The sequence below is a fragment of the Streptomyces sp. NPDC045701 genome, from assembly GCF_056432045.1.
Window position 1 is genome coordinate 171,824 of record NZ_JBWKJV010000007.1, and the last position, 94,601, is coordinate 266,424.

General features: G+C 73.6%; 93 protein-coding genes and 1 pseudogene (1 of these 94 cut by a window edge). 39 read left to right on the forward strand and 55 right to left on the reverse strand.

The window, feature by feature from the left end:
- A protein-coding gene (locus AC07DW_RS11345) for a PB1 domain-containing protein (protein WP_478857393.1) crosses the window boundary here: on the reverse strand, window positions 1-247 show its 5' end (the start). It extends 260 nt beyond the left edge of the window; 247 of the gene's 507 nt are visible here — the first part of the coding sequence; the start codon lies at window positions 245-247; the stop codon falls past the left edge of the window.
- 29 nt (window positions 248-276) lie between these two features.
- Complete coding sequence (locus AC07DW_RS11350; RefSeq protein ID WP_478857394.1) at window positions 277-834, reverse strand: hypothetical protein; 558 nt, start codon at window positions 832-834, stop codon at window positions 277-279.
- Between the two features lie 267 nt (window positions 835-1,101).
- Between AC07DW_RS11350 and AC07DW_RS11355 the strand changes: the two genes are divergently transcribed.
- Window positions 1,102-1,980, forward strand: a complete 879-nt coding sequence (locus AC07DW_RS11355; protein WP_478857491.1) for a permease — start codon at window positions 1,102-1,104, stop codon at window positions 1,978-1,980.
- A complete protein-coding gene (locus AC07DW_RS11360) occupies window positions 1,977-2,798 on the forward strand; it encodes a TIGR03943 family putative permease subunit (protein ID WP_478857395.1) in 822 nt (273 codons plus the stop codon). Before AC07DW_RS11355 ends, AC07DW_RS11360 begins: the two co-directional genes overlap by 4 nt.
- A gap of 12 nt (window positions 2,799-2,810) precedes the next feature.
- Here the strand turns inward: AC07DW_RS11360 and AC07DW_RS11365 are convergent, their stop codons facing one another.
- Window positions 2,811-3,692, reverse strand: a complete 882-nt coding sequence (locus AC07DW_RS11365) for a class I SAM-dependent methyltransferase (RefSeq protein ID WP_478857396.1) — start codon at window positions 3,690-3,692, stop codon at window positions 2,811-2,813.
- Window positions 3,693-3,764: 72 nt separating this feature from the next.
- Window positions 3,765-4,739, reverse strand: a complete 975-nt coding sequence (locus AC07DW_RS11370) for a helix-turn-helix transcriptional regulator (RefSeq protein WP_478857397.1) — start codon at window positions 4,737-4,739, stop codon at window positions 3,765-3,767.
- Between the two features lie 39 nt (window positions 4,740-4,778).
- Between AC07DW_RS11370 and AC07DW_RS11375 the strand changes: the two genes are divergently transcribed.
- Window positions 4,779-5,264: a hypothetical protein gene (locus AC07DW_RS11375; RefSeq protein ID WP_478857398.1), complete on the forward strand. Its 486-nt coding sequence runs from the start codon at window positions 4,779-4,781 to the stop codon at window positions 5,262-5,264.
- A 4-nt stretch (window positions 5,265-5,268) separates the two neighbouring features.
- Here the strand turns inward: AC07DW_RS11375 and AC07DW_RS11380 are convergent, their stop codons facing one another.
- Window positions 5,269-5,574, reverse strand: coding sequence for a 4a-hydroxytetrahydrobiopterin dehydratase (locus AC07DW_RS11380; protein ID WP_478857399.1), 306 nt, complete (start codon window positions 5,572-5,574; stop codon window positions 5,269-5,271).
- 103 nt (window positions 5,575-5,677) lie between these two features.
- On the opposite strand from AC07DW_RS11380, the gene AC07DW_RS11385 reads away from it, so the two are divergent.
- Entirely contained in the window at window positions 5,678-6,493 is an 816-nt protein-coding gene (locus AC07DW_RS11385) for a helix-turn-helix domain-containing protein (RefSeq protein ID WP_478857400.1), read from the forward strand.
- A 142-nt stretch (window positions 6,494-6,635) separates the two neighbouring features.
- On the opposite strand, the gene AC07DW_RS11390 is transcribed toward AC07DW_RS11385, so the two are convergent.
- The 4 genes from AC07DW_RS11390 to AC07DW_RS11405 all read right to left on the reverse strand — a co-directional run bounded on the left by AC07DW_RS11390 (window position 6,636) and on the right by AC07DW_RS11405 (window position 10,830).
- Window positions 6,636-7,193 (reverse strand): DUF3291 domain-containing protein, encoded by a 558-nt coding sequence (locus AC07DW_RS11390; protein ID WP_478857401.1) that lies wholly within the window; start codon window positions 7,191-7,193, stop codon window positions 6,636-6,638.
- 869 nt (window positions 7,194-8,062) lie between these two features.
- A complete protein-coding gene (locus AC07DW_RS11395) occupies window positions 8,063-9,124 on the reverse strand; it encodes a TerC family protein (RefSeq protein ID WP_478857402.1) in 1,062 nt (353 codons plus the stop codon).
- 210 nt (window positions 9,125-9,334) lie between these two features.
- On the reverse strand, window positions 9,335-9,775 hold the full coding sequence (locus AC07DW_RS11400; protein WP_478857403.1) for a hypothetical protein: 441 nt from the start codon (window positions 9,773-9,775) through the stop codon (window positions 9,335-9,337).
- Between the two features lie 431 nt (window positions 9,776-10,206).
- Window positions 10,207-10,830: a histone deacetylase gene (locus AC07DW_RS11405; protein WP_478857404.1), complete on the reverse strand. Its 624-nt coding sequence runs from the start codon at window positions 10,828-10,830 to the stop codon at window positions 10,207-10,209.
- 134 nt (window positions 10,831-10,964) lie between these two features.
- Between AC07DW_RS11405 and tdh the strand changes: the two genes are divergently transcribed.
- From tdh to AC07DW_RS11420, 3 genes are all read left to right on the forward strand, one after another.
- Entirely contained in the window at window positions 10,965-11,993 is a 1,029-nt protein-coding gene (gene tdh / locus AC07DW_RS11410) for an L-threonine 3-dehydrogenase (RefSeq protein ID WP_478857405.1), read from the forward strand.
- 50 nt (window positions 11,994-12,043) lie between these two features.
- Window positions 12,044-13,225 (forward strand): glycine C-acetyltransferase, encoded by a 1,182-nt coding sequence (locus AC07DW_RS11415; protein ID WP_478857406.1) that lies wholly within the window; start codon window positions 12,044-12,046, stop codon window positions 13,223-13,225.
- 63 nt (window positions 13,226-13,288) lie between these two features.
- Complete coding sequence (locus AC07DW_RS11420) at window positions 13,289-14,209, forward strand: LysR substrate-binding domain-containing protein (RefSeq protein ID WP_478857407.1); 921 nt, start codon at window positions 13,289-13,291, stop codon at window positions 14,207-14,209.
- Window positions 14,210-14,307: 98 nt separating this feature from the next.
- Here the strand turns inward: AC07DW_RS11420 and AC07DW_RS11425 are convergent, their stop codons facing one another.
- The 5 genes from AC07DW_RS11425 to AC07DW_RS11445 form a co-directional block, all read right to left on the reverse strand.
- A complete protein-coding gene (locus AC07DW_RS11425; protein WP_478857408.1) occupies window positions 14,308-14,439 on the reverse strand; it encodes a hypothetical protein in 132 nt (43 codons plus the stop codon).
- A 53-nt stretch (window positions 14,440-14,492) separates the two neighbouring features.
- Window positions 14,493-14,828 carry a hypothetical protein gene (locus AC07DW_RS11430; RefSeq protein ID WP_478857409.1) on the reverse strand — a complete coding sequence of 112 codons (336 nt, stop codon included), beginning with the start codon at window positions 14,826-14,828 and terminating at the stop codon, window positions 14,493-14,495.
- Window positions 14,829-14,972: 144 nt separating this feature from the next.
- Window positions 14,973-16,325 (reverse strand): amino acid permease, encoded by a 1,353-nt coding sequence (locus AC07DW_RS11435; protein WP_478857410.1) that lies wholly within the window; start codon window positions 16,323-16,325, stop codon window positions 14,973-14,975.
- Between the two features lie 66 nt (window positions 16,326-16,391).
- Window positions 16,392-18,491, reverse strand: coding sequence for a phage holin family protein (locus tag AC07DW_RS11440; RefSeq protein ID WP_478857411.1), 2,100 nt, complete (start codon window positions 18,489-18,491; stop codon window positions 16,392-16,394).
- A 22-nt stretch (window positions 18,492-18,513) separates the two neighbouring features.
- Complete coding sequence (locus AC07DW_RS11445; protein WP_478857412.1) at window positions 18,514-18,918, reverse strand: hypothetical protein; 405 nt, start codon at window positions 18,916-18,918, stop codon at window positions 18,514-18,516.
- Between the two features lie 94 nt (window positions 18,919-19,012).
- Between AC07DW_RS11445 and AC07DW_RS11450 the strand changes: the two genes are divergently transcribed.
- Window positions 19,013-19,795: an MBL fold metallo-hydrolase gene (locus AC07DW_RS11450; RefSeq protein WP_478857413.1), complete on the forward strand. Its 783-nt coding sequence runs from the start codon at window positions 19,013-19,015 to the stop codon at window positions 19,793-19,795.
- A complete protein-coding gene (locus tag AC07DW_RS11455) occupies window positions 19,792-20,427 on the forward strand; it encodes a DedA family protein (protein WP_478857414.1) in 636 nt (211 codons plus the stop codon). The genes AC07DW_RS11450 and AC07DW_RS11455 overlap by 4 nt, the downstream gene beginning before the upstream one ends.
- A gap of 17 nt (window positions 20,428-20,444) precedes the next feature.
- Here AC07DW_RS11455 and AC07DW_RS11460 read toward each other — a convergent pair whose 3' ends face one another.
- The 3 genes from AC07DW_RS11460 to AC07DW_RS11470 form a co-directional block, all read right to left on the reverse strand.
- Window positions 20,445-21,521, reverse strand: a complete 1,077-nt coding sequence (locus AC07DW_RS11460; protein ID WP_478857415.1) for an MBL fold metallo-hydrolase — start codon at window positions 21,519-21,521, stop codon at window positions 20,445-20,447.
- A gap of 13 nt (window positions 21,522-21,534) precedes the next feature.
- Window positions 21,535-22,761, reverse strand: coding sequence for an aminotransferase class I/II-fold pyridoxal phosphate-dependent enzyme (locus AC07DW_RS11465; protein ID WP_478857416.1), 1,227 nt, complete (start codon window positions 22,759-22,761; stop codon window positions 21,535-21,537).
- Window positions 22,762-23,288: 527 nt separating this feature from the next.
- Window positions 23,289-24,083 carry an RNA polymerase sigma factor SigF gene (locus AC07DW_RS11470; protein ID WP_189549000.1) on the reverse strand — a complete coding sequence of 265 codons (795 nt, stop codon included), beginning with the start codon at window positions 24,081-24,083 and terminating at the stop codon, window positions 23,289-23,291.
- A 292-nt stretch (window positions 24,084-24,375) separates the two neighbouring features.
- On the opposite strand from AC07DW_RS11470, the gene AC07DW_RS11475 reads away from it, so the two are divergent.
- The 3 genes from AC07DW_RS11475 to AC07DW_RS11485 all read left to right on the forward strand — a co-directional run bounded on the left by AC07DW_RS11475 (window position 24,376) and on the right by AC07DW_RS11485 (window position 27,399).
- The gene (locus AC07DW_RS11475; protein WP_478857417.1) at window positions 24,376-26,166 is read left to right on the forward strand and encodes a thiamine pyrophosphate-requiring protein; all 1,791 of its coding nucleotides are present in this window, start codon (window positions 24,376-24,378) and stop codon (window positions 26,164-26,166) included.
- A 188-nt stretch (window positions 26,167-26,354) separates the two neighbouring features.
- Window positions 26,355-26,729, forward strand: coding sequence for a DUF2795 domain-containing protein (locus AC07DW_RS11480; protein ID WP_478857418.1), 375 nt, complete (start codon window positions 26,355-26,357; stop codon window positions 26,727-26,729).
- Window positions 26,730-26,853: 124 nt separating this feature from the next.
- On the forward strand, window positions 26,854-27,399 hold the full coding sequence (locus tag AC07DW_RS11485) for a type 1 glutamine amidotransferase domain-containing protein (protein ID WP_478857419.1): 546 nt from the start codon (window positions 26,854-26,856) through the stop codon (window positions 27,397-27,399).
- 107 nt (window positions 27,400-27,506) lie between these two features.
- Here the strand turns inward: AC07DW_RS11485 and AC07DW_RS11490 are convergent, their stop codons facing one another.
- Window positions 27,507-28,094, reverse strand: a complete 588-nt coding sequence (locus tag AC07DW_RS11490) for a TIGR03086 family metal-binding protein (RefSeq protein ID WP_478857420.1) — start codon at window positions 28,092-28,094, stop codon at window positions 27,507-27,509.
- A 276-nt stretch (window positions 28,095-28,370) separates the two neighbouring features.
- On the opposite strand from AC07DW_RS11490, the gene AC07DW_RS11495 reads away from it, so the two are divergent.
- Window positions 28,371-29,879 carry a phosphatase PAP2 family protein gene (locus tag AC07DW_RS11495; RefSeq protein ID WP_478857421.1) on the forward strand — a complete coding sequence of 503 codons (1,509 nt, stop codon included), beginning with the start codon at window positions 28,371-28,373 and terminating at the stop codon, window positions 29,877-29,879.
- A gap of 10 nt (window positions 29,880-29,889) precedes the next feature.
- Here the strand turns inward: AC07DW_RS11495 and AC07DW_RS11500 are convergent, their stop codons facing one another.
- From AC07DW_RS11500 to ligD, 10 genes are all read right to left on the reverse strand, one after another.
- Entirely contained in the window at window positions 29,890-30,657 is a 768-nt protein-coding gene (locus AC07DW_RS11500; protein WP_478857422.1) for a hypothetical protein, read from the reverse strand.
- Between the two features lie 149 nt (window positions 30,658-30,806).
- Window positions 30,807-31,085 (reverse strand): gas vesicle protein K, encoded by a 279-nt coding sequence (locus AC07DW_RS11505; protein WP_478857423.1) that lies wholly within the window; start codon window positions 31,083-31,085, stop codon window positions 30,807-30,809.
- The gene (locus AC07DW_RS11510; RefSeq protein ID WP_478857424.1) at window positions 31,082-31,309 is read right to left on the reverse strand and encodes a gas vesicle protein; all 228 of its coding nucleotides are present in this window, start codon (window positions 31,307-31,309) and stop codon (window positions 31,082-31,084) included. The genes AC07DW_RS11505 and AC07DW_RS11510 overlap by 4 nt, the downstream gene beginning before the upstream one ends.
- Window positions 31,306-32,145, reverse strand: a complete 840-nt coding sequence (locus AC07DW_RS11515) for a GvpL/GvpF family gas vesicle protein (protein WP_478857425.1) — start codon at window positions 32,143-32,145, stop codon at window positions 31,306-31,308. The genes AC07DW_RS11510 and AC07DW_RS11515 overlap by 4 nt, the downstream gene beginning before the upstream one ends.
- On the reverse strand, window positions 32,142-32,462 hold the full coding sequence (locus AC07DW_RS11520; RefSeq protein WP_478857426.1) for a gas vesicle protein: 321 nt from the start codon (window positions 32,460-32,462) through the stop codon (window positions 32,142-32,144). The genes AC07DW_RS11515 and AC07DW_RS11520 overlap by 4 nt, the downstream gene beginning before the upstream one ends.
- Complete coding sequence (locus AC07DW_RS11525) at window positions 32,459-32,695, reverse strand: gas vesicle protein GvpG (RefSeq protein WP_478857427.1); 237 nt, start codon at window positions 32,693-32,695, stop codon at window positions 32,459-32,461. The genes AC07DW_RS11520 and AC07DW_RS11525 overlap by 4 nt, the downstream gene beginning before the upstream one ends.
- Window positions 32,696-32,713: 18 nt before the next feature.
- Complete coding sequence (locus tag AC07DW_RS11530) at window positions 32,714-33,430, reverse strand: GvpL/GvpF family gas vesicle protein (protein WP_478857428.1); 717 nt, start codon at window positions 33,428-33,430, stop codon at window positions 32,714-32,716.
- Window positions 33,427-33,822 (reverse strand): gas vesicle structural protein GvpA, encoded by a 396-nt coding sequence (locus AC07DW_RS11535; RefSeq protein WP_478857429.1) that lies wholly within the window; start codon window positions 33,820-33,822, stop codon window positions 33,427-33,429. The genes AC07DW_RS11530 and AC07DW_RS11535 overlap by 4 nt, the downstream gene beginning before the upstream one ends.
- Before the next feature lie 19 nt (window positions 33,823-33,841).
- On the reverse strand, window positions 33,842-34,192 hold the full coding sequence (locus AC07DW_RS11540; RefSeq protein WP_478857430.1) for a gas vesicle protein GvpO: 351 nt from the start codon (window positions 34,190-34,192) through the stop codon (window positions 33,842-33,844).
- A gap of 65 nt (window positions 34,193-34,257) precedes the next feature.
- Window positions 34,258-35,193: a non-homologous end-joining DNA ligase gene (gene ligD, locus AC07DW_RS11545; protein ID WP_478857431.1), complete on the reverse strand. Its 936-nt coding sequence runs from the start codon at window positions 35,191-35,193 to the stop codon at window positions 34,258-34,260.
- An 84-nt stretch (window positions 35,194-35,277) separates the two neighbouring features.
- On the opposite strand from ligD, the gene AC07DW_RS11550 reads away from it, so the two are divergent.
- The gene (locus AC07DW_RS11550; RefSeq protein WP_478857432.1) at window positions 35,278-35,832 is read left to right on the forward strand and encodes a GNAT family N-acetyltransferase; all 555 of its coding nucleotides are present in this window, start codon (window positions 35,278-35,280) and stop codon (window positions 35,830-35,832) included.
- 136 nt (window positions 35,833-35,968) lie between these two features.
- On the opposite strand, the gene AC07DW_RS11555 is transcribed toward AC07DW_RS11550, so the two are convergent.
- On the reverse strand, window positions 35,969-37,831 hold the full coding sequence (locus tag AC07DW_RS11555) for a transketolase (RefSeq protein WP_478857433.1): 1,863 nt from the start codon (window positions 37,829-37,831) through the stop codon (window positions 35,969-35,971).
- Between the two features lies 1 nt (window position 37,832).
- Window positions 37,833-39,170 carry an NAD(P)/FAD-dependent oxidoreductase gene (locus tag AC07DW_RS11560; protein WP_478857492.1) on the reverse strand — a complete coding sequence of 446 codons (1,338 nt, stop codon included), beginning with the start codon at window positions 39,168-39,170 and terminating at the stop codon, window positions 37,833-37,835.
- Between the two features lie 397 nt (window positions 39,171-39,567).
- Between AC07DW_RS11560 and AC07DW_RS11565 the strand changes: the two genes are divergently transcribed.
- The 3 genes from AC07DW_RS11565 to AC07DW_RS11575 all read left to right on the forward strand — a co-directional run bounded on the left by AC07DW_RS11565 (window position 39,568) and on the right by AC07DW_RS11575 (window position 41,220).
- Entirely contained in the window at window positions 39,568-40,374 is an 807-nt protein-coding gene (locus AC07DW_RS11565) for a methyltransferase domain-containing protein (RefSeq protein ID WP_478857434.1), read from the forward strand.
- 98 nt (window positions 40,375-40,472) lie between these two features.
- On the forward strand, window positions 40,473-40,820 hold the full coding sequence (locus AC07DW_RS11570) for a VOC family protein (protein ID WP_351812551.1): 348 nt from the start codon (window positions 40,473-40,475) through the stop codon (window positions 40,818-40,820).
- A 226-nt stretch (window positions 40,821-41,046) separates the two neighbouring features.
- A complete protein-coding gene (locus AC07DW_RS11575) occupies window positions 41,047-41,220 on the forward strand; it encodes a CsbD family protein (RefSeq protein WP_478857435.1) in 174 nt (57 codons plus the stop codon).
- Between the two features lie 33 nt (window positions 41,221-41,253).
- On the opposite strand, the gene AC07DW_RS11580 is transcribed toward AC07DW_RS11575, so the two are convergent.
- Together AC07DW_RS11580 and AC07DW_RS11585 are read right to left on the reverse strand one after the other, a co-directional pair.
- Window positions 41,254-41,799 carry a GNAT family N-acetyltransferase gene (locus tag AC07DW_RS11580; RefSeq protein ID WP_478857436.1) on the reverse strand — a complete coding sequence of 182 codons (546 nt, stop codon included), beginning with the start codon at window positions 41,797-41,799 and terminating at the stop codon, window positions 41,254-41,256.
- 179 nt (window positions 41,800-41,978) lie between these two features.
- The gene (locus AC07DW_RS11585) at window positions 41,979-43,439 is read right to left on the reverse strand and encodes an MFS transporter (protein WP_478857437.1); all 1,461 of its coding nucleotides are present in this window, start codon (window positions 43,437-43,439) and stop codon (window positions 41,979-41,981) included.
- A 251-nt stretch (window positions 43,440-43,690) separates the two neighbouring features.
- Between AC07DW_RS11585 and AC07DW_RS11590 the strand changes: the two genes are divergently transcribed.
- From AC07DW_RS11590 to AC07DW_RS11600, 3 genes are all read left to right on the forward strand, one after another.
- Window positions 43,691-44,449 carry a GntR family transcriptional regulator gene (locus AC07DW_RS11590; protein ID WP_478857438.1) on the forward strand — a complete coding sequence of 253 codons (759 nt, stop codon included), beginning with the start codon at window positions 43,691-43,693 and terminating at the stop codon, window positions 44,447-44,449.
- 94 nt (window positions 44,450-44,543) lie between these two features.
- Entirely contained in the window at window positions 44,544-45,623 is a 1,080-nt protein-coding gene (locus AC07DW_RS11595; protein ID WP_478857439.1) for an adenosine deaminase, read from the forward strand.
- Window positions 45,624-46,087: 464 nt separating this feature from the next.
- The gene (locus AC07DW_RS11600; RefSeq protein ID WP_478857440.1) at window positions 46,088-47,602 is read left to right on the forward strand and encodes a serine/threonine-protein kinase; all 1,515 of its coding nucleotides are present in this window, start codon (window positions 46,088-46,090) and stop codon (window positions 47,600-47,602) included.
- Between the two features lie 26 nt (window positions 47,603-47,628).
- Here the strand turns inward: AC07DW_RS11600 and AC07DW_RS11605 are convergent, their stop codons facing one another.
- The 7 genes from AC07DW_RS11605 to AC07DW_RS11635 all read right to left on the reverse strand — a co-directional run bounded on the left by AC07DW_RS11605 (window position 47,629) and on the right by AC07DW_RS11635 (window position 57,037).
- The gene (locus AC07DW_RS11605) at window positions 47,629-48,561 is read right to left on the reverse strand and encodes a S66 peptidase family protein (protein WP_478857441.1); all 933 of its coding nucleotides are present in this window, start codon (window positions 48,559-48,561) and stop codon (window positions 47,629-47,631) included.
- Window positions 48,558-50,543, reverse strand: coding sequence for a prolyl oligopeptidase family serine peptidase (locus AC07DW_RS11610; RefSeq protein ID WP_478857442.1), 1,986 nt, complete (start codon window positions 50,541-50,543; stop codon window positions 48,558-48,560). The genes AC07DW_RS11605 and AC07DW_RS11610 overlap by 4 nt, the downstream gene beginning before the upstream one ends.
- Window positions 50,544-50,558: 15 nt before the next feature.
- Window positions 50,559-51,899, reverse strand: a complete 1,341-nt coding sequence (locus tag AC07DW_RS11615) for a M20/M25/M40 family metallo-hydrolase (protein WP_478857443.1) — start codon at window positions 51,897-51,899, stop codon at window positions 50,559-50,561.
- A complete protein-coding gene (locus AC07DW_RS11620; RefSeq protein WP_478857444.1) occupies window positions 51,892-52,725 on the reverse strand; it encodes a M55 family metallopeptidase in 834 nt (277 codons plus the stop codon). The genes AC07DW_RS11615 and AC07DW_RS11620 overlap by 8 nt, the downstream gene beginning before the upstream one ends.
- 194 nt (window positions 52,726-52,919) lie before the next feature.
- Window positions 52,920-53,462: a hypothetical protein gene (locus AC07DW_RS11625; RefSeq protein ID WP_478857445.1), complete on the reverse strand. Its 543-nt coding sequence runs from the start codon at window positions 53,460-53,462 to the stop codon at window positions 52,920-52,922.
- A 183-nt stretch (window positions 53,463-53,645) separates the two neighbouring features.
- Complete coding sequence (locus AC07DW_RS11630; RefSeq protein WP_478857446.1) at window positions 53,646-56,348, reverse strand: MFS transporter; 2,703 nt, start codon at window positions 56,346-56,348, stop codon at window positions 53,646-53,648.
- Window positions 56,349-56,593: 245 nt separating this feature from the next.
- Window positions 56,594-57,037: an SRPBCC family protein gene (locus AC07DW_RS11635; protein ID WP_478857447.1), complete on the reverse strand. Its 444-nt coding sequence runs from the start codon at window positions 57,035-57,037 to the stop codon at window positions 56,594-56,596.
- A 145-nt stretch (window positions 57,038-57,182) separates the two neighbouring features.
- On the opposite strand from AC07DW_RS11635, the gene AC07DW_RS11640 reads away from it, so the two are divergent.
- The 4 genes from AC07DW_RS11640 (at window position 57,183) to AC07DW_RS11655 (ending at window position 60,918) form a co-directional block, all read left to right on the forward strand.
- Window positions 57,183-58,250 (forward strand): Rv2578c family radical SAM protein, encoded by a 1,068-nt coding sequence (locus tag AC07DW_RS11640; protein WP_478857448.1) that lies wholly within the window; start codon window positions 57,183-57,185, stop codon window positions 58,248-58,250.
- A gap of 110 nt (window positions 58,251-58,360) precedes the next feature.
- Window positions 58,361-59,944 carry an alpha/beta hydrolase gene (locus tag AC07DW_RS11645; RefSeq protein WP_478857449.1) on the forward strand — a complete coding sequence of 528 codons (1,584 nt, stop codon included), beginning with the start codon at window positions 58,361-58,363 and terminating at the stop codon, window positions 59,942-59,944.
- An 18-nt stretch (window positions 59,945-59,962) separates the two neighbouring features.
- Window positions 59,963-60,394: a RidA family protein gene (locus tag AC07DW_RS11650; RefSeq protein WP_478857450.1), complete on the forward strand. Its 432-nt coding sequence runs from the start codon at window positions 59,963-59,965 to the stop codon at window positions 60,392-60,394.
- Window positions 60,391-60,918, forward strand: coding sequence for an N-acetyltransferase family protein (locus tag AC07DW_RS11655; RefSeq protein WP_478857451.1), 528 nt, complete (start codon window positions 60,391-60,393; stop codon window positions 60,916-60,918). Before AC07DW_RS11650 ends, AC07DW_RS11655 begins: the two co-directional genes overlap by 4 nt.
- 19 nt (window positions 60,919-60,937) lie before the next feature.
- Here the strand turns inward: AC07DW_RS11655 and AC07DW_RS11660 are convergent, their stop codons facing one another.
- Window positions 60,938-61,513 (reverse strand): HEAT repeat domain-containing protein, encoded by a 576-nt coding sequence (locus tag AC07DW_RS11660; RefSeq protein ID WP_478857493.1) that lies wholly within the window; start codon window positions 61,511-61,513, stop codon window positions 60,938-60,940.
- A gap of 704 nt (window positions 61,514-62,217) precedes the next feature.
- Between AC07DW_RS11660 and AC07DW_RS11665 the strand changes: the two genes are divergently transcribed.
- The 9 genes from AC07DW_RS11665 to pssA all read left to right on the forward strand — a co-directional run bounded on the left by AC07DW_RS11665 (window position 62,218) and on the right by pssA (window position 73,118).
- Entirely contained in the window at window positions 62,218-63,999 is a 1,782-nt protein-coding gene (locus AC07DW_RS11665; protein WP_478857452.1) for a 3-hydroxyacyl-CoA dehydrogenase family protein, read from the forward strand.
- Window positions 64,000-64,102: 103 nt separating this feature from the next.
- Window positions 64,103-64,933, forward strand: a complete 831-nt coding sequence (locus AC07DW_RS11670) for a TetR family transcriptional regulator (RefSeq protein WP_478857453.1) — start codon at window positions 64,103-64,105, stop codon at window positions 64,931-64,933.
- A gap of 470 nt (window positions 64,934-65,403) precedes the next feature.
- Window positions 65,404-66,741, forward strand: a complete 1,338-nt coding sequence (ccrA, locus tag AC07DW_RS11675; RefSeq protein ID WP_478857454.1) for a crotonyl-CoA carboxylase/reductase — start codon at window positions 65,404-65,406, stop codon at window positions 66,739-66,741.
- Entirely contained in the window at window positions 66,741-68,762 is a 2,022-nt protein-coding gene (locus AC07DW_RS11680; protein WP_478857455.1) for a protein meaA, read from the forward strand. The genes ccrA and AC07DW_RS11680 overlap by 1 nt, the downstream gene beginning before the upstream one ends.
- The gene (locus AC07DW_RS11685; RefSeq protein ID WP_064072294.1) at window positions 68,759-69,721 is read left to right on the forward strand and encodes an HpcH/HpaI aldolase/citrate lyase family protein; all 963 of its coding nucleotides are present in this window, start codon (window positions 68,759-68,761) and stop codon (window positions 69,719-69,721) included. Before AC07DW_RS11680 ends, AC07DW_RS11685 begins: the two co-directional genes overlap by 4 nt.
- A gap of 5 nt (window positions 69,722-69,726) precedes the next feature.
- Window positions 69,727-70,239 (forward strand): MaoC family dehydratase, encoded by a 513-nt coding sequence (locus AC07DW_RS11690; RefSeq protein WP_478857456.1) that lies wholly within the window; start codon window positions 69,727-69,729, stop codon window positions 70,237-70,239.
- A 2-nt stretch (window positions 70,240-70,241) separates the two neighbouring features.
- Window positions 70,242-71,447 (forward strand): acyl-CoA dehydrogenase family protein, encoded by a 1,206-nt coding sequence (locus AC07DW_RS11695; protein WP_478857457.1) that lies wholly within the window; start codon window positions 70,242-70,244, stop codon window positions 71,445-71,447.
- A 167-nt stretch (window positions 71,448-71,614) separates the two neighbouring features.
- A complete protein-coding gene (locus AC07DW_RS11700) occupies window positions 71,615-72,262 on the forward strand; it encodes a phosphatidylserine decarboxylase (protein WP_478857458.1) in 648 nt (215 codons plus the stop codon).
- A complete protein-coding gene (gene pssA / locus AC07DW_RS11705; RefSeq protein ID WP_478857494.1) occupies window positions 72,255-73,118 on the forward strand; it encodes a CDP-diacylglycerol--serine O-phosphatidyltransferase in 864 nt (287 codons plus the stop codon). The genes AC07DW_RS11700 and pssA overlap by 8 nt, the downstream gene beginning before the upstream one ends.
- Window positions 73,119-73,251: 133 nt before the next feature.
- Here pssA and AC07DW_RS11710 read toward each other — a convergent pair whose 3' ends face one another.
- Genes AC07DW_RS11710 through AC07DW_RS11735 form a run of 6 tightly spaced genes read right to left on the reverse strand, consistent with a single transcriptional unit; the run spans window position 73,252 to window position 78,665 of the window.
- Entirely contained in the window at window positions 73,252-73,803 is a 552-nt protein-coding gene (locus AC07DW_RS11710; RefSeq protein WP_478857459.1) for a GNAT family N-acetyltransferase, read from the reverse strand.
- 55 nt (window positions 73,804-73,858) lie between these two features.
- Entirely contained in the window at window positions 73,859-75,130 is a 1,272-nt protein-coding gene (locus AC07DW_RS11715; RefSeq protein WP_478857460.1) for an ABC transporter substrate-binding protein, read from the reverse strand.
- Window positions 75,127-76,221: a branched-chain amino acid ABC transporter permease gene (locus AC07DW_RS11720; protein WP_478857461.1), complete on the reverse strand. Its 1,095-nt coding sequence runs from the start codon at window positions 76,219-76,221 to the stop codon at window positions 75,127-75,129. Before AC07DW_RS11720 ends, AC07DW_RS11715 begins: the two co-directional genes overlap by 4 nt.
- Window positions 76,214-77,104: a branched-chain amino acid ABC transporter permease gene (locus AC07DW_RS11725; protein ID WP_478857462.1), complete on the reverse strand. Its 891-nt coding sequence runs from the start codon at window positions 77,102-77,104 to the stop codon at window positions 76,214-76,216. Before AC07DW_RS11725 ends, AC07DW_RS11720 begins: the two co-directional genes overlap by 8 nt.
- Window positions 77,101-77,871 carry an ABC transporter ATP-binding protein gene (locus AC07DW_RS11730; RefSeq protein ID WP_478857463.1) on the reverse strand — a complete coding sequence of 257 codons (771 nt, stop codon included), beginning with the start codon at window positions 77,869-77,871 and terminating at the stop codon, window positions 77,101-77,103. Before AC07DW_RS11730 ends, AC07DW_RS11725 begins: the two co-directional genes overlap by 4 nt.
- Window positions 77,868-78,665, reverse strand: a complete 798-nt coding sequence (locus AC07DW_RS11735) for an ABC transporter ATP-binding protein (RefSeq protein ID WP_478857464.1) — start codon at window positions 78,663-78,665, stop codon at window positions 77,868-77,870. The genes AC07DW_RS11730 and AC07DW_RS11735 overlap by 4 nt, the downstream gene beginning before the upstream one ends.
- 182 nt (window positions 78,666-78,847) lie before the next feature.
- On the opposite strand from AC07DW_RS11735, the gene AC07DW_RS11740 reads away from it, so the two are divergent.
- Together AC07DW_RS11740 and AC07DW_RS11745 are read left to right on the forward strand one after the other, a co-directional pair.
- Complete coding sequence (locus tag AC07DW_RS11740) at window positions 78,848-80,035, forward strand: PucR family transcriptional regulator (protein ID WP_478857465.1); 1,188 nt, start codon at window positions 78,848-78,850, stop codon at window positions 80,033-80,035.
- A gap of 211 nt (window positions 80,036-80,246) precedes the next feature.
- Window positions 80,247-80,567: a hypothetical protein gene (locus AC07DW_RS11745; RefSeq protein WP_478857466.1), complete on the forward strand. Its 321-nt coding sequence runs from the start codon at window positions 80,247-80,249 to the stop codon at window positions 80,565-80,567.
- 22 nt (window positions 80,568-80,589) lie between these two features.
- Here the strand turns inward: AC07DW_RS11745 and AC07DW_RS11750 are convergent, their stop codons facing one another.
- Both AC07DW_RS11750 and AC07DW_RS11755 read right to left on the reverse strand, forming a co-directional pair.
- The gene (locus AC07DW_RS11750; RefSeq protein WP_478857467.1) at window positions 80,590-81,744 is read right to left on the reverse strand and encodes a glycerate kinase; all 1,155 of its coding nucleotides are present in this window, start codon (window positions 81,742-81,744) and stop codon (window positions 80,590-80,592) included.
- Window positions 81,745-81,888: 144 nt separating this feature from the next.
- Window positions 81,889-83,478: a TROVE domain-containing protein gene (locus tag AC07DW_RS11755; RefSeq protein WP_478857468.1), complete on the reverse strand. Its 1,590-nt coding sequence runs from the start codon at window positions 83,476-83,478 to the stop codon at window positions 81,889-81,891.
- A gap of 527 nt (window positions 83,479-84,005) precedes the next feature.
- Here AC07DW_RS11755 and AC07DW_RS11760 point away from each other — a divergent pair.
- From AC07DW_RS11760 to AC07DW_RS11770, 3 genes are all read left to right on the forward strand, one after another.
- Window positions 84,006-84,296, forward strand: a complete 291-nt coding sequence (locus tag AC07DW_RS11760; RefSeq protein ID WP_478857469.1) for a hypothetical protein — start codon at window positions 84,006-84,008, stop codon at window positions 84,294-84,296.
- A gap of 84 nt (window positions 84,297-84,380) precedes the next feature.
- Window positions 84,381-84,872, forward strand: a complete 492-nt coding sequence (locus tag AC07DW_RS11765) for an NUDIX domain-containing protein (protein WP_478857470.1) — start codon at window positions 84,381-84,383, stop codon at window positions 84,870-84,872.
- Between the two features lie 72 nt (window positions 84,873-84,944).
- Window positions 84,945-85,661, forward strand: coding sequence for an SIR2 family NAD-dependent protein deacylase (locus AC07DW_RS11770; protein WP_478857471.1), 717 nt, complete (start codon window positions 84,945-84,947; stop codon window positions 85,659-85,661).
- Between the two features lie 21 nt (window positions 85,662-85,682).
- Here AC07DW_RS11770 and AC07DW_RS11775 read toward each other — a convergent pair whose 3' ends face one another.
- The 3 genes from AC07DW_RS11775 to AC07DW_RS11785 all read right to left on the reverse strand — a co-directional run bounded on the left by AC07DW_RS11775 (window position 85,683) and on the right by AC07DW_RS11785 (window position 89,013).
- A complete protein-coding gene (locus tag AC07DW_RS11775; RefSeq protein ID WP_478857472.1) occupies window positions 85,683-86,192 on the reverse strand; it encodes a methylated-DNA--[protein]-cysteine S-methyltransferase in 510 nt (169 codons plus the stop codon).
- A gap of 12 nt (window positions 86,193-86,204) precedes the next feature.
- Entirely contained in the window at window positions 86,205-87,695 is a 1,491-nt protein-coding gene (locus tag AC07DW_RS11780) for an AlkA N-terminal domain-containing protein (protein ID WP_478857473.1), read from the reverse strand.
- Window positions 87,696-88,413: 718 nt separating this feature from the next.
- Window positions 88,414-89,013, reverse strand: coding sequence for an isochorismatase family protein (locus tag AC07DW_RS11785; protein ID WP_478857474.1), 600 nt, complete (start codon window positions 89,011-89,013; stop codon window positions 88,414-88,416).
- 163 nt (window positions 89,014-89,176) lie between these two features.
- Here AC07DW_RS11785 and AC07DW_RS11790 point away from each other — a divergent pair, with 163 nt between their 5' ends.
- On the forward strand, window positions 89,177-90,229 hold the full coding sequence (locus AC07DW_RS11790; protein WP_478857475.1) for a GlxA family transcriptional regulator: 1,053 nt from the start codon (window positions 89,177-89,179) through the stop codon (window positions 90,227-90,229).
- Window positions 90,230-90,453: 224 nt separating this feature from the next.
- On the opposite strand, the gene AC07DW_RS11795 is transcribed toward AC07DW_RS11790, so the two are convergent.
- From AC07DW_RS11795 to AC07DW_RS11810, 4 genes and pseudogenes are all read right to left on the reverse strand, one after another.
- On the reverse strand, window positions 90,454-90,960 hold the full coding sequence (locus AC07DW_RS11795; RefSeq protein WP_478857476.1) for an O-acetyl-ADP-ribose deacetylase: 507 nt from the start codon (window positions 90,958-90,960) through the stop codon (window positions 90,454-90,456).
- Window positions 90,957-92,378 (reverse strand): phytoene desaturase family protein, encoded by a 1,422-nt coding sequence (locus tag AC07DW_RS11800; RefSeq protein ID WP_478857477.1) that lies wholly within the window; start codon window positions 92,376-92,378, stop codon window positions 90,957-90,959. Before AC07DW_RS11800 ends, AC07DW_RS11795 begins: the two co-directional genes overlap by 4 nt.
- Window positions 92,379-92,573: 195 nt before the next feature.
- Window positions 92,574-93,407 (reverse strand): inositol monophosphatase family protein, encoded by an 834-nt coding sequence (locus tag AC07DW_RS11805; protein WP_478857478.1) that lies wholly within the window; start codon window positions 93,405-93,407, stop codon window positions 92,574-92,576.
- Between the two features lie 63 nt (window positions 93,408-93,470).
- A pseudogene (locus tag AC07DW_RS11810) lies at window positions 93,471-94,511 on the reverse strand (gamma-glutamyltransferase); the annotation flags it as partial.
- Window positions 94,512-94,601 lie beyond the last annotated feature (90 nt).

Sequence of the window (94,601 nt, forward strand, 5' to 3'; positions counted from 1 at the left end):
GCCGCGGGGACTCGTCCTCCGCCGCAACGGCCACTCCCGGGCCCGGCTCGGTGGCCGGCCCGGCGGCCGGGGTCTCGTCGGGCGTCGTCTCGTCCGGCGCCGTCCCGGCGGGTGTCATGGTGCTCTCGCCGGGGAAGACGGGCGGATCGGGCCGCTCGCCGGCGACCGCGCCGGTGCCGCCCGGCTGGGTGATGTCCTCGGTGGACAGGCCGCTTTCGCCCGGTCCTGGTATGTCCTCGTGTCGCATGTCTCCTCCTCCACCGTGTCCGCGCGCGCTCAGGCCGGGGCGTGACGGGACTGGCCCCCGTCGGAGAGCAGTTCGTCGAAGAGGGCCCGGTAGTGCACCATCGCTCCGCGCAGCTGCTCCGTCGTGGCCTGGTGCCGCATGCTCAGGGCGTTGACCTCGTGCGCGGCACGGTAGTGCTCGACCGTGCGGCCGTGCTCGACCGAGAGGTCCCTGAGCTGCTGGTCGAGGTCCTCGGTCGGATAGCCGCGCTTCCGCATCAGGGAGGTCACCAGAAGGTCCGCGTCCCGCACGGCCTCCTCCGGACGGTCCACGAACTCCCCTTGGACGTCGCTCCATTCGCGGGTGTACCGCTCCCGCACCTCATGCGGCAGCGGTCGGATGTCCAGCTCGTCGTGACGTTTCTCCCGAGCGCTCAGGTCCCGTTCGGCCGCGAGCCGGCTTCCGGTGTCCTCGACCGTCCTCTCGTACTCGGGTCCGAACCGCTCACGCAGGCGGCGGCTCCGGAGGACGAGGAGGGCGACCACGGCCAGGACGACCAGGATCACCGCGACGGGGATGACGATCGCCAGGAGGGTTCCTGTCGACATGGGTCCCGACCCCCTCAGTTATGTCTGATATGCCCCAATAAGGGTACTGCTCGCCGGCGACCGTCCACCCCTCCCCGACGACGTCGCGAGGACACCCACGGCGACCGTCCCGCAACCCGAAATGATTGTCATTCGCCGCGGCGGCTAAGGTGTCGCCCCATGAACCGAGCCGTACCGGCGGGAACGCGTCCACCCGGCGCGATACCGCCGTCCGTCGCCGTCACCGGGGCCGGGTCGCTGCTCCTGGTCGCCGCGCTCGCGGTGCCCATGCTGGACCACCCCGCTTTCCGGGCCTGGCAGACCGTCTGTGTGGCGCTCACCGTGCAGGCGCTGCCCTTCCTGCTGTTCGGCACCGTCGTCTCCGGGGCCGTCAACGCCTTCGTCCCGGCACGGGTGTTCAGCCGGGTGCTGCCCCGCAACCCCGCCCTGGCCGTGCCCGTCGCCGGTGCGGCGGGCGTGGTGCTCCCCGGCTGCGAATGCGCCTCCGTGCCGGTCGCCGGAAGCCTCATCAGACGCGGGGTCACCCCGGCCGCGGCGTTCGCCTTCCTGCTCTCCGCGCCCGCGGTCAACCCCGTCGTGCTGGTGTCCACCGCGGTCGCCTTCCCCGGTCGGCCGGACATGGTGGCCGCCCGGTTCGTGGCGTCCCTCGCGACGGCGGCCACCATGGGCTGGCTCTGGCTGAGGTGGGGGCGGGCCGAGTGGCTGAGGATGCCCGCGCGGCACGCGGGCCACCGGGCCGGGCACAGCCGCTGGGAGGAGTTCCGGATCGGCTTCCAGCACGACTTCCTGCACGCCGGGGGCTTCCTCGTCGTCGGCGCCATGGCGGCGGCCTGCTTCAACGTGCTCGTCCCCCGCTCCGTGCTCGACGCCTTCGCCGACTCCCCGTGGCTGTCGGTGCTCTTCCTCGCCGCGCTCGCCGTCGTCCTCGCCGTCTGCTCGGAGGCCGACGCCTTCGTCGCCGCCTCGCTCACCGGCTTCTCCGCCACCGCGCGGCTGACGTTCATGGTGGTGGGGCCGATGGTCGACGTGAAGCTGATCGCCCTCCAGGCCGGCACCTTCGGGCGGCCCTTCGCGGTGCGCTTCTCGGCCGCCACCGCCGTCGTCGCGGTGACGTGCGCGTGCCTGACGGGATGGTGGCTGCTGTGAGGCGGCACGTCCAGGCGGTCCTGCTGCTGCTCACCGGCGCCGCCGTCCTGCACATCTCGGTGCTGAGCCAGGTCTACCTGCGGTACGTGAAGGAGGGCCTGCGCCCCTTCCTGGTCGCGTCCGCCGTACTGCTGCTCGTCCTCGGTGTGGTCGGAGCGGTACGGGACGGGCTGCCGTTCGTGCCCCGCCGCGACGCCGGCGAGAAGGGGGACGACCGGCCCGGGGACGGCCACGGGCCCGCGCACCGGGACGGGGACGAGCCCGGGGACGGCCACGGGCACGGGCACGGGCACGACCACGGCAGCGGGCCGCGGGTCGCCTGGGTGCTGTTCCTGCCCGTCCTCGCCCTGCTGCTGTACGCCCCGCCCGCGCTCGGCTCGTACACGGCGGCGCGCGAGACCGGCAACGCGGTCGCCCGGGTCGCGGAGTTCGACCCGCTGCCGGACGCCGACCCGGCCCCGCTCGCCCTGTCGGGGTTCATCGCCCGGGTCCAGCAGGACCGGGACCGGAGCCTCGCCGGCCGGACGGTCCTGATGACCGGGTTCGTCACCCCCGCGAAGGACCGCGCCGGCACCTGGTACCTCACCCGGCTCGTCGTCAGCTGCTGCGCGGCCGACTCCCGGTCGCTGCGTGTCCGCGTGCACGGCGCCCCCGCGCCCCCCGCCGACACGTGGGTGACCGTGACGGGCACGTGGCACCCCGGGGGCGGCGGCGGGCTGGGGACGGCGACGGCCTCGGTGGCGGTCGACGCCCGGACGGTGGAGCGGGTCCCCGAGCCGGTCAACCCGTACCGGGACACCACACCCCTCCTGCCGTGACGGCCCGGCCGCTCAGCCGCGGCGGGCCGTGTGCACGGTGCGGGCGGTCAGCATGTACAGGTCCGGCCGGTGGTGCAGGCCCAGCGGTTCCGCCGGGTCCAGCAGCCGGTCGAGCGTGGCCCGGTCCTCGGCGGCGAGCCGGTCCCCGAGCGCCTCGCGGTGCCGGGCGAACCCGGCCACGATCTGCCCGCGCACCGCGTCCGTGACGGGCGCCGGCACGTCGTGCAGGAACGAGCGGGTGCCGCTCGGCACCAGGCCCGCGTCGGACAGCAGGGCCCGCCAGTCGTCGGTGTCCTCCTTGGCGCCGGGCAGCCCCGCCCGCATGTCGGCGAACCACTCGGCGTGCGCCGCGTCCATCCGCGCCTCAAGCCCCGGGCGCCCGATGCCGTCGTGCCGCGGCAGGCGCCGCGTCGGCAGCCCGCCCTCCACGACCGCCAGCAGGCCGCCGGGGCGCAGCAGCCCCGCCAGGTCGGCCACGGCGGCGCGCTGGTCGCCCAGGTGGTGCAGGAAGTCGGCCGTCCAGACGAGGTCGGCGCCACCGAGCCCGGCGATGTCGTCCGGGAGGCCGGCCCGGCGCACGGTGACCCGCTCGCCGAGGCCGGCGGCACGGGCGCGCTCCCGGGTGCGCTCCAGCAGCTCGGGCGTGGCGTCGACGGCGACGACCTCGGCGTACGGGAACGCCTCGGCGAGCAGACAGGTCAGTACGCCCGGTCCGCTGCCCACGTCGAGGACCCGGCGCACTCCGGCGGCCGGCAGCAGCTCGCCGAGCCAGACCGCGGCCCGGCGGTACAGCGCGCTCTGCAGCTCCGCGCCGTTCTCCAGCAGCGGCAGCATCTCGGACCAGTCCATGTGGGTGTCGTCATGGTGGTGGTGACCGTGGTGGTGTTGGCTCATGCCGCCAGGGTGGCGGCCGGGCGCGGTCACCGCGAGCTTTCTTGCCACTTCCGCAAAAGCCGCTCCGCTCGGTCACCCGTCGGCGCCGGCGTACCGGTCCGCGAGCGCGCGGGCCGTGGCGGCCAGCCGGGCGCGCAGCTCAGGCGGGCCGAGGACCTCCACGTCGGAGCCGAGGGCGAGGAACTGGTCGTGTGCCCGGTCCGCCGACTCCACCGGCACCCGGGCGCGCGTCCAGCCGTCCGGCTCGCGCGTGCCGGTGGCGGCCGCGGCCCGGGCGGCGGCGCCCGTGAGCCGGGTGAGCCCGCGCGGCGAGAGCCGGACCAGGGCCTCGCCCCGGTACAGGCGGGCGTGGAAGTCCCGCTGGTACTCCCGCCAGTGGGCGACCAGGTCGAAGTCGCCGGGTACGTCGAACGCGTCGTCCGTGACGGTGAGCCGGAGGATCCGGTCGACCCGGTAGGTGCGCGGCCCCGAGCCGCCGGGGCGCGCCGCCACGACGTACCAGCGGCCGGCCTTGAGGACCAGTCCGTACGGCTCCAGGCGGCGGTCGACGTCGGTCGGCTCGGTCCAGCGGCGGTAGCGGACCGCGAGGACCCGGCCGCGCCACACCGCGTCGGCGACGGCCGGCAGGAACGGTACGTCGTCGTCCTCCGCGTACCAGCCGGGCGCGTCCAGGTGGAACCGGCGGCTCATCCGGTCCGCCTGTGCCCGCAGTTCGGGCGGCAGGGCGGCCAGCAGCTTCAGGCGCGCGCCCGCCACGGCGGGCCCGAGCCCGAGGTCGGCGGCCGGGCCGGGGAGTGCGGTGAGGAACAGCGCCTCGGCCTCGCCGGCGGACAGGCCGGTCAGGCGGGTGCGGTAGCCGGCGAGCAGCTCGTAGCCGCCGCGGTGACCGGCGTCACCGTACAGCGGGACACCCGCCGCGTGCAGGGCCTCGACGTCCCGGTAGACGGTGCGGACCGAGACCTCCAGTTCGGCGGCGAGCCGGGCGGCGGTCATCCGGCCCCTGGTCTGGAGCAGGAGCAGGATCGACAGGAGCCGGCTGGACTTCACCGACACAGGGTGTCAGTGAAGCGCTCGTAGGGTCCAGCCATGGCTTTCGCAGAGAAACTGCTGTCCGTGGCGCCCCCGGTCGAGGTGGCGGGCCGCCGCGTCAAGCGCTACCACGTCACCGCCGACCCGTCCGGCATCGCCCCCGAGGTGGCGGAGGCGGCCTACGCGCTCCTCCCGGAGCTGCTGCCGGAGGCGGACGGGACGACTCCGCCCATGTCGTTCACCGTCCTGCACCGGGGCGGCGACGACGGCGCGTACCTCAACGCGTACAGCTGGGTGTGGGACAACGTCCTGCACTGTTCCATCGCCGTGGCCGGGCAGCCGTCGCTCGGCTGCCCGGACCGGGACCCGACGCGCTTCGTGCCCCTGGAGCGGCCCTGGATCGGCTGCGTCTGGGAGCTGCCGCCGCTCGCGCACGAACGGGACGCCTGGGCGCGGCACGTGCTCGCACCGGACCGCCCCGACCTCGACGGCTACCTGGCCGACTCGCTGCGGTCGCCGCGGACCGGCGCCACGCGCGCGTAGGCCGTCAGCGCGCGCCGTGGGAGGAGGCGATCTCCTCGACGCGGGAGGCGAGCGTGAAGTCCTTCTCCGTGATCGCGCCGCCCGCGTCGTGGGTGTTCACGGTGAGGCCGACGGTGTTGTAGCCGAGGGTGAGGTCGGAGTGGTGGTCCAGCTCCTCCTGGATCTGGGCGACGTGGACGACCAGGGCGGTCGCGGCGAAGTGGGTGCCGAGGCGGTAGGTGCGGGCGATCCGGTCGCCCTCCTGGGACCAGCCGGGCAGTTCGCGCAGCCGGTCCTCGATCTCCTTCTGCGACAGCGGTTCGGTGGGCATGTCCCGGGCTCCCTCCGGTCGGTGCGGACGATGACGACGTGACCGTGACGATACGGTCCGGCGGCCCGGGTCCGTGGTCGACACGTGGGTTACCGTCTGCGGTATGACAACTGTCGTGACGGGTACGGGAGTAGGGCCGCTGCTGCGGGCCTGGCGCGAGCGGCGGCGGCTGAGCCAGCTGGAACTGGCGCTGCGCGCGGACTCGTCGGCCCGGCACATCTCGTTCGTCGAGACGGGGCGGTCCCGTCCGAGCGAGGAGATGGTCCTGCGCCTGGCCGAGCACCTGGAGGTGCCGGTGCGGGAGCGCAACGCCCTGCTGCTGGCGGCCGGTTACGCCCCCCGGTACGCCGAGACGTCCCTGGACGATCCGTCGCTGGGGGCGCTGCGGACGGGCATCGAGCAGCTGCTGGCCGGGTACGACCCGTATCCGGCGATCGTCGTGGACGGCTCGTACACGGTGGTGTCCGCGAACCGGGGCATCATGGCGCTGCTGGACGGGCTGCCCGAGCACCTGATGACCCCGCCGCTGAACGTCATGCGCATCACCCTGCACCCGGAGGGCCTGGCGCCGAGGATCCGCAATCTGCGGGAGTGGCGGGGGCACCTGCTGGCCCAGATGGAGCGTCAGCTCGCGCTCGCGCGTTCGGAGCCGCTGCGGCGGGTGTACGAGGAGGTCGCGGCGTACCCGCTGCCCCGGCAGGCGGACACCGGGGAGGCGGACCGGGAGGATCCGCATCCGTACCCGTACTTCGCCCTGCCGCTGCGGATCGAGCACGACGGGCAGGTGCTGTCGTTCGTGTCGTCCATCTCGACGTTCAACACGCCGATGGACGTGACGGTCGCCGAGCTGGCCATCGAGACCCTCCTCCCGGCCGACCCGGCGACGGTGAAGTACCTGCGGTCGCTCCAGGTGTGTTGATGACGGGCGTCGTTGACGGACTCTGGTCCTGATCATGGCGAAGACCTCCGGCGTGGTGGAGGTGTCCAAGCCGGCACCGCGACCGGAGCTTCGAGACCTTGCGGCAGCGCCGCGCCGCTTCCTCCGGGCGCGGACTTCCTTGTCAGCGAACCCGGTCGCTCTTCGGCCCGATGCCTTCGACCCTGCCTGGAGTTCCGTCTGGGGCGAACGAGTGGTGGAAGGTGAAGGCGTTCGGCGCGGAGCCGCGGTCGTGGAGGTGCTCCAGCCTGGAAACCCCGTCCTTCCAGGTGGGTATCTCGCCGTCGGGGACCCACCAGAACACGTGATTCGGGTGCCCTGTCCTCTCGAACCAGTCGTAACGTCTGTTCAGCGCCTCACGGTGCAGACCGGTGTAGATGGCGTCGAAGGCGGGGCGCAGGTCGGTCCAGAGTGAGAGGGTCGCGGCCAGGGCGGTGGTTTCCACGGTATGGCCCTTGCCGTACCAAGTCGGTACGGCGAACTTTCCCCATGCACCCCAGTCCGCCTCGAAGAGCGCGCCCCGGTCAGGGTCTGCCGCTTCAGCATGTGCGAGGTATCCGGGGTGCTGACCGATCTCCCGGTAGACGGCCTCACCAATGTCGTAGAACTCGCGCGTGAGAGGTGCGGGATCGGCGAGAGGTGACTTCAGGACGCCGAATGTGTACAGAGCAAGATGGGGCATGCGTCTCTCCCTGGCTGGGCGTGCCCGGTACGGACCCGGTTCGGTGGCTTACCCATGGGGGAGGGTCGTTGGGGCGTGTTCGACCTTGGGTGACCGCCGGAGTCCAGGTGAAAGTAGCCGCCTGTGCGGGCCATGTCGAAGTTGCGTTTTCCCCGTCCAAGTGGCCTCGCTGCCGGTTGTGCGTGACCTACCGCCGGACAGGCGGCCTCGGCCCGCAGCATCCATCGGGGCCGACCCGCATGGGCGCGAGCACCACGGCAGCCCGGAGTGGGTGACCAGCATCCCTAGGGCCGGCCCCACGGGTTCGGGGGCTTCGAGTCGTACGAGGCACCGTGATGACGTCGGTCCGGGGCCAGTGGCGTGGGAATCTCAGGTGCCGGCGGCGGGCGGTCGTGACGATGGGGCGGCGGAGAACAGCCCCGGCCGGAGACCGCGGGGCTCCCCCACCTGGCGGTATCGCAGTGGCGGGGCAGCCCGCTCCGGGGACGCCCGGTGCGTGGCTACACCCGGCGCGGCGGCCACCCGCCGGGAATCCTCCGGCGGGCCGTCCGGCGTGACTTGCCGGGGCGACCGCCACCGTCCAGGCCGGCGGCCCGTCACCGCCCTGGCGATCAGTTACTGGGCCGGGGAGTGCTTGCGACCGGGTTCCAGCCGGAAGTCGGGGCAGTCGCGGTTCTGGCACGCACCCGGGCCCCACGCGGGAACGAATACGCCGAGGGTCTTGTGGCGGTGGACCGTGACCGGCACGGATTGCTTGCAGGCCGGGCACTCGTACGCTTCGACCCTTTGCTTTTTTGTCATATATTTACGATATGCCTGTTTTGGTGCGCGGGGAAGTCCCTGCCGCCCAGCCGGGAAGCTTGGAGAAATCAAGGGCCCGGGTCCCTGTCCGGTGGACCTGCGGGGAACTCGGGTTCATCCCCCGCGGGCGGAGGGTCGGGCTGCCCGGTGGTCGCGGAGGCGGCCCCCTGCGCGTCGGCCTGTTCCACAGCACCTGCCGGGGCGGGCCTTCTGAGGCTGAGCACCACGGAACCTGTCAGGACGACGACGATGACCACGAGGCTGACCGGTGAAGGGATTTCCGGGATGCCGGGGCTGATCATCTTGTGGGACGCCTGGAGGATGAGCTTGACGCCGATGAAGGCGAGAATGATCGCAAGACCCTTGCTCAGGTAGTGGAAGCGGTCCAGGAGGCCGGCGAGCATGAAGTAGAGGGCCCTCAGGCCGAGGATGGCGAACGCATTGCTGGTGTAGACGATGAAGGCGTCGTCGCTGACCGCAAGGACGGCGGGAACACTGTCGACAGCGAAGATCAGGTCGGCGGCCTCGATGGCCGCCACCACCGCGAGCAGCGGAGTCGCCATCCTCTTGCCGGCTTCCTTGACGAAGAACTTCGCTCCGGCGTACTCGTCCCGCACCGGGACGATCTTGCGGAGCATCCGCACGGCGAAACTCCTGCCCGGGTCGAAGCTCTCCTCCTCGTCCCTGAGGAGCTTGTAGGTGCTGTAGAAGAGAACCGCCGCGAAGGCGAACAGCACTGCGGTGAAGCGGCTGACCACGGCCACGCCGAGGGACAGGAAGATTCCGCGGAAGACGAGTGCGCCGATGACGCCGAAGAACAGCACACGGTGCTGGTAGGCGCGGGGCACCTTGAAGTAGGCGAAGATCACGGCGAAGACGAACAGATTGTCGACCGACAGGCTCTTCTCCAGCAACCAGGCTGTCGTGTACTCGGTACCCGCAGTGGTGCCGAGGACGAGGAAGACAACCGCGCCGAAGATCAGGGCGAGGCTCACCCACAGACCGCTCCAAGCGGCTGCCTCCTTGAAGTGGATGACATGCGCGGTGCGGTGGGACAGCAGGTCCACCGCCAGCGACACGACCACCGTCACGGCGAACGCCCCCCACAACCAGAGCGGGACCTCAAGCACAACGAACACCTCACTACGAACCGAGGGAAATCCACCAGCTTATACAGGAGTGTCCGGCATTGCGCCCCGGAGAGCATGCCGAGCGGGTAGGGCCGACCGGAGGCATGATGCGAGTGGAGGCGGTCGTTCCTCAGGAGACGCGTGATGGAGCGGGTGGCGCCCGAACACCGCCGCCCAACACGGCTGGGAGGGCGGCACGGAGCCGAGCGGCTACCCGTGCGGCCAGCGGTCGCTCCGGCTGCCCGCCGCCCGCAGGGCGGACCACTGGAGGGCGGCGAACCCGGCCACGGTCGCGGCCTGCACCGGGATCCACACGGCCCCGGCCGCCGTGGGCGAGAGCCATGCGGCGAGCGCGGCCACGCTGAGCGCCGCCCAGGCCAGGTTGGCGTCGACGACGACCTTGACGCCCGTCGCCGGTGGCCGCCGCCTGGAGGCGAGGTGCCCGACGCCGGCGGCGTACGCGGTGAGGAGGACGCCGAGCCCGAGCAGCAGCGTGGCGTCCACCCCGAGGAGCCGCCCGAGGGCCCCGGAGGCGAGGCAGTAGGCCAGCCCGTTCGCTCCGGTGACGACGGCGTCCAGGGCGAGGAAGCGACGCAGCATGGTGTGCGGCTCGGTGGTGCGGGAGATGCCGGCGAGCAGGGCGTGGGACATGGCGATGCCTCCATCGTCAGGGCGTCGGGGACCCGGTGACCCGGCCGGAGTGCGCCGGCCGGGTCACCGGTACCGCAAGCCTGCCGGTCGGGCGGGAGGTGGTCGATTACCGCCGGGGTAATGGGGGCGGGACCGGGTCGGGCGGCCTCTGCCTGCGCGCCGCCCGACGCCTTCCGAGTGCACGTGAAATTCCTCGACGGTACGGCGGACCCCGACGTCGCGGCCGGGGTCCGCGAGGACTCGACCTTCGTCGTGGAAAGCGCGGAAATCCAGTCCGCGTGCCTCAGGATCGCCCCGCCGCTCCCGCACGGCGGGTGACGGGCCGCTGAGCCGCTGAGAGGACCGGAGGTGGCATGACCGAGCCACGGTTCGGGGCTTCATCGGCGTACGCCGTCCACCGGGCCTGCGGCGGAGGCTGCCGCGTGCCGCCGTCAGCCGGCGATCAGGTCCCTGATCCGCGGCCGGGTCCAGTGGCCCGCCGCCCCCGGGCAGGAGGCGAGGTGGGCGGCGACGGTGTCCGCGTCCCAGGCGCCCGTCGCGAGGAGGCCGGCGGCGAGGTGGCGGAGGTAGTCGGCGGAGGGACTGTTCCACGCGACCTCGTACAACCGCCAGGGGGCCGTGAAGGTGAGCAGGGGCAGCCCGTCGAGGGTGCCGGGGCTGACGAGGGTCTCGTAGCGTCCGCCGCCCAGCACCGCGCGGCCGTCACGCAGGACCTCGGTCAGGTCGAGGCCGGTGTCCGGGCCGGGGTCGCGGTACATCTCCTGGGCCACGATGTCGCCGAACTGCTCGGCGGTGATCCGGTGCGCGCGGGCGAGGACGCGACCGCCGGCGTACGGGTCGTAGAACGCGCGGCCACCGGTCCACACCGGGGACTCCGTGGCGAAGTACCGGGCGCCCTCGAGTTCCACCGGGACGGAGGCGGTCGGCAGGCGGCGGTCGCGGCAGCCGGGACAGACGCGGGCCCCGCCCGGCGGCGTGCCGCCGGTGATGTAGTGAGCCAGGCGGTCGACGTGCGTGTTGGAGCCGTAGGACGCGTACCAGACCTCCGTCGTCATACGTCGAACGTAACCGGCGCGGCGCGTGAAGCTGCGCTGTTGACCCGCTTAAGAAAACCTCGATGGACGCGGCGGGCGCGGGTCGGCAGATTGGTGCGCGTTCACGATCTCCCTCCCCGCCTGGAGCCGCACTGATGAAGGCACTCGTCAAGCACAAGGCCGAGCCCGGTCTCTGGCTCATGGATGTGCCGGAGCCCGAGACCGGGCCCGGCGACGTGCTGATCCGGGTGCTGCGCACCGGCATCTGCGGTACGGACCTGCACATCCGCTCCTGGGACGGCTGGGCGCGGCAGGCGGTGTCGACGCCGCTGGTGCTGGGGCACGAGTTCGTCGGCGAGGTGGCGCACGTCGGCGCCGACGTCACCGACATCGCGGTGGGCGACCTGGTCAGCGGTGAGGGCCACCTGGTGTGCGGCAGGTGCCGCAACTGTCTGGCGGGGCGGCGCCACCTGTGCCGGGCCACGGTGGGCCTGGGCGTCGGGCGGGACGGCGCGTTCGCCGAGTACGTCGCGCTGCCCGCGTCCAACGTGTGGGTGCACCGCACGAAGGTGGACCTGGACGTGGCGGCGATCTTCGACCCGTTCGGCAACGCCGTGCACACCGCGCTGTCCTTCCCGCTCGTCGGCGAGGACGTACTGATCACCGGCGCGGGTCCGATCGGCATCATGGCGGCGGCGGTCGCCCGGCACGCGGGCGCCCGCAACGTGGTGATCACGGATGTGAGCGAGTCGCGGCTGGAGCTGGCCCGCAAGGTGGGCGCGACGCTCGCCGTGAACGTCGCGGAGAGCACGATCGGTGAGGCGCAGCGGCAGCTCGGGCTGCGTGAGGGCTTCGACATCGGCCTGGAGATGTCCGGCCGGCCGGAGGCCATGCGGGACATGGTCGCGAACATGACGCACGGCGGCCGGATCGCGATGCTGGGCCTGCCCGCCGAGGAGTTCGCCGTCGACTGGTCGAAGATCGTCACCTCGATGATCACGGTCAAGGGCATCTACGGCCGCGAGATGTTCGAGACGTGGTACGCGATGACGGTGCTGCTGGAAGGCGGTCTCGACCTCGGCCCGGTGATCACCGGCAGCTACGGCTACCAGGACTTCGACGCCGCGTTCGACGAGGCGGCCACCGCCCGCAGCGGCAAGATCATCCTCGACTGGACCGTTTAGACATCCGGCTCGGTTCGCCCCTCGCAGTGACCCCTTAAGGAGTACCCCTCATGTACGCGTCCGTCCGCGACGAACTGCGCGCCACCCTCGACGAGATCCGCGACGCCGGTCTCTACAAGCCGGAGCGGGTCATCGGCACCCCGCAGAGCGCGACGGTGTCCGTCCCCTCCGGTGACGTGCTGAACTTCTGCGCCAACAACTACCTGGGGCTCGCCGACCACCCCGAGGTCGTCGCCGCCGCCAAGGAGGCGCTGGACCGCTGGGGCTACGGCATGGCGTCCGTGCGGTTCATCTGCGGTACGCAGGACGTGCACAAGGAGCTGGAGCAGCGACTGTCGGCGTTCCTGGGGCAGGAGGACACGATCCTCTACTCCTCCTGCTTCGACGCGAACGGCGGTGTCTTCGAGACGCTCCTCGGCCCCGAGGACGCGGTGATCTCCGACGCCCTCAACCACGCCTCCATCATCGACGGCATCCGGCTGTCCAAGGCGCGCCGCCACCGGTACGCCAACCGTGACATGGCCGACCTGGAGAAGCAGCTCAAGGAGACGCAGGACGCCCGGCGGCGCCTGATCGTCACCGACGGCGTCTTCTCCATGGACGGCTACGTCGCGCCGCTGCCGGAGATCTGCGACCTCGCCGACCGGTACGACGCCATGGTCATGGTCGACGACTCCCACGCGGTCGGCTTCGTCGGCCCCGGCGGCCGGGGTACGCCCGAACTGCACGGCGTGATGGACCGGGTCGACATCATCACCGGAACGCTCGGCAAGGCGCTGGGCGGCGCGTCCGGCGGCTACGTGGCGGCGCGGGCGGAGATCGTGGAGCTGCTGCGCCAGCGTTCGCGCCCGTACCTGTTCTCCAACTCCCTCGCCCCGGTGATCGCCGCCGCGTCGCTGAAGGTCCTGGACCTGCTGGAGTCGGCCGGTGACCTGCGGGAGAAGCTCGTGGCCAACACCAAGCTGTTCCGTACGAGGATGACGGAGGCGGGCTTCGAGATCCTGCCCGGCGACCACGCGATCGCCCCGGTGATGATCGGTGACGCGGCCGAGGCCGGGCGGATGGCGGAGCTGCTGCTGGAGCGGGGCGTGTACGTGATCGGCTTCTCGTACCCGGTGGTGCCCATGGGGCAGGCCCGCATCCGGGTGCAGCTGTCGGCGGCGCACTCGACGCGCGACGTGGAGCGCGCGGTGGCGGCGTTCGTCGACGCCCGGGCGGCGATGGCGGGCTGACGGCGGGGTGCCCGGCCGGGCGGGCGGCGATGGCCGGGTGGCCGGCTGGGTGACAATGGCAGGGTGATCGACCCCCGCCGGCTGCGCGTCCTGCGGGCCGCGGCGGACCACCGTACGGTGACCGCCGCGGCCGCCGCGCTGTACCTGACCCCGTCCGCCGTCTCGCAGCAGCTCGCCGCGCTGGAGCAGGAGACGGGGCACGTGCTGCTGACCCGCAGCGGCAAGGGCGTGCGGCTCACGGCGGCCGGGGAGATCCTGCTGGAGCACGCCAACGAGGTGCTCGCCCAGTTGGAGCGGGCGGAGGCGGAGCTCGCGGCGTACGCGGGCGGGCACACCGGCGAGGTGACGGTCGCCGCCTTCGCGACCGGGATCGCCGAGGTGCTGGCGCCCGCGATCGGACGGCTGGCCGGGACGCACCCCGGCATCCGGGTGCGGGTGAAGGACGCGGAGGGCGACGAGTCGCTGCCGCTGGTCCTGGACGGCGAGGCGGACGTGGCGCTGGCGGTGGAGTACCGGGGCGCGCCGCGCGAGGGCGACCGGCGGCTGGCCCGGGTGCCGCTGTACGCCGAGCCGTTCGACGCGGTGCTGCACGCGGGGCACCCGCTCGGGCAGGAGCCGGAGGTGGGGCTGGCGGCGCTCGCGGACGCCGACTGGATCGCGCCCTACCCCGGCAACCCGTGCCACGACATGGTGCTCCTCGCCTGCGAGCTGGCCGGCTTCGACCCCCGGCTCGTGCACTCGTCCGACGACTTCCGCGCGGTGGTCGCCCTGGCCGGCGCGGGCGCGGGCGTCGCCCTGGTGCCGCGCTCGGCGCTGCGGGGCATAGAGCTCAAGGACGTGGTGGTCCGCCCGGTCGCGGGCCCGGCGGCGTTCCGGCGGGTGTTCGCGGCGGTACGGCGCGGCGCGGAGGAGCACCCGCTGATCCGCCCGGTGCTGGACGCGCTGGCGGCGGCGGCGGACGGGCTGTCGGCGCCGGGCAGGTGACCGGGGGGCGGGCGACCCGGAGGGCGGATGACCCGGGGGGCGGGCCGCCGCGCCCGCCCGCCGTGGACGCGGCCGGCTTCTCCTCTCCCGCTGTGCCGCTACTTCTCGTCCTCCTCGGGAGGCCGGGGCACGGCGTCCCGGTCGGCGGCCGGGGAGGCGTCCGGGTCGGCGGTGCGGGTCGCTTCGGCGCGGATCAGGGCGTTCAGGGCCGCGAAGGGGTCGATGGGCATGGCTGTCCTCCTGGTCGGTGGCGTGGTCGGGCCGCGCGGGCTGGGCGTACCGCTCAGCAGCGCAGGACCACGCACCGGACGGCGCGTACCGCCGGCCGGCCCGTGAGGAGGGGCGGCGGCGTGGCGGGCGGGGCCGCCACCGGGCGCCGGCCGGGACGGGGTGCCCCGGGGCGGAGGGCCCGCCGATGGCGGCGGGCCGCGCGGGGCGGGGCGGCCGCCTCGCCCTCCGTCAGGTCCGGGTCGGGCGCCGTCGAGGCGGCCGGGCGCGGTTCGGCGCCGGCGGGCGCCGCGGTCCCGGCCGTTGCGCCCAGCAGGGCGGCCAGCACGAGGAGGGTGACCAGCACGGCCCGGCGAGCGGTGGCGACGAACCGGGATGACGTGCTGGTCATGGGCGTTCCTTTGCCCGTGACCGGCCGCCTTGTGCCGTTCCGGGGCGAGAACCGCTCGTTCGGCGGAGCGGGGACACCGGGCCCCGGCCCGGACGGGTACGCACCCGCCCGGGGTGGCCGTCGGCGCCGGGGACCCCGGCGGGGTCAGGCGCGGTGCTTGCGGGCGGACATCCAGGCGTGGACCAGCACGCCCGCGAAGAGGAACAGCACGCCCTGGTAGACGGCCGCGTAGCCGGAGCCGGCGACCAGCCACATGGAGAACGCGAAGGCGACCACCGCGAGAACGGCGTCGCGGACGAGACGGGGGCGGTGGACCCGGTCGCCGCGGCCGGAGGCCAGGAAGTAGATCTGCGCGGCCGTCGACAGCAGGTAGGGCACCGTGGCGGTGAACGTGGTGACCAGGACCAGGATCTCGAAGACGCCATCGGGGCCGGCCGTGTAGTTGTAGACGGTCAGCAGGGAGGCGAGGACCACGGTGACGAGGACGCCGTAGGTGGGGACGCCGCGCCGCTTGTGCAGGAACATCTGCGGGAACAGGCCGTCCTTGGCCGCCGCGTACGGGGTCTGGGCGCTGAGCAGGGTCCAGCCGTTGAGGGCGCCGACCATGGAGACCAGGGCCATGCAGGCGACGGCGGTGCCGCCCCAGGTCCCGCCGAACATGGCGTTGACGGCGGCGGAGAAGGGCGCGCCGGACTCGACGAGCCGGTCGTGGGCGACGAGGCCGAAGACGGAGAGGGTGCCCAGCAGGTAGATGACGGCGGCGCCGAGCGTGCCGAGGATGGTGGCGCGGCCGACGTTGCGCCGCGGGTCGCGGACCTCGCCGGCGCTGACCGCCGCGGACTCCACGCCCAGGTAGCTGAAGAGCAGGATGGCGGCGGACGCGGAGACCGCGCCGACCGCGCCCGAGTCGCTCGCCTGGAAGGGCCCGAGGTTGGCCGAGTCGAAGAAGAACAGGCCGCCGACGGCCACCAGCAGGAGCGGGACGAACTTCAGGACGGTGGCGACGAGCTGGACGGCGCCGACGTACCGCGTACCGGCGAGGTTGGCGAGGGCGGGCAGCCACTGGAGCGCCAGCGCCGCCGCGATGGTCGCGGCCGTGGACTCGTGCACGGGGACGAGGACGTCGAGGTAGCCGACGGCGGCGACGGCGAGGGCCGCGTTGGAGACCCAGGTGGTGATCCAGTACGACCAGGCCGAGAGGAAGCCGGCGAAGTCGCCGAAGGCCTCGCGGGCGTAGATGTAGGGGCCGCCGGTGAGGGGGTGCCGCCGGGCGAGGCGTCCGAAGACGAGCGCGAGCGCGATGGCGCCGACCGTCAGGACGGCGAACGCGACGAGGCTGATGGTGCCATAGGGGGCGACCGAGGCGGGCAGCAGGAAGATCCCGCCGCCGATGATGTTGCCCATGACCAGGGCGGTCGCGATGGGCAGTCCGAAGCTGCGGGCGTGCCTGGACCGCTCGTCGGGGGTGGGGTCGGTGATCGTGGGGGTGCTGGTCATGGGGGGTGGTGCGCCTTTCTCCGTACAAACCTGAACATGGTCAGGTACGGCGAACGCTGCACCAAATCACCCGTGTTTGTCCGGAGCGACGCGGTCGCCGACCGGAAATGCTTCTTCCGCTCGGGGGCGTGACGGGACTTCCTGCACGGGCACCTGGGGGCCCTGGCTCTCCCGCAGCCAGCGCCGTAGCACCCGGTGGACCTCCTCTGCGCCCACCAGCCGGCCGCCGTCCGCGACCGGCGGGGAGAGGGTGCGCGGATACAGCAGGAACGCCTCGGACTGCTCGCCGCCGAGCCCGCCGTGCGAGCCGATCTGCTCCTCGAAGGCGTGCACGGTGCCGGTCCGCGGGTCGTACGCGGAGTTGACCATGACGTCCGCGGCGTGCGGGAAGGAGTCGGTGCGCCGGACGGCGTCGGCGGTCCCGGGGCCGAAGGCCGCGAGCGGGCCGTCGTCGGTGAGGTCGTCGACCGGGGCCTCGAACCCGTCGGGGCCGAGCACCACCGACCCGTGCCGCTCGCTGCGTACGAGCAGGAAGCCGATGCCCGGATGGTCGGCGAGGGCGCGCAGCAGGGCGGGGTGGCGGCGGTCGATCTCCTCCCGCGACATGCGGTGACGCACGTCGGGGAACGAGATCAGGCCCAGGTTCCCGGAGGCCAGCACGATCGGGTCGGAGGTGCGGGCCGGGCGCTCCTCGCGCTCCTCCACCGGCAGGCGTACCGCGCTGCGCAGCGCGCCGCGCGCCTCGGCGCCGCTCGGGCCGTGCTGGTCGCGGCGCGGTACGGGCAGTCCGCAGCCGGCCCGGACCAGGTCCCGCAGCGTCAGGCCGTACGCGGACTCGAAGGTCTCGCCGGGGCTCTGGCCGTGGTCGGAGAGCAGGACGAGGCGGTAGGGGCGCGGGGCGTGCTCGGCCGCCTCGGCGATCAGGGCGAGGGAGCGGTCGAGGCGCTCCAGCACGTCGAGGGCGTCGCGGCTGTGCGGCCCGGAGTGGTGTGCGACCTCGTCGTACCCCACGAGGTCGGCGTACACGGCGGTGCGGCCGGCCAGTATGTCGCCCATGACGGCGGCGACGACCACGTCCCGCTCGACGACGGTGGCGAAGGCCCGGATGAAGGGGTACAGCCCGCCGCGGCCGACCCGGGGCCTGTCGCCCCTGATCCGGGACCGGGTGGACTGGCCGATCTCGCGGCCCGCTTCGGCGAGGAAGGACAGGGCGGTGCGGACGGCGTTGGCGGGATCGCGGAAGTAGGCGACGTACCCGGCCCGGGAGCGGTTGCGGCGGCCCCGGCGGGCCGACACGGACAGCACCAGGGCGAGCTGGTCGGCGCCGCCGCTGAACAGGTTGCCGCGGCTCGCCCCGTCCAGGGTGAGCAGCCCGCCGTCGCCGGTGCGCGCTATGGCGCGGCGCTGGAGTTCGGCGGCGCTGGCGGGCCGGTTGCTGACCATGAGCCGGCCGGTGTCCTTCTCGTACCAGCGGAAGGCGGGGACGTCGTGGTTGGTCCCGTGCAGGATGGCCAGCTGGCTGGCGCCGGTCTGGCTGGACCAGTCGGTGCGCCAGGAGGTGAGGCGGTGGGTGTCGGCGAGCCACCCGGCGACGGTGGGCATGGTCCCGTCGGCCACGGCGTCCCGCAGCACCCGGTGCCCCACGCCGTCGAGCTGGAGGAACACCGTGCCGGGCGGGGCGGCGGGGCCGAGCGCCGGGGGCTTGGACCGGCTGCGGCCGGCCAGCCTGTACAGGCGGCGCCGGTAGGCGTCGTCGTCGCGTACGGCGAGGGCGGTGGACGTGGCGGACGCGACGGCCGACATCACGGCCGCGACCACGACGGCGTTCTCCGGGTCGGCCTCGCCGCGCCCGTCGGGGATGAGCCACAGCGCGACGAGCAGCAGCGAGCCGTTGAGGAAGAAGGCGAGGAACCCGAGGACCAGGGCCGGGACGAGCAGCAGGGCGCGGACGGCCAGCGGCCACACCAGGGCGCTCAGCAGGCCGAACGCCCCGGCGCCCCAGGCGGCGGTGACCGCGGTCCGGGTGATGCTGTCGCCGTCGTCGGACTGGAGCTGGAAGTCGGGCAGGAGACCGGCGAGCGCGAGCAGCGTGAGGGTGGACACCGCCCACACCACGACGACCCGCAGCAGGGCACCACCCGCCGTACGCCACCGTGCCCGGAACACGCCCGTCCGCTCCCGCCCCTGCTCAGCAGCCGTCGTAGCCCGCCGTCGGCATGGAGAGCCGGCGGTGCACCTGGGCCTTCATCCCGGCGTCGTACGCGGGTTCGTCCAGGCCCGCCGTCTCCAGCCGTACGCCACGGCGCTCGCACTCGGCCGTGAAGTCCCGCGCGGACGTCAGCGCCCGGGCGAGGACCCGCTCGTTGGGGACGACGAACAGGTCGACCGCCCCCGCCTCGACGTCGGCCCACAGCATCCGGTGGTCGGGCCGCATCCCGTAGAACAGCAGGTGCCGGCTGACGACGTAGCCCTTTCCCGCCGCCCACAGCTCGCACATGGCGTGCTGGCTGCGGGTGTCGACCAGGAAGGGGTCGCTGTCGAGCTCCTCGAGCGGCGTCAGGCTGGCGATCGCCGCCACGTGTACGTCGTCCATGCCGCCGACCCTACTCCGATCACCTCCGGGCGAGGAGGCGCGCATTTACGCTCGTAGGAGCTCGTACGGCATTGCGGGAGCGAGGAGGGCGGGCGTGCCGGTGGAGGTCACGTGGTGGGGTCATGCCACCTGTACGGTGCGGGACTCGGGGGTGCGGGTGCTGACCGATCCGTTGTTCGCGCGCCGTCTGGCCCATCTGCGGCGACGGCGGGGCGCGCTGCCGCCGCCGGCCGCCGCGCGGGCGGAGGTGGTGCTCATCTCGCACCTGCACTCCGACCACCTGCACCTGCCGTCACTGGCCCGGCTCGCCCCGGGCACGCGGCTGGTCGTGCCGCGCGGGGCGGCCCGCGCGGTGCCGGGGCTGCGGAGGCTGGCGGCGGCGGGCGGGTTCGCGGTCACCGAGGTGGCCGCCGGGGACGAGGTGAAGGTGGAGGAGCTGGTGGTGCGGGCGGTGCCGGCGCGCCACGACGGGCGGCGGCTGCCGGTGGGGCCGCATCACTCCCCCGCGCTCGGGTATGTGATCAGCGGTGCGGCGCGGACCTATTTCGCCGGGGACACCGGACTGTTCGACGGGATGGCGGAGGCCGTGGGCGAGGTGGACGTGGCGCTGCTGCCGGTCGGCGGGTGGGGGCCGTTCCTGGGGGACGGCCATCTGGACGCGGCGCGGGCGGCCCGGGCGCTGGCCGAGCTGGCGCCGCGCGCGGCCGTACCGGTGCACTACGGCACGTACTGGCCGATCGGGCTGGACGGGGTGCGGCCGCACGAGTTCCACGCGCCCGGTGACGAGTTCGTGCGCCATGCGGCGCGGCTGGCGCCCGGGGTGGCGGTGCACCGGCTGGGGCACGGCGAGAGCGTCCGGCCGGAGGTGTCCGGGTGATCGACGCCGTGGTGGGTGCGCTGCCGGAGTCGACCCAGCACGCCGTCGGCTATCCGGCGCTGTTCCTGCTGGTGGCGTTGGGGGCGCTGGTGCCGGTGATCCCGACGGGGGCGATCGTCAGCTCGGCCGCGGTGGTGGCGTTCCATCAGACGTCACCGGTCGCCCTGCTGGTGGTGTTCGTGCTGGCGGCGGGCGCGGCCTTCGTCGGGGACGTGGCGCTGTACTGGCTGGGGCGGCGCGGGGTGCGGTCGGAGCACGGTTCGCGGTGGCTGGAGGCGCTGCGGAGGCGGGCGGCGCCGGACCGGCTGGAGCAGGCGCGGGTCAAGCTGCGGGAGCACCGGGTGTCGGTGCTGGTGCTGTCCCGGCTGGTGCCGGCGGGGCGGATCCCGGTGATGCTGGCGTGCCTGCTGGCGGAGATGCCGCTGCGGCGTTTCGTGCGCGGCAACCTCCCGGCGTGCCTGGCGTGGGCGGTGACGTACCAGCTGATCGGCGTCCTGGGCGGCTCCCTGTTCTCCCGTCCGTGGCAGGGCGTACTGGCGGCGGTGGTGCTGACGGTGCTGGTGGGGGCGGTGCCGTCGGTGTGGCGGCGGGTGCGGACCCGCTCGTCCGGGGCACCCGGTGCGGCGCGCTGATGCGCCCCGGCGGGCCTCTAGAGAACCCGGGAGGCGCCGACCGGGAGGTCCCACAGGCGGTCGCGGGACAGGCCGGCCTTCCGCCAGGCGGCGCGGACGCGGGTGAGGGGCTCCATGACCGGTTCGGAGGACAGCACGAACGTGGCCCAGTGCATGGGCGCCATGATCCGGGCGCCGAGGTCCTGGAACGCCTGGACGGCCTCCTCCGGGTCGGTGTGGACGTCGCGCAGCCACCAGCGGGGGTCGTAGGCGCCGATGGGCAGCAGGGCGAGGTCGATGCCGGGATGGCGGCGGCCGATCTCCCCGAACCAGTGCCCGTAGCCGGTGTCGCCCGCGAAGTACACGCGGTGCCCGTGCGGTCCGGCGAGCACCCAGCCCCCCCACAGCGAGCGGCAGGTGTCGGTGAGGGTCCGCTTGGACCAGTGGTGGGACGGTACGAAGTGGAAGCGGACGCCGCGCAGTTCGGCGGTCTCCCACCAGTCGAGTTCGGTGACGTGGGTGAAGCGGCGGCGCCGGAACCAGCGGCCGAGCCCGGCGGGGACGAGGACCGGGGTGTCGCGGGGCAGCCGGCGCACGGTGGGGGCGTCGAGGTGGTCGTAGTGGTTGTGGCTGATGACGACGGCGTCGACGGGCGGCAGGTCCTCCCACCGGACGCCGACGGGCGTGATGCGGGCGGGCGTGCCGAGGATGCGGCGGGACCACACCGGGTCGGTGAGGACCGTGAGCCCGCCGACCCGGACGATCCAGCTGGCGTGGCCGGCCCAGGTGACGGCGACGGACTCCGGCCCCACGGCGGGCATCGGCTCCGGCGCGAACGGCAGGCGCGGGATGTCCCGGAGCCCCTCGGCGGTCGGGCGCACCGCTCCCTCCCGGGCGAGCCTCGCCATGGCCCGTACGCCGGGGAGCGGGGCGGTCAGCCGGTCGGCGAAGGAGCGCGGCCAGGTGCGGCTCCGGCCGAGGGGGCGCGGGGCGCCGCCGGCCGGGGGACCCTCGGTGGACGCGGCGCGGGCGCCGCCCTGGGCGGGCTGCTCGGTAAACGCGGCGTGGGCGCCGCCCTGGGCGGGCTGCTCGGCGGGTACCGTCCGTTCCGTCATCTGCCAGCTCCGTTCACCGTGGTTCCCGCAGTTCGTGGAACGCGGAACCGAACCTTTCCAACGCTTCCACCACGTGGGGCGACTCCAGCGGGTCCGCCGCCGTGAGGGACTCCGTGCGCTCCTCGTGGGTCGCTCCGAGCAGGGGCCACGTCGCGAGGCGCACCCGGAGGGCGCCGAGTTCGTCGCCGAACCGGTGTCCGCCGGGGACGGGCACGCCGAGGCGGTTCGTCAGGTACTCCTCCAGCTCCATGGAGTCGGTCACGCCGCGTTCGGCGAGGCGGGCGCGCAGGGGGCCGAGGTCGGCGTACAGGTGCCGTCCCGCCCGGGGTGGAAGGGCTAGCGCCCCGGCGGTCAGCACCGCGTGGTGCGCGGCGGCCGCCACGCGCGCGTGCAGGGCGGCGCAGGCCGCCGCGCGGGCGGTGACCGGCGCCGGCTCGCCCAGCGCGTGGGCGGCGGCGGCGGCCACGGGCGCGGCGACCAGCGCGCCGAGCGCGGTCAGCCGGTCCAGGGTCCGGGCGCGGCGGTCGGGGCGGGGTCCGGCGGGTGGGAAGCGGGCGATCGCGGCGGGCCAGGCGGCGGGGGTCAGGGCGCCGGCCAGGTCGCACAGCACGGTGACGTCGTCGGGGCACATCTCGGCGGGGCTGACGAGGACCGTGTCGTGCGGCTCGTGCACGGTGTCGCGCCAGGTCTCGTCGCTGATGATGTGCAGGCCCTCGGCGACGGCCGCCTCGCACGCCTCGCGCACCACCTCGGGCGGGGCGACGGTGGCGGTGGGGTCGTCGGCCACGGAGAGCAGCAGGACCGCCGGGTGGCCGCCCTCGGCCCGGACGCGCCGTACGGTCTCCAGGAGCGCGAACGGGTCCGGTACGCCACCGCACTCCGCGGGCGTCGGCACGTGGTACGCGGGCCGGCCCAGGAGTCTGGCCTGCGGGGTCCACCAGGCGGGGCACGGCCGGGGCATGAGGACGTCGCCGCCGTGGGCGGCCATGAGGGCGGACAGCAGCGGCTGGGCGCCGGGCGCGGCGGCGACGTCCTCGGGGTGGCAGCGCAGGCCGCGCCGCCCCCAGTAGCCGCAGGCCGCGTCGCGCAGTGCACCACCGCCGCCGGGCGGTTCGGGCTCGGTGCGGCCGGCGGCGGCCGCGAGGACGGCGGCCAGCTCGGGCAGCACCGGCAGCCCGGGCTCGGGCGCGGGTGGCCCGTAGCGCACGGGTCCGCGTCCTTTGGTGTCCGGCTGCCGCATGCCCTCACCTCCGCCGCTGGAGCTCCGCCGCTGGTGGTCCGGGGACATGTGCCCAGCCCTACAGCCCTTTATACGGAGGTTCCTCGCAGCTCGCCGCTCCGGAGCGGTCCGGCCGGTGGTCCGGGGCGGCGGGGTGGTGCGGGGGGGGTGGCGCGGTCCGGCCGGTGGTACGGGGTCGGGCCGGTGGTACGGGTCGGGCCGGTGGCGCGGTCGGCCGGGTCCGTCACGAGGGCGGGTGTGCGGCGCGGTACCGCCGCTCCTCGCGGCGTGCGGCGAGGAGCCCGGCCGGAAGCCGCCGGCCCGCGGCGGGTCGGCCTCCCGACGGGTGCGGGCCGGGGAAGGCCCGCGTGCGGCGAGGACGCCTCGGGCGCCTCCGTCGTGGTGCGGGCCAGGGGTGGCCGCCACCGACGCAGGTCGACGGGGCGGTGGCGGACGGGGCGGCGCTGTTCCGCAGGGGTGCGCGGCGGGGGTTCCCGGCGGCCGGGGGGCGGGCCGCCGACGTGCTGTCCCGCCCCGTGCGGCGCTCGCTAGGCGGCGGCGTCCCGCATGATGTCCTCGCGCATCTGGCTGCAGCACCGGCTGATCAGCCGGGACACGTGCATCTGCGAGATGCCGAGGTCCTCGGCGATCCGGCTCTGGGTCATGTCGCGGAAGAACCGCATGTAGAGGATCTTCTGTTCGCGTTCCGGCAGGCTGCGCAGGCGCGGCTTGACCGCTTCGCGGTCGATGACCACGTCGAGGGCCGGGTCCGGGCCGCCGAGGGCGTCGACGAGCGTGTAACCGTCCTCGGTGCCGGGCAGCTCGGCGTCGAGGGAGAGGGCGGTGAAGCTGTCCAGGGCCTCCAGCCCGGCCATGGCCTCCTCCTCGGTCATGCCGGCCTTCTCGGCGATCTCGGACACGGTGGGAGCGCGGCCTCCGACCGTGTGCGAGAGCTCCTGGTAGGCGGCGCGGACGCGGCCCCGCAGGTCCTGGACGCGACGCGGCACGTGGAGCGTCCACATGTGGTCGCGGAAGTGGCGCTTGATCTCGCCGGTGATGGTGGGGACGGCGAAGCTCTCGAAGGCCGCGCCGCGCTCCGGGTCGTACCGGTCCACGGCCTTGACCAGACCGAGAGCGGCGACCTGCTTGAGGTCTTCCAGGGACTCGCCCCGGTTCCGGAACCGGCCGGCGAGCCGGTCCGCCATGGGAAGCCAGGCCCGGACGATGTCCTGCCGGACCGCTTCCCGTTCCTCGCCCTCCGGCAGGGTGGCCAGGCGCTGGAACGCCTCGGCGGTGTCGGGGGCGTCATCGTGCGGATGCTTCGTGTGAGCGAGGGTACGCATTTGCTTTTCAGCTCCCTGAACGGTGCTGACGGTTGGCTCTGTCACCCCGAGGAGAGCTCCTTTCTCCGGGCAGGAGACACGCCCGGAACGGATCGCCGCTCCTACGGACGTGCCTCCGGTCCGAAGCACGAGATGCGCCTGCCCGGGGTCCGACCCGGCAAACTCCTGATTCCATGCTGGCCGCGATCCGGCGTTTCCGCTCTTCGAGGCCGCGGTACCCGGGCCAGTGCTGCCGCGACGCGGCACCGCTACCAACGGGTAACTACCGTGTGCCAGGCCGGGAGGACCGCGAATGAGCAAGGATGTCGCCGATCAGATTCTCGCGCGGCTGCGCGACTGGGGCGTGGAGTACGTGTTCGGCTATCCGGGTGACGGCATCAACGGACTGATCGCCGCCTGGGGCCGCGCCGAGAACCAGCCCCGCTTCATCCAGGCCCGGCACGAGGAGATGGCCGCCTTCGAGGCGGTCGGGTACGCGAAGTTCGGGCACCGGCTCGGGGTGTGCGTGGCGACCTCGGGGCCGGGCGCCATCCACCTGCTGAACGGGCTGTACGACGCGAAGCTCGACCATGTGCCGGTGGTGGCGATCGTGGGCCAGACGCACCGCAGCGCCATGGGTGGCTCGTACCAGCAGGAGGTCGACCTCCACTCGCTGTTCAAGGACGTCGCCTCCGACTTCATCGCCACCGTGAACGTCCCCGAGCAGCTGCCGAACGTATTGGACCGGGCGATCCGCACGGCGTACGCGCGCCGCTGCCCGACCGTGGTCATCGTGCCGGGCGACGTGCAGGAGCTGGAGTACACGCCGCCCACCCACGAGTTCAAGATGGTGCCCTCCAGCCTGGACCGGAGCGCCTGGACGGCGGTGCCCGCCGACGAGGCGCTGGAGCGGGCCGCCGAGGTGCTGAACTCCGGCGGGAAACCGGCCATCCTGATCGGCCAGGGCGCGGCGGCGGCCCGCGCGGAGGTGGAGGAGGTCGCCGAGCTGCTGGGCGCCGGTGTCGCCAAGGCACTGCTCGGCAAGGACGTCCTGTCCGACGAACTCCCCTATGTCACCGGCTCGATCGGACTGCTGGGCACCCGGCCGTCCTGGGAGCTGATGCAGGACTGCGACACGCTGCTGACGATCGGTTCCAGCTTCCCCTACAGCCAGTTCCTGCCGGAGTTCGGGCAGGCGCGGGCGGTGCAGATCGACCTCGACCCGCACATGGCCGGGATGCGCTACCCGTACGAGGTGAACCTCATCGGCGACGCCCGCGCCACGCTGCGCCGACTGATCCCCCTGCTGCGGCGGAACCCCGAGCGCGGCTGGCGGGAGAAGATCGAGAAGTCGGTGCGGCGCTGGGAGGAGGTCATGGAACGGCGGGCGAGCGTGTCGGCCGACCCGCTGAACCCGGAGCACGTGGCACGGGCCCTCTCGCCGCTGCTGCCGGACCGGACCCTGCTGACGTCCGACTCCGGGTCGGTCGCCAACTGGTACGCCCGGCACATCTCGATGCGCGGTGACATGCGCGGCTCGCTGTCCGGGACGCTGGCCACGATGGGGTGCGCGGTGCCGTACGCGATCGGCGCCAAGTTCGCGCACCCGGACCGGCCGGTGGTGGCCCTGGTCGGGGACGGGGCGATGCAGATGAACGGGCTGGCAGAGCTGATCACCGCCGCCAAGTACCGCCACCAGTGGGACGATCCGCGCCTGGTCATCGGTGTCTGGAACAACCGGGACCTCAACCAGGTGACCTGGGAGCTGCGCGCCATGGGCCACGCCCCGTCGTTCCTGCCGTCCCAGGAGCTGCCGGACGTGCCGTACGCGCTGTTCGCCCGGTCCATCGGGCTGACCGGGCTGCGGGTGGAGAAGCCGGACGAGGTGGAGAACGCCTGGCGGACGGCGCTGGCCGCGGACGGACCGGCGGTCGTCGAGTTCGTCACCGACCCGTCCGTACCGCCGATCCCGCCGCATGCGACCTGGCAGCAGCTGGAGTCCACCGTCGCGGCCCTCGCCAAGGGCGACGCCGGGCGTGGCGCGGTCGTGAAGCAGGGGCTGAAGGCGAAGGTGCAGGAGTTCCTGCCGGGCGGGAAGTCCTGACGGTACGGGCGGCCGGGGGTCTTCGGGCGCGTACCGCCGTCCGCGCCCGAAGACCTTCTTCCCCGTCACCCCTTGGCCGCTCGGACCGCAGCCGCGAGTCCCCCGCTTCGCCGTCCCCAAACCCGGGTTTGTCCCGGCCCCGTCGGGTACCCGCCCGGCGACCGCACAGGCAAGACATGGAGGGCTCCATGCAGCGAGGCAGCGACCGGCTCAGCCGCCGCCAGGACGATGAGATGAAGCACCAGCTCCAGGGGCTGCTCAGGTCCGGCCACCCGACGCGGACCGAGGAGTGGCACGACCCGGAGCCGGTGGCCGAGGACGACCCGGAACTGGCACCGCCCCGGGGCCACACCGACCCGTTCGAGGCACTGCGCCTGGAACTGGGCCGGCACCTGGCGCGCACGCCGTTCCCGGCACACCGCGGCGACCTGCTGCGCATGCTGCGAGAGCGGCACGCGCCCGATCCGCTCGTCGAGCGGGTGGCGGCGCTGCCGGACGACGGCACCTACCGGAGCGTGCAGGACGTGGCCGTGGCGCTGGAGCGGCCCCCGCATCCGGCGTAGCCCGGCGGGAAGGGCGCGGCACGGGTGCAACCGCCCGCCGCCGGCCCCGCCGGCCGGACCCCGGCGCCCGGCACGGAAGGCAGCCGGCCCGGTAAGCAGGACAGACAGCCAGAAAGGAACCACTGTGCAGATCGCGTTTCTCGTGGCGCCCGAAGGCGTCGAGCAGGTGGAACTCACCGACCCCTGGCAGGCGGTGAAGGACGCCGGTGACACGCCCGTGCTCGTCTCGACCGAGCCGGGCGAGATCCAGGCGTTCAACCACTTGGACAAGGCGGACACCTTCCCCGTCGACCGGACCGTCGCCGACACGTCGGCCGGTGACTACGGCGCGCTGGTGCTTCCCGGCGGTGTCGCCAACCCCGACTTCCTGCGCATGGACGAGAAGGCCGTGGCGTTCGTACGGGACTTCTTCGAGGCGGGCAAGCCGGTCGCGGCGATCTGCCACGGTCCGTGGACGCTCGTGGAGGCCGACGTGCTCCGCGGCCGTACGCTCACCTCGTGGCCGAGCCTGCGGACCGACATCCGCAACGCCGGCGGCGAGTGGGTGGACGAGCAGGTCAAGGTGTGCGAAGCGCGGCCCAGCACCCTGATCACCAGCCGCAAGCCGGACGACCTCAAGGCGTTCTGCGAAGCCCTCACGGCGGAGTTCGCCAAGACCTCGGGCGGCTGACCCGTCGGACGCCCGGCCCCCTCGGACGCCCGGGCGGCCGGGCCGGCTCCTCGTCCCGCGCGGCGGACGAGGAGCCTCGTCGTGCGCCAGGGCCGTCGTCAGGGCCGTCAGGCTTCGCGCCCGACCATCGCCAGCAGTCTGGTCTGCTCGTCGGCGTCCGGCGGGGGCGTGAGCGGCGCCGCGAACAGACCGCTGTCGGCCAGGCTGTCGGCGTACGGGGACACCTCACGCACGGTGAAGTCGACCAGGTCCCGCGGCAGCCGCTCGTCGGCGCCGATCGCCCGGGACAGGTCCCAGGCGTGGACCACCAGGTCGGCGACCATCTGCGAGCAGTACGCCGGAACCGGCGCGGGGCCGGACGACAGGTGCACCGTCCGGTCCAGGGCGCCCTTCTCCAGGAACGCGTCGCGGGAACCCGCCGCGGCCAGGTCCCACGCCCCGACCGGGTCGTCGCCGAGGACGTCGCCCTCGTAGGCGTCGCCGATCTGCTGGATCGTCCGCCGCTCCCGGACCAGTGGCGGCACCCACAACTGCTCGGCGGTCAGGTGGTTGACCAGGTCGCGCACCGTCCAGTCGGTGCACGGAGTGGGGGCGTCCCACTGGTCGGCGCGCACGGCGTGCACCCGCGCGCCGAACAGGTCGAGCGCCTCGCCGTGCCGGGCGAGGAGTGTGCTGGGCACATGGGGGTTCGGCACCGGGGTCACCTCCGTCGGTCCGCTGTCGTCACCGGTCCACTCTCCCCGGCCGTGACGGCGGGCGCCACGCGAGTGGCCTTTCCGGCCGACGCGTGTCGGGGCCCGCGCCCGGCCTCCCGGTGCGGTGGCGCGGCCGGTCGCGCGGGGGCGGCGTGCCTGGAACGCCCCGGCGGCCCGTCATCAGCGCGGCCAGCGGCCGGAACGGCGGGGACCGGCCCGGGGCCGAGGGGGGCGGGCCGACGCGTGGGCGGAGCGCTGAGGGGGTAGGCGCCGGGCATGTCCGATTCCTACGGCCTGTCGCCGGCCGAGAGCGTCCGCGACCGGGTGACCGCCCGGCTCAGCGCCTGGGACCGCCAGGTCTTCCACCGGGTCGCCACCCGGCACTGGCCCGGCGGCGACCAGGTGCTGCCCCGGCTGAGCCACACGGCGAACCACGGGCTGCTGTGGTTCGGCGCGGCGGCCGGCATGGCCGTCCTCGGGCGCGGCGCGCGATCGCGACGGGCCGCCGTCCGCGGCGTCGCGTCCCTGGCACTGGCGTCCGCGGCCATCAACACCGTCGGCAAGCGGTCCGTGCGCCGCGCCCGGCCGGTGCTCGACGCCGTGCCGGTGGTGCGGCAGCTGAAGAAGCAGCCGTTCACCACGTCGTTCCCGTCCGGCCACTCCGCCTCGGCGGCCGCCTTCGCGACGGGCGTCCTGATGGAGTCCCGGGGCTGGGGCGCGGCCGTGGCGCCGGTCGCCGCCGCCGTGGCGCTGTCCCGCGTCTACACGGGCGTCCACTATCCGAGCGACGTGCTCGTCGGCGCGGCGCTCGGCGTGGGCGCCGCCTTCGCGGTACGCGGCGTGGTGCCGACCCGGTCGCAGCTTCCCGCGCCGGGGCGCCCGCACACCGACGCGCCCGCCCTCCCGGGCGGTGCCGGGCTGGTGGTGATCGCCAACCGGGCCTCCGGTGCCGGCGACACGACCGCCCAGGTGCGGGACGGGCTGCCCGACGCGGAGGTGCTGGAGTGCGAACCGGACGGGATAGCGCGGGTGCTGGAGAAGGCCGCCGCCTCCGGGCGGTGCCGGGCGCTCGGCGTCCTGGGCGGCGACGGCACGGTGAACCGGGCGGCGGCGGTGGCCGCGCGGTACGGCCTGCCGCTCGCGGTCTTCCCGGGCGGCACGCTCAACCACTTCGCGTACGACCTGGGCATCGAGTCCGTCCAGGACACCTGCCGCGCGCTGGCCGCGGGCGACGCGGTCCGCGTCGACCTGGGACGGTTCTCCCCCGGCCCCGACGGCGCGCCGCACGGGTACTTCGTGAACACCTTCAGCCTGGGCGTGTACCCCGAGCTGGTGCGGCTGCGGGAGCGCTGGTCGCCCCGGATCGGCGGCTGGCCCGCCGGTGTGCTGGCCGCGCTGCGGGTGCTGCGCGGTGAGCACCCGCTGACGGCCTACGTGCACGGGCGTCGGCGGCCCCTGTGGCTGCTGTTCGCCGGGAACTGCGTCTACCGGCGCATGGGGCCCACGCCGGGCCGCCGTCACGACCTGGCGGACGGCATGCTGGACGTCCGCGTGGTGCACGCGGGCCGGCTGCCGGGGCTGCGTCTGCTGGCCGCCGCGCTCGCCGGGCCGCTGAGCAGGTCGCCGGTGCACGCCGCCGAGCGGCTGCGCCGGGTGCGGGTCTCGGGACTGGCGCCGGGGACGCCGCTGGCGTACGACGGCGAGGTGACGGACGCCCCGCCGGAGCTGCTCGTCGACAAGGACGACGAGGCACTGACGGTCTACCGTCCCACGCCCGCGTCCTGACCCGGCCGGATCACCGGCCGAGCGTCCCCGCGTCCCCCATCACGACGACCGGGTGCTTCGCCGGGTCCAGGGCGAGCAGCAGCTGCCGCATGTCGTCCCGCCGCAGGGAGACGCAGGCGCGGGTGGGCCCGCCGTGGTCGACGTGGATCCACACCCCGCCGCCCTTGGCGGCACCGAGGGGGCGGACCTTGTTCAGCGGCGAGGTGCCGGGGACGCGGTTGTAGTCGATGGCCACGACGTGGTCGAAGGAGCCCTCCAGCGGTTCGCCCAGGAAGCCCGTGCCCGGCATGTTGAACTCCTCGCTCCGGTCGTAGGGCATCCGGGTGCCCGGGTCCGGGAGTCGTCCCCCGGCGTCGCCCAGGGCGAACACGCCGATGGGCGAGCGCAGGTCCCCGGCGCGGTGGTGGGCCGTCCAGCCGCGCAGCGCGTTGTGCGCGGGCCAGGGCTGGCTGACCGCCTTCCACCCGGCCGCCGGGTCGCGCTCGTACAGCACGGCGGTCGACTGGTGGGAGTGCGGCCCGTCGCCCTTGACCACGAGGGCCTGGGTGCTGGTGGCCGGGACGCGCGAGCGGGTGGCGGGCCCGAGGCCCGGGATCTCGGCGGGCGCGATCAGGCGGGGCCCACCGGGGGCGGGGGTGGCCGACGCCGTCTTCTTCGCCCCGTCGGCGGGGCCCGGACCCGGGGCGGCCGCGCGGGGCACGGCGCAACCCGTGAGCAGCAGCCCGGCGCACACCGCGCCGGTGAGCACATGGCGTCCTGCTCTGTTGACGACGGGCATTGTCGGAGCCTTTCCCTCATCGCCGGGGCCGTGCGGCGTGGACTGCGACCACAGAGGTGATGATCTGCTGATCCGGCCGCGCGGGCGTGGCGGTGAGGGGACGACGCGCACGAAGTTCCCCCGGTCGTACGGGTGGCGTGCGGCAGCGCTCAGAGGAGGGGGCCGAGCGGACCGAGGTCGAGGTTGAGGTCCTCCGGTTCGAGTCCGAACCGTGTCCGCAGGAGTTCCATGCGGTCCTCCAGCAGCATCAGCGTGAGGCCGATCCGCTCCTCCTGCTCCTCGGTGAGGTCGCCCCCCTCGACGCGCCGCAGCGCCTGCCGCTCCATGAGCTGCCGCAGCAGTTCCACGACGGTGAGGACGAGGCGCGCGAGGTCGCGTTCGACGGTGTCGGGGTCGAGTTCCACCTTGCGGCGCGACGACGCGGTCACAGGTGCACCCCCCCGGACGGGCCGAAGGGTGAGGGGACGTCCTCGCTGACCGAGCTGATGAGGGCCTTGAGGTCGACGCGTACGAGGTCGACGTCGGCGATCCGGAGGGTCAGGTCGCCGCTGAGGACCACGCCGCCCGCGAGGAGCCGGTCCAGCAGGTCGACCAGGGCGATCCGCCGCTCGGCCAGGGGCTCCGGGGCCGTGGGTGTCACGGGGACGGTCATCGGCCGGCCTCCTGGGATGCGGGCGCGCCCGGCACCGCCGCGGGGGCGTCCTGCACCGCCGCGGGGGCGTCCTCGTCCGCGATGGCGGCGAAGGAGTACGGGGCCCAGGGCCCGGTGAGTTCGACGCGCACGCCGGGCTCGGACGCCGCCCCGACCAGCTCGACGAACTCCTCGCTGCGGGTGCGGTCCACCAGGTAGGCGGCGTTGAGCACATTGACGCCGGACGCTCCGGAGAGCCGGGAGTCCTGGGGGCGGTGGACGGTGCCGGCCTCGGCGTAACGCGACAGTTCCCCGTGCAGCCGGCGGCACAGGGCGTCGGCGCGCTGCCAGTCGCCCTCGCGGCTGCGGCGGGCGTTGAGCCGCCGGCGCAGGTAGTCCCGGCCGCTCGTACCGCTCGCGGGCTCCTCCGGCCCGGCCTCCTCGGCGGCCTGCGGCTCCGCGTACACCTTCACGCCCCACTCGACCCGGCCGTCCAGCCGTTCCAGGGCCCGTACGAAGCGGTCGTGGCCGTCCTCCAGGAGGCGCCGCACACCGCTGTCGTCGCGGCACACGGTCGCGAGCCGCAGCGGGAGGGGGCAGGTCACCGTGGACAGGGCGGCGATCACGGCGTCGTGGGCGCGCGCGGTGTCGGCCAGCCAGTCGAGGTCCTCCAGCCGGGCGCGCAGGGGCGCCTCGTCGAAGTCCTCGGGCGGCACGGCGCCGACGACGGCGACCAGGTCGCCGTGGCGCAGCAGCCGGGGCGGTTCGCCGCCGATCCCGTGGGCCCCCTCGGGCAGGACGCCCTCGAACGGTCGCGTGACGGCGTAGACGTAACGCAGCCGGTCGGTGGTGCTCATGCGGTGCGTCCCTCCAGTTCGGCGATCCGGCGCTGCAAGTCGGCGTTCTCACGGGCGAGTTCGCTGCCCTTGGCCCGGGAGGAGAGCGCCGGGTCGCTCTCCCACCAGTCGATGCCCATCTCCTTGGCGCGGTCGACTGACGCGACGACGAGCCGCAGCTTGATGGTCAGCAGCTCGATGTCCAGCAGGTTGATCTTGATGTCGCCGGCGATGACGATGCCCTTGTCGAGGACGCGTTCCAGGATGTCGGCGAGGTTCGCGCTGCTGCCTTCCGAGGCGTACGGGCTGGGCAGACCGCTGGGGCGTGGGGTGCTCATGGCTGTCTCGGGCCTTTCTCCAGGCGGTCGAGGAGCTCGTCCTCCCGGCGGTCGAATTCCTCTTCGTCGATCTCTCCCGCCTCCAGCATCGCGTTGAGGCGGGAGAGTTCGCGCTGTACGGCGGCGGGGTCGTAGTACTGCCGCTCGGCCTCCGCCACCACCTGGCGCAACACCCAGGCGGTGCCGCGCAGGGGCGCAGCCGGCAGCAGCAGCAGTTCTCCCAGCAGGCCCATGCTCGGTCCCTCCTCGTTCTACTCGACGAAGCTGTACGGCGGCAGCGGGCCGTTCACCTGGAGCTCCAGGTGGTGGTGGGCCTGCTGGAGCTTGTCGATCGCGGCGACGAAGCCGTCGGCGCGGTCCCGCTCGACCAGGAAGGAGATGTTGGCGAGCCAGCCGCCGCTCTCCGGGCCGGGGCGGATGTCGGCGGCCTCGGTCTCCAGCGCCTGCTGGACGAGCACCGCGTCGCTCGCCTCGCGCTGCTGGACGGCGGCGGCGACGCGTTCGCCGAGGGCGAGCTTCTGTTCGTAGGTGCCGCCTCCCGCCGCGCGGTTGGCCTCGCTGAGCTTGCGCAGCTCGGGGTTGTCGGCGAGCACCCGGTGCAGGACGGCTTCCTCGTCGTGGCTGGCCTTGACGTTGTACTCGACCTTGTCGTCGAGGGCCCGCAGCCGCTCCAGGTAGTGCTCCTCGCGGTCGCCGAGGACGGCGAGGACGGCGTCGTCGTCGGTCGACACGCCGCCGAAGCGCATGGGCAGGACCGCGCCGGCCGCGCCCGCCTCGGCGAGCACGTTCTGGTGGGCCATCAGGTCGCGCCGCTTGGGCCTGAGGTCCTCGGGCGCGTCGCTGACGAGCACGGCGAGGGCGCCCTGCTTGAGAACGCGGACGGGCTGCGGCGGGTCACCGATGCCGCCCATCTTCTCGGGCAGGCCGGGATGTGAGCTCCGCGCGATCCCGTAGACGTACGTGCTCACTCCGTCTCCTCCTTCTTACGGGACGACGTGCGGCTGGACGAGCCGCTGGACGAGCCCTTGAGGGCGTCCGAGATGGTTTCGGCGGCGCCGGAGAGCGCCCCCTTGGACTTGCCGCGGGCACCGGACTCGGTCATCTCGCCGACCAGGTCGGGCAGTCCGGGGTCCTTGCGGGGCCCGGCCTCCAGGTCGAGGCGGTTGCAGGCCTCGGCGAAACGGAGGTAGGTGTCAACGCTCGCGACGACGACACGGACGTCGATCTTCAGGATCTCGATGCCGACCAGGGACACACGGACGAACGCGTCGATGACGAGTCCGCGGTCCAGGACGAGTTCGAGGACGTCGTAGAGGCCGCTGCTGCCGCCGCCACTCTGCTGTGCCGGAACTACGGTCATGGTGGGGTGCCTCCCTCCCCTAGGAACGGTCGGACCTGCCGCGCTCGTAGCGGCGGACGCGCCGGTAGCCGCTGAGCTCACCGTTCGCGTCGACTTCGACCTCGTACGAGGCGAGCAGGCTCATGGTGTCGGGGACACGTGCCAGTTCGAGCACCTCGACGTTCAGCGTCCAGCCGTCCTCGGTGCGTTCGAACGACGACACCGACTCGGCTTCCATGCCGGTGAGTTCGGCGAGCTGGGCGCATGCGCCGCGCAACACCTGCATGGGGCTCGGCGACTGTTCCTGGGGCTGTTGTGATGCCCGGGCGCTTGTCGCCCGGGCGCTGGTGTCCTTCTGGGGATTCTCTGTGTTCTCTGATGTGTTCGCCATGGATGCCTCGCTCTCCTGGTTGCCGTGACTGGGATCCGCAAACCCTTGGCCTTGCCCGGTGCGGGTCAGCGCAGTGCGTCGAGACGCCGCCGGGCCGGGCCGAGGGCGCGCGGATGGGCGGCGAAGCCGTCCCACGGGGCGCTGCGGGCCTGTTCGAGGACGGTGCCGACGGTCCAGCGCCGGGCGTGGGTGGCCGGGTCGTCCAGTTGGTCCCAGCGCAGCGGCGTGGCGACGGGGGCGCCCGGCCTGGCGCGTACGGAGTAGGGGGCGACGGCGGTCTGGGCGTAGCCGTTGCGCTGGACGTCGAGGTAGAGACGGTCGCCGCGGGCCTGTTTGCGCGGTGCGGTGGTGAGGTGGTCCGGGTGGGCGGCGGCGAGGGTCTCGGCGACGTCGTGGGCGAAGGCGCGGACCTCGTCGAAGTCGCTGTGCCCGTCGAGCGGGACGATGACGTGCAGCCCTTTGGAGCCGGTGGTCATCAGCGCCGAGGGCAGCCGGAGCGCGTCGAGGAGTTCGCCGAGGAGGTGCGCCGCCCGGCGTACGGTGCCGAAGGCGTCCTCGGGGGTCGCCCCGCCGGAGGCGGGGGGAGGGTCGAGGTCGAACACCATGCGGTCGGGCGACTCCAGCCGGGTGGTCCGCGACTGCCAGCGGTGCAGCGTGACGCACGCCTGGTCGGCGAGGTGGACCAGGGTCGCGGTGTCGTCGCACACGGTGTGGGTGACGGTGCCGCCCTCCTTGGGCACCTCGACGCGGTGGACCCAGTCGGGGTAACCGGTGGGCGTGTCCTTCTGCATGAAGCGCGGTCCGCCGACGCCGTCGGGAAGCCGTTCCAGCATCAGCGGCCTGCCACGCAGGTGCGGAAGCATGTAGGGCGCGACGGACCGGTAGTAGTCGGCGAGGTCCGCCTTGGTGATGCCGTCCTCGGGGAAGAGGACCTTGTCGGGGCGGTGGATGTCGACGGTCCGGCGGCCGGCCCGTACGGCCCTGGCACTGCTCGTACTCATCGTGTGCTCCTACCCGGGCGCTCCTTGGCCACACGCCGGAACCCCGTTGCGGGGCGGTGGTGCGCGGGCGGAGGATCCGGTGCCATGAGTGTCCTGATGGAAACGCCCCGGCTGGTGCTGCGCACGGTCGGGGAGGACGACCTGGACGAGGTGCTGGCCCTCGACAACGACCCGGGCGTCATGCGGTACATCAACGGCGGTCGGCCCGTGTCGCGCGAGGAGGTGCGCACGGGGGCCCTGCGCCGGCTGACGGGGCCCGGTTTCTGGGCCGCCGTGGAGCGCGGCTCCGGCGAGTGGCTGGGCTGGTTCTCGCTGGAGCCGACGGGCGAGGCGGGAACGGTGGAGCTCGGCTACCGGCTGCACCGGTCGGCCTGGGGGCGGGGGTACGCGACCGAGGGCTCCCGTGCGCTGCTCGGGAAGGGCTTCCGGGAGCTGGGCGTGCGGCGGGTGGTGGCCCGGACGATGACGGTCAACGCGGGGTCGCGCCGGGTGATGGAGAAGTGTGGGCTGAGGTACGTCCGGACGTTCTTCGAGGAGTGGCCGGAGGTGATCGAGGGGTCCGAGCACGGGGACGTGGAGTACGCGCTGACGCGGGAGGAGTGGGCGGCGGGAGGCGCCGCCGCGCGAGCGGGCGGCTGACGCGGGTGCGCCTCGCCGCGTGTCGCGGCCGAGGGCCCGGCGGGCCGGGGCGTCGGCGGGGGCCGCCGGGCGGGTGGCTGTGTCCCGGCGCGCGGCCGGGACACAGCGGGGGTGGGACACGGCGGGGGCGGTGGGGTCAGGACGTGCCGACGCCCTCCACCAGCAGTTGCACGGCCGCGACGATCGAGTTGGCGTCGATGCCCGCCTTCCGCAGCTGTTCCTCGGGCGTCGCCGACGCCGGCATGTCGCGGACCGCGAGGCGGGCCATGCGCGGTGCGGGGCGGCCGTCGGAGAACGCCTCGGCGACCGCGTCCCCCAGGCCGCCCTCCGGGTGGTGGTCCTCCACGGTGAGGAGACAACCGGTGGCGGCGGCCGCTTCGGTGAGCGTTCCGGCGTCCACCGGCTTCACCGAGTACAGGTCGACGACCCTGACCGGGATGCCGTGGTCCGTCAGCAGGTCGGCGGCCTTCAGCGCCTCGTGGAGGGTGACTCCGGCGGCGACGATCGTGACCCTGTCGTCGTCCCCGTGGGTGCGCAGCACCTTGGATCCGCCCACCGGGAACGTCTCGTCCGGCCCGTACAGCACGGGCATGTCGCTGCGTGAGGTGCGCAGGTAGCGCACGCCCTTGAGGTCGGCCATGGTGGCCACCAGCCTGACCGTCTGGTTGGCGTCGCACGGGTACAGCACGGTGCTGCCGTGCACCGAGCGGAACATGGCCAGGTCCTCCAGCCCCATCTGGGACGGCCCGTCCTGGCCGATGGCGACTCCCGCGTGCGAGCCGACGAGGTTGATCCCGGCGCGGCTGACGGCCGCCATGCGGACGAAGTCGTACGCCCGGGTCAGGAAGGCCGCGAAGGTCGACGCGTACGGGACGTAGCCGCGCGTCTGAAGGCCCACGGCGGCGGCGACGAGTTGCTGTTCGGCGATGTAGCACTCGAAGTAGCGGTCGGGGTGGGCCTTGGCGAAGAACTCGGTCCGGGTCGAGTCGCCGACCTCGGCGTCCAGCGCGACGACGTCGGCGCGGGTGGACCCGAGTGCCTCCAGCGCGTGCCCGAAGGCGGTGCGGGTGGCGACGGCGTCGCCCACGTCGAAGCGCGGCAGCCGGGGTTCGGGGGGCTCGCCGTCGCCGTCGGGGACGGTCTTCCGCCCGGTGGCGTCCACCGGCCCGCGGACGTCGACGTGGAGGGAGCGCGGTCCGCCCAGCTCGGCGATCGCGGCGCGCGCGTCCTTGACGGGCTTGCCGTGGAAGCCCTCCAGGTCCTCGACGGCGGCGACGCCGCGGCCCTTGTAGGTGGCGGCGAGGATCGCGGTGGGTTGCCGGATGGTGGAACGGGCCTCGGCGAACGCCCGGTCGACGGCTTCCACGTCGTGGCCGTCGACCTCGATGGTGTGCCAGCCGAAGGCGTGCAGCCGCCGTTCGTAGGCGGCCAGGTGGTGCCCGTGGCGGGTCGGTCCCCGCTGGCCGAGGCGGTTGACGTCGACGATCAGGGTGAGGTTGTCGAGGTGGTTGTACGCGGCGTGCTCGACGGCCTCCCAGACGGAGCCCTCCGCCATCTCGCTGTCGCCGGACAGGACGTAGACGTGGTATGGGATGTCGTCGAGGCGCTTGCCCGCGAGCGCGATGCCCACGCCGACGGGCAGGCCCTGGCCCAGGGAGCCGGTGGCGACGTCGACCCAGGGCAGCCGGGGGGTGGGGTGCCCTTCGAGGCGGCTGCCGAGCTTGCGGAAGGTGAGCAGTTCGTCGTCGTCGACCGCCCCGGCCGCCTTGTACATGGCGTACAGCAGCGGGGAGGCGTGCCCCTTGGACAGGACGAGCCGGTCGTTGCCGGGGTGCTCGGGGCGGTCGAAGTCGAACCTCAGGTGATGGGCGAGGAGGACGGCCCCGATGTCGGCCGCCGACATGGACGACGTGGGGTGCCCGGAGCCGGCGGCGTCGGCGGCGCGGACCGCGTCGACGCGCAATTGCTGTCCGAGGGTGGCCAGTTCGTGGTAGTGCATGTCACTCCTTGCCGTTTCCGCCGCCACGGGTGCCGTGGTCGCCGCCGGGTCCGGCCGGGATGTGGGCCAGTTCGGGCGAGGCGGTGTCGAGAGGTACCTGCCAGGAGCGCAGCAGGCCGAGTTGGACGGCCTGCCGCGGCAGGACCGCGTCCAGCAGCCAGTCGGCGGCGACCCGCACCCGGTTGCCGGGCATCGCGGCCAGGTGGTAGCCGCGGGTCACGGCACCGGCGACGGGGCCGGACAGCTTGACGCCCATCGGGTTGGCGGCCGCCTTCACCCCGCCGAGGTCCACCGCGAAGCCCAGGTCGTTGTGCTTGTACGGGACCTCCTGGCCGAGCCCGAGGGAAGCGGCGACGTTGCGGGCGGCGACCTTGCCCTGCCGGGCCGCGTGCTGGGCCGTCATGGGCGTGAACTCGCCGGGCCGGGTCAGGTCCGGTACGGCGGCGGCGTCGCCGCACGCGAACACGTCGGGGTGGCCGGGGACGCCGAGCTGCGGGGTCACGACCAGCCGGCCGCGTTCCACGGGCAGACCCAGTTCGGAGACGAGCGGGTCGGGGCGCACGCCGACGCACCAGATCAGCGACCGGGTCTCCACGAACTCGCCGTCGTCCAGCAGCACCCCGTCGGGCTTCGACTCCTTGACGGACGTCTTGGTGCGCACGTCCACGCCCCGGCCGCGCAGCACTTCGTCGGCGGTGCGCGACAGGCTCTCGTCCAGGCCCGGCAGCACCCGGTCGGCGACGTCGAGGAGCAGCCAGCGGGGCTTCACCCCGGAGGGCCAGGCGGGCTGCTTGCGGACGAGCGCGTCGGTGAACATCTTGCCTTGGGCGGCGAGTTCCGTACCGGTGTAGCCGGCGCCGACGACCACGAAGGTGCAGCGCGAGGTGCAGTCGGCGGGGTTCCCGGCGGCCGAGGCCAGCTCGATCTGGCGGGTGATGTGGTCGCGCAGGTACAGCGCCTCGGGCAGGCCGCGGAAGCCGGTGGCGTTCTCGGCGACGCCCGGGATGGGCAGGAGCTTGCTGACGCTGCCCACGGCGAGGACGAGCCGGTCGTAGGTGAGCGTGCCCTCGGTGCCCTCGGGGTCGGTGTAGTGGACGGCGCGCCCGTCGAGGTCGACGTGGTCGGCCTGGCCGAGGACCAGCCGGACGTGGCGGAGGGTTCCGGGCAGGGAGACGGTGATCCGGCGGGGTTCCAGGACACCGGCGGTGACCTGGGGCAGCAGCGGGAGGTACAGGAAGTAGTCGGTGGGGTTCAGCAGCACGATCTCGGCCCGGCCGCGCAGGCTGCGGGAGAGGTGGCGTGCGGTGTGGTATCCGGCGAAACCGGCACCGACGATCACGACGCGCGGCAGGGCGCGGGAGCCGTCGGGGCGGCCGGAGCCGGAGGGGCCGGGGTACGGGCCGGGCGGGCTGACGGACGGGGTCACAAAACCTCCAGCGTCATGTCTGCGTAACGGCACAGCCGCGTGATGCGGACGGACCTTCCCGGTGCCCCCGAGCCCGCCCCCCAAACGCGGCATACCGGTCGCCGACCGGGCGCGGGCCCCTTGGGCGGCGACCGGCGGTGCGGGATCGTCGCACGGCCGGCGCACCCGCCGACCGCGCCCCTCGGTGTCCCTCCGGGCGTACGGCCGCCCACCCCCGCTCGTATCAGCATGCAAGATACGCGTATCAAGGTGTGACATGACCGCCTAGGCTGGCGGCACCAACGACCCGGCGCACCAAGGGAGTACGGCGATGGCCGACGCTGTCTACACGCATGGGCACCACGAATCGGTCCTGCGCTCGCACCGCTGGCGGACGGCCGCGAACTCCGCCGCCTACCTGCTGGGCGAGTTGCGGCCGGGGCTGCAGGTCCTGGACGTGGGCTGCGGCCCCGGCACCATCACGGCGGACCTGGCCGCGCTGGTCACCCCGGACGGCCGCGTGACGGCGGTCGACACGGCCCCCGGCGTACTGGAACAGGCCCGCGCCACCGCCCGCGAACGGAATCTGGACAACGTCCGCTTCGCGGTCGCCGACGTCCACGCCCTGGACTTCCCCGACGACTCCTTCGACGTCGTCCACGCCCACCAGGTGCTCCAGCACGTGGGCGACCCCGTGGGCGCGCTGCGCGAGTTGCGGCGGGTGTGCCGGCCCGGAGGGGTCGTCGCCGTACGTGACAGCGACTACGCGGCGTTCGCCTGGTACCCCGAGGTGCCGGTGCTGGACGAGTGGCTGGAGCTCTACCGGCGGGTGGCGCGCGCCAACGGCGGTGAACCGGACGCGGGCCGCCGGCTGCTGTCCTGGGCCCGGCGGGCCGGGTTCAGCGACGTCGAGACCACCGCCACCGCTTGGTGCTTCGCGACCCCCGAGGAGCGGGCGTGGTGGAGCGGACTGTGGGCGGACCGTACGACCGCCTCGGACTACGCCCGGCTCGCGGTCGACGGCGGACACGCGACGGGGCGGCAGCTGGCCGCGATCGCCGAGGGCTGGCGGGAGTGGGGACGTCAGGAGGACGGCTGGTTCCTGGTGCCGCACGGCGAGGTGCTGTGCCGGGGGTGACTCCGGGCACGCCGTCGGCCCTGGCGCAGGGCCCGCGATCCGGCGTACCGCGGCCGAATCGATCTCGCCGTCCGGCACGGTCAACTACCCTCACCCGTATGGAGATCCTCGGCACCACGCTGCGCGTCTGCGTCGACGATTTGGAGACCTCGGTGGTCTTCTACGAACGGCTCACCGGCAGCCGCGCGCTCCGCTTCGAGCGCGGCGGCGTGTCCGTGGCGGCGATCGGCTGCTTCCTGCTGATGAGCGGCCCCGAGTCGGAGCTGGAGATCCTGCGCAAAGTGGCGGCCACGATCGCCGTCGAGGACGTGGACGCCGCCCACACGACCCTCACCGAGGCGGGCGCCAAGGTGCTGGCGGGCCCGGTGCCGACACCCGCCGGGCGCAATCTGATCGCCGTCCACCCCGACGGCTCGGTCTTCGAGTACGTCGACCAGCGGCGCTGACGCCCCCCGGAGAGGCACCTGCTCGATTTGCGCGCTGCGGCCCGGGTCCGGACGTCGGCCCGCAGGGAGCGCTGCCGGTGCCCGGCGAGTCGCCCCGGCCGTACACACCTCCCATATCCCCTTTCACCCTGATTGCCCGGTTTCCAGCCGGGTAGGAGATGTCGTGGGACGTGTGCCGCATCGGCGCCCCGGCCGTTGCGGGCGACCGCCCAGGAGGTGACAACACATGGCCGTGGGCAAGAAGGCCAAGAACGTGGCCGAGACCGCCAAGGGGAAGGCGAAGGAAGCCACCGGACGGGCAACCGGCGACGAGAGCCTCAAGACGAAGGGGCGGGCCGAGCAGATCAAGGGCGACGCCAAGCAGACGGCGCAGAAGGCGAAGGACACGCTCAAGCACTGAACACCGGTGCGCCGCGGCCGGCGGATGACGCGCTCACCCGTCGGCCGTGATCGCCCAGCGTTCGTGGTCCCGCCAGACGCCGTCGACGAGGACGAACGCCGGGGAGAAGCCCTCCAGCCGGAACCCGGCGCGGCGCACGAGCGCCAGCGACGCCGTGTTGAGGGGCTGGATGTTGGCTTCCAGCCGGTGCAGGCCGAGCGGCCCGAAGGCGTGGCGGAGGACGAGACCGAGCCCTTCGCCCATCAGGCCGCGGCCCGCCGCGTGGGCGAAGGCGCCGTAGCCGAGCGTGCCACTGAGGAAGCCGCCGCGGACGATGTTGTTGATGTTGATGTACCCGGCGATCGCGCCGCCCTCCCGCTCGCACACCAGCAGCGGTTCGCAGTCAGGGCTCTCGATCCGGGCGCGGGCGTACGCGGCGTAGGCGGCGGCGGTGTCCGGCGGGAACAGCCACGGCCGGTGCAGGTCCCTGCTCTCGTGCACCCGCGCGATGAACTCGGCGCCGTCGTCGTGGCGGAAGTGCCGGATGGCGACACGCGGGCCTTCGGCCAGGTAGCGGGGGTGGGCGGCGTGCGGCGACATCGGGTCATGGTAGCGAGACGGCCGTCGAAGTGAGCTTTCGTACCGGCACCGTGGCCGCACGCCGCACTTTCACCCCCCCCCGGTGTGGACCCGCGCCGCCGCCCCCGGCAACCAGGATGTCGGATCCGGTGGCACGGGGGCGGTGGAGTGGGCCGTACGGGTGAGGCCGGGTCCGGCCGTCAGTGGTGGGCGACGACCAGTTGCGGCTCGTCGGCATCGGTGGAGTCGGCCGGGTCGGGGCGCTGGATGAGCAGCGCGGTGACGACGCCGATGCCGAGCAGTGCCAGCGCGGCGTACATGGCGTGCTGATAGCCGGCCTCGGTGACGCCCCGCGCGTCGCTGCCCGCGGTGATCATGGCCGAGGCGAGAGCGATGCCGAGCGAGGCGCCGATGCCGAAGCAGGCTCCGTTGAGGCCGGACAGGGATCCGGGCTTGTCCTTGGGAGCGGTGGTGACGGCGAGGCCGTTGAGGCCGGTGAGCATGAACCCGCCGTACGTGACGCCCAGCGCGGCGAGCGCGCCGACCAGAATCCACTCGTTGCGCAGGAACAGTGTGGCGAAGACGAAGATCACGAAGTTGGCGACGGCGCCGGCGACCACGATCGCGCGCCAGCCGATCCTCGGGCCGAGCCGCCCGGTCAGCGGGGCGGAGATCACGCCGATCAACTGGATGGGGGTGAGGAAGAGGACCGCGGCGGTGACGGCGCTCAGTCCGAGGCCGACGCGGGCGTCCTGGGAGAACAGCGGGATGGTGAGCGCGATCGCACCGAATGCGCCACCCAGGGTGCAGACGGTGGTGAGCAGCAGCGGCCAGGCGCGGCGGGAGGCGAGGACGTCGAGGTCGATGACCGGGTTGGGGGCGCTCCGCTGCGAGACGACGAAGAAGACGAGGGAGGCGACGCCGCCGAGCAGGAAGCCGAGCGTGAGCGGCGAGGTCCAGCCCCAGGCACCGCCCTGGGCGAGGCCGACCAGGATGCCGGTGAGACCGAGGGCGAGGGCGGCGATGCCCCGGGAGTCGAAGCGGGCGTCGGCGTCGGTGGTCGGCGGGACGTCGGGGACGTACCGGCGCACGCCGATCAGACCGGCGACGGCGATCAGGGTGGAGCAGACGAAGATGCCGCGGAAGCCGATGGTGTCGGCGATCTGGCCGCCCGCGATGGCGTCGACGCCGGCGAGGCCGCCGTTGACGGCGGTGATGATGCCGGCCGCCTTGCCGAATCCGGCCGGGGTGAGCAGCTGGTTCAGGGTGAGGAAGGCGAGGGTGAACATCGCGGCGGAGATGCCCTGGAGGATGCGGCCGGCGATGAAGACCTCGATGGTCGGCGCGAAGACGCAGGCCAGGTTGCCGATGATCAGGACGATCGCACAAACAATCATCATCGGCTTGCGGCCGCGCTGGTCGCTGAGGCGGGCGAGCGTGACCTGGCCGATGGCGGCCATCAGGAAGAACAGGGTCTGCGACAGGCCGGCGGCGGCCGTGGTCGTACCGAGGCGCTCGATGACGTCGGGCAGAGCGGGGCTGAGCATGGTCGCGTTGATCTGGTAACCGAGGACGGCCAGGACCATCGCCAGCAGCATGGGCCCTCGGCCCGCGAGGTCGGATTCGGCTCCGGATCGTGTCCGGCCGAGCGAGATGGACATGTCGGCCCCTTTGCCTTGGATGTCGCGTCGAGATCGCTTGGAGATCGCTTCAAGATCGGTACGGCACCCCATGCCCTTGTCAGACAAGTGCCGCTGAGTCAGATTGGAATCTACGCGCGTAAACGTCAATACCCTCCGACCAACTTTTCGAATTTCCGCAGCTCAGCGCCGCCGAATCGAGACCGGACGACCATTGCCCGCCGCTGCGAGGAGACATAGCTTGATGACAAGTGAGCCGAGGAGGGACATTGGTGGTCAGCAGCGCGGAACAGCGGAGACCGGTGGTGGTGCTGTACGAGCGGATCGTGGACGCCATCCACGCCGGCACCTACCCGCCCGGCTCGACCCTGCCTTCCGAGCCCAGGCTCGCCGCCGAACTGGGCGTGAGCCGCCCCGCGCTGCGCGAGGCCCTGCTGCTCCTCCAGGAGGACGGCCTGCTGTCGGTACGGCGCGGGGTCGGCCGGACCGTCGCCGACCGCCCTCCGCGGCGCGGCTTCGAGCACGTCCAGCCGCTGGAGGAGCTGATCGGCGCGGGCGCCCCCGCCCGCGTGCGCGCCCTGCTGCGGACGGTCGAGGAGCCGACCGACTTCACCGCGCAGCACCTGCTCGCGGCGTCCCGCGCCCGGCTCCGGTTCTGGGAGTCGCTGCTGGCGGCGGACGGTACGGCGGCGGCGCTCAGCCAGGAGTGGGCCGCCGCCGACGACGTCCTGGAGGCGGCCCACCCCGGTTTCGCCCGGGCCCTGGAGGCGGTCGCCGGCGCCCCGGACGCCGCCCGCACCTCGATGCTCGCCGTCCTGTCCGGAGCCTCGCGAGGGGTGCCGCTGACCGCGCACAGCAGCGTGACGGCGACGCTCGTCGGGTTGCGGCGCGGGGAGCAGCTGGGCCGGCCCGCCGACACCCCGGCGGTGCTGATCACCCAGGTCGTCCGAGCCAGGGACACCCCCGTCATGGCCGCCAAGCACATGCTGCCGACCGGCGCGGCGGCCCTCCCGGTCCTCCAGTCGAACTGACCGGCGCGGGGCCGGGGCCCGCCTCGGGCGCTTCCGGTGGGGTGTCAGCTGCGTCACGGCGTAAGGCCCAGAGCGTGGCGTACACTCCCGCACCATGCACTTGTCTGACAACTCCGCCGACGCCACGGCCGCCGACTGGATCCGCCGCGCCCCCAAGGCGGTCCTCCACGACCACCTGGACGGCGGACTGCGCCCCGCCACGATCATCGAGCTGGCCCGCGAGTGCGGTTACACCGGCCTGCCGACCGAGGACCCGGCGGCGCTGGGCGCGTGGTTCCGCGACGCCGCCGACTCCGGCTCGCTGGAGCGTTACCTCGAGACGTTCGCCCACACCTGTGCGGTGATGCAGACCCGCGAGGCGCTTTTCCGCGTCGCGGCCGAGTGCGCCGAGGACCTGGCGGCGGACGGCGTGGTCTACGCCGAGGTGCGGTACGCGCCCGAGCAGCACCTCGCGGCGGGGCTGACCCTGGACGAGGTCGTGGAGGCGGTGAACGACGGGTTCCGCGAGGGCGAGCGCCGCTCCGGCGGCCGGATCACCGTCGGCACGCTGCTGACCGGCATGCGCCACACCGACCGTTCGCTGGAGATAGCCGAGCTGACCGTCGCCCACCGCGAGCGCGGGGTGGCCGGCTTCGACATCGCGGGCGGTGAGATCGGCAACCCGCCCTCCCGTCACCTGCCGGCCTTCCAGCACCTGAAGCGGCACAACTGCCACTTCACCATCCACGCGGGCGAGGCCGTGGGCGCCGAGTCGATCCACGAGGCGGTGCAGGTGTGCGGCGCCGAGCGGATCGGCCACGGTGTGCGGATCACCGACGACATCGCCGAGGACGGCACCCTCGGCCACCTGGCCGCGTACGTCCGGGACAACCGCATCGCGCTGGAGGTATGCCCCACCTCCAACCTTCAGACGGGCGCCGCGAAGGACTACGCGACGCACCCGATCGACCAGCTGCGCCGCCTCGGCTTCCGCATCACGCTCAACACCGACAACCGCCTGGTGTCGGGCACGACCATGAGCCAGGAGTTCCAGCACATGGTGGACGCCTTCGGGTACGGCCCCGAGGTGTTCGAGGAGTTCACGGTCGCCGCCGTGGAGGCCGCGTTCCTGCCGCTGCCGGAGCGCCGCCGGATCATCGACGAGGTGATCCGCCCGGGATACGCGGCCCTCTAGACGGCCTGGTTCCACGAGCCCTGTCTCGGGGAACCGGGTCCACCGCGCGGTCCCGGGGAGCGGTTCTCCAGGGGCCGCCCTGCCGGCTGGGCTCCCCGGGCGGGCGTTCCTGTGGCGGCTCCCCGGGCCTGCCTCCTCGACCCGGCCCCTCGGATCCCGGGTCCCGGCTCGGCCCTCCGGTCCCGGTTCCCGGAGACGGCCCTTCTGGAGTCCGTCGCCGCGTTCGCGCCCCTGAAGCGGCGGTTCGGCAGCCGCGCGCGCTCGGTGCGCCCGCTCGGTGCGCGCGGTGGTCGCCGGGGGTCGCGGGCCCGTCGCCGCACCGGATGCGAACCCGTACGGATGTCCGGCGCTTCCGGGGGCAGGCGTAACGAGTGCCCGTCACCATGCGGTCAGTCATGAGCCCGGCACGTAGACGGGCCGGCGGGCGGACATCGGCAGGTGACGACAGGACGCAGGGAGCCCACATGAAGGTCCGCCCGTGGACGGTTCGACCGGACTTCCGGCTCACGGCCCAGGTGATGGCCGGCCGCTACCGGCTCGACGATCTGCTGGGACGTGGCGGCGGGGCCGACGTGTACGAGGGTCTCGATCTGCGGCTGCGGCGCCCCGTCGCGGTGAAGGTCCTCCGCCGGGAGGGTGAGGCGCTGACGGAGGACCACTTCGACAGCGAGGCGCGCCTGCTGGCCCGGTTGCAGCACCCCAGCCTGGTGACCGTGTACGACTGCGGCCGGGAGGACGGGCAGCCCTTCCTGGTGATGGAACTGGTCAGGGGCACGACGCTGCGCCGGCGGATAGCCCGCGCTCCGCTGGCGCCCGCCGAGGTCTGCCGCATCGGAGCCGCACTGGCCTCGGCGCTGGCGCACGTGCACGCGGCCGGGGTGGTGCACCGGGACGTGAAGCCGTCGAACATCCTCCTGGACGAGGCCGGCGCCCCGTACCTCACCGACTTCGGCATCTCCCGGCTGCTCGACAGTACCGTCCGCACGGCCACCGGCGTGCTGGTGGGCACCGCCGCCTACATGGCGCCCGAGCAGGTGCTCGGCAAGGGAGCCGGACCGGCCGCGGACGTCTACAGCCTCGGCCTGGTGCTCCTGGAAGCGCTGAAGGCGGAGCTGGAGTACGACGGAGCCCCGCTGGAGGCGGCGATCGCCCGGCTGCATCGGGCCCCGGTCGTCCCGCCGGAGCTTCCCGAGGGGCTCGCCGAGCTGCTGCTGGCCATGACCGCGGTCGAGGAGAGCGCCCGGCCGGACGCCCGCGCGTGCAGCCGGGCGCTGGCGGCGTTCGCGGCCGGCGCCGACTCGGGAGCACCCGCCGGGCCGCTTCCCGCCCCGGAAGGCGAACCGGGCGACCAGGACCCCGAGCCAGTCGTCGTGTCCACGGCACGCGAGGGGGCGGACGTCACGAGGTCCGCCCCCCGGGCTGCCGCCGGCCGCCACTCCCCCCGCAGGCACCGGGCCCGCCGCGCTCTGCTGACGGCGGGTTCCACCCTGGCCGCGCTGGGTGTCGCGCTGACCGGCTCCACCGGTGGCCTGCCGGCCGACGGCGGGGACGCCGCCGGCCCACCGCGACCGGCCACCACGGAGCCGGCGCGGCCGGCGTCCGACGGTCCCGGCCGCCCTTCCTCCTCCCCCACGACACCGGACTCCCCCACCACCGGCACCCGGCCACCCGCCGGCACCGAGCAGGCCGGTGCCAGGCAGGCCGGTGCCGGTGCCGGGCAGGCCGGTGCCGAGCGGGACCGCACCGAGGAGGCCGGGATCGAGGGGGAGAGCCGGACCGCGAAGGCCGTCGCCGTGAAGGACGACACCGTGGATGACGCCGCGGATGACGCCGCCGGCGCCGGTACCTCCCGCGCCCCCGCCGCCCCCAGCGACACGCCCGGCACGGTGGGGGCGGGGGACGTGCGGGAGCCGTCCCACGACCAGGGGAAGTCCGGGCAGGCGAAGGGGAAGGCGCCGAAGGCGAAGGACAAGGACTGACCGCCCGCCAACGCACCGCCAACGCTTCACCGCAGCGCGGGCACCTCCAGGGTGAGGGTGCCCGCGTCCGCGTCCAGGACGGCCGGTGTCCCGAGGGGGACGGTCAGGTTGGCCGGGCCGTGGCCGAAGCCCAGCTCCTCGACGACCGGAACGCCGAGGGGCGCCAACCGGTCCACGAGGGTGGCGCGGACCTCGGCGTAGGGGCCGCACTCCTCCCACGAGCCGAGGGCGATACCGGTGACGCCGTCGAACCGGCCGGCGCGCAGCAACTGGGTCAGGACGCGGTCGATGCGGTACGGCTCCTCGCCGACGTCCTCCAGCAGGAGCAGGCCGCCCCTCAAGGACGTGCGGGCGTGCGGAGTGGCGAGGCCGGCGGCGAGCAGGGCGAGGCAGCCGCCGAGGGTGACGCCCCGCGCCCGGCCGGGAACCATGGGCCGGGCGCCGTCGAGCCCCAGGGTGCGTACGGTCTCGGGCGCGAGGAGGGTGGCCCGCAGCGACTCCTGGGTGGTGGCGTCCCTGAGGAAGGTCACCGCCCCCGCCATCGGGCCGTGCAGCGTGGCCAGCCCCATCCGCCGGGCGAACGCGTCGTGCAGGGCCGTCACATCGCTGTACCCGATGAACACCTTGGGACCGGCGGCTCTCATCGCCGGCCAGTCGAGCAGGTCGACCATGCGCTGCGCGCCGTACCCGCCGCGGGCGCACATCACCGCGGAGACGGACGGGTCGCACCAGGCGTCCGTCAGGTCGCGGGCCCGGTCCTCGTCCGTCCCGGCGAGGTACGGCAACTCCGGGTGGACGTCCAGGGCGTGCGGCATCACGAGGGGGTCGAGCCCCCAGCCGCGCAGGACGGCGAGCCCGGCCAGGAGGCGGTCCTCGGGCACCGGGCCGCTGGGCGAGACGACGGCCACCCGGTCACCGGGGCGCAGGCGGGTGGGCCTGGTCAGTGGTGTGACCGTCACGTGCGCAGTTCCAGCGGCGGTACGTCCGTCCGGGTGATCCCGAAGACCTGGACGTACAGGGCGAGTTCCGCCTCCAGCGCCCGGACCACGGTGTCGGCCCTGCGGAAGCCGTGTCCCTCCCCCGCGAAGGCGATGTACGCGTGCGGGATGTTCCGCCCCGCCATCGCCGCCAGGAACCGCTCGCTCTGCGCGGGCGGGCAGATGACGTCGTCGAGCCCTTGCAGCAGCAGGAACGGCACGGTGATCCGCTCGACCTGGGCGAGCGGCGCGCGCTCCCGGTACCGGCCGGGGACGTGCGCGGGCGGCCCGATCAGGGACTCCATGTAGCGGGACTCGAAGTCGTGCGTCTCCTCCGCCCATCCTTCGAGGTCGAGGACCGGGTAGAGCAGCGTGCCGCAGGCGTACACGCCGGTGGCGGCCAGCGACGCCGCGGCCGTCCAGCCGCCCGCGCTGCCGCCCCGGATCGCGAGCCGGGCAGGGTCGGCGGTGCCCTCGGCGGCGAGCGTCTCCGCGACGGCGGCGCAGTCCTCGACGTCGACGACGCCCCACTGGTCCCGCAGCCGGTCGCGGTAGGAACGGCCGTACCCGGTGGAGCCGCCGTAGTTGACCTCGGCGACACCGATGCCGCGCGAGGTGAAGTACGCGATTTCCAGGTCCAGGACGAGGGGCACGTGTGCGGTGGGGCCGCCGTGTGCCCACACCACGTAGGGCGGCAGTTCGTCGTCGGGCGCGATCCGGTCGGGGTTGTGCGGCGGGTAGATGTGGGCGTGGATCTCCCGGTCGTCCGGCCCGGTGAAGGTGCGGATCTGTGGCTCCGGGTAGTACGCCGGGTCCACGGAGTCGCCGTGTCCGGAGCCGATGACCCGGGTGCGGCCGGTGCGGGTGTCCAGCTCCACCACTTCGTAGCCGCTGCGCGGGCTGGCCGCCACGCCGACGACGCGCGTCCCGTTCCCGGCGAGGGTGGCGGCCCATTCGGTCCAGGGTCCGGGGGCGTCGACCACTTCGCCGGTCTCGGGGTCGAGTATGCCGAGGCTGGTGGCGCCCTTGCCGTGGATGACGGCGATCGTCCCGTCGTCCAGCGGCTGGAACCACTTCAGGCCGATCTTCCAGAGCGGCCCGCCGAACTCCTCCGCCCGCCCCGTGCACAGGGCGGCCGGCCGCGTGTCGCCGGGCCTCATCCGCTGGAGTTCCCACCAGCCGCTGGCGTCGGAGACGATCAGCAGCGACCCGTCGAGGGCCCAGTCGGCCTGGCAGACCGCCTCGTCCGCGCCGCCGGCGATCGCCCGCGCCCCGGTGAACGTGCCGTGTTCCGTGACGTCGGCGGCCATCACCACCGTGCCGTCCCACGGCATCCGGGGGTGGTCCCAGGCGAGCCACACGGCCCGCCTCCCGTCCGGCGAGAGACGCGGCCCGGTGACGAACCGGTGCCGGTCGTCCGTCAGCTCCCGGACCGCTCCCCGGTCCTCGGCGGCCGATCCGTCGAGCGGCACGGCCGCGACGACCCGCCGCACCTCGCCCGGTCCGGGGCCGGTGAACTCCTCCAGGACGCACCACACCTCGCCCCGGTCGAGGTGGATCACGGGGTCGACCCAGCGCAGTCCGCCGCCCACACCGGACAGCGGGGTGAGCGGCACCGGGGCCGCGTCACCGTCCGGCTCGTACACGTAGAGCCGCTGGTCGGGGAAGTGGCTGAAGACGACGAGCGGGGCGGTGGCCGTACCGCGCACCGCCCCCGCCCAGGGCTGTCCGCCGTACTCGACCACCCTGCTGCGCACGTTCCACGGGGCGGGGAGCACGGGCTCCTCCGTGCCGTCCGGGCGCCGGCGCACCAGGGCGCGTCTGCCGCCCTCGGCGGGCCGCGGCTCGGTCCACCACACTTCGTCGCCGACCACGCCGACGTACTCGGGACGCCCGCCGTGCGCGGCGGCGATGTGTGCGTCGATCGGTGACGGCCAGGTGCCGTAGGCCCCCGTGGGTACCATGTCCGGACTTCCCCCCTACGCGGTCTGCAGATAATGGTCGAGCACGCGAATGCCGAAGTGCAGCGCCTCGACCGGTACGCGCTCGTCGACGCCGTGGAACAGCGCCTGGTAGTCGAAGCCGATGGGCAGCCTGAGCGGCGCGAAGCCGTAGCCGGTGATGCCGAGCCGGGCGAAGTGCTTGGCATCGGTGCCGCCGGACATGCAGAACGGCACGACGTGGGCGTCGGGCTCGAAGTGCTCCAGCGCGGCGCGCAGTTTGGCGTACGTCGGCGAGTCGACGGGTGCCTGGAGGGCGATCTCCTGGTGCTGGAACTCCCACTGGACGTCCGGTCCGGTGAGCATGTCCATGGTTTCGGCGAACTCCAGGTCGGCGCCGGGCAGGACGCGCCCGTCGATGTGGGCGGTGGCGGTGCCCGGGATCACGTTGACCTTGTATCCGGCGTGCAGCATGGTCGGGTTGCTGCTGTTGCGGATCGTCGGTTCGACCAGGGCCGCCGCCCGGCCGAGCTTCGCCAGCAGGGCGTCGGCGTCGAAGTCGGCCGCGTCGAGGTCGGGCCGGAGGCCGTGGAGCGCGGCCAGTTCCGTGAGGGCGGCGCGCACGGTCGGGGTGAGCCGTACCGGCCACCGGTGCTCGCCGATGCGGGAGACGGCCGCGGCGATGCGGCTGACCGCGTTCTCCCGGTTGACCTTCGAGCCGTGGCCCGCCCTGCCCTCGGCGGTCAGCTTGAGCCAGGCGGTGCCCCGCTCCCCCGCCCCGATCGGGTAGATCTCCAGGTCCGGTCCGGCGTGGAAGGTGTAGGCGCCGGACTCCCCGATGCCTTCCGTGCAGCCCTCGAAGAGGTCCCGGTGGTGGCGCACCAGGTAGCCGGCTCCGTCGGCTGCGCTGGCCTCCTCGTCGGCGGTGTAGGCGAGGACGATGTCGCGCCGGGGCCGGATGCCGTGGCGGGCCCATTCACGGACGACCGCGAGGATCATCGCGTCCGTGTTCTTCATGTCGACGGCGCCCCGGCCCCACACCAGCCCGTCGCGCACCTCCCCGGAGAAGGGGTGCACCGCCCAGTCGGCGGGGTCGGCCGGCACCACGTCGAGGTGGCCGTGGACGAGCAGCGCGTCGGCGGACGGGTCGGTGCCCTCGATGCGCGCGACCACGTTGGTACGGCCGGGGGTGCGTTCGAGCATCACCGGTTCCAGCCCGGCCTCGGCAAGCCGTTCGGCCACGTACTCGGCGGCGGGCCGCTCCTTGCAGTCGCCGCTGCCGTGGTTGGTGGTGTCGATGCGGATGAGCTCGGAGGTGAAGGTGACCACCTCGTCGAGCGCCTGCGAGTCCGTGTCGAACGGTGCCGTGACGTCAGCCATACTGCTCCTCCACTGCGGCCGAGACGATCGTGGTGACCGCCTTGAAGGCGCGAATGGCCTCGTACATCGTCTCGCTGGTGTACGCGACGCGCCGTTCGCCGCTGTTCGCCACGCCCGGTACGACGGTGGCGGCTGCCGCGAGGTGCTCCGCGTCGAACTCCAGCTCCACGGTGAACGGTCCGCCGCGCACCGGTTCGTACCGTACGGCGAGAGCGGTCGCGTCCTTGGCTGCGGCGCGGATGTCGGCGGCCGTCCGGGTGGGGGTGCGGCACACCGCCGCGTACCGGGAGACGTGGTCCTTGACGGCCACCTTGCGGGCCTCCGGCGCGTAGGAGAGGGCGTCCTCGCAGGTCAGGTCGTCGCCGGTGACGAGGATGACGGGGACGCCGTACTCGGCGACGACGTGGGCGTTGAGCATGCCCTCGCTCGCCCGTACCCCGTTGAGCCAGACGCCGGTGATGGAGTTGGCGAGGTAGGTGTGGGCGAGGACCCCTTCGCTGCCGGCGCCGGTGTGGTAACCGACGAACGCGATGCCGTCGACGTCACCGTGCTGGACGCCCTCCACCATGGAGAGGGACTTGTGGCGGCCGGTGATCATCTCGGCGCGCTCGTCGAGCTGTTCGAGCAGGAGGTTGCGCATGGTCCAGTGCGCCTCGTTGATGAGGACCTCGTCGGCTCCGCCGTCGAAGAAGCCGCGCACGGCCGCGCTCACGTCGGAGGTGAACATGGACCGGCACCGCTCCCACTGGGGAGTGCCGGGCAGCACGTCGGCCGGCCAGGTCACACCGGTGGCGCCTTCCATGTCGGCGCTGACAAGGATCTTCATGCCTCGAAACCGTACGCGGTCCCGCCCCGCCTGCCCAGGCCTGTGGATAACTGTCGGCCGGGCTTGTCGGGCCAGGGGCGGACCCGCGCACCGGCCCACCGGCTCCGCGCCGTGCACGCGCCGTCCGTACGCCTCACGCGCTCCCGCCGCGCTCCCCCGCGCGCCCCTCACGCTACGACGCGCCCCCGGCGAGGTCAGCCGGTGAGCGGCACGGGGCCGGTCGCCAGCCGGTCGAGGAGCTGGTCCCTGTGCAGTTCCGCCACGGGGGCGAGCAGATCCGGGTGGCGCAGCAGCGCGGCGGCCCGCCGGTCGCGCTCGTCGGGATCCACCAGCCGCCGGAACTCGACGGGCGCGCCCGCCGTGTACACGGAGCCGCCGAGCGCCTCCGCGGCCGCCGCGGCCAGCTCGGGCGCGCCGAGCAGGGCCGCGGCCCAGCTCGCGACGACCTCGTCCACCCAGGTACGCCAGGCCTCGGCGTCGTCGTCGCTCCCGGCCGCGTCGGCGGCGTCGGCGCCCGTGACACCGTCGAGCCGCCCGGAGCCACCCGGCCCGGCCACGGCGACCAGCGCCGCGTCCATGGCCGTCGGATAGCGCAGCCACGCGGCGACCGTGACGGCCTGCCGTGCCTGCGCCTCGGCGAGGGCGGTGTCGAGTGCGCCGCCCCCGGCCGGATAGGCGCGGGTGAGCCACTGCGCGGTCGCCGCTATGAGCGGGGAGAGCGAGAAATCTGCGGGCACGGCTGGTCCATCCGGATTCACGGGGCGCTGGGCGGAGGCAAAACGTACCCCCCGATCGCGGGGACGGAAATGACGCAGCTCACGCGCCTCCACGACGCGACGACGGGCCGCGGCAGGGAGTCCTGACGGCCGGGCGCCCGGGCCCGCCCCCGGCGACCCCGCGCGGTGGAATCCGGACCGCCGTCAGTCGTCGTGTCCCAGCCGCAAATCGCGCTCGGCACCACCGCCTCCCGCCACCTGCAGCACGGTGGCCACCGGCGGGTAACCGGCCGCGATCACGGTGTACTCGCCGGACGGGAGGTCCACGAAGCGGAACGTGCCGTCCGGGCCCGTGGCGAGCGTGTCGATGACGTTCCCGGCGGTGTCGAGCAGCGTCACGCGCGCGTCCTCCACGGGCCTGCCGTCCGGTGCCCGTACCGTCCCGCGCAGCACGGCACCGCCGGCCAGCTCGATGTCCTGCCGGGTCTCGTGGGACGTCTGGACGCTCACCGGCAGCGCGGCGGGCCGGAACACGGGCGCGCTCGCGGCGAGGGTGTACTCCCCCGCCACCGGCGCGGGCAGGACATAAGCTCCGTCCCGACCGGTGCGGGTGCTCGCCACGACCTCCCCGCGTACGTCGGTGAGGGTCACCGTCGCGTCGCGCACGGCGGTGCCGTCGGCGGTGCGCACGGTCCCGGCGAGCCGGCCGGCGCCGCCGAGGACCACGTCGATCCCGACCGGCCGGTCGTCGACGGTGACGGGGACGGCCTGGGGCCGGTGGCCGCCCGCCGCGGCGATCAGCGTGTACGAACCGGCGCCGGGCGCGCCGAGCGCGTACCGGCCGTCCTCGCCGCTCGCCCCGAGCCCCGCCTGCTGCCCGTGCGCGTCGACGAGGGTCAGGGTGGCACCCGGTACGCCGGTGCCGTCCTGCCGCCGTACGGTGCCGCCGACCGGCACGCCCGCGTGGAGCCCCGTGGACGCCGTGCCCGACGCGGTCCGCGACGCCGCGCGGGGCGGGGGCACAGCGAGCGCGTCCATGGCGACCGGCGGCTTCTCCTTGAGGAGGAAGGCGAGAAGCAGGCCCAGGCCCAGGACCGGCACCAAGTGGAGGAAGGTCCGCGGCATGGTCTCGGCGTACGCCTCCGTGTACGCGTCTCGCAGGGCGGGCGGCAGGTTTTCCAGGAGCCTGGGGGTGAGCGCCCAGGGGCCGGGCAGGTCGCCGGCGGCTCCGCCGGCCGGGAGCCGGCCGCCGAGTTCGTGGTCGAGGCGGCGGGCGAGGAGGGCGCCGATGGCGGCCGTGCCGAGGCACCCGACGAGCAGCCGGAGGTGGGTGTGGGCGCCGGTGGCGGTGGAGAGGCGGGCGGGCGGGGCGGCGTTCTGGACGGCGAGGACGACGGCGGGCAGGACCAGGCCGATGCCCACGCCGAGCACGGCCTGCCAGACGCTGTGGGTCAGGCGCGGCGTGTCGGGCTCCAGCCGGGACAGCAGCCACATGCCGACGACCGACACGGCCCCGCCGAGCACCGGATGGACCGTGTGCCGACCGGTGCGGCTGATGAGATGCCCGGACAGCAGCGACGCGACGACGCCGCCGGCCGCCAGCGGCAGCATCAGCACCCCGGCCTCGGCGGCGTCCGCGCCCCTGGTCAGCCGGAAGAAGGCGGGCAGGCAGTCGGCGGCGACGAAGAGCGCGACACCCGCGATGGTGCCGACGAGACCGCCGACCACGAAGGTGGGGTCCTTCAGCAGCCCTGGCGGGACGATCGGCCGGGCCGCGTGGTTCTCCACGACGATGAACAGCAGGAGGGAGCCCGCCGCGCCGCAGACCAGCCCCAGGACGGTGCGGGAGTTCCAGGCGTACTGGGTGCCGCCCCAGTCGGCGAGCAGGACCAGGAAGGTGGACGCGGCCGCGAGGAGGACCGCGCCCAGGACGTCCGGGCGTCGCCCGGCACGGGACCCGGGGGCCTCGACGGACTCGGCGGGCTCGGCGGGCGCCCGCCGGGGCAGGGCCGTGCCGACGAGGATCAGCGCGACCAGGCCGAGGGGGACGGCGCCCCAGAAGCACCACCGCCAGGAGACGTACGCGGTGACGAGCCCGCCGAGCAGCGGGCCGGCCAATGAGGCGAGACCGAGGGCGGCGCCGATGGCGCCCATGAACCGTCCCCGCCGGCGGACGGACACGAGGTCGGCGGCGATCGCCTGCGCGCCGGCCAGCAGGCCGCCGGCGCCGACCCCCTGGACGGCGCGGAAGGCGATGAGCTGGTCCATGGAGCGCGACCAGCCCGCCAGTGCCGAACCGGCGAGGAACACGACGAGGGCTGCCAGGAAGAGCCCCTTGCGCCCGCGGAGGTCGCCGAGCCTGCCGTGGACGGGGAGGGTGACGGCGGCGGCGAGGAGGTAGGCGGTGGCGGGCCAGGCCGTCCGGCCGGGCAGCGGACCGGGCGCGTGGAGCCCGGCGGCGATCGCCGGGAGGGCGGTGGCGGTGACCAGTTGCTGGAGTACGGCGAGCAGCAGGGCCAGGACGAGCCCGCAGAGGACGAGGCGTACACGCGCGCGGCCGGGCGGAACGGCGGCGGGGAGGAGTGGTTCGCGGTCCGGGGGGCCGGCGGTCGCCGTGGCGCCGGGCCTCCGGCCGGACGCGCTCGGGGTACCGGGCGGGGCGACGGTGTCCCAGGGCTCGGCGGCGGGACCCGGCCCCTGGCCCGCCGTCCGGCCGGCGTCGGCGCGCTCGGCCTGTCGCGGGCCGGCCGCCCCGGACGGCCGGGGATCCGTCCCGTCGCCGCGCCGCGCGCCGGCAACCAGGAAACCGGCCTCCGGTGCGCCGTGGGCGTCCCGCCCCCGGGCGGCCGCTCCGGGCCACCCGCGGGCGGGCGGTGTGCCGTCGTTCGCCAGCGTGCTCCCACCCACGAACCTGCTCCCCTCGGTCGCGCCTACGCGGCGCGCCATTCTTCGCATTGCGTGCCGAGGGGGAGCAAGCAGGGCATTACGGGGTCAGGAGGGTGGGCGAGCGGTCGGCACCCGGCGCGCCGCGGCGCTCATCAGGCGCTTTCCCCCGGTGCGGCGCGCGCGTGGCGTGCGCGGGCACCGGGGATGGCGACCGGAAGTCCACCCGAACCGGTGACCATGGCGCGGCACCCCGGGGCAGCCGCGTCCTACTTCTCGACCTCGGCGGCGAGGTTGGCGAGCAGCTGGTCGTAGATGCGGCCGAGCCCCTTGGGTGCGAACGTCTTCTCGAAGAAGCCGCCGATGCCGCCCGCGCCGTTCCACACGGTGGTGACGACGGCCTTCGCCCTGCCCTCTCCGGCCGGGGTGACGGTCCAGGTGGTGACCATGGAGGAGTTGCGGTCCTTCTCGACGAGCCGGCCGTCGCTCGGCTCGGTGACCTCCAGCAGGCAGTCGCGGACGCGCTTGCTGGTGGCCTGGAGCTTCCAGTGGACCAGGGTGCCCTCGCCGTCGCCGCCCTCGCGCACCTCGTACTCGCTGAAGTGCTCGGGCAGGAGCTTCTGGCGGGTCTCCTTGTAGTCGGCCAGCGCGTCGAACACCGTCTCCGCGTCCGCCGCGATGACCCGCTCCGTCGTGGCCTCGACCTGCGCCATGCCATGTCCTCCAGCACTCGTTCCAATGGGGAGGCACCAGCCAACCACCTGCGCGGTGGGCGCCCAAATTCGGGGTGAGCACGGCAGAGGCGATCATGGGAACACATGTTCTATTGTGGGGGCGGTACCGACCGAGGAGGCGTCCATGCGCTGGGACAACCTGAGCGAGACCCCCACCGGGGACTCCGCGCTGTTCGGGACGGACGCCGTGGTCACGCGTACGTTCGACACCCCGGAGTTCCGGGGGATCACCTTCCACGAGGTACGGGCCCGGTCCATCGTCAACCGGGTCCCCGGCGCCTCGCGCATGCCGTTCGAGTGGACGGTGAACCCCTACCGGGGCTGCACGCACGCGTGCGTCTACTGCTTCGCCCGCAAGACGCACAGTTACCTGGACCTCGACACCGGCCTCGGGTTCGACTCGCAGATCGTGGTGAAGACCAACGCGCCGGAGCTCCTGCGCAAGCAGCTCGCCTCCCCCCGCTGGCAGGGCGCGCACATCGCGATGGGCACCAACGTGGACTGCTACCAGCGGGCCGAGGGCCGGTACGAGCTGATGCCCGGCATCATCGCCGCGCTGCGCGACCACGCGAACCCCTTCTCGATCCTGACCAAGGGGACGCTGATCCTCCGGGACCTCGACCTGCTGCTCCAGGCGGCCCGGGTCACCGACGTCGGCATCTCCGTCTCCGTCGGCTTCACCGACCGCGAGCTGTGGCGGACCGTCGAGCCCGGCACTCCCGCCCCCGAGCGCCGCCTCGACGTCGTACGCACCCTGACCGACCACGGCATCGGCTGCGGCGTACTGATGGCCCCCGTGATCCCCTTCCTCGGCGACCACCCCGACCAGCTGCGCGCCACCGTGCGCGCGATAGCGGCGTCCGGGGCGACGTCGGTGACCCCGCTCGCGCTGCACCTGCGGCCGGGGGCCCGCGAATGGTTCATGGAGTGGCTGAACGGGCACCACCCGCACCTGGTGCGGCGCTACGAGCGGCTCTACGCGGAGGGCGCCTACGCCCCGAAGTGGTACCAGCGCCGGATCACCCGTCAGGTGCACGAGCTCGCCGACGAGTTCGGCATCGGCCCCGCGCGGCGGGGCGCCTCCCGGCGCCTCACGCCGCCGCCCGGCGAGCCCGGGCGGCCGCGGCAGCAGCCCCAGGAGCCGCGACCGCAGCCGTCGGAGCCGGGACCCACGCAACTCACCCTCCTCTGATCGGGTCAAGTCCGCCCTCGGCGTGCCCTTCCGGGCCGGAATGCGGGGACGAATCCGCCGGGGGGCGTGTTCCCCCGCAGCCCATCGTTCCGCTCGCTCGGGAGGCCCGTATGCAAAGACGTGCAGGAGTGCTGATCGCCGCCGGGGCGCTGATGGCGGGCGCGGTCACCGCCGTGCCGTCGGCGGCGGAGCCCGCCGTCGAGGAGCGGGCCGGCCCCCTCGCGTGGACGGCGTGCGCCACCAAGCAGTACCCGAGGCTGCAGTGCGCGACGGTACGGGTGCCGCTGGACCACGGCGACCCCGGCGGCGAGCGGATCACCCTCGCCCTCTCCCGGGTCCCGCACACCGCCCGGACCTACCAGGGTCCCCTCCTCGTCAACCCGGGAGGCCCCGGCGCGAGCGGGCGCACGATGGCCGGGTTCGTGGCGGCCTCGCTGCCGGCGAAGGTGGCCGCGCAGTACGACGTCATCGGCTTCGACCCGCGCGGTGTGGGCGCGAGCAGGCCGGCGCTCGACTGCGAGCCGGGCCACTCCACCCCCGTACGGCCGGACTCCGTGCCGCGCGACCAGCGGGACGAGCGGGTCAACCTGGCCAGGGCCGCGTCGTTCGCCAAGGCGTGCGGCGACAAGTACGGCGGCCTGCTGAAGCACATGAGCACGGTGAACGCGGCCCGCGACCTCGACGTCGTCCGCCAGGCCCTCGGCGCTCGGCGGATCAACTACTTCGGGTACTCGTACGGCACCTATCTCGGCACCGTCTACGCCAAGCTGTTCCCGCAGCGTCTGCGGCGCGTGGTGCTGGACTCCGTGGTCGATCCGCACGGCGTCTGGTACGACCTCAACATGGCCCAGGACGTGGCCTTCGACGCCCGCCACAAGGCGTTCCTGGCATGGGTGGCCAAGCACCACGCGACGTACCGGCTGGGCAGCGACCCGGCGAAGGTCGAGGCGCGCTGGTACGCGGTGCGGGAGGCGCTGCGCAAGAAGCCGGCCGGCCGGAAGGTGGGCCCGGCCGAACTGGAGGACACCTTCCTGCCGGGCGGGTACTTCAACGGCTTCTGGCCCATGCTCGGCGAGGCCTTCTCCGCGTACGTCAACGACAAGGACCCGGAGCCCCTCGTCGCGGCGTACCGGACGCTGGCGTCCCCGGACGCGGCGGACGACAACAGCTACTCGGTCTACGCGGCCGTGCAGTGCCGCGACGCGCGCTGGCCCAAGGACTGGGGCGTCTGGCACCGGGACAACTGGGCGGTGCACGCCAAGGCGCCGTTCTCCACCTGGAACAACGCCTGGTACAACGCGCCGTGCGCCTTCTGGCCGGTCGCGTCCCTGTCGGCGCCGGACCTGTCGAACGACGCCCTGCCCCCGGTGCTGCTGTTCCAGGCGACGGAGGACGCCGCCACTCCGTACGCGGGCGGCGTCGCCGTCCACCGGCAGCTGCGGGGCTCCAGCCTGGTCGTCGAGCGGGGCGGCGGCAACCACGCGATCACGCTGGGCGGCAACGCCTGCCTGGACCGGCACCTGGCGCGGTACCTGGAGACGGGGCACGTTCCCCGGGGCCAGGCCGGGTCGGAGGCGGACGCGGTCTGCGCGGCGACGCCCGATCCGCGGCCGGCCGGGCGGGCGGGTGCCGCCGGGCCCGCGGGCCGGACCGGCGGCGCGGCGCTGCACGGGCTGCTGGGCCACGGGGGCTGACGGCCGGTTGTCAGTGGCGTGCGCGAGGATGAGGCGCATGAGCACCCACCTCTCCCATGGGCACGCCCCGACGGAGTCGCCCCCGGTTCCGGTTACAGCCATGTCGTCTGGGGAAGCGGCCGGTTCATCGCGATATCCGGCCAGTGCGCCGTCGACGCGGACGGCCGGGTGGTGGGCGAGGGGGACCCGGGCGTCCAGGCCCGCCGGGTCTTCGACAACCCGCGGCGGTGCCTGGCCGCGGCGGGCGCCGGTTTCGGCGACGTGGTCAAGCTGACGTACTTCGTCACGGACGTCGCCCACCTGCCGGCGGTGCGGGCCGCCGGGGACGAGGTGATCGACACGGCGCGTCCGCCGGCCGGCTCGGCGGTCCAGGTGTCGGCGTTGTTCCGGCCCGAAGTGCTCGTGGAGACCGAGGCGTTCGCCGTCCTCCCGGAGGGACCCCGCCCATGACGGAGACCGTCCGGGTGCGGGACATGGTGGCGGACGACTGCGTGGCCGTCGCCGAAATCCGGGTGCGCGGCTGGTGGTTCGCCTACGAGGGCCTGGTTCCGGCGTGGTACCTGCGGGCGATGAGCGTCGAGGCGGACGCGGAGGCCCGGCGCAAGCACTTCGCCGGGGACAGTGTCCGCGCCGTCCACCTGGTGGCGGAGCGCGCCGGTTCGGTGGTCGGCTGGGCCTGCTACGGGCCGTACCGGAACGGGGCGACGACCACGGGCGAGGGTGAACTGTTCGCGCTGTACGCGCGGCCGGACCAGGTGTCGACCGGCGTGGGGCGCGCTCTCATGGACGAGGTGGCGGCCCGCGCGGCGGCCGAGCGCTACCCGGCGCTGCGGTTGTGGGTGCTGAGGGACAACGCCCGCGCGCGGCGCTTCTACGAGAAGGCCGGTTTCCTGCCGGACGGCCTTGAGGAGCCCTGGCGCGTGGCGGGCGTCACGCTGTCGGAGCTCCGTTACGGCCGCCGGCTGTCCCCCTGAGAGTCCGGGCGGGAGCCGGTCAGGCGGGCGGGGCGGTACGCGGGGGCAGGCGCCGCAGGGCGGCCACGGCCGCCGCGGAGAGCCGGGGGTGGGCGCAGGCGGCTTCGAGGACCGGGCGGGCGCGGGGGTCGCCGAGGGCGCCGAGCCCTTCCGCGCAGGCCACGCCGACCCGCCAGTAGGGGTCGCCGGCCGCCAGGCGGCGCTCCAGGACGGTGACGAGCGCCGGTACGGACTCCGGGGCGCGCAGTTCGGCGAGCAGCCGGACGGGCAGCAGGGCGTAGGCCACGCGCAGCTCGTTGGTGGCCAGTGCGGCCGCCGCCCTCGGCGTGCGTGGATCGCCCAGCCGGGCCAGGGCGTACGCGGCGGACACGCAGCGCTCCGGGTCCCGGTGGTTGAGAAGCAGGACCAGCGCCTCGAAGGCGCGCCGGTCACCGGCGAGGCCGAGCCGGAACGCCGCGATCTCCCGCGCCCACAGCGGCCGGCCGGGCCGGGTGAGGACGGCGGCGAGCTCGTCCGGGTCCCGGACGCCCATCAGCCGTTCGTATTCGGGCGACCCGCCGGCCTCCTCGCCCAGCCGGTGCGCGAGCGACCTCAGTTCCTCGTCGTCCCCGTCCCTGGCGCCGGCTCCGACCCCGTTCCCGTCCCTGGCGCCGACCCCGGCCGCCGCGCCGGCTCCCCGCCCGGCGCGGTCCGCCGCACCCGGAGTGTCCCCGCCGCGTCCGCCGGCCCGCGCACCACGGCCGCCCCGCGCGCCCCCGCCCGCTCCCCGCGCCGCCCCGCCGCCGGTCCGCCCCACGCCCCGCGCGCCCCGCGCGCCACGCCCGCCCGCGGGGCTTGCCGCGTCCCTCTCCCCCGGGCCGGCCGGCCCGCCCGCCGGACGCGGCGTCTCCACCGCCCCCTCCGGGTGCGTGGCGTCCACGGGCTCCGTGGCGTCCTGCGCGTCCGTGCCCCTCATGGCGTCCATGGGTGTCAGTATCGGGCGCCACCGCGATCCACATCACACATTCGACCCACTTCCCAGGACTGGCGCGCTCGTTACCCGCCGGTTAACCTCATGTGAGCGGGCCACACCCGCACCCCTCACGGCGGCCTGGTGACGCAGCCGCCGCGAGTGCCTTGTCGGTTCGGCACCTTGTACGGCGTGACTCCGGGACAGAGTCGGCCGGTTCTCCTCACCGCGACAGCACGGCTGCGCGGCACCGCCGCGCACGATCCGCACGCATCCGGCGTACACCGTCTCTCCGGTCGTACCTCCGCGCGCGCCCCTCATCAGTCGTCACTCATCCCTGGAGTCCCGTGATGGACACCCCTCTCTCCACCATTGCCGTCGTCGGCCTCGGCACGATGGGCACAGGTATCGCCGAGGTCCTGGCCCGGGCCGGGCGCGAGGTCATCGGCATCGACATCAGCGAGGCCGCCGCGGCCCGCGCGGCGACCGCCCTGGAGGCCGCCACCGCCCGTTCCGTGGCGCGGGAGCGGATCACCGAGGAGGAGCGACGGGACATCCTCGCCCGGTTCCGCGCCTTCTCCGACCTCCAGGCGGCGGCCGACGCCGACCTCGTGATCGAGGTCGTGCCCGAGTCGTACGAGGTCAAGCAGCAGGTGTTCCGGGCGCTGGACTCCATCGTCCGCCCGGACACGATCATCGCCACCGGCACCAACGCCCTGTCGGTGACCCGGCTGGCCGCCGACTCCGCCCGCCCGGAGCGCGTGCTCGGGCTGCACTTCTTCAACCCCGCCCCGGCGATGAAGCTCGTCGAGGTGGTCTCCTCGGTGCTGACCTCGCCCCAGGCCGTCGCGGCGGTCACCGACCTCGCACAGCAGCTCGGCAAGGAGCCCGTCTCGGTCGGCGACCGGCCCGGTTTCGTCGCCGACGGCCTGTTGTTCGGCTACCTGAACCAGGCGGCCGCGATGTACGAGGCCAAGTACGCCTCCCGCGAGGACATCGACGCCGCGATGAAGCTGGGCTGCGGCCTGCCGATGGGTCCGCTGGCCCTGCTGGACCTGATCGGCATCGACACCGCCCGTACCGTCCTGGACGCGATGTACGCCGAGTCCCGCGACCGGCTGCACGCCCCCGCGCCGATCCTGAAGCAGCTCAGCGAGGCGGGCCTGACCGGCCGCAAGTCCGGGCGCGGCTTCTACACGTACGAGGCGCCCGGCAGCGGCGTGGTGGTGCGCGACGCGCTGACCCCGCTGGAGACCGCCACCACGGGCGCGTCCCGTGAGGTCCGCTCGGTGGGTGTGGCCGGCTCGGGCACCATGGCGAGCGGCATCGCGGAGGTCTTCGCGAAGGCCGGGTACGACGTGGTGCTCGCGGCCCGCTCCGCCGAGAAGGCGGAGACGGCCAAGGCGCGGATCGCCAAGTCCCTCGCCCGCTCGGTGGACAAGGGGCGGATGACCGCCGATGCGCGGGAGGAGGCGCTGGCCCGGGTGACGCCGGCCGGTTCGCTGGACGCGTTCGCCGAGGTGGACCTGGCGGTCGAGGCCGTCGCCGAGGACCTGGAGGTCAAGCAGCAGCTGTTCGCGACCCTGGACAAGGTCTGCAAGCCGGGCGCGGTGCTGGCCACCACGACCTCCTCGCTGCCCGTCGTCGCCTGCGCCCGCGCCACCTCGCGCCCGCAGGACGTGATCGGGATGCACTTCTTCAACCCGGCGCCGGCCATGAAGCTGGTCGAGGTGGTGCGCACGGTCCTGACCGGCGACGACGTGCACGCCACCGTCCGCGAGGTCACCGCGAGGATCCGCAAGCACCCGGTGGACTGCGGCGACCGGGCCGGTTTCATCGTGAACGCGCTGCTGTTCCCGTACCTGAACAACGCGATCAAGATGGTCGAGCAGCACTACGCGTCGCTCGACGACATCGACACCGCGATGAAGCTGGGCGGCGGCTACCCGATGGGGCCCTTCGAGCTCCTGGACGTCGTCGGGCTGGACGTGTCGCTGGCCATCGAGCGGGTCCTGCACCGGGAGTTCCGCGACCCGGGCCTGGCTCCGGCCCCCCTTCTGGAGCACCTGGTGGCGGCGGGCTGCCTCGGCCGGAAGACGGGGCGTGGCTTCCGCGAATATGCCCGGCGCTGAGCCGTACGGGGAGTGGGGAGGGTTGCTCGACCGGGCCGGCGGCCCGGCGGGCGACCCCTCCCCACAGGCGCGGCCTCCCGCACGGATGCAGTACGTTCAGGTCATGTCCCAGCCCGCTGACTCCGCCCGCCGGCCCCCCCGCGCCACCGCCACGCCCGACGCCCCCGAGAGCCCCGCGGGCAGCCGTGCCGCCGCCCAGCGGCTCAAGATGCGCCGTGAGCTGGCGGCCGCGGCGATGGAACTGTTCGCGACCAAGGGGTACGAGGCGACGACGGTCGACGAGATCGCCGCCGCGGCCGGAGTGGCCCGGCGCACCTTCTTCCGCCACTTCCGCTCCAAGGAAGAGGCGATCTTCCCGGACCACGACGACACCCTGGTGCGGGCGGAGGCGGTCCTGACCGCCGCCCCGGCGCACGAGCACCCGCTCGACACGGTCTGCCGGGGCATCAAGGAAGTCATGAAGATGTACGCGGCGTCCCCGGCGGTTTCCGTCGAGCGCTACCGCCTCACCCGCGAGGTGCCCACCCTCCGGGAGCGCGAGATCGCGTCGGTGGCCCGCTACGAGCGGCTGTTCACCCGGTATCTGCTGGGCCACTTCGACGAGCGGGACCACCACGACGGCAACGACGACCCGCTGCTGGCGGAGGTGGCCGCGTCGGCCGTCGTCACCGCGCACAACCACGTGCTGCGCCGCTGGCTGCGGGCGGGCGGCCAGGGCGACGTGGAGGCGCAGCTGGACCACGCGTTCGCCATCGTCCGGGACACGTTCGGCACGGGGATAGGCGCGGGGCGCGCCGCCGGCGCGACGTCCCCCTCCAAGCCCCCCGCCGCGGCGGCGAGCACCACCGGCGACGTCCTGGTGACCGTGGCCCGCACGGACACGCCGCTGGACGAGATCATGCGCACCATCGAGCGGACCCTCAAGACCCGCTGAACCCCACCGGAAGGCCCACCGGCCGCCGCCACGGAGTGCCCGGCCGCGCAGAATCTCCGTCCCCCGGCCGGAGGACCGACGCCCGCCCGGCCCGACGATTCGTCGGAGCCCGGCGGGCGTTTTGACGTGCGGAGAGGCCGTCGACGATCGATCATCGCTCATCTGTGAACGGTGTATCGCAACTGAGAGAAATTGTTGGCACTCAGTGCCTTGCGGGCTGGCACACGGTGTCATACGTTGATGTCGTCCGGGCGGCCGGCGTGCAGAGACATCTCGTACGCCGGCTGTCCCCGCAAGGCCACGTGCCTCGCGCGCCCGGGCGCCTGCGTCACAGGCAACCTCTGCGCACCACCCAGCGCTGCCAGCACCACCCGGCCGAACCGACGGCACACCTCCACAGCAGTACATCCCGACGTTCGACGTTCCCCTCGACGTCTCCCCTCAAGACGTTCTACGCCGGAGGCAACACCGTGAAGGAAATCCTGGACGCGATTCAGTCGTCGGACACCACGTCCGCGGACTTCGCCGCTCTCCCCCTCCCCGAGTCCTACCGCGCGGTGACCGTGCACAAGGACGAGACCGAGATGTTCGCCGGTCTCACCACGCGCGAGAAGGACCCGCGCAAGTCGCTGCACGTCGAAGACGTGGCGCTGCCCGAGCTGGGCCCGGGCGAGGCGCTGGTGGCCGTGATGGCGTCCTCGGTCAACTACAACTCCGTGTGGACCTCGATCTTCGAGCCGGTGTCGACCTTCAGCTTCCTGGAGCGGTACGGCAGGCTCTCCGAGCTCACCAAGCGTCACGACCTGCCGTACCACATCATCGGCTCCGACCTGGCGGGCGTCGTCCTGCGCACCGGTCCCGGCGTCAACGCCTGGCAGCCCGGCGACGAGGTCGTCGCGCACTGCCTGTCGGTCGAGCTGGAGTCCTCCGACGGCCACAACGACACGATGCTCGACCCCGAGCAGCGCATCTGGGGCTTCGAGACCAACTTCGGCGGCCTCGCGGAGATCGCGCTCGTCAAGTCGAACCAGCTGATGCCCAAGCCGGACCACCTCAGCTGGGAGGAGGCGGCGGCCCCCGGCCTGGTGAACTCCACCGCGTACCGGCAGCTGGTCTCCCGCAACGGCGCCGGCATGAAGCAGGGCGACAACGTGCTCATCTGGGGCGCGAGCGGCGGCCTCGGCTCGTACGCGACCCAGTTCGCCCTGGCCGGCGGAGCCAACCCGATCTGCGTCGTCTCCAGCGAGCAGAAGGCGGACATCTGCCGCTCGATGGGCGCCGAGGCGATCATCGACCGCAGCGCCGAGGGGTACAAGTTCTGGAAGGACGAGCGCACCCAGGACCCGAAGGAGTGGAAGCGGTTCGGGAAGCGCATCCGCGAGTTCACCGGTGGCGAGGACATCGACATCGTCTTCGAGCACCCGGGCCGTGAGACCTTCGGCGCGTCCGTGTACGTCACCCGCAAGGGCGGCACGATCACCACCTGTGCCTCGACCTCGGGCTACATGCACGAGTACGACAACCGCTACCTGTGGATGTCGCTGAAGCGCATCATCGGCTCGCACTTCGCGAACTACCGCGAGGCGTGGGAGGCCAACCGCCTGATCGCCAAGGGCAAGATCCACCCCACGCTGTCGAAGGTGTACTCCCTGGAGGACACCGGCCAGGCCGCGTACGACGTCCACCGCAACCTCCACCAGGGCAAGGTCGGCGTCCTGTGCCTGGCTCCCGAGGAGGGCATGGGCGTGAAGAACCAGGAAATGCGGGACAAGCACATCGACGCCATCAACCGCTTCCGGAACATCTGATGACGGAGCGGAAGAAGGACCGCCCCTGGCTCATGCGGACGTACGCCGGCCACTCCACGGCCGAGGCGTCCAACGAGCTCTACCGGCGCAACCTCGCCAAGGGCCAGACCGGTCTGTCGGTCGCCTTCGACCTGCCGACGCAGACCGGCTACGACCCGGACCACATCCTCGCCCGCGGGGAGGTGGGCCGGGTCGGGGTCCCGGTCTCGCACCTCGGTGACATGCGCCGGCTGTTCCAGGACATCCCCCTGGAGCAGATGAACACCTCCATGACCATCAACGCCACCGCCATGTGGCTGCTGGCGCTGTACCAGGTGGTCGCGGAGGAGCAGGGAGCGGACGTCACCAAGCTCCAGGGGACGACGCAGAACGACATCGTCAAGGAGTACCTGTCGCGCGGGACGCACGTCTTCCCGCCCGGTCCGTCGCTGCGGCTGACCACCGACATGATCACCTACACGGTGAACCACATCCCCAAGTGGAACCCGATCAACATCTGCAGCTACCACCTCCAGGAGGCGGGGGCCACCCCGGTCCAGGAGATCTCGTACGCCATGTCGACGGCGATCGCCGTCCTCGACGCGGTGTTCGCCTCCGGCCAGGTGCCCGAGGAGCGCAAGGGCGAGGTGGTCGCGCGGATCTCCTTCTTCGTGAACGCGGGCGTCCGCTTCATCGAGGAGATGTGCAAGATGCGCGCCTTCGGCCGCATCTGGGACAAGATCACGCGTGAGCGGTACGGGATCGAGGACCCCAGGCACCGCCGCTTCCGCTACGGCGTGCAGGTCAACTCGCTCGGCCTGACCGAGGCGCAGCCGGAGAACAACGTCCAGCGCATCGTCCTGGAGATGCTCGCCGTGACGCTGTCGAAGGACGCACGCGCGCGTGCCGTCCAGCTCCCGGCCTGGAACGAGGCCCTGGGCCTGCCGCGCCCCTGGGACCAGCAGTGGAGCCTGCGCATCCAGCAGGTGCTGGCGCACGAGAGCGACCTGCTGGAGTACGAGGACATCTTCGCGGGCTCGCACGTGATCGAGGCCAAGGTGGACGCCCTGGTCGCGGAGTGCCTGGCGGAGATCGACCGGATCCAGGAGATGGGCGGTGCGATGGCCGCCGTCGAGTCGGGCTACCTCAAGTCGCAGCTGGTGTCCTCGCACGCCGAGCGGCGGGCGCGGATCGAGTCCGGCGAGGAGAAGATCGTCGGCGTCAACATCTTCGAGACGACCGAGCCCAACCCGCTCACCGCCGACCTGGACACCGCCATCATGACGGTGGACCCGGCCAACGAGGCGCGGGTCGTGGCGGGGCTCCACGAGTGGCGGGACAACCGCGACGAGAGCCGCGCCCAGGAGGCCCTGGCCCGGCTGAAGGCCACCGCGGCCGGGGACGCGAACATGTTCGAGGCCACCCTGGAGTGCGCCCGCGCGGGCGTCACCACCGGCGAGTGGTCCTGGGCGCTGCGGGACGTCTTCGGCGAGTTCCGGGCGCCGACGGGCGTGTCGTCCGCGCCGGTCGCGATCACCGCCGAGGAGGGCACCCCGCTGGCCGCCGTACGCGAGAAGGTGGCGCGGACGGCCGAGGAGCTGGGCGCCGGACGGCTGCGGCTGCTGGTGGGCAAGCCGGGCCTGGACGGGCACTCCAACGGTGCCGAGCAGATCGCCGTACGCGCGCGTGACGCCGGCTTCGAGGTGGTCTACCAGGGCATCCGGCTGACCCCCGAGCAGATCGTGAACGCCGCGCTCGCGGAGGACGTGCACTGCGTGGGGCTGTCGATCCTGTCCGGTTCGCACGCCGAACTGGTGCCTGACGTGCTGACCCGGCTGCGCGAGGCGGGAGCCTCGGACATCCCGGTCATCGTCGGCGGAATCATCCCGAGCGCCGACGCCGCCGAACTGAAGCGGGCGGGAGTGGCCGCCGTCTTCACACCGAAGGACTTCGGTATCACGGAGATCATCGGCCGTATCGTCGACGAGATCCGTACAGCGAACAAGCTCAACCCCCTCGAAAGCTCGGAGGTCCCCGCATGACGCCCGTCAACCGTCTCCGCCCCCGCCGCTCCTGCCTGGCGGTCCCCGGCTCCAACCCGCGCTTCCTGGAGAAGGCCCAGGGCCTCCCCGCCGACCAGGTCTTCCTGGACCTGGAGGACGCGTGCGCGCCGCTGGCCAAGCCCGAGGCGCGGCACACGATCGTCAAGTTCCTCAACGAGGGCGACTGGACGGGCAAGACCAGGGTCGTGCGGGTCAACGACTGGACCACGGAGTGGACGTACCGCGACGTCGTCACCGTCGTCGAGGGCGCGGGTCCGAACCTGGACTGCATCATGCTGCCGAAGGTCCAGAACGCCGAGCAGGTCGTGGCGCTGGACCTGCTGCTGACCCAGATCGAGAAGACGATGGGCTTCGAGGTCGGCCGGATCGGCATCGAGGCCCAGATCGAGAACGCCCAGGGCCTCAACAACGTCAACGCGATCGCGCAGGCCTCGCCGCGCATCGAGACGATCATCTTCGGCCCGGCCGACTTCATGGCCTCGATCAACATGAAGTCGCTGGTCGTCGGCGAGCAGCCGCCCGGCTACCCGGCCGACGCGTACCACTACATCCTGATGAAGATCCTGATGGCCGCCCGCGCCAACGACCTCCAGGCGATCGACGGCCCGTACCTCCAGATCAAGAACGTGGACGGCTTCCGCGCGGTGGCCGGGCGGGCCGCCGCGCTCGGCTTCGACGGCAAGTGGGTGCTGCACCCGGGCCAGGTCGACGCCGCCAACGAGGTGTTCTCGCCCTCCCAGGAGGACTTCGACCACGCCGAGCTGATCCTGGACGCGTACGACTACTACACGTCCGAGGCGGGCGGCAAGAAGGGCTCGGCGATGCTGGGCGACGAGATGATCGACGAGGCCAGCCGCAAGATGGCGCTCGTCATCTCCGGCAAGGGCCGCGCCGCCGGCATGACCCGTACCTCGAAGTTCGAAGCCCCGGAGGCCTGAGCACCATGCAGTTCGGACGCACCTACGAGGAGTTCGAGGTCGGCGCGGTCTACAAGCACTGGCCCGGGAAGACGGTCACCGAGTACGACGACCACCTCTTCTGTCTGCTCACCATGAACCATCACCCCCTCCACATGGACACCAACTATGCGGAGAAGACGACGGATTTCGGCAGGAACGTCGTCGTGGGCAACTACATCTACTCCCTGCTGCTCGGCATGTCCGTGCCGGACGTCTCCGGCAAGGCGATCGCCAACCTGGAGATCGAGTCGCTGCGGCACGTGGCGCCGACCTTCCACGGTGACACCATCTACGGCGAGACCACCGTCCTGGACAAGACCCCGTCGAAGTCGAAGAGCGACCGCGGGATCGTGTACGTCGAGACCAGGGGCTACAAGCAGGACGGCACGCTGGTCTGTGTCTTCCGCCGCAAGGTGATGGTCCCGACCGAGACGTACATCAAGGAGCGCGGCGGCGAGCAGCCCGGCCGCCCCGAACCGAAGCAGCAGGAGAAGTAGTCATGGCCCGACTCGCGCAGACCCACGGTCTGACGGACGTCCAGCAGGAGATCCTGTCCACGGTCCGGGAGTTCGTCGACAAGGAGATCATCCCGGTCGCGACCGAGCTGGAACACCGCGACGAGTACCCGCAGGACATCGTCGACGGGCTCAAGGAGCTGGGTGTCTTCGGCCTGATGATCCCGGAGGAGTACGGGGGTCTGGGCGAGTCCCTGCTCACGTACGCGCTGTGCGTGGAGGAGATCGCGCGCGGCTGGATGTCGGTCTCCGGCATCATCAACACCCACTTCATCGTCGCGTACATGCTCAAGCAGCACGGCACGCAGGAGCAGAAGGACACCTTCCTGCCCCGGATGGCGGCGGGCGAGGTGCGGGGCGCGTTCTCCATGTCGGAGCCGGCGCTGGGCTCGGACGTGTCGGCCATCACGTCGAAGGCGGTCAAGGACGGCGACGAGTACGTCCTGAACGGCCAGAAGATGTGGCTGACGAACGGCGGCACGTCCACGCTGGTCGCCGTTCTCGTCCGAAGTGACGAAGGACACCCCGAGGGCACCGCCCCCCACAAGTCGATGACGACCTTCCTCGTCGAGAAGGAGCCCGGCTTCGGAGAGGTCCGGCCCGGCCTGACCATCCCCGGGAAGATCGACAAGATGGGCTACAAGGGGGTCGACACCACCGAGCTCATCATGGACGGACTGCGCATTCCGGCCAATCGTGTCCTCGGCGGCACCACCGGCCGAGGGTTTTACCAAATGATGGACGGTGTCGAGGTCGGCCGCGTGAATGTGGCGGCGCGTGGCTGTGGCGTGGCACAGCGTGCGTTCGAGCTGGGTGTCTCGTATGCCCAGCAACGTCAGACTTTCGGCAAACCGATCGCTCAGCACCAGGCGATCCAGTTCAAGCTGGCCGAAATGGCTACCAAGGTCGAGGCCGCTCATGCCATGATGGTCAACGCAGCACGCAAAAAGGACTCCGGGGAGCGAAACGACCTGGAAGCAGGGATGGCGAAGTACCTCGCCTCCGAATACTGCAAGGAGGTCGTCGAGGACGCCTTCCGTATCCATGGTGGCTACGGGTTCTCGAAGGAGTACGAGATCGAGCGTCTCTACCGGGAGGCGCCCATGCTGCTCATCGGCGAAGGTACCGCCGAGATCCAGAAAATGATCATTGGGCGTCGGCTGCTCGAGGAGTACCGATTCCAGGGGTGATTGTCGCTTTTGAGCCGGTTTGGCCGCGAAGAAGATCACACCCTGTCATCGTCTTCCGGCCGCCGACTCGGCTTCTGGCTTGCCCAGTTGCGGCCCGCAACCGATAGCATCGCCAAAAAGCCGCCGTCCCCCGCACTCGCGCGGCATCACCGCTACGAAGGTCATCCATGCCCCACAGCCAAACCTCTGCACCTCGCGGCCGCGTCCGCATCGCACGCGGAGCATCGCCGTGGCTTCTGCCGACCGTCGCCACCGCTGCACTCAGCCTGGCCCGCTCGCGCCGTTCCAAGCGCGCCGCGGCCATCGCTGTGCCCACCACCGCTCTGGCGGCGGGCATGCTGTGGTTCTTCCGCGACCCCGAGCGCGAGATCGCGCCGGGCAGGGTCATCTCGCCCGCAGACGGAGTGGTGCAGAGCATCATGCCGTGGAAGGACGGACGGACCCGGGTCGCCATCTTCATGAGCCCGCTGAACGTCCACGTCAACCGCGCCCCGCTGGCCGGCACGGTGACGTCCGTCGAGCACGTCCCGGGCGGGTTCGTCCCGGCGTTCAACAAGGAGAGCGAGAACAACGAGCGCGTTGTCTGGCACTTCGACACCGAGCTCGGCGACATCGAGATGGTGCAGATCGCAGGTGCGGTCGCCCGTCGCATCGTGCCGTACGTCCCGCAGGGGACCAAGGTCGAGCAGGGCGAGCGCATCGGTCTGATCCGCTTCGGATCGCGCGTTGACATCTACCTTCCGGAAGGTGTCGACGTCGCTGTCGAGGTCGGTCAGACCACGACCGCGGGGGTGACTCGAATTGACCGTGATTGATCCCGGGACACGGGCCGACTGGGTCGCCGACGCCGAGGCGGACATCGCCGAGGAAGCCGAGGAGATGCCGCTGTCGATGCGTCTCTCAATAGCGGACACGCTCACGCTGGGTAACGCCACGTGCGGCTTCATGGCGGTGTACTTCACCACCACCGGCATCCTGATCCCGCACCTCACGGGGAGCCAGGAGACCGGCATGGCGCGCCACAGCGCCGCCACGGCCGTGATCCTGATGCTTCTCGCGGCGATCTTCGACCTCTTCGACGGGCTCGTCGCGCGCAAGCTGCGCAGCTCGCCGATGGGCGCGGAGCTGGACAACCTGTCGGACCTGATCAGCTTCGGGCTCGCCCCGGCGTACTTCGTCCTCGTGTACGGGATGGTCGCGGACGACGCCCACCAGAAGGTCTCGGCCGTGGCCGCGATCGTGGTGCTGCTGGCGGTGGTGCTGCGGCTCGCCAGATTCAGTTGCGTGACCATGAAGGACGGCATGTTCCAGGGCATGCCGAGCCCCTTCGGCGCGCTCACGGTCGTCTCGATCGTGCTGCTGGAGCTGCCGTTCATCCCGACGCTGCTGGCGATCATCGGCACGGCGTGGCTGATGGTGAGCCGCGTCGAGTACCCCAAGCCGCGGGGCATCCTCGCGGTGGCGATGCTCAGCTGGATCGTCGGGGCGATGGGCCTGCTCGCCGCGTGGGCGTTCGACGCGCCGGGCGGCCAGCTGCTGCTCCAGACCGGCTGCGCGCTGCAGGTCGTGCTGGGCGCCGTGATCCCCCTCTTCGCGACGGCGCGGCGGGTGAACACCTTCCGCGACAACCGGCGCGAGAGCCGGGAGGCGCGGGCGGCACAGCTGCCGTAGCGCACGACAGGCGTGGATGACCGAAGGGCCCGGGTGCGGGAACGCACCCGGGCCCTTCCGCGTGCCTGCGTACCGCCCGCCGGCCCCGGCCCCGGGCGCCCGGCGGCTGCCCCGTGCCCCGCCCCGCGGGCGGTCACGCCTCGCCGAGGAGCTTGTAGTAGTACGTCGTCGCGTGCGGGGTGCCGTCCGGGCTCAGGGCGTAGCGGGGGATCGTGTCGGCGCGGGTCCAGCCGGCCCCGCGGTACAGGCCCTCGGCCGCGCTCCCGGTCTCGGTGTCCAGGACCAGCAGGGTGAGCCCCTCGGCGACCGCCGCCTCCTCGGCCACCGCGAGCAGCCGGGAGCCCAGGCCCCGCCCGCGGGCGTCGCGGTGGACCAGGAGCTTGGCGATGTCGCCGCGGTGCGGCTGGTTCGGCATGGCCGCGCGCACCAGGGTGATCACGCCCGAGAGGGAGCCGCCGGGCCCGTACGCCGCCCAGACGGTCCGTACGCCCCGGGCGGTCTCCGCGGCCACCCCGCGCCACCAGGCGGCCGCCTCGGCGGCGCCCAGCGGGGCCAGGAAGCCCACCGAGGCGCCGCCCTCGACGGCGTCGCGCAGGAGCGCGGCGAGCCCCTCAGCCGCCCGGTCGTGGATCTGCCGGGCGGTGAGGGGCTCGATCCGGTACGCGGGACGGAGGTCGTCGCTCATGATCAAAGCTTCACACGGCGGGGTTTCGCCGGGATGACGGGGTCATCCCCTCCGGTCAGCCACCGGGTGTGAAGGTCTTGGCGGCGTCCGAGACCTGGGGTCCGCGTGCCACGCGGGCACCCCCGGGGACGGACGTGTCGGGCTGGATGATCGCGCTCTGCCGCGACGAGGGCGCCTGCGGGTCGGAGAAGTCGTGCGTCATGCCGAAGCCCGCGTCGTGGGCGTTCAGCGTCAGCAGCGCCCTGCCGACGCCCTCGCGCGTCAGGTCCTTGTCCGCGCACGCCTTCTTCAGCGCCTCGCCGAAGACCTGGGCGGCCGTCCACCCGGCGACGATGCCGTTGTCGAGGGTGTCCTCGGGGTAGGCGGCGCGGTAGTCCGCGACGAGCTTCTCGGCGGCCGGGGTGTCGGCGCCGATCGGCAGGCTCGGGGTGGACACGTAGTACATGCGCTCCAGGGCCGGCCCCGCCTGGGTGGCCAGCAGCTGCGGCGCGTAGGCCGAGTTGTTGCCGATGACCGGGACGGTGAGCTTCACCGCGGCCGCCACGCCGACGAGCGAGGCCGCCTGGCGCGGGCCGGCGCTGACCACGATGCCCTTGACCCCGGCCTGCTTGAGCGCGGCGACCTGCGCCGACATGTCGTTGTCGGTGGGCTTGATCTTCTGCTCGACGACCGTCAGCCCGGCCTTCCCGGCCGCGTACTTCGAGCCCTTGAGCGCGTTCTCGCCGTAGTCGCCCTCGAAGTAGACGTGGCCCAGCTTGTCGCCCTTCCTCAGGCCCTTCTCCTTCAGCAGGAAGTCCACCGCGTTGATCGTCTCGATGTCGTACGTGGAGCCGATCACCCGGATGTGCGGGCTGCCCAGCAGCGACGCCGACCACGCCTGGGGCAGCACGAGCCCCTTGTCCTGGCCGTCCACGCGCTGCTTGACCGCCGCCACGAAGGGTGAGCCGATGAACTGCGGGAAGCCCAGCACCCTGGGCTCCAGCTCCGTGTAGGCGGCGAGCGCCTTCTGCGGGTCGTAGCCGTGGTCGCGGACCGTCAGCTCCACCGTGCGGCCGCACACGCCGCCCGCGGCGTTCAGCTGCTTCACGTACAGCTGCTGGGCCTGGGTGACGCTCTTGCCGAGGGTGGCGTACACCCCCGTCATGTCGGTGAGGGCACCGAGCCGGATCGCCTTCGCGTCGACGCCCCTGCCGGTCTTCACCCCGTCGGCGCCCTGGCCGCCGGCGTCGTCGCCGCTCTTCGCCTTCGCGCTGCAGCCCGCCGCCGCGGTCAGCGCCACGAGCGCGGTGAGGGTGGCGGCGAGCCGCCGGTGTCTGCGCATGGTCATCGTTCCTCCGCTGAGGTACCTGAGGGTCGTGCGGAACGCCGGGCGGCCAGCCGGACCAGGCCACCGGGCAGGAAGAGCACCACCGCCACGACGGCGGCGCCGTACAGGTAGCGCGACGCCTCGCCCGGTGCGATCCCGCCCGTTCCGGGGGCGGACACCAGGGGCAGCGCGTCGCTGTACCGGTTGAGAACCTGCGGCAGCAGGGAGACGAAGACGCCCCCGACCACCGCGCCCGCCACCGAGCCCAGTCCGCCGATCACGATCATGGCGAGGTACTCGAGGGAGAGCAGCATGCCGAAGTACTCCGGCACGGTCCGTTGGAAGACCAGGGCCAGCAGGACGCCGGCGAGCCCCGCGTACATCGACGACAGCACGAACGCGGCGGCGCGGTAGCGGGCCACCGGGATGCCCAGGACGCCCGCCGCGATGCGGTGGTCGCGGATGGCGTTCAGGGCGCGACCCGGCCGGCCGCGCAGCACTCCGCGGGCGAACAGGGCGGAGCCGAGGAGCAGGGCCAGGCCCAGGTACCACAGCTTCTCGGCGGCGCCGAACGGCACCTGGGCGACCAGCAGTTCGCTCTCGTCGAAGGTGACGCCCAGCAGGCTCAGCGGCGGGACGGCCCGGCCGTTGAAGCCGCCGGTCAGGTCGTGGGCGTTGAACAGCACGTGCTGGCCGATGAAGATCAGCGCGAGGGTCGCGATGCCCAGGTACGCGCCGCGCAGCCGGCCCGCGATCGGGCTGAACACACCGCCCGCCACGCCCGCCAGCGCCACCGCGCCCACGGCGGCGAGCCAGCCGGGCAGGCCGAGACCGGCCAGTCCGTCGCTGCCGTCGCCGGCCAACGCGCAGTAGCCGTAGGCGCCGACGGCGAGGAAGAAGGCGTGCCCCATGGACAGCTGGCCGGTGGCGCCGGTGAGCAGGTTGATGCCGATCGCGCCGATGGCGGCGGCCATCGCGAACAGTCCGGCCTGGAGCCAGAAGCGTTCCAGGTAGAAGGGCAGGGCGAGGAGGAGGACCGCGCCCAGGGCCCAGGCGTGGGCACGGGGCCGGGTGAGCCGCCGGGCGAGCGGTCGGGTGGGCGTGTCAGACACGGGCGAGCTCCTTGGTACCGAAGAGCCCGGCGGGGCGGATCAGCAGGACCACGACCATGACGAGGTAGGGCGCCAGGTCGCCGATGCCGCGGCCGAGGAAGGTCAGGTCGCCCTGGTAGCCGGTGGCGAGGGACTCGGTGATGCCGACGAGCAGTCCGCCGACGAGCGCGCCGGTGGTGGAGTCCAGGCCGCCGAGGATGGCGGCGGGGAAGGCCTTGAGGGCGGCCAGGGAGGTGGTGCGCTCCAGGCCGGGGGTCGGGAAGACGGTGAGGAAGAGGGCCGCGACGGCGGCGAGGCCGCCCGCCACGGCCCAGGCGCCGAGCGAGACCCGGCCCAGCCGGACGCCCATCAGGGCGGCGGTGGAGGGGCTCTCGGCCGCGGCGCGCATGGCCACGCCCCAGGAGGTGAACCGGAAGGCCAGCAGGAACGCGGTGATCAGCAGCGCGGCGGCGAGGAAGGCGGCGATCCGCGTCTGGGCGATGGTGACGGAGCCGATGGTGACGACGGCGTCGCCCCACGGGTCGCCGGGGGACAGCACGTCCGTGCCGATGCGGCGGGCGAGCTCGGTGGTCAGCAGGATGTCCACGCCGATCGTGACGATGGCGAGCACGCTGTGGTCCCGGCCCCGGTAGCGGCGCATCACCAGGAACTCGACGGCCGCGCCGACGAGCGCGGCCCCCGCGATGCCGGCCGCGAGCGCCGGCCAGAAGCCGATGTCGTCGTGGAGGACGGCGGTCACGTAGCCGCCCGCGAGGAGGAGCGAGGCGTGGGCGAAGTTGACGACCTCGGTGGCGCGGAAGATGACGACGAATCCGAGGGCGATGAGGGCGTAGACGGACCCGAGGGCCACTCCGCCCAGCAGGAGTTCGGCGAAGGTGGTCACTCGGCGGTCTCCTGTCCGAGGTAGGCGCGGACGACGGCCGGGTCGTTCTGTACGTCGGCGGGGGCGCCGTCGGCGATCCGGCGGCCGAAGTCGAGGACGGTCACGGAGTCGGCGAGCCGCATCACCACGCCCATGTCGTGCTCGACGAGGACGATGGAGATGCCGAGGCTGTCGCGGACGCCCGCGATGACGGCGGCCGTGCGGCGGCGTTCGTCGCCGGTCATCCCGGCGACGGGTTCGTCCAGCAGCAGCAGCTTCGGCTCCATGCACAGGGCGCGGGCCAGTTCGGCGAGCTTCTGCTGTCCGTACGGGAGGGAGGCGGCCGGCCGGTCCAGTTTGTCGGCGAGGCCGGTGAACTCGGCGATCTCCCGGACGCGGGCCCGGTGACGGGCCTCCTCCCGGGCGGCGGACGGCAGGCGCAGCCCGGTGGCGAGGAAACCGGCGCGGGTGAGCCGGTGCCGGCCCAGCATCAGGGCGTCGGCGACGGTGGCGTACGGCGGCAGGGCCAGGTTCTGGAAGATCCGGGCGACGCCGAGGGCGGCGATACGGTGCGGGGGCAGGCCGGTCAGCTCGTGACCGTCGAACCGCACGCTGCCGGAGGTGGCGCGGTAGACGCCGGACAGTACGTTGAAGGTGGTGGACTTCCCGGCGCCGTTGGGCCCGATGACGGCGTGGACGGTCCCGGGCCGCACGGTGAAGCCCACCCCGTCGAGGGCGGTGAGGCCGGCGAACCGCACGGTGAGGTCGCGGACTTCGAGGGTCGTCACGCGTCCTCCCAGCGGGCGAGGCGGGGCACCGCCGCGGACGGGGCGTCGGCGGCGGCCTGCTCGTCGACGACGCCGAGGTAGCGGCGGCGCACCTCGTCGGAGGCGGCGAGCTCGCCGGCGGACCCCTCGATCGCGACCTCGCCGACCTCCAGGACGTACGCGTGCGAGGCGAGGCGCAGCGCGAGGGCGGCGTTCTGCTCGACGAGCAGGACGGAGGTGCCCTGGGCGTTGATCTCGCGGACGGTGTCGGCGATCCGGGCGGCCATCAGCGGGGCGAGGCCGAGGGACGGCTCGTCGAGCAGCAGCAGACGCGGGGAGGCCATCAGGGCGCGGGCGACGGCCAGCATCTGCTGTTCGCCGCCCGACAGCAGCCCGGCGCGCTGGCGGGCGCGCTCGGCGAGGACGGGGAACAGCTCGTGGACGCGGCGGACGGCGGCGGCCCTGCCGGCGCGGGCGGCGGTGAGCGCGCCCGCGCGGAGGTTGTCCTCGACCGTCATGCGGGCGAACACCTGGCGGCCCTCGGGGACGTGGCACAGCCCGGCCACGACGACCCGGTCGGGCGGGAGGCCGTGCAGCGGGCGGCCGCCGAAGGTGACGGTGCCCGCGGTGGCGGCGCCCCCGTGGAAGGCGAGCGTGCGCGAAAGGGCACGCAGCAGTGTGGACTTGCCGGCACCGTTGCCGCCGAGGACGGCGACGCAGGCGCCCTCCGGTACGTCCAGCGAGACGTCACGCAGGGCGGTCACGGGTCCGTACCCGGCTGTCAGCCCCCGCACGTGCAGGGCGGCAGCGCTCATGGATTTCCCCTCGTCTGTGTGTTCGGTGGCGCTCACCCCAGCACCGGCCCCGGTCGCCCGTCCACGTCCGCGGCGGGAATCGCTGCCGTTGCCCAGCGGGCGTCGGTGCGGGTTGTGCACGCGCACAACACCGCGTGTCAGGGGCGTGCGCACCGGGGTGCGGCGGTGGCATCCTCCCGGCCATGGGAGCCCGGAGACCGCGTACGGGGGACGACTGGAAACTGCTCGCTCAGGCGTGCGCGGCGCTGCTGGAGCGGCTTCCGGAACTGGTGGACGAGCACGTGCGGGAGCTGCACGCCCACTCCCCTGCGTACGGCCGCGTCATCGGCTACGACCAGCACTGGCAGGAGGCGCGGGACGCGATGCGGATCGGCATCGAGACGATCTCGGCGCCGAGGGCGTCGCCGCGCCGCGACCTGGACCACGCGGAGTGGCTGGGGCGGCGGAGGGCGGAGCAGGGGCTGCCGCTGGACCTGGTGGTGCACGCCTACCGGCTCGCCGGTCACCAGGTGTGGGACGCGCTTCTCGAGGGCGCCGCGTCGGACGCCCGGCGGATCGCCGTGCTGATGCAGTCGGCCACCATGGTGTGGTCGGCGGTGGACGCGCAGGCGGACAGGGCGTCGGAGGCGTACCGGGCCACCGAGCTGGAGCTGCGGCGCCGTACCGACGAGCAGCTCCAGGCGCTGCTCGACGCCCTGCTGGAGGGAGGCCGGTCGGCCGAGGTCGCGGCGCGGGCGGCGGCGGGGCTGGACCTGCCCGAGCGGGGACGGTACGCGGTGGTGGTGCTGCGCACGGCCAGGCGTGACCTGACGCACCGGCGGCTGGAGGCGGAGGGGCTGCGGTTCGTGTGGCGGATGCGGACCGACTGCGAGGTCGGTGTGGTCTCGCTGGACGAGGGCACGGGCCTCGACACGCTGGCGGAGCTGATGGAGGGGCGGTGCCCCGGCCCGGGCGGGATCAGCCCGGTGGTGGCGGGCCTGACGGAGCTGGGCCGGGCGCGGCGCCTCGCGGAGCTGGCGCTGCGTACGTGTCCGTCGGACGCGCCCGCGATCGTGCGCCTGGACCGCCGGATGCCCGGCGCGCTGGTGGTCAGCCAGCCGGACCTGTCGTCACTGCTGGTGTCGGAGGTGCTGGGCGCCGTGCTGGGCCTGGACCCGGCGGACCGGGCGGTGCTGCTGGAGACGCTGGACGTGTGGCTCGACTGCGAGGGCTCGGCGGGCCGGGCGGCGAGCCGCCTGTACTGCCACCGCAACACGGTCTTCAACCGCCTGCGCCGCCTGGAGCAGCTCACCTCGCGCTCGCTGTCCCGGCCCCGGGACCTGACGGAGATGACGCTGGCCCTGGACGCCTTCCGGCTGTCGCCGGGGTAGCGGTACGGGGTGGCGGAAGGCGCGGGGGCGCCCGGGCACCGGTGACCCCGTCGCGGGCCGTGCGGCCCGAACGGGCGCAGTCGATCGGGCCCCCGCAGCCGTTGGTCCGGTGCGGCCCCGCCCACGGCGCGGAGCCGCACAGGCACGGAAGGCCCCCAGCTGGGCATACGAGCCCCAACGGCCGCGTCTTCACCGATCGGGGGATCCGCCCATGACGTCCGACCTGCTGCTCGCCCTGTCCGTCCCGGTACTGGTCTGTGCCTCGGGTCTCTACGCGCTCGCCGACGCGTGGTGGCGCCGCCGCCACCCGGCGCTGAAGCCGGTCCCGTACCTGCCCGGGCGGGGGCCCGTCGTGGGGCACGAGCAGGTCGCCGTGGCGGAGGCCATCGTCGCCGACGCCTACGCCCGCTACGGCGCCCTCTACGACACCCCGGCCCCGGACGCCGGGCGGCCCGCCCCGGAGCGGCCCGCCCGGCCCACCCGGCCCAGCCCGGCGGGCCGGGTCGGGGGAGGCGGCGCCACCGCCCGGTGACTGCGGTCCGGGGGCGGACTCCCTACGTCAGGAAGTCGCGCGCGATGTTCGCCGCCTGGCGCTCCAGCAGCGGGCCGGCCTCGGCCATGCACTTGGCCGGGTCCGGCTCCAGCTCCAGCAGCGGGTAGGCGCGGCGGATGCCGGCCCGCCCCAGGGCCTCGGGCGGCAGGGCGAGGCGACCGCACACCGCGACGACCTCGATGCCCGCCGCGCGGGCCGCCGCCGCGACCCCGGCCGGGGCCTTGCCGTGCAGGGTCTGCTCGTCGAGGGAGCCCTCGCCGGTGATCACCAGCGTCGCGCGGGACAGGGCGGGGCCGAAACCGAGGACGTCCAGCATGACCTCGATGCCGGGGCGGAAGCCCGCTCCCAGGGCGACCAGCGCCCCGTACCCGATGCCGCCCGCCGCACCGGCGCCCGGCGACTCGGCCAGCTCGGCGGCCCGGGACCCGATCGAGCCGGCGAGGACCGACGCGAAGTGGGCCAGCGCGGCGTCCAGCTCCGCCACGTCCTCCGGGGAGGCGCCCTTCTGCGGCCCGTACACCGCCGGCGCGCCCTTCGGGCCGGTCAGCGGGTTGTCGACGTCGCTGGCGAGGACCAGCTCCACATCCGCGAAGCGGGCGTCGAGGCCCGACAGGTCGGCGGTGGCGAGGTCCCTGAGGCCCCCGCCGCCCGGCCCGACGGGCTCGCCGTCCTTGTCCAGGAACCGGGCGCCCAGCGCGGCCAGCATGCCGGCGCCGCCGTCCGTGGTGGCGCTGCCGCCCACGCCGAAGACGATGGTGCGGGCGCCCGCGTCCAGCGCGGCGCGCAGCAGCTCGCCGGAGCCGTACGTGGTGGACGTCAGCGGCGCGAAGACGCCCTCGGGCAGCAGCTGGAGGCCCGACGCCTCCGCCATCTCCACCACGGCCGTCCCGTCGCGCAGCGCGTACGCGGCGGTCACCGGCGCGCCGAGCGGACCGGTGACCCGTGCCTCACGCCGCTCGAACCCGGCCGCCACCGCGGCGGCGACCGTGCCGTCACCGCCGTCGGCCACGGGCAGGGTCTCCACTTCGAGCCCGGGGACGACGTGCCGGAGCCCGGCCGTCACCCGCTCCGCGACCTGTACGGCCGTGAGCGAACCCTTGAACTTGTCAGCCGCGACGAGCACGCGCGCGGCCTCAGTTACTGCTCCGTCCGTCACCCTTGCATCCCTTGCTTTCGAACAGGCAGTCGCGCCGGGGCCGACCCTATCCGGACGGTGAGACGCTGTGCCACCCCTGTCCGGCGTGCGGACCCGCTGGTCAGGACGGCCAGGGGCGGCGGACCCGCCCGTCGGCCGCGCCGGTCAGGCCGACCAGGGCCAGTGGGCCGCCCGCCCCGCCTCCAGCAGCGGCACCATGCGGAACGCCGCGTCCGTGAGGCCGCCGAAGGTGTGCCGGTTGCCCGTGCCGGAAGGGGCGTGGCCCGCCCGGTGGCCCGCGAGGTTCCAGGTGTAGACCGGCACGTGCGCCGGGACCTGCGCGGTCGGGTCGCCGTAGTGGCTGTACGCCGCCTGCTCGTCGGTGACGATCAGGACCCGGTCGTGGCCGCGGTAGTGCGCGCGCACCGCCTCGGTGGTGTTGGTACCGCCCATGCTGTGGAAGCGGTCCAGGACCTTCAGCACCGACTCGCCCGGGCGGTACGGCACGGGCGCGTGGCTCGTGCCGAACTCCACCAGGTCGGCGTCGGCGGCGCGCAGGGCCAGCGCCGCGCCGAAGACGGCCGCCGCGTCGGCGCGGTTCAGCTGCGAGCGCTGCGACAGCGGCGCCCACATGGAGCCGGACCGGTCGACCAGCACCAGGGTGCGGCCGGGCAGCGCGGGCACGTGTCCCAGCGAGTGGCCGAGCGCCTGCTCCAGCGGGTACGACCAGCGCAGCGACGGAGCGTGCTGGTACGCGGCCAGATAGCGGAACGGGAACTGGCGGGAGGCGGCGACGGCCTCCGGGTCGGAGATCCGCGCGGCGACGTCCGCGGCGACCCGGTCGCTCACGCCCGCCTCGTCGAAGTTCCTCAGATTGCGCAGGAGCGCCATCACGCCCATGGACGGGATGACCGCCTCCCAGGCGGCCGCGTCCAGCGGGCCCTGGAGCCAGCCGGCCAGGGCCTCCCAGGTCATGCCCGCCTCCGCCAGCCGCGCCGCGCCGTCCGGGCCGGTGACCACGGCGCGCCGCTCGGCGGCCGGCAGCTCCATCAGCGCCCGGTGGGCGGTGAGCATCCGGTCCGATGCGGGCGGGAGCGCGGTCTCGGGGTGGTGGCGGCGGTCCAGGGCGTACTGGAACAGCCCGCCCTGCCAGGGCCTGGCCGGGTCGGGTGCGGCGTGCACCAGGTTGAGGACGTCGCCGAACCGGTAGTCCTTGCCGGCCGTGTCGTACTTCAGCAGGGAGCGGGCGGTGTAGAGACGGCGGACGGCGTCGGCGATGCCGCGCTTGACGGGCTTGGGCACATTGCGCCCGTACCGGGAGGTCCAGTAGCCGAGCAGCTCGCCGGGCTCGTCCGCGCGCTGGAGGACGGAGGCGATGACCTGCCGGTTGGCGGGGCCCTCGGTGGCGGTGGCCTCCAGGCGCGCGTGGACGTACTCGGCGGCGCCGACGAGGGACGCGGTACGCATGTTGCCCTCACCGCGCAGCCAGCCCAGCAGGCCGGCGGTCCACTCGGGGTCCTCGACGGCGAGCTCGCGGACGAGGGTGGCGAACCGGTCGTCGCGGTCGCCGCCGGACTCGTAGAAGGTCGTCTGCGTGACGAAGTTGGCGACGGCGAGCAGGAACAGCTCGGAGCGCGGGTCGCGCAGCACACCGGCGCCGCCCTGGTGGGTGGTGGTGCGAGCGGTCGACCGGATCGGCGAGACCGCACGGCCGACGGCGGCGGCGGCGGTCCGGCGGACGTTGAAGCGTGCCATGTGAATTCCCCCCGAATTCGGTGGGGACGCACGGCGGACGGGGTGCCCGAGATCGCCTGCCGGCGACGGCCGTCATCACAGCCGCTCCACCTCGCTGAGCTACACCGGCGCACGGCCGGTGGCGGGATTCGAACCCGCGCCCTGCTGTCCCTGAGAAGTATCCGTCGCCTTCGCACCGGGCATCCCGTCCGCCGCGCCTCCCGAGATCAAGGTGGCCGCGGCGTGGTTTCTTGGGAAGGAAGTAGCCGCGACCGGCGCACCGGGAGGTGCGTTCCGTACTGGTGTCCAGAGTTCAAGGCCGGCGGAACCGACAAGGTGCTCTACCGACTGAGCTACCCCGGCCCGAAGCCGGGGACGGGACTCGAACCCGCGACCGCCCCATTGACAGTGGAAGTAGGTCCTGCCTTCGCACCTGGACGACGTTCACTGTAGGGAGGCGAACTGTCCGGCCGCCACGGATTATTCGGGTCCGCGGGTGGCTATGCGCCCGAGTCGCGGGTGTCGGCCATTCGTGTGACGCTCGCATCATGACGTGGGCATCGTGGACGACGACCGACGTGTACACGGGGCGTGGCGGGGTCCGGACCGACGAACTGGGCATCGTCACCGGCAATGTCACCGTGCACACCACCTGGGCGGGCGGCGAGGCACAGATCGCCGTCCAGTACAGCGGGGCCTCCGACTGGTTCACCATGACGGGCAGCCCCGTGCCGTGCCGCTCGGAGAGGGACAGCAGGGACCTGCACGAGGCGGTGGTGGAGGCGGTACGGGAGGGCGGCGGGGCCGTCGTCCCGTCACCGTCCCTGCCGTCCGCGTGACCGGATGGGCGACGCCGTCGCCCCCGCCCCACGGGCCCGGGGCCGCCGGGCGGACCGCGGGGGCCCGCGCACTACTCTGACTCCGTGACCACCACCGATTACGCGGCGTACATCGCCGGACTCCCCCGCGTCCTGGCCGGCGCGGCGGCGCTCCTCCGTGACGAGGAGGGCCGCGTCCTGCTGGTCGAGCCCAACTACCGGGACGGCTGGGCGCTGCCCGGCGGCACCGTCGAGTCGGACGCCGGGGAGACCCCGAGGCAGGCCGCCCGGCGGGAGACCCTGGAGGAGATCGGCCTGGACGTGGAGCTGGGCCCGCTGCTCGCGGTCGACTGGGTGCACGGAACGGCGCGGCCCCCCATCGTGGCGTACGTGTACGACGGCGGTGTGCTGGACGGCGATCGGATCCGGGCGATCCGGCTCCAGGAGGAGGAGCTGATCTCCTGGAAGCTGGTGGAGCGCGAGGACCTGCGGACGCACCTGCTCGGCTCGCTGGGCCTCCGTGTGACGGCGGCCCTCGACGCCCTGGCGGCGGGCCGGGGCCCCCTGGAACTGGAGAACGGCCGCCCGGTGGGGTGAGGCCGCCGGGCGCACCGCACGGCGGCGAATTCGGTTAGCGGTGGCGGGGAGGCGGTGCGTAGCCTCGGCGGCATGACTCTCGTCGCGATCCTCAGCGGTGCCGGTATCTCCACGGACTCCGGCATCAGTGACTACCGCGGCCCGAACGGGTTGTGGCGGCGCGATCCGGAGGCCGAGAAGCTGGTCACGTACGCGTACTACATGGCCGACCCGGACATCCGGCGCCGGGCCTGGCTGATGCGGCGCGACGCCGCGACGCCGAAGGCCGAACCGAACGACGCCCACCGGGCGATCGCGGAGCTGGAGCGGACGCCGGGCTTCGCGGTCCGCGTGATCACGCAGAACGTGGACGGGCTGCACCAGCTGGCCGGGATGCCGCCGCGCAAGGTGCTGGAACTGCACGGCACCGCGCGGGCGGTGGTGTGCACGGGGTGCGACGCGCGGTCGTCCATGGAGGAGGCGCTGGCCCGGGTCGAGGCGGGTGAGGACGACCCGGCGTGCGAGGCGTGCGGCGGGATCCTGAAGTCGGCGACGGTGATGTTCGGCCAGCGGCTGGACCCGGTGGTGCTGGGTGAGGCGATGGGGATCGCCAAGGCCGCCGAGGTGTTCGTCGCGGTCGGCTCGACGCTCCAGGTGCAGCCCGCCGCGTCGCTCGCCGGGATCGCGGCGGACCACGGGGCGCGGCTGGTCATCGTGAACGCCGAGCCGACACCGTACGACGAACTGGCCGACGAGGTCGTGCGCGAGCCCATCGGCACGGCTCTGCCAAAGCTGCTCAAGCGCCTCTGAGCGGGCGGCGCCGGGTGGGCGTCAGAAGAGGGCGTCCGCGGCCGGGGTGGCGGCGCCTAGGGCGCCTTCGAACGCGAGCAGGCGCTGCTTGCGTTCGAGTCCGCCGCCGTAGCCCGTGAGGCCGCCGCTGGCGCCGATGACACGGTGGCACGGGACGATGATGCCGACGGGGTTCTTGCCGTTGGCGAGTCCGACGGCACGCGAGGCGCCGGGCCGGCCGAGCATCTCGGCGAGTTCGCCGTACGAACGGGTCTCGCCGTACGGGATCGTGCGCAGCTGCTCCCAGACGCCGCGCTGGAACGGCGTACCGGAGAGGTGCAGCGGCAGGTCGAACTCGGTGAGCTCGCGGGCGTAGTAGGCGTCGAGCTGGCGGATCACCTCGCCGAAGGGACGGGGGTCCGGGTCACCGAAGGTCTCCTCCGGTGGGCGGTGGCGCTGGGCAGTCATGTAGAGGCCGCTGAGGGCGCCGTCGGTGGCGACGAGGGTGAGCGGGCCGTACGGGCTGTCGACGACGGTGTGCCGGCGGTTCATCGGCGGACTTCCTTACGCGGGCAGGTGGTTGATCGGATGGGTGTCGGTCGCCCACAGGTACTGGACGGCGTAGGCGCGCCACGGCCGCCAGGCGGCGGCGCGGGACGTCAGGGCGGCCGGGGTGGACGGCAGGCCGAGGCCGGCGGCGGCGCGCCGGACGCCGAGGTCGGTGGGGAGGAAGGCGTCGGGGTCGCCGAGGGCACGCATGGCGATCACCTCGACCGTCCAGGGGCCGAACCCGGGCAGGGCGGCGAGCCGCGCGCGGGCCTCGTCCCAGTCGCTGCCGGGGCCGAGCGGCAGCGAGCCGCCGGCGAGGGCGCCGATCAGGGTGGTGAGCGTGGTGCGGCGGCTGCGGGGCAGCGCGAGCGCCTCGGGATCGAGCGCGGCCAGCGCCTCCGGGTCCGGGAACAGGTGGGTGAGCCCGCCCTCCGGGTCGTCGACGGGCGTGCCGTGGGCGGTGACCAGCCGGGCGGCGTGGGTGCGCGCGGCGGCGGTGGAGACCTGCTGGCCGAGGACCGCCCGTACGGCGAACTCGGCGGCGTCGACGGTACGGGGGACGCGCCGGCCGGGCGCCTTGTCGACCAGGGGCGCGAGGAGGGGGTCGGTGCGGAGCTGGTCGTCGACCGCGACGGGGTCGGCGTCCAGGTCGAGCATCCAGCGGCAGCGGCTGATGGCGAGCGTGAGGTCGCGCGGGTCGGTCAGCGACAGCCGGCAGGCGATGTGGTCCGGGCGGGGGGCGAGGGCGACGATGCCGTGGCCGTGCGGCAGGGCGAGGGTGCGCCGGTAGGCGCCGTCGTGCCACTCCTCAACGCCGGGGACGGCGGTCGCGGCCAGGTGGCCGAAGAGGTTGTCGGGATTGAGGGGTGCTCGGTACGGGAGCCGGAGGGCGATGACGCCGGGCGTCCCCTGAGCCGTACCGGTGCCGTGGCCGTCCTGGGCGCGGCCGGCGCGGGCGCGCAGTTCGCTCGGGGCGAGGGCGAAGACCTCGCGCACGGTGTCGTTGAAGGTGCGCACGGACGCGAACCCGGCGGCGAAGGCGACGTCGGCCATGGGCAGTTCGGTCGTCTCGATGAGGAGGCGGGCCGTCTGGGCGCGCTGGGCGCGGGCCAGGGCGAGCGGCCCGGCGCCCAGCTCGGCGAGCAGCTGGCGTTCGATCTGGCGGGTCGAGTAGCCGAGCCGGGCGGCCAGGCCGGGAACGCCCTCGCGGTCGACGATGCCGTCCCGGATGAGGCGCATGGCGCGGGCGACCGCGTCGGCGCGGGCGTTCCACTCCGGCGAGCCGGGGCTGGTGTCGGGCCGGCACCGCTTGCAGGCGCGGAAACCGGCCTGCTGGCAGGCGGCGGCGCTCGCGTAGAACACCATGTTCTCGGCTTTCGGCGGCACGACCGGGCAGCTGGGGCGGCAGTAGATGCGGGTGGTCAGGACGGCGGTGAAGAACCAGCCGTCGAATCGGGCGTCCTTGGACCGGACGGCCCGCACGCAGCGCTCGGTGTCGGTGTGCATGCCTCCCAGCATCGAGCACCGTGGCCGGGCACCGCTGGCGGAAATGCGACATCAGCCTCGCTCTGCCAGGGATACGCCGATTCCCGGCGGACGTCTGTCACCCCATGAGAGCGTCTCGTCACGCCACGCGCGACACCCCCCGGGGGGAATGCGCGACCGAGCGCCTGCTTCTCGCCCCCCAGCCACGACCTGCGGGCACAGACGGAGGAGCTGCGCGCCGGTGCGGCCCCGCCGCCCCGGCCGAGTGGCCGGGGCGGGGGTCCATTGCTGGGCGGTGGTCGGCCACCCCGAGCTGCGGACCGTGCTCGCCGATGCCCGGTTCGCCCCCTCCCCCGCGCACTGTCGGGCGCCGCGGGACGGGGAGGTCCCGCCCGACCGGCCGATGCCGGCGCACTTGACCCGCAGGTGGATGCCGACCGCCGACGGCGCCGGGCACCGGCGGCTGCGGCAGGCGATGTCCGCGGCGTTCAGGCCCCGCCGGGCGGAGGGACTCCGGGTAGGGGCGGCGCGCAGGGCGGGCGGGGCACGTTATCCGATCGGCGGAAAACAGCAGGTATGAGCGCCCGGAGCCGGGGCAGACGGAGGTCACGGCCCCGTCGTGTCTCCCCCGTCGCGACGGGGCCGCCCCCTCCCCCTCCCGGCCGGGATCAACCCGGCCGGGCTCGCCCTGCCCGGCCGGGGCCCGCGCCGGCCCGCTGCCCGCTCGGCGCGGCCGGGTTCAGCTCCGTCCGGTCAGCGACGACGCCGAGGGGACGACGACTCCGTACAGGTCACCGATCGTGGCGAGAGCGCTTCGGTGGAGTTCCGCGGCGGATACCGCGAACTCCCCCCCGCCCAAGGACCGCGTGGCACAGGCGTCGGCAACGACGGTGGGCCGGTTCCCCCGCAGGAACGCCCCGGAGGCGGTGGACGCCACGCACATGTGGGTCATGAAGCCGGCGATGACGACGTCCTTGTTCCCGGCGGCGTCGACGCGGTCGCCGAGATCGGTGCCGATGAACGCGTCGGGGACGGTCTTGGCGACGACGGGCTCCCCCTCGGCCGGCGCGACGAGGGGGTGGATCCGGCCGATGTCGGCCCGGATGTCGTACGGGGTCCCCTCGCCGCCGTCGTTGACGACGTGGATGACCGTGGCGCCCGCGCTCCTGGCCCGGGCCAGGAGCGCGGCGGCGGAGTCGAGGGCGGCCCGCCATCCCGTCAGCTCCATCACGCCCCGCGTGTAGGTGTTCTGGAAGTCGACCAGGATCAGCGTCGCGCCGGGGAGCGAGGCCGGGGCCGGGTCGAAGCCGTTGAGTTCCCGCAGAGTTGTCGTAGGCATTGCTGTACCTTCTTGGGCCGCTTGTCGAATGGTCCGGCCACCGCGCGATGACGTGATCCACGCTACGATCCGGCTCATATGGCGGCAATGTCACACGACTTGCAGAAACGGACATGACCCGCCGTGTCTCGGCCCCTCACCACCGAACCGGACGGAGATCCCCGTGCACGTCGTGGAACGGCTTGTCGTCGTCGTCCTCTTCGACGGCGTCGACCTGCTGGACGTCACGGGCCCCGCGGAGGTGTTCTCCCTGCTGCGGCGGGAGGTCGAGGACGCGCGGCCCTACCGGGTCGTCCTGGCCGCCGCGACGACGGATCCCGTCACCACGGCCGCCGGGGTCCGGGTGCTTCCCGACCTCACCTTCGACGAGGCGTCCACCAGGAGCATCGACACCCTGCTCGTGCCCGGTTCGGTCGAGTCGGACGACCGGCGGCAGGTGCGGGCCGTCACCGACCCCGAGGTGGTCCGCCGGGTGAAAACCCTCGCCGGCCGGTCACGGCGCGTGGCGTCCGTCTGCGTGGGTGCCCATCTCCTCGCGGCCGCCGGGCTGCTCGACGGCCGCCGCGCCACAACGCACTGGTCGACCGCGCGGCAGCTCGCCGCCGAGCACCCGTCGGTCGAGGTGGACGCCGACCCGATCTTCATCCGCGACGGCGACGTCTGGACCGGCGCCGGCATCACCGCCTGCCTCGACCTGTCCCTCGCGCTGGTCGCCGAGGACTTCGGCGAGGTGGTGGCGCTGCGCGTGGCCCGGCAGCTCGTGATGTACCTGAAGAGGCCGGGCGGCCAGAGCCAGTTCAGCGTCCCCCTCGAACCGGTGTCGACGACACGGCGCATGGAGGGTCTGCGCCACTTCGTCGCGCGCAACGTCACCGAGCACCTCACGGTCCCGGTCCTCGCCCGCCACGCGCACGTCAGCGAGCGGCAGCTCACCCGGATCTTCAAGGACGAGCTCGGCACCACCCCGGCCGCCTACATCGAGGCGGCCCGCGTCGAAGTGGCCCGCACGCACCTGGAGTCCACCGACGCCACGCTGGAACGCGTGGCGTCCGCCAGCGGGTTCGGCACGACGGACACCCTCATCCGCGCCTTCCGCCGCCGCCTCAACACGACGCCCTCGGAGTACCGCGGCCGGTTCCGGCGCGCGCCCGGGAGCGGCTCCCCCGACATGCCCACCCGGGAGGCCGGACGACGTCACCCGGAGACCGCGCCATGACCGCGTCTCGGCGGCTGTCCGCCGGCACCGCCGGCTAAGCCCCGGCACTCGTCCCACCGGGTGCACGGACCACCGGGTGCCCACGACGTCGCCCTCGCCCCCACCGGCGAGCGGGTCTCCTGCCGCTGCCGCGCCATCGGCCGGGGAGGACGAGCAGGGCAGCCGCGCCACGGCCGGGGAGGCGGTCATGGTGCGGGGCCGGGCGGCGCGGCGGCTCCGTGGCGTCAGCCGACCTGCCGGGCGAACGCCTCAAGGGCCCGGTCGTCGAAGAGGACGAACCTGACGTCCTCCACTCGGGTCTTCGCCGTCCGTACGGCCGTCACGGCGATGCGGGCGGCGTCCTCCATGGGCCAGCGGTACACGCCCGTCGAGATGGCGGGGAAGGCGACCGTACGGGCGCCCAGTTCGTCGGCCACCCGGAGGGACTCGCGGTAGCAGGAGGCCAGCAGCTCGGAGCGGTCCTCCTCCGCCGAGTGGACCGGCCCCACGGTGTGGATCACCCACTGTGCGTGGAGGCGGCCGGCGGTGGTGGCGACGGCCCGGCCGGTGGGGAGGCCGCGGCCGTACCCGGAGGCGCGCAGTGCCCGGCACTCGGCGAGGATGTCGGGGCCGCCCCTGCGGTGGATGGCGCCGTCGACGCCGCCTCCGCCGAGCAGGGAGGAGTTGGCGGCGTTGACGAGGGCGTCGACGTGCTGCTCGGTGATGTCGCCGCGTACCGGCGTGATGTTCACCGCGGGGCCTTTCGCAGGTGGCGCCAGACCGCCTTGGCCGCGTTGTGTCCCGACATGCCGTGGACGCCGGGGCCGGGAGGGGTCGCGGAGGAGCAGATGAAGACGGCCGGATGCGGGGTGTGGTAGGGGAACAGGGAGAGCCGGGGACGCAGCAGCAGTTGGAGGCCACTGGCCGCGCCACAGGCGATGTCGCCGCCCACGTAGTTGGCGTTGCGGCTGGCGAGCTCGGGCGGGCCGGCGGTGGCACGCGCCAGGACGAGGTCGCGGAAACCGGGGGCGAACCGCTCGATCTGGCGCTCCATGGCCTCCGTGAGGTCGCCTTCCCAGGCGTGCGGGACGTGTCCGTAGGCCCAGAAGACGTGCTTGCCCTCGGGCGCGCGGGACGGGTCGACCAGGCTGGGCTGGGCGGTGATCAGGAACGGGGTGCGGGGGGCGGTGCCGCCGGACGCCTGGTCCAGGGCGGCGCCGATGTCGCGGCTGCCGGGGCCCACCTGGATGGTGCCGGCGCGGCGCGCTTCGGCGGCGGTCCAGGGGACCGGCCCGTCCAGCGCGTAGTCGATCTTGTAGACGGAGGCGCCGTAGCGGTACCGGTCGTAGAACCGGCCGAAGCCGGCGATACGGGCCAGCGCGGTCGGCGAGGTGTCGAAGACGTACGCGCGGGCGGGCGGCAGGTCGTCGAGCCGCTTGACCTCGTAGGAGGTGTGGACGCCGCCGCCGAGGTCCGTCACATACGCGGCCAGGGCGTCGGAGATGGCCTGGGAGCCGCCGCGCGGGAGCGGCCAGCCGCCGGCGTGGGCGGCGAGCGCGAAGACGAGGCCGACCGCGCCGGTGGCCAGGCCGCCGAGCGGGGCGATCACATGGGCGACGAGCCCGGCGAACAGGGCGCGGGCCCGGTCGTCGCGGAACCGGCGCGTCAGCCAGGTGGAGGGCGGCAGGCCGGCGAGGCCGAAGCGGGCGAGGGTGACCGGGTCGCGCGGCAGGGCCGTGAGGGGCAGGGACATGAAGTCCCGGGCAAGGGTGTCCCACTTGCCGAGGTAGGGCTCGACGAGGCGGCGGTACGCGCCGGCGTCCCGGGGCCCGAAGGAGGCCGCCGTCTCGGCGACGGAACGGGACAGGACGGCGGCCGTGCCGTCGTCGAAGGGGTGCGCCATGGGCAGTTCGGGGTGCAGCCACTCCAGGCCGTACCGGTCGAGGGGCATGGCTTTGAAGGCGGGTGAGCCCACGCCGAGCGGGTGGACGGCGGAGCACGGGTCGTGCCGGAAGCCGGGGAGCGTGAGCTCCTCGGTCCTGGCCCCGCCTCCGACGGTGTCAAGGGCCTCGAACACGGCGACGGAGAAGCCGCGGCGGGCCAGTTCGGCGGCAGCGGTCAGCCCGTTGGGCCCTGCCCCCACGACGACGGCATCGAGCATCGACGGCACGTTGGGACTCCTTCGTCAGCCGATGGCCAAGGTATCTCAGGATATTGGGCCGGTGGGCGGCCCGGGCGGCGGGAGGGGCGACGGCCGGACCGGCCCCTCCCCCGCGCCGGGCCACGCGCCCAAAAACCGCGTCCGGAACCGCGTCCGCACACCGCTCCGGGCCACCGCCCGGAGGGCCCGAGCGTCCGGGTCCGCCTATCGGCCGGCCAGCAGGCCGCGTATGCGGTCGGCGGTGGCCCGGTCCCGGGCGGCGGTGAACGGCAGGGCGTTGGCGCCCGTGACCCGGAACGGGGAACCCGTCAGGGTGGCGTGGGCGCCGCCCGCCTCCTCGACCAGGAGGAGGCCCGCCGCGTGGTCCCAGGCGTACTCCCAGGAGAAGACCACCGCGTCCAGCTCGCCGCGCGCCACGGCCAGGTACTCCAGCCCGGCCGAGCCGCACGGGCGGGTGTGGACGCCCTCGGCGTCCAGGCCCAGGAGCGCGGCCTTCTGGTCGGCGGTGGTGTAGTCGGGGTGGGACGTCGCGACCCGGAGCACCGCGCCCGGTACGGGCGCGCCCGCCCGTATCCCGGTGCCGTTCAGCCGGGCGCCGTGCCCGCGCACCGCGACGGCCATCTCGTCCAGCGCCGGGGCGTACGTCCAGGACGCCAGCACCTCGCCGCGCACCGCCAGCGCGACGAGCGTGCAGAACCCGGGGTCGCCGTGCGCGAAGTGCCAGGTGCCGTCGACCGGGTCGACGATCCACACCGGCGCGTCGCCCTTGAGCGCCTCGTACACCGCGGGGTCGGCGTGGACGGCCTCCTCGCCGACCACCACCGAGCCGGGCAGCAGGCGGGTGAGCGAGGCGGTCAGGTGGGCCTCGGCGGCCCGGTCGGCGACGGTCACGAGATCGTGGGGGCCGCTCTTCTCGAGGACCTCGTGCGTGGCGAGCCGTCGCCAGCGGGGCACGACTTCGGCGGCGGCGGCGTCGCGCACCGCCTCCTCGGTCGCGGCGGACAGGGTCCCGGAACCGTCGAGAAGCTCATCGATCATGCGTCCAGCTAAGCACGCCGCGCTGACAACCCGGCCGTGGCCGGGTGACCGGCGGGCGGCGGCTCAGCGGCCCACCGCGTAACCCTGCATCCCCCGGGGGTTGGCCGCCGCCGACAGGATCCCGGTGCGCGGGTCCCGGGCCACCGCGCACAGCCGCCCCTCCGTCCAGGGCCCGCCGACCGTGACGTCGTGGCCCCGGCGGCGCAGGTCCTCCACGACGGCCGGGTCCATGCGGGACTCGACGGTGAGCCCGCCGGGCCGCATGCCGCGCGGGTGGAAGGAGCCGGGGAAGGAGTCGTTGTGCCAGCCGGGCGCGTCGATCGCGGCCTGGAGGTCCAGCCCGCCGTGGGTGACGGCGAGGAAGAAGTGCAGCTGCCACTGGTCCTGCTGGTCGCCGCCCGGTGTGCCGAACGCCACGACCGGCACGCCGTCGCGCAGCGCCAGGGACGGGGTGAGGGTGGTGCGGGGGCGGCGGCCGGGGGTCAGCGAGTTCGGCAGCCCGGGGTCCAGCCAGGCCATCTGGAGCCGGGTGCCGAGCGGGAAGCCGAGTTCGGGCACGACCGGATTGGACTGGAGCCAGCCGCCGCTGGGCGTGGCGGCGACCATGTTGCCCCACCGGTCGACGACGTCGATGTGGCAGGTGTCGCCGCGGGTGGTGCCGTCGAGGGCGACCGTCGGCTCGCCGGCGCCTGCGGCGGTGGGGGCGGCCGGTGCGCCGGGGCTCGGCCGGCCCCGGGCCACCGCCATGGTGTGCTCGCTCAGCCGCGGCGGCCGTCCGCCGGGGCTGCCGGGGCGCAGCTCGTGGGAGGCCGCCTCGCCGACGAGGGCGCGCCGTTCGGCGTTGTACGGTCCGGACAGCAGGGTGCCGAGCGGGACGTCGGCGGCGTCGCCGTACCAGGCCTCACGGTCGGCCATGGCGAGCTTGCAGCCCTCGACCAGCAGGTGGACGTAGTCGGCGGAGCCGTACGGGGGCAGCTCGTCCGGCAGCAGGGCCAGTTGCTGGAGGAGGACGGGGCCCTGGCTCCAGCCGCCCGCCTTGCACACGGTCCAGCCGTTCCAGTCGTACGTGACGGGGTCCTCGTAGCCGGCGGACCAGCCCGCTAGTGTCCTGCGCCGGGAATTCGATTAAGATATGAGGCCAGGCGTTCGAGGATCTCGTCGGCGCTCTTCGTCCATGTGAAGGGGCGGGGGTTC

Coding starts and splice junctions, on each gene's coding strand:
- AC07DW_RS11655 (WP_478857451.1), top strand. CDS start 60,391: ATGACGGAGACCGTCCGGGTGCGGGACATGGTGGCGGACGACTGCGTG.
- AC07DW_RS11465 (WP_478857416.1), bottom strand. CDS start 22,761: ATGCGGCAGCCGGACACCAAAGGACGCGGACCCGTGCGCTACGGGCCA.
- AC07DW_RS11425 (WP_478857408.1), bottom strand. CDS start 14,439: ATGCCCATCGACCCCTTCGCGGCCCTGAACGCCCTGATCCGCGCCGAA.
- AC07DW_RS11685 (WP_064072294.1), top strand. CDS start 68,759: ATGACGCCCGTCAACCGTCTCCGCCCCCGCCGCTCCTGCCTGGCGGTC.
- AC07DW_RS11535 (WP_478857429.1), bottom strand. CDS start 33,822: ATGACCGTAGTTCCGGCACAGCAGAGTGGCGGCGGCAGCAGCGGCCTC.
- AC07DW_RS11540 (WP_478857430.1), bottom strand. CDS start 34,192: ATGGCGAACACATCAGAGAACACAGAGAATCCCCAGAAGGACACCAGC.
- AC07DW_RS11700 (WP_478857458.1), top strand. CDS start 71,615: ATGCCCCACAGCCAAACCTCTGCACCTCGCGGCCGCGTCCGCATCGCA.
- AC07DW_RS11745 (WP_478857466.1), top strand. CDS start 80,247: ATGACGTCCGACCTGCTGCTCGCCCTGTCCGTCCCGGTACTGGTCTGT.
- AC07DW_RS11775 (WP_478857472.1), bottom strand. CDS start 86,192: ATGAACCGCCGGCACACCGTCGTCGACAGCCCGTACGGCCCGCTCACC.
- AC07DW_RS11805 (WP_478857478.1), bottom strand. CDS start 93,407: ATGATCGATGAGCTTCTCGACGGTTCCGGGACCCTGTCCGCCGCGACC.
- AC07DW_RS11430 (WP_478857409.1), bottom strand. CDS start 14,828: ATGACCAGCACGTCATCCCGGTTCGTCGCCACCGCTCGCCGGGCCGTG.
- AC07DW_RS11565 (WP_478857434.1), top strand. CDS start 39,568: ATGGCCGACGCTGTCTACACGCATGGGCACCACGAATCGGTCCTGCGC.
- AC07DW_RS11645 (WP_478857449.1), top strand. CDS start 58,361: ATGCAAAGACGTGCAGGAGTGCTGATCGCCGCCGGGGCGCTGATGGCG.
- AC07DW_RS11480 (WP_478857418.1), top strand. CDS start 26,355: ATGCAGCGAGGCAGCGACCGGCTCAGCCGCCGCCAGGACGATGAGATG.
- AC07DW_RS11445 (WP_478857412.1), bottom strand. CDS start 18,918: ATGGACGACGTACACGTGGCGGCGATCGCCAGCCTGACGCCGCTCGAG.
- AC07DW_RS11520 (WP_478857426.1), bottom strand. CDS start 32,462: ATGAGCACCCCACGCCCCAGCGGTCTGCCCAGCCCGTACGCCTCGGAA.
- AC07DW_RS11405 (WP_478857404.1), bottom strand. CDS start 10,830: ATGACGACGGAGGTCTGGTACGCGTCCTACGGCTCCAACACGCACGTC.
- AC07DW_RS11380 (WP_478857399.1), bottom strand. CDS start 5,574: ATGCCCACCGAACCGCTGTCGCAGAAGGAGATCGAGGACCGGCTGCGC.
- AC07DW_RS11435 (WP_478857410.1), bottom strand. CDS start 16,325: ATGACCAGCACCCCCACGATCACCGACCCCACCCCCGACGAGCGGTCC.
- AC07DW_RS11350 (WP_478857394.1), bottom strand. CDS start 834: ATGTCGACAGGAACCCTCCTGGCGATCGTCATCCCCGTCGCGGTGATC.
- AC07DW_RS11760 (WP_478857469.1), top strand. CDS start 84,006: ATGACGTGGGCATCGTGGACGACGACCGACGTGTACACGGGGCGTGGC.
- AC07DW_RS11375 (WP_478857398.1), top strand. CDS start 4,779: ATGGCTTTCGCAGAGAAACTGCTGTCCGTGGCGCCCCCGGTCGAGGTG.
- AC07DW_RS11735 (WP_478857464.1), bottom strand. CDS start 78,665: ATGAGCGCTGCCGCCCTGCACGTGCGGGGGCTGACAGCCGGGTACGGA.
- AC07DW_RS11355 (WP_478857491.1), top strand. CDS start 1,102: ATGCTGGACCACCCCGCTTTCCGGGCCTGGCAGACCGTCTGTGTGGCG.
- AC07DW_RS11610 (WP_478857442.1), bottom strand. CDS start 50,543: ATGGTACCCACGGGGGCCTACGGCACCTGGCCGTCACCGATCGACGCA.
- AC07DW_RS11615 (WP_478857443.1), bottom strand. CDS start 51,899: ATGGCTGACGTCACGGCACCGTTCGACACGGACTCGCAGGCGCTCGAC.
- AC07DW_RS11665 (WP_478857452.1), top strand. CDS start 62,218: ATGGACACCCCTCTCTCCACCATTGCCGTCGTCGGCCTCGGCACGATG.
- AC07DW_RS11515 (WP_478857425.1), bottom strand. CDS start 32,145: ATGAGCACCACCGACCGGCTGCGTTACGTCTACGCCGTCACGCGACCG.
- AC07DW_RS11400 (WP_478857403.1), bottom strand. CDS start 9,775: ATGTCCCACGCCCTGCTCGCCGGCATCTCCCGCACCACCGAGCCGCAC.
- AC07DW_RS11635 (WP_478857447.1), bottom strand. CDS start 57,037: ATGGCGCAGGTCGAGGCCACGACGGAGCGGGTCATCGCGGCGGACGCG.
- AC07DW_RS11785 (WP_478857474.1), bottom strand. CDS start 89,013: ATGCCTACGACAACTCTGCGGGAACTCAACGGCTTCGACCCGGCCCCG.
- AC07DW_RS11495 (WP_478857421.1), top strand. CDS start 28,371: ATGTCCGATTCCTACGGCCTGTCGCCGGCCGAGAGCGTCCGCGACCGG.
- AC07DW_RS11475 (WP_478857417.1), top strand. CDS start 24,376: ATGAGCAAGGATGTCGCCGATCAGATTCTCGCGCGGCTGCGCGACTGG.
- AC07DW_RS11580 (WP_478857436.1), bottom strand. CDS start 41,799: ATGTCGCCGCACGCCGCCCACCCCCGCTACCTGGCCGAAGGCCCGCGT.
- AC07DW_RS11670 (WP_478857453.1), top strand. CDS start 64,103: ATGTCCCAGCCCGCTGACTCCGCCCGCCGGCCCCCCCGCGCCACCGCC.
- AC07DW_RS11585 (WP_478857437.1), bottom strand. CDS start 43,439: ATGTCCATCTCGCTCGGCCGGACACGATCCGGAGCCGAATCCGACCTC.
- AC07DW_RS11525 (WP_478857427.1), bottom strand. CDS start 32,695: ATGGGCCTGCTGGGAGAACTGCTGCTGCTGCCGGCTGCGCCCCTGCGC.
- AC07DW_RS11385 (WP_478857400.1), top strand. CDS start 5,678: ATGACAACTGTCGTGACGGGTACGGGAGTAGGGCCGCTGCTGCGGGCC.
- AC07DW_RS11770 (WP_478857471.1), top strand. CDS start 84,945: ATGACTCTCGTCGCGATCCTCAGCGGTGCCGGTATCTCCACGGACTCC.
- AC07DW_RS11415 (WP_478857406.1), top strand. CDS start 12,044: ATGTACGCGTCCGTCCGCGACGAACTGCGCGCCACCCTCGACGAGATC.
- AC07DW_RS11780 (WP_478857473.1), bottom strand. CDS start 87,695: ATGCACACCGACACCGAGCGCTGCGTGCGGGCCGTCCGGTCCAAGGAC.
- AC07DW_RS11555 (WP_478857433.1), bottom strand. CDS start 37,831: ATGCACTACCACGAACTGGCCACCCTCGGACAGCAATTGCGCGTCGAC.
- tdh (WP_478857405.1), top strand. CDS start 10,965: ATGAAGGCACTCGTCAAGCACAAGGCCGAGCCCGGTCTCTGGCTCATG.
- AC07DW_RS11600 (WP_478857440.1), top strand. CDS start 46,088: ATGAAGGTCCGCCCGTGGACGGTTCGACCGGACTTCCGGCTCACGGCC.
- AC07DW_RS11755 (WP_478857468.1), bottom strand. CDS start 83,478: ATGGCACGCTTCAACGTCCGCCGGACCGCCGCCGCCGCCGTCGGCCGT.
- AC07DW_RS11595 (WP_478857439.1), top strand. CDS start 44,544: ATGCACTTGTCTGACAACTCCGCCGACGCCACGGCCGCCGACTGGATC.
- ligD (WP_478857431.1), bottom strand. CDS start 35,193: ATGAGTACGAGCAGTGCCAGGGCCGTACGGGCCGGCCGCCGGACCGTC.
- AC07DW_RS11550 (WP_478857432.1), top strand. CDS start 35,278: ATGAGTGTCCTGATGGAAACGCCCCGGCTGGTGCTGCGCACGGTCGGG.
- AC07DW_RS11680 (WP_478857455.1), top strand. CDS start 66,741: ATGACGGAGCGGAAGAAGGACCGCCCCTGGCTCATGCGGACGTACGCC.
- AC07DW_RS11570 (WP_351812551.1), top strand. CDS start 40,473: ATGGAGATCCTCGGCACCACGCTGCGCGTCTGCGTCGACGATTTGGAG.
- AC07DW_RS11710 (WP_478857459.1), bottom strand. CDS start 73,803: ATGAGCGACGACCTCCGTCCCGCGTACCGGATCGAGCCCCTCACCGCC.
- AC07DW_RS11695 (WP_478857457.1), top strand. CDS start 70,242: ATGGCCCGACTCGCGCAGACCCACGGTCTGACGGACGTCCAGCAGGAG.
- AC07DW_RS11500 (WP_478857422.1), bottom strand. CDS start 30,657: ATGCCCGTCGTCAACAGAGCAGGACGCCATGTGCTCACCGGCGCGGTG.
- AC07DW_RS11715 (WP_478857460.1), bottom strand. CDS start 75,130: ATGACCATGCGCAGACACCGGCGGCTCGCCGCCACCCTCACCGCGCTC.
- AC07DW_RS11620 (WP_478857444.1), bottom strand. CDS start 52,725: ATGAAGATCCTTGTCAGCGCCGACATGGAAGGCGCCACCGGTGTGACC.
- AC07DW_RS11510 (WP_478857424.1), bottom strand. CDS start 31,309: ATGACCGTCCCCGTGACACCCACGGCCCCGGAGCCCCTGGCCGAGCGG.
- AC07DW_RS11390 (WP_478857401.1), bottom strand. CDS start 7,193: ATGCCCCATCTTGCTCTGTACACATTCGGCGTCCTGAAGTCACCTCTC.
- AC07DW_RS11575 (WP_478857435.1), top strand. CDS start 41,047: ATGGCCGTGGGCAAGAAGGCCAAGAACGTGGCCGAGACCGCCAAGGGG.
- AC07DW_RS11365 (WP_478857396.1), bottom strand. CDS start 3,692: ATGAGCCAACACCACCACGGTCACCACCACCATGACGACACCCACATG.
- AC07DW_RS11470 (WP_189549000.1), bottom strand. CDS start 24,083: ATGCGTACCCTCGCTCACACGAAGCATCCGCACGATGACGCCCCCGAC.
- AC07DW_RS11740 (WP_478857465.1), top strand. CDS start 78,848: ATGGGAGCCCGGAGACCGCGTACGGGGGACGACTGGAAACTGCTCGCT.
- AC07DW_RS11690 (WP_478857456.1), top strand. CDS start 69,727: ATGCAGTTCGGACGCACCTACGAGGAGTTCGAGGTCGGCGCGGTCTAC.
- AC07DW_RS11460 (WP_478857415.1), bottom strand. CDS start 21,521: ATGACGGAACGGACGGTACCCGCCGAGCAGCCCGCCCAGGGCGGCGCC.
- AC07DW_RS11640 (WP_478857448.1), top strand. CDS start 57,183: ATGCGCTGGGACAACCTGAGCGAGACCCCCACCGGGGACTCCGCGCTG.